The sequence below is a fragment of the Kribbella sp. VKM Ac-2568 genome (assembly GCF_004345365.1).
Taxonomy (GTDB): domain Bacteria; phylum Actinomycetota; class Actinomycetes; order Propionibacteriales; family Kribbellaceae; genus Kribbella; species Kribbella orskensis.
On record NZ_SLVF01000005.1, the window covers coordinates 571,593 to 682,719 of the forward strand.

At 68.5% G+C, this 111,127-nt stretch carries 116 protein-coding genes and 1 riboswitch (2 of these 117 only partly in view); of the genes, 55 read left to right on the forward strand and 61 right to left on the reverse strand.

Annotated features, from left to right (window positions below):
- The 4 genes from EV648_RS17230 to EV648_RS17245 form a co-directional block, all read right to left on the reverse strand.
- Positions 1–247, reverse strand: the 5' portion of a protein-coding gene (locus EV648_RS17230) for a sulfurtransferase (RefSeq protein WP_132291939.1). Its footprint begins 602 nt before the window's first position; 247 of the gene's 849 nt are visible here — the first part of the coding sequence; it begins with the start codon at positions 245–247; its stop codon lies off the left edge, out of view.
- 12 nt (positions 248–259) lie between these two features.
- Entirely contained in the window at positions 260–712 is a 453-nt protein-coding gene (locus EV648_RS17235) for a DUF4395 domain-containing protein (RefSeq protein ID WP_132189098.1), read from the reverse strand.
- A gap of 357 nt (positions 713–1,069) precedes the next feature.
- Entirely contained in the window at positions 1,070–2,008 is a 939-nt protein-coding gene (locus EV648_RS17240; protein WP_132291942.1) for an RDD family protein, read from the reverse strand.
- Between the two features lie 70 nt (positions 2,009–2,078).
- Entirely contained in the window at positions 2,079–2,627 is a 549-nt protein-coding gene (locus tag EV648_RS17245; RefSeq protein WP_199234667.1) for a thioredoxin family protein, read from the reverse strand.
- A 290-nt stretch (positions 2,628–2,917) separates the two neighbouring features.
- On the opposite strand from EV648_RS17245, the gene EV648_RS44755 reads away from it, so the two are divergent.
- Both EV648_RS44755 and arfB read left to right on the forward strand, forming a co-directional pair.
- On the forward strand, positions 2,918–3,052 hold the full coding sequence (locus EV648_RS44755; protein WP_255512847.1) for a hypothetical protein: 135 nt from the start codon (positions 2,918–2,920) through the stop codon (positions 3,050–3,052).
- 44 nt (positions 3,053–3,096) lie between these two features.
- Positions 3,097–3,522 (forward strand): alternative ribosome rescue aminoacyl-tRNA hydrolase ArfB, encoded by a 426-nt coding sequence (gene arfB, locus EV648_RS17250; protein ID WP_132189100.1) that lies wholly within the window; start codon positions 3,097–3,099, stop codon positions 3,520–3,522.
- A gap of 68 nt (positions 3,523–3,590) precedes the next feature.
- Here arfB and EV648_RS17255 read toward each other — a convergent pair whose 3' ends face one another.
- Positions 3,591–3,830 carry a MoaD/ThiS family protein gene (locus EV648_RS17255; protein WP_132291945.1) on the reverse strand — a complete coding sequence of 80 codons (240 nt, stop codon included), beginning with the start codon at positions 3,828–3,830 and terminating at the stop codon, positions 3,591–3,593.
- Between the two features lie 162 nt (positions 3,831–3,992).
- On the opposite strand from EV648_RS17255, the gene EV648_RS17260 reads away from it, so the two are divergent.
- Together EV648_RS17260 and EV648_RS17265 are read left to right on the forward strand one after the other, a co-directional pair.
- Positions 3,993–4,703, forward strand: coding sequence for a response regulator transcription factor (locus tag EV648_RS17260; RefSeq protein WP_132291948.1), 711 nt, complete (start codon positions 3,993–3,995; stop codon positions 4,701–4,703).
- A 231-nt stretch (positions 4,704–4,934) separates the two neighbouring features.
- Positions 4,935–5,243, forward strand: a complete 309-nt coding sequence (locus tag EV648_RS17265; protein ID WP_132291951.1) for a hypothetical protein — start codon at positions 4,935–4,937, stop codon at positions 5,241–5,243.
- 160 nt (positions 5,244–5,403) lie between these two features.
- Here EV648_RS17265 and EV648_RS17270 read toward each other — a convergent pair whose 3' ends face one another.
- The gene (locus EV648_RS17270; RefSeq protein ID WP_132291954.1) at positions 5,404–7,179 is read right to left on the reverse strand and encodes a bifunctional UDP-sugar hydrolase/5'-nucleotidase; all 1,776 of its coding nucleotides are present in this window, start codon (positions 7,177–7,179) and stop codon (positions 5,404–5,406) included.
- 118 nt (positions 7,180–7,297) lie between these two features.
- Here EV648_RS17270 and mshD point away from each other — a divergent pair, with 118 nt between their 5' ends.
- The 3 genes from mshD (at position 7,298) to EV648_RS17285 (ending at position 9,905) form a co-directional block, all read left to right on the forward strand.
- The gene (gene mshD / locus EV648_RS17275) at positions 7,298–8,200 is read left to right on the forward strand and encodes a mycothiol synthase (RefSeq protein ID WP_132291957.1); all 903 of its coding nucleotides are present in this window, start codon (positions 7,298–7,300) and stop codon (positions 8,198–8,200) included.
- 230 nt (positions 8,201–8,430) lie between these two features.
- Positions 8,431–9,015 (forward strand): DUF6318 family protein, encoded by a 585-nt coding sequence (locus EV648_RS17280; RefSeq protein WP_255512850.1) that lies wholly within the window; start codon positions 8,431–8,433, stop codon positions 9,013–9,015.
- A gap of 47 nt (positions 9,016–9,062) precedes the next feature.
- Positions 9,063–9,905 (forward strand): PKD domain-containing protein, encoded by an 843-nt coding sequence (locus tag EV648_RS17285; protein WP_132291963.1) that lies wholly within the window; start codon positions 9,063–9,065, stop codon positions 9,903–9,905.
- Here EV648_RS17285 and EV648_RS17290 read toward each other — a convergent pair whose 3' ends face one another.
- On the reverse strand, positions 9,906–10,979 hold the full coding sequence (locus EV648_RS17290; protein ID WP_241995276.1) for an alpha/beta hydrolase: 1,074 nt from the start codon (positions 10,977–10,979) through the stop codon (positions 9,906–9,908).
- A 67-nt stretch (positions 10,980–11,046) separates the two neighbouring features.
- On the opposite strand from EV648_RS17290, the gene EV648_RS17295 reads away from it, so the two are divergent.
- The 7 genes from EV648_RS17295 to pstB all read left to right on the forward strand — a co-directional run bounded on the left by EV648_RS17295 (position 11,047) and on the right by pstB (position 19,070).
- Entirely contained in the window at positions 11,047–13,206 is a 2,160-nt protein-coding gene (locus EV648_RS17295) for an RNA degradosome polyphosphate kinase (protein ID WP_132291966.1), read from the forward strand.
- A gap of 10 nt (positions 13,207–13,216) precedes the next feature.
- Positions 13,217–14,098 carry an NUDIX domain-containing protein gene (locus EV648_RS17300; RefSeq protein ID WP_132291969.1) on the forward strand — a complete coding sequence of 294 codons (882 nt, stop codon included), beginning with the start codon at positions 13,217–13,219 and terminating at the stop codon, positions 14,096–14,098.
- 199 nt (positions 14,099–14,297) lie between these two features.
- On the forward strand, positions 14,298–14,762 hold the full coding sequence (locus EV648_RS17305) for a bifunctional nuclease family protein (RefSeq protein ID WP_199234668.1): 465 nt from the start codon (positions 14,298–14,300) through the stop codon (positions 14,760–14,762).
- Positions 14,763–15,056: 294 nt separating this feature from the next.
- Positions 15,057–16,169 (forward strand): phosphate ABC transporter substrate-binding protein PstS, encoded by a 1,113-nt coding sequence (pstS, locus tag EV648_RS17310; RefSeq protein WP_132291972.1) that lies wholly within the window; start codon positions 15,057–15,059, stop codon positions 16,167–16,169.
- Between the two features lie 122 nt (positions 16,170–16,291).
- A complete protein-coding gene (gene pstC, locus EV648_RS17315; RefSeq protein ID WP_132291975.1) occupies positions 16,292–17,356 on the forward strand; it encodes a phosphate ABC transporter permease subunit PstC in 1,065 nt (354 codons plus the stop codon).
- A complete protein-coding gene (pstA, locus tag EV648_RS17320) occupies positions 17,353–18,273 on the forward strand; it encodes a phosphate ABC transporter permease PstA (protein WP_132291978.1) in 921 nt (306 codons plus the stop codon). The genes pstC and pstA overlap by 4 nt, the downstream gene beginning before the upstream one ends.
- Before the next feature lie 20 nt (positions 18,274–18,293).
- Positions 18,294–19,070 (forward strand): phosphate ABC transporter ATP-binding protein PstB, encoded by a 777-nt coding sequence (gene pstB / locus EV648_RS17325; RefSeq protein WP_132291981.1) that lies wholly within the window; start codon positions 18,294–18,296, stop codon positions 19,068–19,070.
- Between the two features lie 114 nt (positions 19,071–19,184).
- Here the strand turns inward: pstB and EV648_RS42620 are convergent, their stop codons facing one another.
- Positions 19,185–19,538, reverse strand: coding sequence for a hypothetical protein (locus EV648_RS42620; RefSeq protein WP_158294007.1), 354 nt, complete (start codon positions 19,536–19,538; stop codon positions 19,185–19,187).
- A gap of 174 nt (positions 19,539–19,712) precedes the next feature.
- On the opposite strand from EV648_RS42620, the gene EV648_RS42625 reads away from it, so the two are divergent.
- Positions 19,713–19,913, forward strand: coding sequence for a hypothetical protein (locus EV648_RS42625; protein WP_158294008.1), 201 nt, complete (start codon positions 19,713–19,715; stop codon positions 19,911–19,913).
- A gap of 25 nt (positions 19,914–19,938) precedes the next feature.
- Here the strand turns inward: EV648_RS42625 and EV648_RS17335 are convergent, their stop codons facing one another.
- A complete protein-coding gene (locus EV648_RS17335; protein ID WP_241995277.1) occupies positions 19,939–20,385 on the reverse strand; it encodes a DUF2752 domain-containing protein in 447 nt (148 codons plus the stop codon).
- A 112-nt stretch (positions 20,386–20,497) separates the two neighbouring features.
- Here EV648_RS17335 and EV648_RS17340 point away from each other — a divergent pair, with 112 nt between their 5' ends.
- Positions 20,498–21,259: an RDD family protein gene (locus EV648_RS17340; RefSeq protein ID WP_132291984.1), complete on the forward strand. Its 762-nt coding sequence runs from the start codon at positions 20,498–20,500 to the stop codon at positions 21,257–21,259.
- A gap of 126 nt (positions 21,260–21,385) precedes the next feature.
- Positions 21,386–22,093 (forward strand): RDD family protein, encoded by a 708-nt coding sequence (locus tag EV648_RS17345; protein ID WP_132291987.1) that lies wholly within the window; start codon positions 21,386–21,388, stop codon positions 22,091–22,093.
- A gap of 41 nt (positions 22,094–22,134) precedes the next feature.
- Here EV648_RS17345 and EV648_RS17350 read toward each other — a convergent pair whose 3' ends face one another.
- The 5 genes from EV648_RS17350 to thiC all read right to left on the reverse strand — a co-directional run bounded on the left by EV648_RS17350 (position 22,135) and on the right by thiC (position 26,166).
- The gene (locus EV648_RS17350; RefSeq protein WP_132291989.1) at positions 22,135–22,689 is read right to left on the reverse strand and encodes a hypothetical protein; all 555 of its coding nucleotides are present in this window, start codon (positions 22,687–22,689) and stop codon (positions 22,135–22,137) included.
- Positions 22,686–23,240, reverse strand: coding sequence for a transposase (locus EV648_RS17355; RefSeq protein WP_241995278.1), 555 nt, complete (start codon positions 23,238–23,240; stop codon positions 22,686–22,688). The genes EV648_RS17350 and EV648_RS17355 overlap by 4 nt, the downstream gene beginning before the upstream one ends.
- 291 nt (positions 23,241–23,531) lie before the next feature.
- Entirely contained in the window at positions 23,532–24,026 is a 495-nt protein-coding gene (locus EV648_RS17360) for a hypothetical protein (RefSeq protein WP_132291995.1), read from the reverse strand.
- Between the two features lie 29 nt (positions 24,027–24,055).
- The gene (locus EV648_RS17365; RefSeq protein WP_132291998.1) at positions 24,056–24,364 is read right to left on the reverse strand and encodes a hypothetical protein; all 309 of its coding nucleotides are present in this window, start codon (positions 24,362–24,364) and stop codon (positions 24,056–24,058) included.
- A gap of 173 nt (positions 24,365–24,537) precedes the next feature.
- Entirely contained in the window at positions 24,538–26,166 is a 1,629-nt protein-coding gene (gene thiC / locus EV648_RS17370; protein WP_132292001.1) for a phosphomethylpyrimidine synthase ThiC, read from the reverse strand.
- A riboswitch (TPP riboswitch) is annotated at positions 26,156–26,276 on the reverse strand. (Overlaps the previous gene by 11 nt.)
- Before the next feature lie 136 nt (positions 26,277–26,412).
- Here thiC and EV648_RS17375 point away from each other — a divergent pair.
- Positions 26,413–27,162 carry a 1-acyl-sn-glycerol-3-phosphate acyltransferase gene (locus EV648_RS17375; protein WP_132292003.1) on the forward strand — a complete coding sequence of 250 codons (750 nt, stop codon included), beginning with the start codon at positions 26,413–26,415 and terminating at the stop codon, positions 27,160–27,162.
- A gap of 194 nt (positions 27,163–27,356) precedes the next feature.
- Positions 27,357–27,881, forward strand: coding sequence for a hypothetical protein (locus EV648_RS17380; RefSeq protein ID WP_132292005.1), 525 nt, complete (start codon positions 27,357–27,359; stop codon positions 27,879–27,881).
- Positions 27,882–27,976: 95 nt separating this feature from the next.
- Here EV648_RS17380 and EV648_RS17385 read toward each other — a convergent pair whose 3' ends face one another.
- The 7 genes from EV648_RS17385 to EV648_RS17420 all read right to left on the reverse strand — a co-directional run bounded on the left by EV648_RS17385 (position 27,977) and on the right by EV648_RS17420 (position 33,153).
- The gene (locus tag EV648_RS17385) at positions 27,977–28,975 is read right to left on the reverse strand and encodes an inorganic phosphate transporter (RefSeq protein ID WP_132292008.1); all 999 of its coding nucleotides are present in this window, start codon (positions 28,973–28,975) and stop codon (positions 27,977–27,979) included.
- Between the two features lie 2 nt (positions 28,976–28,977).
- Positions 28,978–29,610, reverse strand: coding sequence for a DUF47 domain-containing protein (locus tag EV648_RS17390; RefSeq protein WP_132292011.1), 633 nt, complete (start codon positions 29,608–29,610; stop codon positions 28,978–28,980).
- Positions 29,611–29,748: 138 nt separating this feature from the next.
- Positions 29,749–30,063: a DUF202 domain-containing protein gene (locus tag EV648_RS17395; RefSeq protein ID WP_132189124.1), complete on the reverse strand. Its 315-nt coding sequence runs from the start codon at positions 30,061–30,063 to the stop codon at positions 29,749–29,751.
- A complete protein-coding gene (locus EV648_RS17400) occupies positions 30,060–30,404 on the reverse strand; it encodes a YidH family protein (protein WP_132292014.1) in 345 nt (114 codons plus the stop codon). The genes EV648_RS17395 and EV648_RS17400 overlap by 4 nt, the downstream gene beginning before the upstream one ends.
- On the reverse strand, positions 30,401–31,660 hold the full coding sequence (locus tag EV648_RS17405; RefSeq protein ID WP_305000058.1) for a glycoside hydrolase family 3 N-terminal domain-containing protein: 1,260 nt from the start codon (positions 31,658–31,660) through the stop codon (positions 30,401–30,403). Before EV648_RS17405 ends, EV648_RS17400 begins: the two co-directional genes overlap by 4 nt.
- A gap of 11 nt (positions 31,661–31,671) precedes the next feature.
- Entirely contained in the window at positions 31,672–32,157 is a 486-nt protein-coding gene (locus EV648_RS17415) for a MarR family winged helix-turn-helix transcriptional regulator (protein ID WP_132189126.1), read from the reverse strand.
- A gap of 48 nt (positions 32,158–32,205) precedes the next feature.
- Positions 32,206–33,153 carry a DMT family transporter gene (locus tag EV648_RS17420; protein WP_132292017.1) on the reverse strand — a complete coding sequence of 316 codons (948 nt, stop codon included), beginning with the start codon at positions 33,151–33,153 and terminating at the stop codon, positions 32,206–32,208.
- 37 nt (positions 33,154–33,190) lie between these two features.
- Between EV648_RS17420 and EV648_RS17425 the strand changes: the two genes are divergently transcribed.
- Entirely contained in the window at positions 33,191–33,829 is a 639-nt protein-coding gene (locus EV648_RS17425; protein WP_132292020.1) for a TetR/AcrR family transcriptional regulator, read from the forward strand.
- Positions 33,830–33,853: 24 nt separating this feature from the next.
- Here EV648_RS17425 and EV648_RS17430 read toward each other — a convergent pair whose 3' ends face one another.
- Both EV648_RS17430 and EV648_RS17435 read right to left on the reverse strand, forming a co-directional pair.
- A complete protein-coding gene (locus EV648_RS17430; RefSeq protein WP_132292023.1) occupies positions 33,854–34,510 on the reverse strand; it encodes a potassium channel family protein in 657 nt (218 codons plus the stop codon).
- Between the two features lie 18 nt (positions 34,511–34,528).
- A complete protein-coding gene (locus tag EV648_RS17435; protein WP_132292026.1) occupies positions 34,529–35,044 on the reverse strand; it encodes an acyl-CoA thioesterase in 516 nt (171 codons plus the stop codon).
- 143 nt (positions 35,045–35,187) lie between these two features.
- Between EV648_RS17435 and EV648_RS17440 the strand changes: the two genes are divergently transcribed.
- On the forward strand, positions 35,188–36,210 hold the full coding sequence (locus EV648_RS17440; protein WP_241995280.1) for a hypothetical protein: 1,023 nt from the start codon (positions 35,188–35,190) through the stop codon (positions 36,208–36,210).
- Between the two features lie 43 nt (positions 36,211–36,253).
- Positions 36,254–37,633, forward strand: a complete 1,380-nt coding sequence (locus EV648_RS17445) for a pyridoxal-dependent decarboxylase (protein WP_132292032.1) — start codon at positions 36,254–36,256, stop codon at positions 37,631–37,633.
- Positions 37,634–37,738: 105 nt separating this feature from the next.
- On the opposite strand, the gene EV648_RS17450 is transcribed toward EV648_RS17445, so the two are convergent.
- The 3 genes from EV648_RS17450 to EV648_RS17465 form a co-directional block, all read right to left on the reverse strand.
- Positions 37,739–38,404, reverse strand: a complete 666-nt coding sequence (locus EV648_RS17450) for a fasciclin domain-containing protein (RefSeq protein WP_132292035.1) — start codon at positions 38,402–38,404, stop codon at positions 37,739–37,741.
- A 278-nt stretch (positions 38,405–38,682) separates the two neighbouring features.
- Positions 38,683–40,590: a molybdopterin-dependent oxidoreductase gene (locus EV648_RS44120; RefSeq protein WP_241995282.1), complete on the reverse strand. Its 1,908-nt coding sequence runs from the start codon at positions 40,588–40,590 to the stop codon at positions 38,683–38,685.
- 148 nt (positions 40,591–40,738) lie between these two features.
- Positions 40,739–41,365 (reverse strand): flavin reductase family protein, encoded by a 627-nt coding sequence (locus EV648_RS17465; RefSeq protein ID WP_132292038.1) that lies wholly within the window; start codon positions 41,363–41,365, stop codon positions 40,739–40,741.
- A 74-nt stretch (positions 41,366–41,439) separates the two neighbouring features.
- On the opposite strand from EV648_RS17465, the gene EV648_RS17470 reads away from it, so the two are divergent.
- The 3 genes from EV648_RS17470 (at position 41,440) to EV648_RS17480 (ending at position 44,347) form a co-directional block, all read left to right on the forward strand.
- Positions 41,440–42,405, forward strand: coding sequence for an aminoglycoside phosphotransferase family protein (locus EV648_RS17470; RefSeq protein WP_132292041.1), 966 nt, complete (start codon positions 41,440–41,442; stop codon positions 42,403–42,405).
- Positions 42,406–42,514: 109 nt separating this feature from the next.
- Positions 42,515–43,549: an L-glyceraldehyde 3-phosphate reductase gene (mgrA, locus tag EV648_RS17475; RefSeq protein ID WP_132292044.1), complete on the forward strand. Its 1,035-nt coding sequence runs from the start codon at positions 42,515–42,517 to the stop codon at positions 43,547–43,549.
- A gap of 150 nt (positions 43,550–43,699) precedes the next feature.
- Complete coding sequence (locus tag EV648_RS17480; protein ID WP_132292047.1) at positions 43,700–44,347, forward strand: hypothetical protein; 648 nt, start codon at positions 43,700–43,702, stop codon at positions 44,345–44,347.
- 182 nt (positions 44,348–44,529) lie between these two features.
- Here EV648_RS17480 and EV648_RS17485 read toward each other — a convergent pair whose 3' ends face one another.
- Positions 44,530–46,662 (reverse strand): TRAP transporter fused permease subunit, encoded by a 2,133-nt coding sequence (locus EV648_RS17485; RefSeq protein ID WP_132292050.1) that lies wholly within the window; start codon positions 46,660–46,662, stop codon positions 44,530–44,532.
- A 117-nt stretch (positions 46,663–46,779) separates the two neighbouring features.
- Between EV648_RS17485 and EV648_RS17490 the strand changes: the two genes are divergently transcribed.
- Together EV648_RS17490 and EV648_RS17495 are read left to right on the forward strand one after the other, a co-directional pair.
- On the forward strand, positions 46,780–47,445 hold the full coding sequence (locus EV648_RS17490) for a response regulator transcription factor (RefSeq protein ID WP_132292052.1): 666 nt from the start codon (positions 46,780–46,782) through the stop codon (positions 47,443–47,445).
- Positions 47,446–47,481: 36 nt separating this feature from the next.
- Positions 47,482–48,819 (forward strand): HAMP domain-containing sensor histidine kinase, encoded by a 1,338-nt coding sequence (locus tag EV648_RS17495; RefSeq protein WP_132292055.1) that lies wholly within the window; start codon positions 47,482–47,484, stop codon positions 48,817–48,819.
- Positions 48,820–48,827: 8 nt separating this feature from the next.
- Here EV648_RS17495 and EV648_RS17500 read toward each other — a convergent pair whose 3' ends face one another.
- Positions 48,828–49,811, reverse strand: coding sequence for a TAXI family TRAP transporter solute-binding subunit (locus EV648_RS17500; RefSeq protein ID WP_241995284.1), 984 nt, complete (start codon positions 49,809–49,811; stop codon positions 48,828–48,830).
- A 299-nt stretch (positions 49,812–50,110) separates the two neighbouring features.
- Between EV648_RS17500 and EV648_RS17505 the strand changes: the two genes are divergently transcribed.
- Both EV648_RS17505 and EV648_RS17510 read left to right on the forward strand, forming a co-directional pair.
- Complete coding sequence (locus EV648_RS17505) at positions 50,111–53,128, forward strand: glycoside hydrolase family 38 C-terminal domain-containing protein (RefSeq protein WP_132292061.1); 3,018 nt, start codon at positions 50,111–50,113, stop codon at positions 53,126–53,128.
- A gap of 205 nt (positions 53,129–53,333) precedes the next feature.
- A complete protein-coding gene (locus tag EV648_RS17510) occupies positions 53,334–54,665 on the forward strand; it encodes a cytochrome P450 (RefSeq protein WP_132292064.1) in 1,332 nt (443 codons plus the stop codon).
- 1 nt (position 54,666) lies between these two features.
- Here EV648_RS17510 and EV648_RS17515 read toward each other — a convergent pair whose 3' ends face one another.
- Entirely contained in the window at positions 54,667–55,170 is a 504-nt protein-coding gene (locus tag EV648_RS17515; protein WP_132292067.1) for a DUF5709 domain-containing protein, read from the reverse strand.
- Positions 55,171–55,308: 138 nt separating this feature from the next.
- Here EV648_RS17515 and EV648_RS17520 point away from each other — a divergent pair, with 138 nt between their 5' ends.
- The gene (locus EV648_RS17520) at positions 55,309–56,463 is read left to right on the forward strand and encodes an aromatic acid exporter family protein (RefSeq protein WP_132292070.1); all 1,155 of its coding nucleotides are present in this window, start codon (positions 55,309–55,311) and stop codon (positions 56,461–56,463) included.
- A gap of 62 nt (positions 56,464–56,525) precedes the next feature.
- Entirely contained in the window at positions 56,526–56,669 is a 144-nt protein-coding gene (locus tag EV648_RS42630) for a hypothetical protein (RefSeq protein WP_158294009.1), read from the forward strand.
- A 228-nt stretch (positions 56,670–56,897) separates the two neighbouring features.
- On the opposite strand, the gene EV648_RS17525 is transcribed toward EV648_RS42630, so the two are convergent.
- Both EV648_RS17525 and EV648_RS17530 read right to left on the reverse strand, forming a co-directional pair.
- On the reverse strand, positions 56,898–57,341 hold the full coding sequence (locus tag EV648_RS17525; protein WP_132292073.1) for an OsmC family protein: 444 nt from the start codon (positions 57,339–57,341) through the stop codon (positions 56,898–56,900).
- Positions 57,342–57,348: 7 nt separating this feature from the next.
- Positions 57,349–58,521 carry a phosphatidylinositol-specific phospholipase C1-like protein gene (locus EV648_RS17530; RefSeq protein WP_132292076.1) on the reverse strand — a complete coding sequence of 391 codons (1,173 nt, stop codon included), beginning with the start codon at positions 58,519–58,521 and terminating at the stop codon, positions 57,349–57,351.
- Positions 58,522–58,666: 145 nt separating this feature from the next.
- On the opposite strand from EV648_RS17530, the gene EV648_RS17535 reads away from it, so the two are divergent.
- Complete coding sequence (locus EV648_RS17535; RefSeq protein WP_132292079.1) at positions 58,667–59,338, forward strand: TetR/AcrR family transcriptional regulator; 672 nt, start codon at positions 58,667–58,669, stop codon at positions 59,336–59,338.
- An 85-nt stretch (positions 59,339–59,423) separates the two neighbouring features.
- Here EV648_RS17535 and EV648_RS17540 read toward each other — a convergent pair whose 3' ends face one another.
- Together EV648_RS17540 and EV648_RS17545 are read right to left on the reverse strand one after the other, a co-directional pair.
- Complete coding sequence (locus EV648_RS17540; protein WP_241995286.1) at positions 59,424–59,816, reverse strand: DUF3592 domain-containing protein; 393 nt, start codon at positions 59,814–59,816, stop codon at positions 59,424–59,426.
- Positions 59,817–59,949: 133 nt separating this feature from the next.
- Entirely contained in the window at positions 59,950–61,863 is a 1,914-nt protein-coding gene (locus tag EV648_RS17545) for a DUF5107 domain-containing protein (protein ID WP_241995288.1), read from the reverse strand.
- 104 nt (positions 61,864–61,967) lie between these two features.
- Here EV648_RS17545 and EV648_RS17550 point away from each other — a divergent pair, with 104 nt between their 5' ends.
- Positions 61,968–63,623, forward strand: a complete 1,656-nt coding sequence (locus EV648_RS17550) for an FAD-binding dehydrogenase (protein ID WP_132292082.1) — start codon at positions 61,968–61,970, stop codon at positions 63,621–63,623.
- Between the two features lie 99 nt (positions 63,624–63,722).
- Positions 63,723–64,898 (forward strand): tannase/feruloyl esterase family alpha/beta hydrolase, encoded by a 1,176-nt coding sequence (locus EV648_RS17555; protein ID WP_132292085.1) that lies wholly within the window; start codon positions 63,723–63,725, stop codon positions 64,896–64,898.
- A gap of 9 nt (positions 64,899–64,907) precedes the next feature.
- Here EV648_RS17555 and EV648_RS17560 read toward each other — a convergent pair whose 3' ends face one another.
- From EV648_RS17560 to EV648_RS17570, 3 genes are all read right to left on the reverse strand, one after another.
- Positions 64,908–65,849 carry a serine protein kinase RIO gene (locus EV648_RS17560; RefSeq protein WP_132292088.1) on the reverse strand — a complete coding sequence of 314 codons (942 nt, stop codon included), beginning with the start codon at positions 65,847–65,849 and terminating at the stop codon, positions 64,908–64,910.
- 202 nt (positions 65,850–66,051) lie between these two features.
- Complete coding sequence (locus EV648_RS17565; RefSeq protein WP_132292091.1) at positions 66,052–68,391, reverse strand: glycoside hydrolase N-terminal domain-containing protein; 2,340 nt, start codon at positions 68,389–68,391, stop codon at positions 66,052–66,054.
- 52 nt (positions 68,392–68,443) lie between these two features.
- Complete coding sequence (locus EV648_RS17570) at positions 68,444–69,181, reverse strand: NIPSNAP family containing protein (protein ID WP_241995289.1); 738 nt, start codon at positions 69,179–69,181, stop codon at positions 68,444–68,446.
- A gap of 135 nt (positions 69,182–69,316) precedes the next feature.
- Here EV648_RS17570 and EV648_RS17575 point away from each other — a divergent pair, with 135 nt between their 5' ends.
- Positions 69,317–69,808 (forward strand): hypothetical protein, encoded by a 492-nt coding sequence (locus tag EV648_RS17575; RefSeq protein WP_132189152.1) that lies wholly within the window; start codon positions 69,317–69,319, stop codon positions 69,806–69,808.
- Between the two features lie 134 nt (positions 69,809–69,942).
- Here the strand turns inward: EV648_RS17575 and EV648_RS43275 are convergent, their stop codons facing one another.
- On the reverse strand, positions 69,943–70,086 hold the full coding sequence (locus EV648_RS43275) for a GPGG-motif small membrane protein (RefSeq protein ID WP_199234669.1): 144 nt from the start codon (positions 70,084–70,086) through the stop codon (positions 69,943–69,945).
- A 284-nt stretch (positions 70,087–70,370) separates the two neighbouring features.
- Here EV648_RS43275 and EV648_RS17580 point away from each other — a divergent pair, with 284 nt between their 5' ends.
- On the forward strand, positions 70,371–71,336 hold the full coding sequence (locus EV648_RS17580; RefSeq protein WP_132292094.1) for a TIGR03557 family F420-dependent LLM class oxidoreductase: 966 nt from the start codon (positions 70,371–70,373) through the stop codon (positions 71,334–71,336).
- Positions 71,337–71,369: 33 nt separating this feature from the next.
- Here EV648_RS17580 and EV648_RS17585 read toward each other — a convergent pair whose 3' ends face one another.
- Positions 71,370–72,005 (reverse strand): UdgX family uracil-DNA binding protein, encoded by a 636-nt coding sequence (locus EV648_RS17585; protein WP_132292097.1) that lies wholly within the window; start codon positions 72,003–72,005, stop codon positions 71,370–71,372.
- 119 nt (positions 72,006–72,124) lie between these two features.
- Here EV648_RS17585 and EV648_RS17590 point away from each other — a divergent pair, with 119 nt between their 5' ends.
- Positions 72,125–72,940 (forward strand): sigma-70 family RNA polymerase sigma factor, encoded by an 816-nt coding sequence (locus EV648_RS17590; RefSeq protein WP_132292100.1) that lies wholly within the window; start codon positions 72,125–72,127, stop codon positions 72,938–72,940.
- On the opposite strand, the gene EV648_RS17595 is transcribed toward EV648_RS17590, so the two are convergent.
- The 3 genes from EV648_RS17595 to EV648_RS17605 all read right to left on the reverse strand — a co-directional run bounded on the left by EV648_RS17595 (position 72,937) and on the right by EV648_RS17605 (position 76,779).
- Positions 72,937–75,315 carry a phosphoketolase gene (locus EV648_RS17595; protein ID WP_132292103.1) on the reverse strand — a complete coding sequence of 793 codons (2,379 nt, stop codon included), beginning with the start codon at positions 75,313–75,315 and terminating at the stop codon, positions 72,937–72,939. The two genes, EV648_RS17590 and EV648_RS17595, sit on opposite strands and share 4 nt — an antisense overlap.
- A 52-nt stretch (positions 75,316–75,367) precedes the next feature.
- The gene (locus tag EV648_RS17600; protein ID WP_132292107.1) at positions 75,368–75,691 is read right to left on the reverse strand and encodes a plasmid stabilization protein; all 324 of its coding nucleotides are present in this window, start codon (positions 75,689–75,691) and stop codon (positions 75,368–75,370) included.
- Positions 75,692–75,762: 71 nt separating this feature from the next.
- On the reverse strand, positions 75,763–76,779 hold the full coding sequence (locus EV648_RS17605; RefSeq protein WP_132292110.1) for a DNA topoisomerase IB: 1,017 nt from the start codon (positions 76,777–76,779) through the stop codon (positions 75,763–75,765).
- Between the two features lie 141 nt (positions 76,780–76,920).
- Between EV648_RS17605 and EV648_RS17610 the strand changes: the two genes are divergently transcribed.
- The 4 genes from EV648_RS17610 to EV648_RS17625 all read left to right on the forward strand — a co-directional run bounded on the left by EV648_RS17610 (position 76,921) and on the right by EV648_RS17625 (position 79,927).
- Positions 76,921–77,094, forward strand: coding sequence for a CsbD family protein (locus EV648_RS17610; RefSeq protein WP_132292113.1), 174 nt, complete (start codon positions 76,921–76,923; stop codon positions 77,092–77,094).
- Between the two features lie 125 nt (positions 77,095–77,219).
- Positions 77,220–78,011 (forward strand): alpha/beta fold hydrolase, encoded by a 792-nt coding sequence (locus EV648_RS17615; protein WP_241995290.1) that lies wholly within the window; start codon positions 77,220–77,222, stop codon positions 78,009–78,011.
- A 10-nt stretch (positions 78,012–78,021) separates the two neighbouring features.
- Entirely contained in the window at positions 78,022–78,912 is an 891-nt protein-coding gene (locus tag EV648_RS17620) for a hypothetical protein (RefSeq protein ID WP_132292116.1), read from the forward strand.
- A 100-nt stretch (positions 78,913–79,012) separates the two neighbouring features.
- Positions 79,013–79,927: a Ku protein gene (locus EV648_RS17625; protein WP_132292119.1), complete on the forward strand. Its 915-nt coding sequence runs from the start codon at positions 79,013–79,015 to the stop codon at positions 79,925–79,927.
- Here the strand turns inward: EV648_RS17625 and EV648_RS17630 are convergent.
- Positions 79,924–80,799: a LysR family transcriptional regulator gene (locus EV648_RS17630; RefSeq protein WP_132292122.1), complete on the reverse strand. Its 876-nt coding sequence runs from the start codon at positions 80,797–80,799 to the stop codon at positions 79,924–79,926. The genes EV648_RS17625 and EV648_RS17630 overlap by 4 nt on opposite strands.
- Before the next feature lie 114 nt (positions 80,800–80,913).
- Positions 80,914–81,603 (reverse strand): hypothetical protein, encoded by a 690-nt coding sequence (locus EV648_RS17635; protein WP_241995291.1) that lies wholly within the window; start codon positions 81,601–81,603, stop codon positions 80,914–80,916.
- A gap of 186 nt (positions 81,604–81,789) precedes the next feature.
- Between EV648_RS17635 and EV648_RS17640 the strand changes: the two genes are divergently transcribed.
- Complete coding sequence (locus EV648_RS17640; protein ID WP_132292125.1) at positions 81,790–82,278, forward strand: GNAT family N-acetyltransferase; 489 nt, start codon at positions 81,790–81,792, stop codon at positions 82,276–82,278.
- On the opposite strand, the gene EV648_RS17645 is transcribed toward EV648_RS17640, so the two are convergent.
- Positions 82,212–83,639, reverse strand: a complete 1,428-nt coding sequence (locus EV648_RS17645; RefSeq protein WP_241995292.1) for an MFS transporter — start codon at positions 83,637–83,639, stop codon at positions 82,212–82,214. The genes EV648_RS17640 and EV648_RS17645 overlap by 67 nt on opposite strands.
- Positions 83,640–83,685: 46 nt before the next feature.
- Between EV648_RS17645 and EV648_RS17650 the strand changes: the two genes are divergently transcribed.
- A complete protein-coding gene (locus EV648_RS17650; RefSeq protein WP_132292128.1) occupies positions 83,686–84,162 on the forward strand; it encodes a MarR family winged helix-turn-helix transcriptional regulator in 477 nt (158 codons plus the stop codon).
- Between the two features lie 3 nt (positions 84,163–84,165).
- Positions 84,166–86,280: a thiamine pyrophosphate-dependent enzyme gene (locus EV648_RS17655; protein WP_132292131.1), complete on the forward strand. Its 2,115-nt coding sequence runs from the start codon at positions 84,166–84,168 to the stop codon at positions 86,278–86,280.
- Positions 86,281–86,674: 394 nt separating this feature from the next.
- On the opposite strand, the gene EV648_RS44125 is transcribed toward EV648_RS17655, so the two are convergent.
- From EV648_RS44125 to EV648_RS17670, 3 genes are all read right to left on the reverse strand, one after another.
- Positions 86,675–88,411, reverse strand: coding sequence for an HNH endonuclease signature motif containing protein (locus tag EV648_RS44125; RefSeq protein ID WP_158294010.1), 1,737 nt, complete (start codon positions 88,409–88,411; stop codon positions 86,675–86,677).
- Between the two features lie 272 nt (positions 88,412–88,683).
- The gene (locus EV648_RS17665) at positions 88,684–89,166 is read right to left on the reverse strand and encodes a DUF1992 domain-containing protein (RefSeq protein ID WP_132292134.1); all 483 of its coding nucleotides are present in this window, start codon (positions 89,164–89,166) and stop codon (positions 88,684–88,686) included.
- 107 nt (positions 89,167–89,273) lie between these two features.
- Positions 89,274–89,825 (reverse strand): hypothetical protein, encoded by a 552-nt coding sequence (locus EV648_RS17670; RefSeq protein WP_132292440.1) that lies wholly within the window; start codon positions 89,823–89,825, stop codon positions 89,274–89,276.
- 416 nt (positions 89,826–90,241) lie between these two features.
- Here EV648_RS17670 and EV648_RS17675 point away from each other — a divergent pair, with 416 nt between their 5' ends.
- Both EV648_RS17675 and EV648_RS17680 read left to right on the forward strand, forming a co-directional pair.
- On the forward strand, positions 90,242–91,786 hold the full coding sequence (locus EV648_RS17675) for an aldehyde dehydrogenase family protein (RefSeq protein WP_241995293.1): 1,545 nt from the start codon (positions 90,242–90,244) through the stop codon (positions 91,784–91,786).
- A complete protein-coding gene (locus EV648_RS17680; RefSeq protein ID WP_132292137.1) occupies positions 91,783–92,934 on the forward strand; it encodes an FAD-binding oxidoreductase in 1,152 nt (383 codons plus the stop codon). Before EV648_RS17675 ends, EV648_RS17680 begins: the two co-directional genes overlap by 4 nt.
- On the opposite strand, the gene EV648_RS17685 is transcribed toward EV648_RS17680, so the two are convergent.
- The 6 genes from EV648_RS17685 to EV648_RS17710 all read right to left on the reverse strand — a co-directional run bounded on the left by EV648_RS17685 (position 92,935) and on the right by EV648_RS17710 (position 96,978).
- Positions 92,935–93,525, reverse strand: a complete 591-nt coding sequence (locus EV648_RS17685) for a dihydrofolate reductase family protein (RefSeq protein ID WP_132292140.1) — start codon at positions 93,523–93,525, stop codon at positions 92,935–92,937. It lies immediately after the preceding gene.
- A gap of 2 nt (positions 93,526–93,527) precedes the next feature.
- Positions 93,528–94,001, reverse strand: coding sequence for an SRPBCC family protein (locus EV648_RS17690; RefSeq protein ID WP_132292143.1), 474 nt, complete (start codon positions 93,999–94,001; stop codon positions 93,528–93,530).
- Positions 93,998–94,339, reverse strand: coding sequence for a helix-turn-helix transcriptional regulator (locus EV648_RS17695; protein WP_132292146.1), 342 nt, complete (start codon positions 94,337–94,339; stop codon positions 93,998–94,000). The genes EV648_RS17690 and EV648_RS17695 overlap by 4 nt, the downstream gene beginning before the upstream one ends.
- A gap of 156 nt (positions 94,340–94,495) precedes the next feature.
- Positions 94,496–95,146 carry a hypothetical protein gene (locus EV648_RS17700; RefSeq protein ID WP_158294011.1) on the reverse strand — a complete coding sequence of 217 codons (651 nt, stop codon included), beginning with the start codon at positions 95,144–95,146 and terminating at the stop codon, positions 94,496–94,498.
- 149 nt (positions 95,147–95,295) lie between these two features.
- A complete protein-coding gene (locus EV648_RS17705) occupies positions 95,296–95,922 on the reverse strand; it encodes an FMN-binding negative transcriptional regulator (RefSeq protein ID WP_132292152.1) in 627 nt (208 codons plus the stop codon).
- 48 nt (positions 95,923–95,970) lie between these two features.
- On the reverse strand, positions 95,971–96,978 hold the full coding sequence (locus EV648_RS17710) for a LacI family DNA-binding transcriptional regulator (protein WP_132292155.1): 1,008 nt from the start codon (positions 96,976–96,978) through the stop codon (positions 95,971–95,973).
- A 204-nt stretch (positions 96,979–97,182) separates the two neighbouring features.
- Here EV648_RS17710 and EV648_RS17715 point away from each other — a divergent pair, with 204 nt between their 5' ends.
- From EV648_RS17715 to EV648_RS17730, 3 genes are all read left to right on the forward strand, one after another.
- Positions 97,183–98,058 carry a 5-dehydro-4-deoxyglucarate dehydratase gene (locus tag EV648_RS17715; protein ID WP_132292158.1) on the forward strand — a complete coding sequence of 292 codons (876 nt, stop codon included), beginning with the start codon at positions 97,183–97,185 and terminating at the stop codon, positions 98,056–98,058.
- A complete protein-coding gene (locus EV648_RS17720) occupies positions 98,055–99,320 on the forward strand; it encodes a glucarate dehydratase family protein (RefSeq protein WP_132292161.1) in 1,266 nt (421 codons plus the stop codon). Before EV648_RS17715 ends, EV648_RS17720 begins: the two co-directional genes overlap by 4 nt.
- Before the next feature lie 425 nt (positions 99,321–99,745).
- Positions 99,746–100,735 carry a hydroxyacid dehydrogenase gene (locus EV648_RS17730; protein ID WP_132292164.1) on the forward strand — a complete coding sequence of 330 codons (990 nt, stop codon included), beginning with the start codon at positions 99,746–99,748 and terminating at the stop codon, positions 100,733–100,735.
- A 210-nt stretch (positions 100,736–100,945) separates the two neighbouring features.
- On the opposite strand, the gene EV648_RS17740 is transcribed toward EV648_RS17730, so the two are convergent.
- On the reverse strand, positions 100,946–102,361 hold the full coding sequence (locus EV648_RS17740; RefSeq protein ID WP_132292167.1) for an aromatic amino acid lyase: 1,416 nt from the start codon (positions 102,359–102,361) through the stop codon (positions 100,946–100,948).
- Position 102,362: 1 nt separating this feature from the next.
- Positions 102,363–103,382 (reverse strand): ornithine cyclodeaminase family protein, encoded by a 1,020-nt coding sequence (locus tag EV648_RS17745; RefSeq protein ID WP_132292170.1) that lies wholly within the window; start codon positions 103,380–103,382, stop codon positions 102,363–102,365.
- A gap of 105 nt (positions 103,383–103,487) precedes the next feature.
- Between EV648_RS17745 and EV648_RS17750 the strand changes: the two genes are divergently transcribed.
- From EV648_RS17750 to EV648_RS17760, 4 genes are all read left to right on the forward strand, one after another.
- Positions 103,488–103,799: a hypothetical protein gene (locus EV648_RS17750; RefSeq protein ID WP_132292173.1), complete on the forward strand. Its 312-nt coding sequence runs from the start codon at positions 103,488–103,490 to the stop codon at positions 103,797–103,799.
- A 97-nt stretch (positions 103,800–103,896) separates the two neighbouring features.
- Positions 103,897–104,067, forward strand: coding sequence for a hypothetical protein (locus tag EV648_RS44130; protein WP_241995294.1), 171 nt, complete (start codon positions 103,897–103,899; stop codon positions 104,065–104,067).
- A complete protein-coding gene (locus EV648_RS17755) occupies positions 104,037–104,411 on the forward strand; it encodes a hypothetical protein (protein ID WP_241995295.1) in 375 nt (124 codons plus the stop codon). Before EV648_RS44130 ends, EV648_RS17755 begins: the two co-directional genes overlap by 31 nt.
- A gap of 102 nt (positions 104,412–104,513) precedes the next feature.
- Positions 104,514–104,903, forward strand: coding sequence for a pilus assembly protein CpaE (locus tag EV648_RS17760; protein ID WP_132292176.1), 390 nt, complete (start codon positions 104,514–104,516; stop codon positions 104,901–104,903).
- Between the two features lie 29 nt (positions 104,904–104,932).
- Here EV648_RS17760 and EV648_RS17765 read toward each other — a convergent pair whose 3' ends face one another.
- From EV648_RS17765 to EV648_RS17775, 3 genes are all read right to left on the reverse strand, one after another.
- Entirely contained in the window at positions 104,933–105,958 is a 1,026-nt protein-coding gene (locus EV648_RS17765; RefSeq protein WP_241995297.1) for a LacI family DNA-binding transcriptional regulator, read from the reverse strand.
- 439 nt (positions 105,959–106,397) lie between these two features.
- Complete coding sequence (locus EV648_RS17770; RefSeq protein ID WP_241995299.1) at positions 106,398–106,775, reverse strand: hypothetical protein; 378 nt, start codon at positions 106,773–106,775, stop codon at positions 106,398–106,400.
- A 27-nt stretch (positions 106,776–106,802) separates the two neighbouring features.
- Positions 106,803–107,501 carry a M15 family metallopeptidase gene (locus EV648_RS17775; RefSeq protein ID WP_132292182.1) on the reverse strand — a complete coding sequence of 233 codons (699 nt, stop codon included), beginning with the start codon at positions 107,499–107,501 and terminating at the stop codon, positions 106,803–106,805.
- A 180-nt stretch (positions 107,502–107,681) separates the two neighbouring features.
- Between EV648_RS17775 and EV648_RS17780 the strand changes: the two genes are divergently transcribed.
- Positions 107,682–109,061, forward strand: a complete 1,380-nt coding sequence (locus tag EV648_RS17780) for a sensor histidine kinase (RefSeq protein WP_241995301.1) — start codon at positions 107,682–107,684, stop codon at positions 109,059–109,061.
- Positions 109,058–109,795, forward strand: coding sequence for a response regulator transcription factor (locus EV648_RS17785; protein WP_199234683.1), 738 nt, complete (start codon positions 109,058–109,060; stop codon positions 109,793–109,795). The genes EV648_RS17780 and EV648_RS17785 overlap by 4 nt, the downstream gene beginning before the upstream one ends.
- A gap of 60 nt (positions 109,796–109,855) precedes the next feature.
- On the opposite strand, the gene EV648_RS17790 is transcribed toward EV648_RS17785, so the two are convergent.
- From EV648_RS17790 to EV648_RS17800, 3 genes are all read right to left on the reverse strand, one after another.
- Positions 109,856–110,065, reverse strand: coding sequence for a hypothetical protein (locus EV648_RS17790; protein ID WP_132292188.1), 210 nt, complete (start codon positions 110,063–110,065; stop codon positions 109,856–109,858).
- 74 nt (positions 110,066–110,139) lie between these two features.
- Positions 110,140–110,502 (reverse strand): MmcQ/YjbR family DNA-binding protein, encoded by a 363-nt coding sequence (locus EV648_RS17795; RefSeq protein ID WP_132292191.1) that lies wholly within the window; start codon positions 110,500–110,502, stop codon positions 110,140–110,142.
- A gap of 476 nt (positions 110,503–110,978) precedes the next feature.
- Positions 110,979–111,127 carry the 3' portion of an ester cyclase gene (locus EV648_RS17800; RefSeq protein WP_241995314.1) on the reverse strand. Its footprint extends 184 nt past the window's final position, so 149 of the gene's 333 nt are visible here — the last part of the coding sequence; its start codon lies beyond the right edge, outside the window — the gene reads right to left on this strand; its stop codon occupies positions 110,979–110,981.

Genomic DNA, 111,127 nt, shown 5'->3' on the forward strand with positions numbered 1-111,127 from the left:
AGAGCACGACGGTGTCGTCGCTCGACACCCCGCGCTCGGACAGCAGCGCCTCGAACTGTGCCTTGTTGACGAAGTCGCGGCGGACCTGGTCCTGGAGGTCGTCCTTCCAGTCCAGCTTGATCGCACCGGCGATGTGGCCGGCGTCGTACGCCGAGACGTCCTCGTCGACCTCGATCAGGACGACGTTGGCGTCATTCTTGTGCTCCTCGACCCAGTCGGCCGAGACGAGAGCGGATTCCCTGCTCATGGATGCTGCTCCTCAGGTGGTAGTAGCGGTGTTTGGCGTACGAATGCGGTGGATCAGCAGATAGGCCTCGCAACCGAGGCAGAGCCCGACCGCGGCATTCACGAACGCGGCGACCAGGGCGAATCCGGTGGCGACCACGCCGAGCACCTCGACGCCGGCCAGGTAGCCGATCAGGCCGAGCACGGCGAAGACCAGCCCGACGAGCTGGGCGAACCGTGGCGGCGCGGCGTCCTCGAGTTCCTGCGGCGGACCGAGCCGGGGCCGGATCACCCGCTTGAAGAACTGCCCGTACGGCGACGCCTGGACGCCGAACGCGACCGAGATCGCGAAGACGACGGCCTGGATCGCCAGCGGCCACGGGCTGTTCAGCACGAGGGTCAGTGCGAGGACCACCGTCGTGACGGCCGCGGCGAAGCGCAGACCGCGGGGGTCGACCTGGGGTTGCACTGCCGCCTGACTGGACATGACCACTCCCGGAAGGAGGTGGATCGAGCGGCCCGCCCGAAGGCTGCGGGAGGCGACGTACTGGGAACCGTGCTCAGCTTCCGGTTCCGGAGCGCTCGGGACGCCGCCTGGTCAGTGGGTACGACACAGGGACGAGCGCATGCGGCAGTTGTCCACCGCGCGGCGCTTGGTCAGCAAGGTCGTGTACTCCACGTCCAAGAGACTACGGAAGCGGTCCGGCCCGGCCAGCTTTTGTCCCAACTATTGAGACAACTGATCATATCCCGGACACCGGAGGCCGAGCCGGTACTACGGGCCGCCGCGGTCAGCTGCCGGCGGGCTGGCGGCGGGGCTGTTGCGGTCAGGTGTGCCGGCGGGCTAGCGGCGGGCCTGTTGCGGGCCTACGACGACGTTGGTGCCGGCAACCTTGTCGTGCAAGGCCTGCTTCTTGTCGTCCCACAGCGGCCAGAGGTCGTTGATCAGGGCGAGGAAGCTGAACAGGGTGCCGACCAGCGGGATGATGCCCAGCAGGCTGAGCCCGTTGTAGAGGCTGAATCGCTTCACCACGGCCTCACCCGGCGGCGGACCGGGGACGTCGCGCAGCCGGATGCTGATCCCGACCGCCTTCTTGCCCGGCGTCGCACCGCTGCGGGTGACGAAGAAGTACTCGTAGAAGAAGCTGATCACCAGGCTGATCACCATCGCCGGAAGCAGCCATTGGTAGGCCTCCCACGGCAGACCCGTGCCGAACCGGGTCTCGCCGGCCGCGGCCTGGTCGAAGATGTCCTCCTGGTAGTCCACCGCGACCTGGAAGTACTGATAGAAGAAGTAGCCGGTCAGCGGCAGCGTGCCGAAGAACAGGATCAGGCCGTCCAGGAACCGAGCCAGGACGCGCTTCCACCAGCCGGCCAGCGGCTGTCCGTCCGGGGTCGACTTCACGGTCGGCGCGTAGCCGAAGCCCTGCTGGCCGTACGGCTGCTGCGGACCGTAGCCCTGCCGCCCCATCCCCGGCTGCCCGAGCCCCTGGCCGTAACCCTGCTGCCCGTATCCCTGCTGGTCCTGTTGGCCGTAACCCTGCTGGCCGGGCTGGGCATAGCCCTGCTGCCCGTAGGTCTGCTGGCCTTGCTGTTGCCCCTGCTGTCCTTGCTGACCGTACTGACCTTGCTGCGCTTGCTGGCCGAAGGCGGCGCGGCCCGGCGGCGGGTACGGCGGCGGGCCCTCGCGCGGGCGGCGGTAGTCCGTCCAGAAGCCGCCGTCCCAGTATCTCTGCTGGGCGGAGTCCTGCGGATCGTCGTACCAACCAGCCGGGAAGCTCATGGCCAAAGCATCACTTAGAGACAGTCCACTTCGCTATTCGGGTCTGCGCGGTGTTGTTTGAGCCGGCCGCTCAGCGCGGCTGACGGTCGACCGCGGCACCGAGGGCGGCGATCACGTCGGGCTTGCGAGGCTGGCCGCTGGCCCGGGTGACGATCGCGCCGGTCGCGTCGAGCACCAGCACGGTCGGCGTACGGAGGATGTCGAGGCGGCGGACCAGGTCCAGGTGAGATTCGGCGTCGAGCTCGACGTGGCGGACGCCCTCGACCATCGACTCGACCTCGGCCAGCGTCCTGCGGGTGGCGCGGCACGGTGCGCAGAAGGCAGACGAGAACTGCAGCAGCGTCGCCCGCTCACCGAGCTCCTCGCCGATGTCCCCGGCGCTCAACCGCTCCACGTCGTCGTCATGAGCCTCGCTGTGGTGGGCTGCCCCGATCTGCCCTGCCCCGACCTGCGTTGCCTGGCCGGATGTCGCCTGGGCGGCCGTCTCCTGCACTTCGGCCCTCCCGGCCACCTTCACCGGGCGAGTCCCCCGGAATCGTCCGTCGAACCGGGACTTGAACACGCTGAGCGCGACGCCGATGACGACGGCGCCGATCAGCACGATGATCCCGGGGCTCATGACAATCCAGAGTACGTCGGTGTGGAATGCGCTCAAACGGTCGTTCAATCCTTGGACCGGGCAGTACCGCGTTGTACGTCCGAGCACCTCGTTCCCTCGCCCCAGGGAGTCACCGTGCGTCGTCTGCTGGTCCCTGCTCGCCGCCGTCCTCGTCGTTCTCCCCGCCGCCCCGCCGACGTACGCGGTACAGGCTGATCCGAATCCAGCACCCGCGGCGCAGGCGACGTACACGGTCTGGGCCTGGAACGTCGCGGGCTGGTCGATGCACCGGGCCTCCACTGACGAACGGGATGGTCAGCAGCGCTGTCTCGTCGATCCAGGCCCGCGAACTCGACGACAGCGACTCCCTGGCCATCTGCCAGGCCTGCAACGGCCCCTGCTCCGACCGCCGCATCATCACCGGCACCGCCACGGTCACCTTCTAGCCCGCGCGCGGCGTCCGGGTCGTCGGTCGGATTGAATGGAGACCATGGAGAGCGGCTTGGTGGTGCGGTCGGGGGTGGTCATCCCGGAGGTGGAGCTGGGGTGGCGGTTCTCGCGGTCCAGTGGGCCGGGCGGGCAGTCGGTGAACACGACCGACAGCCGGGTGGAGCTCAGCTTCGACGTGGCGGGAACCACAGCCTTCAACGAAGTACTGCGGGAGCGGGCGCTCGAGCGGCTCTCCTCGCGGCTGGTGGACGGCGTGCTGACGGTGACGGCCTCCGAGCAGCGATCGCAGTGGCGGAACCGGGAGGCGGCACGGACCCGGCTGGCGTCCATCCTCCGCGATGCGATCGCGGCGCCGCCCCGGAAACGGCGCCCGACCAGACCAAGCAAGAACGCGGTACGGCGGCGACTGGACGAGAAGAAGCGTCGAGGCGAGACCAAACGCCTCCGCGGCCGCCCCACCGACTGACCCACCAGTTGCCCAAGGCCACGGAATTGCCGCACCCGCGAGCCGCTGGGTGGTTCGGGTACTGCTGGTCAGCCGCCCGCGAAGGGTGGGAGAGCGTCGACCAGGGCGCCTTCGCGGAGGGGCGCGTCCTCCTCGACGCGCTCGCCGTCGAGGAGGAAAGTGCAGATGCCCAGCACCCGGGCTAGCTCGGGGCGGCCGGCCGAAACGGTGCCGACGAGGTCCTTGATCGACACGGCCTCAGCGATCGAGGTGGACTCGCCGGCCGCGGCGCGCGCGGCGGCAAAGTACCTGATGGTCACTTCCGGCATGTGGGTGCAGCCTCACTAATCGGTTAAGTCTTCCGCTATTATGTCAGCTTGCTGTTGCTTACCAGTGTGTCTCGGGCCCCCGGCAATGACGCCGACGGGGCCTGACGTGCATAAGGACCGGGTCACCCATCAGGGATCCGACGACCAGCACAAGGAGACAGCATGAGCACGTTGCTTCTGCTGACCAACGCGCTGCAGGCTTCCACAGAGGTCCTGCCGTCGCTCGCCCTGCTGCCGCACCAGATCCGCATCCTGCCCGCCGAAGTCGCCGCGCTCGTCGACGCCCCCGACGCCGACGCCGTACTGCTGGACGCCCGGCGCGACCTGGTCACCGTCCGCGGGGCGTCGCGGCTGATCCGGACTACCGGCATCGACGTACCGCTGATCCTGGTCGTCACCGAGGGCGGTCTGACCGCGGTGAACGCCGACTGGGGCGCGGACGACGTCCTGCTCGACACCGCCGGCCCGGCCGAGATCGAGGCCCGGCTGCGGCTGGTGATCGGCCGCCTCGCCGCCGCCCGCAACGAGGACCCCGACACCTCCCTGATCCGCAGCGGTGACGTGGTGATCGACGAGGCCTCGTACACGGCCAAGCTGAACGGCCGCGCCCTCGACCTCACCTACAAGGAGTTCGAGCTGTTCAAGTTCCTCGCGCAGCACCCGGGCCGGGTGTTCACCCGCGAGCAACTGCTCCAGGAGGTCTGGGGCTACGACTACTTCGGCGGCACCCGCACAGTCGACGTCCACGTCCGCCGCCTCCGCGCCAAGCTGGGCCCAGAGCACGAATCCCTGATCGGCACAGTCCGCAACGTCGGCTACCGCTTCGTCATCCCACCCACCAGCCAACGCGAAACCGCCGACGCCACCGTCTGAGGTTCGCCGCGCACCTGAGCTGAGGAAGGCCGCCGCCGTCTGAGGCTGTGCCGCACATGCGGAGGTGGATCAGGTGCATCCGGAAGGCGGTCCACCTGCTCTCCTCGTGAGGCTTGTGGTGCCTGTGTTTCGCGAGGGATTTCGCGGGTTCCGGCGATCTTGTTCGACTTGGACCAGACTGTATTCCTGCTGCTACCGTGCGTATTCGGTCTTTTTCACGGAAGGTGACCGATGGCGCACGTTGCTCCAACTTCGCACCGTCGTGGTGCCCGCGCTTCGCATCGCAGCGACCGCATCGACGGACCCATCCAGACCACGACCTGGCTCGGCCTGACCTTCGCGCTGATCTTCGGCCTGGTCCTGACCGGCCGCTCCCACGTCGGCGTCCGCGCCGCCGGGATCACGCTGCTGATCATGCTGCTCCCACTCACCGTTGCGGTCTTCGGCACCGCAGTACGCCGCGGTCTCGGCTCAGCCCGGGCAGCCGTGGCAACAGGAGCCGCCCTCACCTTCGTCGTCCTCCGCTTCCTCCTCCACTAGCGCCTGCCCTGCGACTCCTCCGGCAGCAGCGGTCATCCGGTTTGGCTTGCGTCAGGGCATGCGAACGCCCGGGCCGCTCCCCCGAAGGGAGAGCGACCCGGGCGCGGAATATCGCAGTACCGGCCGGAGCCGTGTACGCCGTACGGAGTACGGGTGGGACCTAGGAGCCGATGTCGATCCGGTCCGTCGGGACCGGGGTGTACGGGTCGTGCGCGGTCAGGTAGTTGGCGAAGGCGTCGATGTCGAGACCGCCGAAGAACTTGTCGGTCGCCGTGGTGAAGGCCGGGAAGCCGTCACCGCCGTCGGACAGGAAGTTGTTCGTGACGATCCGGTACGTCGTACCGTCGACCAGCGGCTGACCCGCGATCTGGATCGAGCCGGCCACGACCTTGGCGCCCGGCGCGGCGGCCGGGTTCCAGGTGTAGGTGAGACCCGCGATCTGGAGCACCTTGTTCGCGGCCTGGTTCGCGCCGGAGAACTGCTGCTCGAGCAGAGCCTTGATCTGGGTACCGGTCATGTCCATCGAGACCAGGAAGTTGTTGAACGGCTGGACGGTGAACGCTTGGCCGAACGTCACTGCCCCGCTGGTGGAGGCGAGGTCAGCCCGGATACCGCCCGGGTTCATGAACGCCACGACCGGCGTCTTGCCGTTCGTAACGGTCGACGGGTCGGCCAGCTGCGCGTCAGCGATCAGGTTGCCCAGCGGGGACTCCAGCGAGTCGTCCGGCGTCCTCGACACCAACGGCGTGGTGATGTGGCCGATCACCTTGGACTCGATCGGCGCGACAAGGGTCTGGTACTTGGTGATCAGCTTGGTCAGCGCCGGGTCCTTCGGCACGTCCTGGGTGACGATCTTGTTGTTGGCCAGCGTGTTCAGCCGGTCGACGTCGTGGGTGGCGTTGTCGATGCTCAGCCGCACCTCGGTGAAGATCTTGCCGAACGAGGAGGCGCTGGTGACGAGCCGCGGCTTGCCGGCCGGGTCGTTGATCGAGCAGTTGTAGGCCTGGTGGGTGTGACCGGAGATGATCGCGTCGATCGCCGGGTCGAGGTTCTTGGCGATGTCGGTGATCGGGCCGGAGATGCCCGGGCAGCTGTTGAACGCCCGTGGGTCGGACGGCAGACCACCCTCGTGCAGCAGCACCACGATCGACTGGATGCCCTGCTCCTTGAGCTTCGGCACCAACGCGTTGGCGGTCTCCACCTCGTCCTTGAAGGTGAGGCCCTCGACGCCGGCCTTGGTGACGATGTTCGGCGTCGCCTCCAGGGTCATGCCGATGAAGGCGATCTTCTGGCCGTTCTTGAACTTCTTCACCGTGTACGGGTCGAGCAGCGTGCGCTGGGTGTTCTCGAAGAACACGTTCGCCGACAGGTAGTCGAACTTGGCGCCCTCGAACTCGGCCTTCGGGTCCGGGCACGAGTTCTGGTTGTTCAGCCCGTCGCCGTCGTCCAGGCAGCCGCCGGTCTGCATCCGGAGCAGCTCGTGCCAGCCCTCGTCGAACTCGTGGTTGCCGACCGAGGTCGCGTCGAGGCCCATCTCGTTCATCGCCTCGATGGTCGGCTCGTCGTGGAACGCGGCCGACAGCAGCGGTGACGCACCGATCAGGTCACCCGCGGCGACCGTGACGGACTCCTGCCCTTGCGCCTTGGCCGCGGCCCGCGCGAGCTCCAGGTGGGTCGCCAGGTACTCCGCGCCGCCGGCCGGCGTGCCGTTGACGTTGCCGCCGGAACTGGTCGCCGGGTTGGGCGCCAGGTTGCCGTGGAAGTCGTTCAGCGCGAGCAGCTGGATCTGCGTGTGCGTCGGCTTGGGTTTCGCCGGCGCTGCCTGGGTCACGGTTCCCCCCGTGGCCAAGCCGAGTACCACGGCGGCGCCGGCGGCCAGCAGGCCAACGGCCCGCGGTCCCCTGAGCCACGTCTTGTCTCGTCCTGTGAAGGCCATGTCTACTCCGTTGTAGTTTCGGTCGCCGCTGGTGCGCGGTCCCGGCAAATTACCCTGACCCGGCGCGCCCTACCAAGGCCTCGACAGTGAACTGACAGAGACCTTTTACGGTATTGAGGTGACTCTCGAAGCCGTGCCCTCACCGTTGCCCCAGGCCACCGCCTCAGCCGTGACCGAACTCGCTCGCTCCGCTGCTGAGAGCGACGGCGTCAACCCACTCTCCGAGCACACCCTCCTGCACCTGGAGGGCGAGCACTCGGGCGACGCGCACGTGCTCGCGTACGCCGGAGATCCGGGCGAGTCCCCGCTGGCCGGGTACGCCGCGCTCGGCCCCGACGGATCCGCCGAGCTCGTCGTCAGTCCGGAGTACAGGCGGCAGGGCTACGGCACATCGCTGCTGCGAATGCTGCTGGACCACGGCGGTTCGGGCCTCCGAGTCTGGGCCCACGGCCGACTCCCCGGAGCAGACGAACTAGCCGCCCGCATGGACCTCTCCGTCGCCCGGGAGCTCTACTTCCTCCGCCGTACTGCGGCCCCGGTCCCCGCCGCCGTCTGGCCAGAAGGGATCACCCTGCGCACCTTCGTACCGGGTCAGGACGACGAGGCCTGGCTAGCGGTGAACGCAGCCGCCTTCGCCCACCACCCCGAACAGGGCAGCTGGACCCAAGCAGACCTGGCGGATCGCTTCGAACAGCCATGGTTCGACCCTGCAGGGTTCTTCCTGGCGGTCGACTCGACCGGCGCCCTGGCCGGCTTCCACTGGACCAAGGTCCACACAGACGAAGGCCCCACCCCCTTCGGCGAGGTCTACGTAGTTGGCGTGGCTCCCACCCACCAAGGCACTGGCCTGGGCAAAGCCCTAACCCTCGAAGGCCTCCGCCATCTCCAGGAGGACCGAGGCCTCTCCTCCATCACCCTCTACGTAGACGGCACCAACACCTCCGCCCGCAACCTCTACACGAATCTCGGCTTCACCACAGCCGCCCTGGACGTCCAATACGCCCCCACCGCGGCCCTGTGAACGGTGTCACAGAGAACTCACCCCGTCACCCCACGTCATAAGCGGCCCACTCCACGTCCCACCACTAGCCAGGAGCCGTCCGAGCCTCTTACCCCCCAACCGGGCGGCTCCTGGCCCAACGACTTGTCCACAACCTGCAACAACTGACATCTCCGCCGCTCCCCCAGCCGGTTACGATCAGAATCGACTACGGAGAGGTGACATTCGTGACTTACCGCCACAGGCCGTTCATGACCCTGGCCTGCGCAGGAGCAGCTCTGCTACTCCTCCCAGCGTGCTCGTCCGGCAGCCCCGAAGCCGGCCGCCCCAACACCACGCCCGGTGGTACAGCCACCTCGACTCACACTCAAGCCACCTCCACCCCCACTCCGACGGCTGCCTCCACCTCAGCCCCTGAACGTCCCCAAGCTGCCGAAGGCTTGAGCTTGGCCGCCGCGGAAGCGTTCTACAGGCACTATGTCGATCTCATGAACTACGCAGCGCAAAGCGGCAAGACGACTGAGTTGCTTGCTGCCAGCGAGGCCGGGTGTGAAGGCTGCAAGGAGTATGCGGATTTCGTTGCCAAGGTGAACGTTGCGAACGGCGGTATCAGCGGCGACTACCAGGAAAAGGTGAAAGAAGTCTCGGATCTGAGTCGTGGAGACGGCGGCCGCGTGGGTGGCACCGCGATGGTGTCGGTTGGCAGTTACACCACGAAGAGTTCACCCACTGCCAAACCGAGCGTCAGCAAGGCTGCGGAATATACCGAGGAGATCGCCCTCTCACCGAGTGACAGCAACTGGGTCATGTACGAGATCCAACTCGGATCGCGATGAGCCCTTCGCGCTCTGCGCTACCACTAACAGTTCTCTTGTGCGCGGCGTTGACACTCGTTCCGAACGCTGCAGAAGCCACCGATGCAGACGGCTTGGCGACCCGGATAACGCCCTCTGTGCCGCCTCCCAAAGTGAGGGTCGATCCGACAAAGGAAGGCGTCAAGGCGAAGGCTACGACCAAGAAGAAGACCAGACTCACGAGCAGTCGCAAACACAAGCCGTCGAAGAAGGTCGCGGTTCCGCCTCCGCCTCCTGCAATCCGCCCGGCCGCCGCCCGTCTCCGCCACGTCAAGGAACTGAGACTCAATATCGGCATGTGTGGAAGGCTCCAGCCGGATGGAACTGTGCCTGGGCCGACGCGGTGTCAGCCGGAGTGGGCCACGCCGGCGGTTGAACCAACGGCGGGGCCGACAGCTCCGGTGGTTCAGCAGCCGCGGCCGCAGGACGTCTCGTGGGAGCAGGTACTGGGCGAGTCCAAGGACGTCGTATTTCCGGGGCTGCACGTCAAAGTGCAGCCGGCCGGGCGGACGTTGGTGAATCTGGACACGATTGTTTATACGGAGGACAGCAAGGTTTCCACCACCACGGTCACCTTGCTGGGGTTTCCGGTGGTGGTTGAGGCTACGCCGATGAGCTATACGTGGAGCTTTGGTGATGGGGCGACGTTGACGACCACTTCGCCGGGGAAGCCGTATCCGGCGAAGGAGATCACGCATAAGTACATGAAGCGTGGTGGGGTCAGGGTGTCTGTGACTACCAACTACGCGGCTCGGTTCAACGTTGCTGGAACTGGGTGGCAGTACATCGACGGGACTGTGCCCATCACCGGGCCCGCGACGCCGCTGCTTATTCGCGAAGCCGTGCCAATTCTAGTCGATCCGCCACGCTGACTAGGCCTTGGGGTTCAGGGCGTTGCGGATGTGGGTGGTTATTCGGGTTCGGGCGGCTTGGGTTTCGCCGGGGAGGGCGAGGATGTTGGCGAAGCCGTGGATGAGGCCTGGTTCGCAGATGTGGGTGACTTCGACGCCGGCGGCGGCCAGGCGGGCGGCGTACTCGTTGCCTTCGTCTCGGAGGGGGTCGAAGCCTGCGGTCACCACGTAGGCGGGGGCCAGGCCGGTCAGGTCTTCGGTGAAAATCGGGGAGACCATCGGGTCGGAGCGGATGGCTGGGTCCGGGGTGTAGTGGTCGCGGTACCAGATGATGTCTTCCTCGGTGAGGAAGAAGCCTTCGGCGAAGAGGTCTCGGCTGGGGCGGCGACCGACGAGGTCGACGGCCGGGTAGATCAGGACCTGGAGAGCCGGCGCGGGAAGGCCGCGGAGTACGCATTGCTGGGCGACGATCGCGGAGAGGTTGCCGCCGCAACTGTCACCGCCGACGCCCACCAGCGCAGGATCGGCTCCGAGGTCCTCGGCGTGCTCGACCGCCCACGAGAAGGCAGCGATCGCGTCCTCAGCCGCGACGGGCGCCTCGGCCTCCGGAGCGAGGCGATAGTCGACCGACAGGACCCGGATCCCCGCCTCTTCCGCAAGGTCCCGGCAGTAGGCGTCGTGGCTGTCCAGGTCGCCGACCACCCAGCCGCCGCCGTGGAAGAACACCAACAGCCCGCCCCCGGACGTCGGAGCCGAGCGCGGCACATAGAGACGAGCCCCGAGTTGGCCATCCGAGCCGCGGACCGTGAGTTCGGTCACGCGTAGTAGTTCCGGCGGATGGCCGGCGACCAGCTTGGACATGGTCACCAGGTTCGTCCGGGCCGTCTCGACCGACTGCTTCTTTGCTCCCGGCAAGAAGCCCTCGAGCCGGAGCAGGAGTTGCAGATCCGGATCCAGGACGTTGCCGTCGATCTGGATCGGGGCTCCGGCCAGGCGGCGCCGGACGCCGGCGGGCAGGGCCGTCACCGGCTTCAGGGCACTGCCCCGCACCGTCTCCAGGGCGGCTCGCAGCAGCGTGTCCACTCGTCGCTTCACAAGGAGTGACGCTAGCAACTGCAATCGGCTCGCCGTTCGGTCTACCTCCCGTTCACCTGGGGGTGGGATGCTGGTCAACGTGGCTGGAGACTTGTTGGCGTCGCACAACCGGGAGTACGACGTCGAGCCCCCGTACGACATCGCGGAGGCCGGCGATCTCCCCGAGGACCGGTTCTCGGACCGCGAGCTGAGCTGGCTGGCGTTCAACCAGCGGGTGCTCGAGCTCGCCGAGAACGAGCGGGTCCCGCTGCTGGAGCGCGCCACGTTCCTGGCCATCTTCGCCAGCAACCTGGACGAGTTCTTCATGGTCCGGATCGCCGGTCTGAAGCGGCGGATCGCGGCCGGCGTGGCGGTCCGGGCGGCCAGTGGGCTGCTGCCCCGGGAGGTGCTCGACCGCAGCCTGAGCCGCAGCCGCGAGCTGATGGACCGGCAGGCCGAGACCTGGCGCAAGGAAGTGCTGCCGGCGCTCGTCGAGGAGGGCATCGACATCCTCCGCTGGGACGAGCTGGACACCGCCGAGCGCGAGGAGATGACGCAGTTCTTCAAGGACCGCGTCTTCCCGGTGCTGACCCCGCTGGCGGTCGACCCGTCACACCCGTTCCCGTACATCTCCGGCCTGTCGCTCAACCTGGCCGTGGTGGTCCGCAACCCCGACACCGGTGGCGAGCACTTCGCCCGGGTGAAGGTGCCGCCGCTGCTGCAGCGGTTCGTCCAGGTCGCCGAGGGCCGGTTCGTGCCGCTCGAGGACGTCATCGCGGCGCACCTGGGCCAGCTCTTCCCCGGCATGGAGGTGACCCAGCACCACGCCTTCCGGGTCACCCGCAACGAGGACCTCGAGGTCGAGGAGGACGACGCGGAGAACCTGCTCGCGGCGCTCGAGAAGGAGCTGCTGCGGCGCAAGTTCGGCCCGCCGGTCCGGCTCGAGGTGGAGGAGTCGATCGACCCGAAGGTCAGGGCGCTGCTGCTGTCCGAGCTGGGTGTCACCGAGGCAGAGGTGTTCGAACTGCCGGGTCCGCTGGACCTGCGCGGGCTGTTCGCGATCGCGGCGCTGGACCGGGCGGAACTGAAGTACCCCGGGTTCGTCCCGTCGACCCACCCGCACCTGGCCGAGGTGGAGACCGCCAACCCCGCCGACCTGTTCCACGCGCTCAAGCAGCGCGACGTACTGGTGCACCATCCGTACGACTCGTTCTCGACGAGCGTCCAGCGGTTCATCGAGCAGGCCGCGGCCGATCCGCACGTGCTCGCGATCAAGCAGACGCTCTACCGGACCAGCGGTGACTCCCCGATCGTGGACGCGCTGATCGACGCGGCCGAGTCGGGCAAGCAGGTGCTGGTCCTGGTCGAGATCCAGGCCCGCTTCGACGAGCAGGCGAACATCAAGTGGGCCCGCGCGCTCGAGCACGCCGGCTGCCACGTCGTGTACGGCGTGATCGGGCTGAAGACGCACTGCAAGCTCTCGATGGTGGTCCGCGAGGAGCCTGACGGCCTCAGACGCTATGCCCACATCGGCACCGGCAACTACCACCCGAAGACCGCCCGGCTGTACGAGGACCTAGGCCTGCTCACCAGCGACAAGGTGGTCACCGAGGACATCGCGCACCTGTTCAACCACCTGTCCGGCTTCGCCCGCCGAAGCGGGTACCGCCGCCTGCTGGTCGCCCCCCAGTCCGTACGCCGGGGCCTGGTCGAGCGGATCGACCGCGAGGTGGAGAACCACCTGGCGGGTCGTCCCGCGCGGGTCCGGATCAAGGTGAACAGCCTGGTCGACGAGGCCCTCTCGGACGCGTTGTACCGCGCGTCGCAGGCCGGCGTACCGGTGGAGCTGTGGATCCGCGGCATCTGCACCATCCGGCCGGGCATCCCCGGGTTGTCCGAGAACATCCGGGTCCGCAGCATCCTCGGCCGGTTCCTCGAGCACAGCCGGGTGTTCTGGTTCGAGAACGGTGGCGAGCCGGAGGTGTGGATCGGGTCCGCCGACCTGATGCACCGCAACCTGGACCGCCGGGTCGAGGTGCTCGTCCAACTGAAGGAGCAGGACCACGTCACCGAACTGGGCGACCTGTTCGACCTCGGTTTCGACGAGGGCACCGGCTCGTGGTGGTTGCGTCCCGACGACACCTGGCAGGCCCGGTTGACCAGCCCGGCCGGTGAACCGCTGCGCGATCTGCAGGAACGTCTGATCGCCACGCGTGGCCGCCGCCGGACAACGGATCCGATTACCTAGGGTTGATTCCATGAGCAACCCGGCGACGGTGATCGCCGCGGGTGGTGTCGTGTGGCGCGAGAGCCACGGCAGCCGGCAGGTTCTGCTGGTCCACCGCCCGCGGTACGACGACTGGTCCCTGCCGAAGGGCAAGCTGGCTCCGCGAGAGCACGTGCTGGTCGCCGCCCGGCGGGAGATCGAGGAGGAGACCAGCCAGCAGGTGGTCCTCGGCCCGCCGCTCGGCGTCCAGCGGTACGACGTCCGCAAGAACGGCGGAACCGTGCCCAAGCTAGTGCTCTACTGGGCCGCCTCGCTCGCCGGTCCGGAGCAGGAGTTCGAGCCGAACGACGAGGTCGACAAGCTCGAGTGGCTACCCGTCGGCAAGGCCAAGGAGCGGCTCAGCTACCCCCGCGACGTCGACATCCTCAACTGCCTGGACGCGGTACTCCCGGTCGAGTCGACCGTGGTCATACTCCGGCACGCGGAGGCGGTCAAGCGCAAGGAATGGTCCGGCAAGGACACCGTCCGCCCGCTCAGCGACGAGGGACTCGCCTCGGCCGAGCGGCTCTCCGGAGTACTGGCCGCTCTCGGCGTCAACCGCATCCGCAGCAGCGATGCCGAGCGGTGCGCGGGCACGGTCACGCCGTACGCCGCGTCGATCGGGCGGCGGATCCATCTGCACCCGGAGATCTCCGAGCAAGGGTATGAGAAGGATCCGTCGGCGTTGGAGAAGGTGGCGGCAAAGGCCTGGAAGCCTGGCAAGGTCACCTTGATCTGCTCGCACCGGCCGGTCCTCCCGGCACTTGCGGAGGCACTCGGCCTGCCGGTCGGGAAGTACGCCACCAGCGCGTTCATGGTCGCCCACCGCCTCGCCGACGGCCGGGTGATCCGGGAGCGCTTCGGCGCACCCTGAATAGTCGCCGCCGACCGTTGACCCGTCGTCACCGCAGTCCAACAGCCTGCGACCACGCCCGGTTGAGCGTGAATCAATCCCACGTTCCGATAACAGCCGCATGCGCTGCCGGATGACCTGGATGCCTGCGGGTATGTTCCTATCGAAGCGTCCCACCGGGCGCTGGTCACGGAGAGGTTCGGGGCGCACCATGACGACGATGCGAGAACTGACTCTGATCGGGATCCGGATGGAGTCGCCCAACCGGGCGCCCGTGATGATGCTGCGCGAGACCGAGGGCTACCGCTACCTGCCGATCTCGATCGGCTCGGTCGAGGCGACCGCGATCGCCTACGAGGAGCAGGGCCTGCGTCCGTCCAGACCGCTCACCCACGACCTGATGCGCGACCTGATCGAGGCGTTCGGCGTCACCGTCGAGGCGGTCGAGATCGTCGAACTGCGCGACGCCGTCTTCTACGCCGAACTCGTGCTCGGCAACGGCGCCCGCGTCTCTGCCCGCCCGAGCGACTCTGTCGCCCTCGCGGTCCGGCTCGGTACGCCGATCCGCTGCACCGAGAAGGTCCTCCAGGAAGCAGGCGTGGCGACCCCCGAGGAGGAGCAGGCCGAGCTCGAACGCTTCCGCCAGTTCCTCGACGGCGTAGCCCCCGAAGACTTCTCCAGCTGACCGCACGGCATGGCGTACTGCGGTGTGCCGCGCGTGGCAACGTGGATCGGGTGTTCAGGTTGACCGTGCGCCGCGGCGATATCGGAACGTGATCCAACGTCCGTTTTACTCTACGCAGAGTCACAGGTCCTAACTCAGTTCACCTGCTGGCCTCCTGGCGGCACGCCAAGCGTCGCGATTGCTACCGGAACCGTTCACCGGTCGTTCATCCGCGACGGACCACCCGGTCACCTCGTCTCCCTACCGTCTGTGGAAGTTCAAGAAGTCTGATCCCCGCAGAAGGGCAACACTCTCGTGTCCGTCAATCGCCTGCTCCGCGTCGGCACCGTCGCCGTGGCATCCCTCGGCGTCCTCGCTCTGAGCGCCTGTGGCAGTGACCCGGAGCCGTCGGGCTCTTCGAGCCCCGGTGGCTCCTCATCTTCCGCCGCCGGCGGCGACTGCCCGAAGGGCACCCTGAACGCCGAGGGTTCCTCGGCGCAGAAGAACGCCATCGAGGAAGTCATCAGCAAGTACAACGAGAAGTGCGCCGATGTCACGGTGAACTACAACCCGACCGGTTCCGGTGCGGGTATCAAGCAGTTCAACGCGAACCAGGTCGACTTCGCCGGCTCGGACTCCGCGCTGAAGCCCGACGAGGCCACCGCCGCCGAGAAGCGGTGCGCGGGCAACCCGGCCGTGAACCTGCCGATGGTGATCGGCCCGGTCGCGATCGCCTACAACGTCGACGGCCTCGACAAGCTGATCCTGGACGGCCCGACCGCCGCCAAGATCTTCCAGGGCACCATCAAGACCTGGAACGCGCCGGAGATCGCCAAGCTGAACCCGGGCGTGACGCTGCCGTCGGCCCCGATCGCGGTCTTCTTCCGCTCCGACGAGTCGGGCACCACGGAGAACTTCGCCAAGTACCTCGCCGCCGCCGGTGGCGGTGCGTGGACCGGCGAGCCGGCCAAGAAGTGGACCGGCACGGGCGCCGGCAAGGAGAAGTCCGCCGGTGTCGCCGAAGGCGTGAAGAGCACCAAGAACTCGATCACCTACGTCGAGTGGAGCTACGCGGTCGACAACAAGCTCGGCGTCGCCCAGATCGACACGGGCGCCGGCGCGGTCGAGCTGTCCGCCGAGTCCGCCGGTAAGGCGCTGGCCGCGGCCAAGCCGGCCGGCACGGGCAGCGACCTGGCCCTGAAGCTGGACTACGCGACCAAGGAGGCGGGCGCCTACCCGATCATCCTGGTCACCTACGAGATCGCCTGCACCAAGGGTCTGCCCGCCGAGAAGACCGCTCTGGTGAAGAGCTTCCTGAGCTACTTCGCCAGCGCCGACGGCCAGTCCTCGCTGACCGACCTGAAGTACGCGCCGCTTCCTGAAGAGACCCGGACCAAGGTCGACGCCGCCATCCAGGCGATCAGCTGACCTCGACCGGCACAACGTAGTACGGCGAACTGTGAGCCCCGGTCGTTCCTTCCAACGGACGGCCGGGGCTTCGGTTCGCCGGCACCACACCCCGCATCGACCAGGCGCTTGGAGCAGCATCGATGAGTAGTACAGACGGCACGGGACCGCCCGACCGGCCGACCGACCGCGCCCCCGGGCCGAAGCTGGACCTCGGCCCGGTCGGGCATCTCGGCGACCGGCTGTTCGCCGGCCTGGCCCGCGGATCCGGCGGCCTGGTCGTCGCGATCGTCGCCTTCGTCGGCGTCTTCCTGCTCGCGCTGGCGATTCCCGCGCTGGCCGACAACAACAGCAGCTTCCTGTTCTCCCGGATCTGGGAGCCGGGTGGCGACAACCCGCGGTTCGGCATCGCCGCCCTCTTCTACACGACGCTGATCAGCTCGATCATCGCGATGGTGATCGCGGTCCCGATCGCGGTCGGCGTCGCCCTGTTCACCACGTACTACTCGCCCAAGCGGCTCGCCGCGCCGGTCTCGCACGCGATCGACCTGCTGGCGGCGGTCCCCTCGATCATCTACGGCCTGTGGGGCATCCTCTTCTTCGCCCCGATCCTGCGCCCGGTGATCAACGGCCTGGCCTCCGCGCTCGGCTGGATCCCGCTCTTCGAGAAGCCGGCCACCGACAACCTCGGCGTCGTGTTCACCGCCTCGGTCGTGCTGGCGATCATGATCCTGCCGGTCGTCACCGCGATCAGCCGGGAGATCTTCGCCCAGACGCCGGTCGCGCATCGGGAGGGCGCGCTGGCGCTCGGCGCGACCCGCTGGGAGATGATCCGGATGGCGGTGCTGCCGTACGGCCGCTCCGGTGTGGTCAGCGCCTCGATGCTCGGCCTCGGCCGTGCGCTCGGTGAGACCGTCGCCGTGCTGATCATCCTGTCGGTACCGAACGGCAACGACCCGTGGAACTCGTCCATCTTCGCCGGCGGTGAGACGTTCGCCTCCAAGATCGCGAACAACGCCGCCGAGTTCGACTCCCCGGAGAAGACCGGCGCGTACATCGCCGCCGGCCTGGTCCTGTTCGTGGTGACCTTCCTGGTCAACTCCGCCGCCCGCATCATCGTCGCGCGCAGCGGCCCGGGCGGTAAGCGCCCGCGCAAGAACCGCCGTACCGGCGACAAGGCCGCGCAGACCGAAGGAGCCACCCCGTGACCACCCTCGCCGCGAACCGTCCGGCGTACGACGGTAAGACGCTCGACCTGACCGGCAAGTCCGGCGCCCGCGCGTTCCGGAACACGCTGGCCACCGTGCTGATCGTGCTGTGCTTCCTGATCGCCCTGATCCCGCTGCTGTGGATCCTGTGGACCGTGGTCAGCAAGGGCTACAGCCTGCTGCTGGACGCGAACTGGTGGAGCCAGTCGCAACGCGGGATCACCGTACGGCGGGTCGGCGGCGGCGCGTACCACGCGATCATGGGCACGCTGATCATGTCCCTGATCTGCGCGGCGATCGCGGTGCCGATCGCCATCATGGGCGCCGTCTACCTGGTCGAGTACGGCAAGGGCACCAAGGCCGCCAAGGTGGTCAGCTTCATGATCGACATTCTCACCGGTGTCCCCTCGATCGTCGCGGCGCTGTTCATCTACGCCGTCTGGATCACCGTGCTCGGGTTCAACCGGGTCGGGTTCGCGGTGTCGCTGTCCCTGGTGCTGCTGATGCTGCCGGTCGTGCTGCGTTCCACCGAGGAGATGCTGAAGCTGGTCCCGGACGAGCTGCGCGAAGCGTCGTACGCGCTCGGGGTGCCGAAGTGGAAGACGATTCTCAAGGTGGTCGTGCCGACCGCGTTCGGCGGCATCATCACCGGCGTCATGCTCGGCCTGGCCCGGGTGATGGGCGAGACCGCGCCGCTGCTGATCCTGGTCGGCTACTCCAAGAACATCAACCTGAACCCGTTCGACGGGTTCATGGGCGCGCTGCCGACGATGATCAACCAGGACCGCACCGAGCTCGCCCTGGAGCCGGCCGCGGACCGGGTCTGGGCGGCGGCACTGACCCTCATCCTGCTCGTCCTGCTGCTCAACCTGCTGGCCCGCCTGATCGCGCGGTTCAGCACCATCAAGTCCAAATAGTCGAGAGGTTCTGAGTCGATATGGCTAAGCGCATCGAGGTCAGCGGCCTCAACGTCTACTACGGCGATTTCAAGGCCGTCGAGGATGTGTCGATGACGATCGAGCCCCGCTCGGTCACCGCGTTCATCGGCCCGTCCGGCTGCGGCAAGTCCACCTACCTGCGCACCCTGAACCGGATGCACGAGGTGATCCCCGGCGCCCGGGTGGAGGGCAAGGTCGTGCTCGACGACCAGGACCTGTACGCGCCGGGCATCGACCCGGTCGCGGTCCGCCGGGTGGTCGGCATGGTGTTCCAGCGTCCGAACCCGTTCCCGACCATGTCCATCTTCGACAACGTCGCGTCCGGCCTGAAGCTGAACGGGGTCAAGGACAAGAAGAAGCTGACCGAGGTCGTCGAGCGGTCCCTGCACGGCGCCAACCTGTGGACCGAGGTGAAGGACCGCCTCGACAAGCCCGGCGCCGGCCTGTCCGGTGGCCAGCAGCAACGGCTCTGCATCGCCCGGGCGATCGCGGTCGAGCCCGAGGTGATCCTGATGGACGAGCCGTGCTCGGCCCTGGACCCGATCTCCACGCTGGCGATCGAGGACCTGATCGAGAAGCTGAAGGACCGGTTCACCGTCGTCATCGTGACCCACAACATGCAGCAGGCGGCCCGCGTCTCCGACCAGACCGCCTTCTTCAACCTCGCGGCCACCGGCAGGCCCGGCCGGCTGATCGAGATGGGCCCGACCAAGCAGATCTTCTCGAACCCGAACGAGAAGGCCACCGAGGACTACATCACCGGCCGCTTCGGCTGATCGCGCACTCCGTCACCGCGCCGGGGTCTCCGTGTCCGTTACACGGGACCCCGGCGCGTGCCGCGTGACCGGAGGACCGTTGGAAAGATAGCCTTCGGTGATTCCTCGACGTTCTCAGAAGGGACCGTGGTGAGCACTCCGACGCCCCCCGGCGATGACCCGAACGACCCGAACCGGCCTGACGACACGCCGGCCGAGCCGGGCCAGTACGGCGAGCGGCAGCCCGGTCAGCCCGGCCAGTACGGCGAACAGCAGCCCGGCCAGTACGGCGAGCAGCCGGGGCAACCTGGTCAGTACGGCCAGCAGCCGGGCCAGCCTGGTCAGTACGGCGGCCAGCAGGATCCGTACTCCAACCCCGGTCAGTACGGACAGCCTGGCCAGTACCCGGGGCAGCCGGGCCAGTACGGACAGCCAGGGCAGTACGGCCAGCAGCCGGGCCAGTACGGACAGCCGGGGCAACCCGGGCAACCGGGCCAGTACGGACAGCAGCCTGGTCAGTACGGTCAGCAGCCCGGTCAGCCGGGGCAGTACGGCCAGCAGCCTTACGGGTCGGGCGCGTACCCGGGGCAGCCGGGTGCCTACCCGGGTCAGCCCGGTGGCTACGGCTACGGCAATGCGCAGGCCCCGCAGAGCAGCACCCCGATGGTGCTCGCCATCATCGGCATCGTCTGCTGGTTCTGCTGCTCCCCGGCCGCGATCGGCCTGGGATTGTTTGCCCAGAGCAAGTTCCGCGAGCAGGGCAGGCCGGACACGCTGGCGAAGGTCGCCTGGATCGGCGGCATCGTCTTCTTGATCCTGGGCATCATCGGGTATGCCACCGGCGTGGTCAGCGACCTCAACTGACAGCCGCTCCGCGCGGCGTCGTCCGTCAGTTCAGGTTGCGGGCGACGCCGTACACGAGCAAGAGCACGACCAGGGCCTTGATCGACCAGTCGACGACCCGTGGGCTCAGCCGGATCCTCGGCAGTTTGACCCAGCGGATCCGTTCGAGGCCATAGGCAAGCAATTGGTAGCCGACGGCAACGCCGATCAGCGGGCCGAGCACCAGCACGACCGGGTTGAAGTGCCAGGCGGCGTCCAGATCGTCACGTAGCAAGGCCGCAGCCATCCGGGTCGATCCACAGAGTGGACAGTTCAGCCCGGTCGTGGCGTGCAACAGGCAAGGTATGCCGAGGTGCCGGTCGCCGGAGAGCTGGTAGATCGCCGCCAGGCCGAAGCCACCGACGCCGACAGCGGCGAGTCCCAGCACGCGCCGATCGAGCGGCTCCACCGGACCGGTCGGGCGGAGGACGATTCCTTCTGGCGTCAGGGTCACGCCTACCAAGGTAACCCCTGCCCCAGGCAAGTTCACGGGATCCCAGGGCCGGCTGAACCGTCCGAGCACTAGCCTGCAAGCCACTCCTCACCTGCATCTAGAAGGGATCGTCGTGAGCACTCCGACGCCACCGCCGGGTTACGGCCCGCAAGACTCGAACCAGCCGGGTCAATACGGGCCGCCAGCGCAGTACGGGCAGCAGCCGGACCAGTATGGCCAGCAGCCCCAGCAGCCTGGCTACGGCCAGTACGGTCAGCCAGCCCAGTACGGCGCCCAGCAGCCCGGGCAGTACGGCCAGCCGGGGCAGTACGGCGGCCAGCAGCCGGGGCAGCACGGGCAGCCGGGGCAGTACGGCGGCCAGCAGCCGGGGCAGCACGGGCAGCAGCCCCAGCAGCCGGGCTACGGGCAGCAGGCGTACGGCCAGCAGCCGTATGCGGCGTACGGGCAGCAGCCCTACGGTGGCTACGGTCAGGCGGCCGGCAACCTCGCCACCTGGCCGGTCCGGGTGGGCGCGTTCCTGATCGACATCATCATCATCGGTCTGCCCAGCTCGATCGGTAACGCGCTGGGCGACGACGGCACCGGCAGCATCCTGTCGCTCTTGCTCAGCCTGGCCTCCATCGGGCTGTGGGTCTACAACCGGGTCATCCTCCAGGGCAACACCGGCCAGAGCTGGGGCAAGAAGGCGCTGGGCCTGAAGTTGGTCTCGGCAGACACCGGTCAGCAGGTCGGCCCGGGCAAGGCCGCGCTGCGCGACATCACCCACATCCTGGACGGTCTGCCCTGCTACCTGGGCTACCTGTGGCCGCTGTGGGACGAGAAGAAGCAGACCTTCGCGGACAAGCTCAACAACACCTACTCCGTCAAGCTCTGACCACACCCCCGGCGACATCCCGCGACACCCCGGACGCCGTGGCCGTTCCAGGCCGCGGCGTCCGTTCGCCGCCCCCGGTCCGCGATACTCGTGCCCACGGATCTGGAGCGCCCAGAAAGGATTCCAGTGACCACCCCTCCCCAAGGCCCGCACGACCGGCCCCAGGACCAGCCCGGTCCGCACATCCCCGGCCAGATCCCGCAGTACCCGACCCAGCCCGCTCAGTACAGCCAGCCGGGCCAGTACGGTCAGCCCGGGCAGTTCCCGCCCGGACAGCCGGGGCAGCCTGGCCAGCTTCCGCCCGGACAGCCGGGGAGCTTCGGCGTGCAGCCGAACAACCCGACCCAGCAGGGCTACGCGCCCTACAGTCCATCCGGTGGCTTCGGCTACGGCTATGCACCGCCCGGTCAGCTGGCCAGCTGGCCGATCCGGGTGGGTGCGTCGCTCCTCGACTCCGTACTCCCGATGGTCCCGATCGGCGTCGGCCTGATCGCAGGCGTGGCGCTCTCCAGTGGGACGACGTCCGGCGGACGCAGTAGCGCAGGCGGCGCCGTGATCGGCCTCAGCTACCTGCTCGCCGTACTGATCGCGTTCTGGAACCGGGTGATCAAGCAGGGCAGGACCGGGCAGTCGTTCGGCAAAAAGGTCACCGGGCTGAAGATCGTCTCCGAGTCCACCGGCGAGACGATCGGCATCGGCCGTACGTTCGGCCGCGAGTTCTGCTCCATCCTCTTCAGCTACCTCTGCTTCCTGAACGCGCTCTGGCCGCTCTGGGACCAGAAGCAGCAGACCTGGCACGACAAGGTCGTCTCCGACCTCGTCGTCAAGCTCTAGCCAAGAGGAACCCGAGCCCGTCCAGCGGGCTCGGGCGCGGGTCAGTGGGACAGCAGCAGGCCGGCGCAGGTGACGGACCAGAGCACGCTGGTGAAGGTGCCGATGATGAAGCGTTCCGCCACCGCCTGCGGCGTCACCGACGCCGGCTGATCCGGACTGCGCAGTTCCGGGTACCGGGCGAGTCCCTTGATCGCCAGCACGACCGCTACCCCCTCAGGCCACCCGGCCACGATCGACGCGAAGATCGCCATCCGCTCGAGCGAACCGATCAAGGCACCGCCCCGCAGTACCTCACCGGCCTGCTGGGTCGACTGCGACCGGGTGTTCCCGCGGTCCACCAACGCGAGCACAGACGTCGTCAGCGGCCCGCCACCCGCCACAGCGAAGGCACCTGCCACCAGCAGCAGGATGTTCCACCAGGCCTCGCGCCAGCCCGCGACCCCGTCACCTGCCAGCAGCAGGATGCCGACGGCGAACAGGCAGGCCAGCATCAACCCGCTGACCACGATCTGAGGAGTGGACCCGGACCTCGGCAGCCACGCCAGGACGGCGAGGATCAACCCGGCCGCTGTCAACGACAGGACGATCGCCGTCATGCAGCCGCCGACTCGAGGAGCTCGACCGCGAGCACGCGGCCACGCTGTTCCTCCACGACTCCGGCCGCCTGGGCCCGCTGGGTCACCGCGGACTGGCTGATGCCGAGCTTCACGCCGATCTCGCGCCGGCTGAGTCCTTCGGCCAGGAGATCCGCCACTGCCCAGCCGCGCTCGCTCCGGCGTCGCAGTACGGAGGCCATCAGCCAGAGCACGGTCTCGACCTGGTCGGCTCCGCGCGCGTTCTGCCCGATCACGTTGATGTGGTGTGGGCTCGACTTGGCCCGGTTGACCGCCTCCCGCGCGGACACGAACGCCTCGCCACTGCCTGCCCTGGTACTGCGGGGCAGTGGCTCGGCGACGTCGCCGATGCCGAGCCCGATGTACCAGGTGTCCATCCGGAGCAGCTGGACGATCACGTCGATCGTGGCGCGCGCGTCGGACAGCACGCCCTGCACCTCGTCGCCCGCAGTGCGCTCGAATCTGCGCAGCAGCCCGGTGCGTCGCGGCCGCCGGTTGAGCGAATTCAGTAGCTCGGGTACGAGATCGGTCATGCTCCGGCTGCCCCGCTGATCTACTGTGAGAACGAAGACCATCGCCCTGCACCTCCTTCCCAGAGCATGATTAAGGCTACAGTCTTATTCACGTAGAGTGAAGGAAAAAACCTGAACCGGTTCGCTCGATCACGGAGGGTGATCGTCTCGCCGTGACGCCGTTCCCTCAATTCTCCGCTGATTCCGCCCCATCCCGCGCCCCGACTCACCGGTCATCCTCACACGGAGTCAGGACATTTCCAGCCCCTTTCGGCCTCTACAACGGCGGACCGGCGGTCCAGGAATCCCCGCTCAGAGGTAGTCGAAGAAGCGGATCCACCAGTCGGGAGCCCTGTCGGGCGGGTAGTGCGAGGCCAGGTCGCTGATGCCGTCGTACGGGCGGGTCAGCAGTTCCTCGGGGATCACCAGAAAGCCGAGTGCCGCCAGAATCCCTTGTACAGCTTGCAGATCCCCGCCGTCGGCAGCGTGGTCGGCCAGCGCTTCGGCCAGATCGAGGTAGGCGCCGGGGTTCTCGGCGGAGACCACCGCCATCGAGCCGAAGTTGCTCACCGAGACGACGAGTTGCGCGCGTCCGCGGACCGCCTCGACCGGGATCTCGATCCGGCCGTGCAGGCTGGCGTCCTCGACCTGACGATCGACCCGGCAACTGGTGTCGAACTCGGCATCCAGCCGTTCCACCAGGACATCGAAGGCGGCCCGGACCACGGCATGGTCGTACCCGGTCGGGCGCACGAGGCCGCCGGCCTCGTCGTACCGGTGCAGCGCCGCGCGAAGGTCGTCTTCCATGCGCCCATCATCAGGCACGGTGGGGCGAGCTAGTTGGTTGGCAGAGGCGGTTGCGGGTTCTCGCACAGGAACGGGTCGCGCCGTCCGCCGGAGTGGTAGTGGTACTGCTTGCCGCCAGCCGTCAGCACGATGCGGCTTCCGTCCGTGAGGACCTGGGCGTAATGCATGCCGGGCTCGGGACAACCGAGCGCGGAATCTCGCCACGTCACCTCCTCGGAGCTGACCACCGTGATCTCCTCGGCGGAGAGGCCCAAGCGGTCGGCCAGATCGGACTTCGCCTGCTCTACGGGTCCTCCAGAAGGCGTACTCGGGCTGGGTGGTTGCGTCGATGGGCTCACAGAGGACTCCCGTCCAGAAGGCGGACCCGCTTCGGCGCCACAGCCGACGAGCAGCAACGCGACACCGACGAATCCCAGGGCAACAAAACGCACAGCGAATCACCTACCTCTCATCGTAGAGACGGCGAACGGGCCGAGGCGGTTGTCCACCCCGGCCTGTCCGCCGGATTTCGTCAGGCCGGGGTGACCGGCAGATAGACCTGCGAGTTGTTGGCCTTGAAGGTGTCGGACATCTCCGCGAAGCCCGCCTCGATCGCCTCGGCCGAGTCCAGGCCGTTCTCCTCCGCGTACTTGCGAATGTCGGCGGTGATCCGCATCGAGCAGAACTTCGGCCCGCACATCGAGCAGAAGTGCGCCGCCTTGGCGGGTTCGGCCGGGAGTGTCTCGTCGTGGAAGGTCCGGGCCGTGTCCGGATCCAGCGACAGGTTGAACTGGTCCTCCCAGCGGAACTCGAACCGCGCTCGCGACAACGCGTCGTCCCAGTCCTGCGCACCCGGGTGACCCTTGGCCAGATCGGCCGCGTGGGCGGCGATCTTGTAGGTGATCACCCCGGTCTTCACGTCGTCGCGATCGGGCAGTCCAAGGTGTTCTTTGGGCGTCACGTAGCAGAGCATCGCCGTACCGAGCCAGCCGATCTGGGCGGCGCCGATCGCGCTGGTGATGTGGTCGTAGGCCGGCGCCACGTCAGTTGCCAACGGCCCCAACGTGTAGAACGGCGCCTCGCCGCAGAGCTCCTCCTCGAGCCGCACGTTCTCGGCGATCTTGTGCATCGGGACGTGCCCGGGCCCCTCGATCATCACCTGGACGTCGTGCTCCCAGGCGATCTTGGTCAGCTCCCCCAACGTGCGGAGCTCGGCGAACTGGGCTGCGTCGTTGGCGTCGGCGATACAACCCGGACGAAGCCCGTCCCCCAGGGAGAACGTCACGTCGTACTGGCGGAGAATCTCGCAGAGCTCGGCGAAATGCGTGTACAGGAAGGATTCCTGGTGGTGCGCGAGACACCAGGCGGCCATGATCGAGCCACCGCGGGAGACGATGCCGGTGATCCGCTGGGCGGTCAGGGGCACGTACCGCAGCAGCACACCCGCGTGCACGGTCATGTAGTCGACGCCCTGCTCGCACTGCTCGATCACCGTGTCGCGGTAGACCTCCCAGGACAGCTCGGCCGGATCGCCCTTCACCTTCTCGAGCGCCTGGTAGAGCGGCACGGTACCGATCGGCACCGGCGAGTTCCGCAGGATCCACTCGCGGGTCTCGTGGATGTTCTTGCCGGTGGACAGGTCCATCACGGTGTCCGCGCCCCAGCGGGTGGCCCAGACGAGCTTCTCCACCTCCTCCTCGACCGAGCTGCTGACGGCCGAGTTGCCGATGTTCGCGTTCACCTTCACCAGGAACTTCTTCCCGATGATCATCGGCTCGGACTCCGGGTGCCGGTGGTTCACCGGGATCACCGCCCGGCCGCGCGCCACCTCGGCGCGGACGAACTCCGGATCCACGCCCTCCCGGACGGCGACGTACCGCATCTCCTCGGTGATGGTGCCGGCCCGCGCGTGGGCCAGCTGGGTCAACGGCTCCCGCCCGGCGACCCACTTCCGCCGTACCGCGGGAAGCCCCGCCTGTACGTCGATCTCGGCGGTCGCGTCCGTGTACGGCCCGGAGGTGTCGTAGAGGTCGAGGTGCTCCCCGTTGGTGAGGTTCACCCGCCTCGATGGAACCCGCAGGTCACCCGAGTAGATCTTCTCCGAGCCGGAGATCGGCCCAGTGGTGACGACCGGCCGGACAGAGTTGTCGATAGTTGTCACGATGCTGCTCCCTACGCCGGAATTACCCGGACAGGTTCGGCGGTCGGCGGCGCCGGTTCACCCAGCCGCCCTCTCAGCCCGCTACAGCGCGAGCTCCCGCGGTATCAACTTGTCGCAGCAAACCCTAACAACCATTGCGTACTGCGTACTGGATCCGCGCGTCGGCGGCAGTTGGTGAGCGGCGGAGCGGCGAGGGTCACCTTCCGGGACGGTGTGGCGGGTTGCCGGACCCGGTAGCGTCAGCTCATGCGCGACCTCCTGTATCCGCCGGTCATCGGCTTCGCCAAGACCGCCTTCAAGGTGCTCGACCTCAAGTTCCGGATGACGGGCACGGAGCACATCCCGCGGTCCGGGGGCGCGGTGCTCGCGCTGAACCACATCAGCTATGTCGACTTCGTGATCGGTGGGTTCGGCGCGCAGCCGAGCAAGCGGCTGGTGCGGTTCATGGCCAAGGAGGTGCTGTTCCGCAACCGGTACTCCGGCCCGCTGATGCGCGGCATGCACCACATCCCGGTGGACCGCGGCGCGGGCGCCGGCTCGTACCGCGAGGCGCTGCGCTACCTCAAAGAGGGCGAGATCGTCGGGGTGTTCCCGGAGGCCACCATCAGCCGGTCGTTCGAGCTGAAGGAGTTCAAGTCCGGCACTGTCCGGATGGCCGCCGCGACCGGCGTGCCGGTGATCCCGATGGTGCTGTGGGGCACCCAGCGGATGATGACCAAGGACCACCCGCGCGACTTCTCCCGGCACCAGAACGTGTCCATCAGCGTCGGCGAACCGATCAAGGTGAGCCGGGGTGACGACGCGACCGAGGCGACCGCCCAGCTGCGGACCAGCATGGCCGGCCTGCTCGACGAGGCCATCCGCGCGTATCCCGAGCAGCCACCCGGCGCCTGGTGGCTGCCCGCGTCGTACGGTGGTGGCGCTCCGACGCCCGAGGAGGCCGAGCGGCTCGACCAGGAAGAGCTGCGGAACCGGGCAGCACGCCGCAAGGAATAGCCCGGGCGCCGGGTGGGAACCGGTCAGGTGCACGGAGCTGCCATCCGGACGAGGCCTTGACCGAGGACGGCACCAGGAGTACCAAGATTCATTGGTGTCGGATTGCAGGATCTGGGGGATCCCCTCTCGACGCAGGCCGGCGGCAGTCGCCGTCGCGGCCGGCAGTCATCAGGCGGGGCGGGGGAACGAACAACTTGTACGGATCTGACGAGGAGCTGCACCTCTTCGAGCCGGGGACGCTGACGATCCCGGGTGAGGTCGCAGAAGAGATCCCGGACGTCGGGGTGTACTTCGTGAACTGGTCGACCGAACACCTGCGCCCCGACCAGGCGCGCCAGATCGAGTCCGCGGTGAACGGGCGACGCTGCCAGAACGGCTGGTTCCCGCTGGAGAGCCTGGGCAGCTTCGGCAACCGCGGATCCTGGCACGGCCCGCTCACCTACCTGGCCAAGATGACCGCGAGAGACCCGGCGATCGTGAAGGCCTGGGCCACGATCGACCTGCGGGGCGACCACAAGCTCCGGATCGAGGCGACCGCCAACCACCTGCTCTTCAAGCAGGGCCATGCGGCCGCCGCCACCTGGGTGAAGGCGGTCCGTCCCCAGGCCACCCTGAGCCTGTCCTTGCTCGGCGACTCCCTCTACCGCAACTGGCAGGACTCCGTCAGCACACTCCGCCCCAAAGACGTCGCCAAAGCCGTCCGCCGCTGGAACCGCTGACCACCGGTACTGCGTGCCGCCCGCCGGGACAGCGCGGCGTCAGGAACGTTTTCCGAGCTGAGCCCGCTCGGTGAACTCGGAATGAACCTGCGTTGTCATTCCAGGATCAGGTGAGCGATGCCGTAGACGCCGGCGGCCACCAGGCCCGCGGCCGGGATCGTCAGGACCCAGGCCATGACGATGCCCTTCGCGACGCCCCAGCGGACCGCTGACAGGCGCTTCGTGGCCCCTGTGCCCATCACCGCGGAGGTGATCGTGTGGGTGGTGGAGACGGGTGCGTGCAGTCCGATCGCCATTACGTAGAGCACCGTGGAGGCGATCGCCTCCGAGGCGAAACCGCGGGCCGGGTCCAGGTGGATGATCCGGCGGCCCAGGGTCCGCATGATCCGCCAGCCGCCGGAGTAGGTACCCAGCGAGATCGCGGTCGCCGCGGCGATCTTGACCCAGGTCGGGATGCCGTCGTCCGGGTCCACGTGACCAGTGGTGAGCAGGGCCAGGAAGATCACGCCCATCGTTTTCTGCGCGTCCTGCAGGCCGTGTCCGAGTGCCATCGCGGCCGCGGAAAGCGACTGCGACAACCGGAACCCCCGGGTCGTCCTGCCCGGGTTTCTGCTCCGGAAGATCCACAGGATCGCCGTCATCAGCGCGAACGCGCCGAGGAAGCCGATCGCGGGCGACAGCACCATCGGGATGACGACCTTGTCGAGGATGCCGGACCACAGCACCACGCTGGCGGACGCGATCCCGGCGCCGACCAGACCGCCGATCAGGGCGTGCGAGGACGACGACGGCAGGCCGAAGTACCAGGTGATCAGGTTCCAGGTGATGGCGCCGACCAGCGCGGCGATCACGACCACCAGGCCGTGCCGGCCCTCCGGGATGTTGATGATGCCCTTGCCGACCGTTTCGGCGACCTCGGTGCCCAGGAAAGCGCCGAGGAAGTTCATCACCGCCGCCATCGCCAACGCGACCCGGGGCGTCAGCGCCCGGGTCGAGACCGAGGTCGCGATGGCGTTCGCGGCGTCGTGGAAGCCGTTGGTGTAGTCGAACGCGAGCGCGATGGCGACGACCGCGATGACGAGCGCGAGCTCCACGCTCAGCTCTCCTTGACGGCGATCTGTTCGACCGTGTTGGCGACCCGCTCGAAGGCGTCGACGGCATCCTCCAGCAGGTCGACCACGGTCTTCACCTTCATCACCGTCAGCGCGTCGAACTCTCCGCTGAACATCTTGGCGATGATCCTGCGGTGCACGGCGTCACCGGTGTTCTCCAGCCGGTTGATCTCGATCCAGTACTCGGCCAGGTCCTTCATCGTGCGCAGCCGCGGCATCGTCTCGGCCGTCAGCGTCGCCATCCGCTGCAGTACCTCGATCTGCTCGGCCACCTCGGCCGGCAGGCTGGTGAGGTTGAAGAGGTGGACGTTGTCGACCGCCTCCTCCATGAAGTCCATCACGTCGTCGAGATCGGACGCCAGCCGGTAGATGTCCTCCCGGTCGAACGGCGTCACGAAGGTCGAGTTCACCCGGCGGATGATCGAGTGGGTGGTCTCGTCGGCCGCGTGCTCGGCTTCCTTCATCAGCTTGGCGATCTGATGGCTGGCCGAGAGGCCGGAGCCAGCCGTGCTGCCCAGCAACTCGGCCAGGATCCTGGCTCCGTCGACCAAGTGGTTGGCTGACTCGGTGAAAAGGTCGTAGAACGTCGGGTCGTTCGGACGCAGACGTAACGGCACTTCAAGCTCCGGGTGAACGAGGGACAAACCTTGAACATGCTAGGGGCAACAGACGCCTGACGAAGCATCCGCCCGGTCAACGTATCGCGAGATGATGAACACGTTGACTCAATGCAACCTGTTCGTGTCCGGAAGATCTCAGCGAGTGACCACCGCATAGAGGTCGAAAAGGCCCACCACGAGCACCAGCCCGGCCGCCACCCGCAGTACCCGGTCCGACCCCAGCTCACCCGGCGGACCCGCCTGCGGACGGGTCGATCGACGGTAGACGGCACTCACCGCGGCCCAGCAGGCCAGCGCGAGCACCGTCACCACGATGCCGAGCCCGAGCCGGACGTCCGACGTGCCGTGGCCGGAGGCGAGCAGCAGGATCCCGTTCGCGACCAGGCCGAGTGACGTACGTCGCCAGGCCAGCAGCGTGCGTTCGGGTTGCAGCCCTGGGTCGGGGATCATCGCCACAGGCTGAAGAGCAGGCCGAGCAGCCCCACCACGGCGATGGTTGCTCCGAGCATCAGAGGCAGTCTGGTGACCGGTAACCGAGCGCCTTCGCGCATCGCAGCCTGGTTCAACTGCCAGCGCCGGAAGGCGCCTGCCGTGGTGACGATCCCGGCGCAGACCAGGATGGCGCCCATGATCTTGGCGACGATCCGGTCCGGCCCGAGGTCCAGGAACTGTACCGCGGACAGACCGCCCGCGTAACAGGCGAGCGATGTCCGCAGATAGGCCAGGTATGTCCGCTCATTGGCGAGCGTGAACCGGTAGTCGGGCTCCTGGCCGGTCGGTGGCGTGGTCATCCGCAGCTCAGCAGGCCGCGGTTCTGCTTGAGGGCTAGGACCCGCCGGACACTGCTCTGCAGGCCGGCCGCGAACTCCTTGTCCTGCTGGGCCTTCGCGACCAGCGCGCTCACCATCGTCGAGGTGAGCGACGCCTTCGCGGTGATCACGATGTCGCCACCGGCCGCCACGAACCGCGTGGCCCGTTGACCCGCCGGCACGGAGGCGACCTCCGCGGCCGCCCCGACGTCGTCGGTGATCACGACCCCGCCATACCCGAGGTCGCCGCGCAACATGCCCCGGATGATCGTGGGAGAGAACACCGCCCGGTTCTTCGGGTCGATCTTGGTGTAGGTGACGGTGGACACCATCACCAGGTCGGAGCCGGCCTGGATCCCCGCGGCGAACGGCGCCAGGTCGTCGTCGCCACGGACCGTGACGGTGTCCACCACTCCGGACGAGAAGTCGGTGTTGCCCTTCACCCGGCCGAGGCCCGGGAAGTGCTTGACCGAGGTCATCACGCCGGCAGCGTCCATCCCCTTGATGAAGGCGGCGACGTGCTTGCTGACCGTGCCCGGAGTACTGCCGTAGCCGCGGTCCAGCGCACCGATCGGCGCATTCGCGTTCCCCAGCGAAGCCGGTACGACGTCTGCCACCGGCGCGAGGTCCACGTTGACGTTCGCCTGCTTGAGCTGGCTCCCCCAGGTCTTGGCCCGGGCGGTGAGCTTCTCGTCGGACCAGGTGGCCTGCACGGTCGCGGCCGGGATGCGGTCGAACCCGGAGCCCTTGAGGCGCTGGATCTGGCCTCCCTCCTGGTCCGCCGCGATGAACGGGCGGATCCCCTTCACCGTGGCGGTCGTGCTGGCCGTGGCCATCGCGCTACGGGTGTGGGAGGCGCTGCCGCCGCTCCCCATCAGCAGGAGTCCGCCGGGCTTCTGGGCGCGCGCGATGGATCGCTCGGCCGCGGTCATACCTTCGGCGTCGATACCCGTCATGATCAGCTGGGCCGCCTGCTCCCGCAGTGTCAGAGCCTCGGCCTTCTGGTCCACGCAGGTCGGCGTCTGGCTGGGCGTCTCACTCGGGGTCTGGCTGGGCGCCTGAGTGGGAGTGGTGTCGCTCGGCGACGTTGTGGGCGCTGTTGGTGTGGTCGGCACCGTCGACGAGGGGATGGTGCTCGGCCCCGCCGTCGGCGTGCCCGTGTCGCTACAGCCGGCCAGGAGCAGCACAGCGAGTACTGCGGCCGTGGCTGTCGCTGCCCGGCTCGAGTTGGTGTTCATTGCTGCCATTCTCAGCGGACGTCCCAAATGGCGCTGTCATAGGTCCCGCCGGAGTGCCGGGCCAGCGTGCTGCAGATGTCGTGCAACTGCGCGACCTGCTCCTCGCTGAGGGCATCGAAGACCACCTGCCGGACTGTCTCGACGTGCCCGGGAGCCGTGTCCTTGAGCTTCTGCCGGCCTTCCTCGGTGAGGATGGCGACCTGGCCGCGGCGGTCGGAGGCGATCCCCTCGCGGCGCACCCAGCCGACCTGCTCGAGCCGGTTCACCGCGTGGGACAGGCGACTGCGGGAGCCCAGTGTGGACAGCGCCAGCTCGCTCATCCGCAGCCGGCCGTCCTCGGCGTCGGCCAGCCGGACCAGGATCTCGAAGTACGTGTGTGGCATGCCCGCGTCGCGTTGCAACTGCTGCTCGATCTTGCCGTTGACCACGCGCTGGGCCGCGATGAACGCTCGCCAGGCCTGCTGCTCTTTCTCATCCAGCCACCGGGGTTCCGCCATTGTCGCAGCGTAGCCAGAAGAGGAGTCTCCCGCTCTTCTGCCGAGCCGTCAGGTCGTTGCACGCTGCTGCCGCAGCCGGTCCTTCCAACGGATCAGCAGCACCGCGAGTGCGCAGACGAGCATCCCGCCTACCGACAGTGGGCCAATGGTCTCGCCGAAGAGCAGGAACGCGAACACCATCGTCGTGGGCGGCACCAGATACAGCAGGCTGCTGATCCGGGTCGCGCCGGACAGTCGCAGGTTGACCAGGTACAACCCCCAGCCACCTCCCGTCGCCAGCACCACGAGCCACAGCACCGCACCGTAGAACCCCGGCTCGGTTGGGACCGTCAACTGACCGGTCCCGGCCGTGACCGCCAGGAAGAACACTCCGGAGACCAGGCTCTGCAGGCACAGCGCATCCAGGAGGTTGGTGGCCGGCTTGCGATGGCGCTCCAGGCAAGTGCCTGCCACCAACCCCAGGAGACCGCCCAGCGGAAGCAGGAAGAGCAGAGCCGAGCCATGGCCCGCGCCTATGTCGTCGGCGACCACCAGGCCGACTCCGGCGACGCCGAGCAGCAGACCGAGCCACTGCCGTCGGCTCACGTGTTCTCCCAGCAGGGGACCCGCCACGGTCGCGATCAGGAGCGGCTGCAGCGAACCGATCAGCGCGGTGACACCCGCGCCGACGCCACGGTCGATCCCGGTGAAGATCAGGCCGAGGTACACGCACTGGGTGAGGAAGGCCATCGCCACCTGGGTGATGAGATCCCTGCGGTTGACCCGCGGCCGGCGCTTCAGCAGTACTGCGGCCGCAAGGCTCCCCGCAACCAGGTAGCGCCACGCCAGCAGGTCGAAGGCTGACGTGTACTCCGTCCCCCACCGGGCGCCGATGAACCCGCAACTCCAGAACACGACGAACCCGCCCGCCGCCAGCAGGGGAACCGCAGACACGCCCGCGGTACGGCGTACCGGGGTGTCTGGCACTGCTTCGGCAACGGGCTGCTGAGTGGTCATGGAGGACAGTAACCACACCGGTCGGTATACTGTCAGTATGGTTGTTCACCAGGCGAGACCGTGGGAGTGGCTCAACCGGACGGGCGCCGAGGGCGCGGAGAAGACGCTGACCCCTGCCGGCGAGCGGATCCTGACCGCCGCGTCGACGCTGTTCTACGAGCAGGGCATCCGGGCGGTAGGCGTCGACACGATCGCTAACGCGGCGGACGTGACGAAGAAGACCCTGTACGACCGGTTCGGCTCGAAGGACAACCTGATCGCGGCGTACCTCGAGCGGCGGAACCGCGTCTGGCACGTGTTCCTGGACGAGCAACTGGCCAAGCTACGGCCCGGTACGCCGGAAGAGGTGATCCTGGCTCTGTTCACGGCGTTGACGGAGTGGATGGCGGAGTCGCGGCGGGGCTGCGGGTTCATCAACGCGAGCGTCGAACTGGCGGCGCCGGACCATCCTGCGATGCCGGTGATCGTGGCGCAGAAGCGGTGGATGCGGACCGAGTTCGTGGCGCAGGCGGAGCTGGCCGGGTTCGATCGGGTCGAGGAACTCGCGGACCGGTTGCTGCTGCTCCACGAGGGGGCGCTGGTGAGCTATCGGGTGGCCGCGATGGAGCACGCGCCGGAGGTGGCCTACCGGGCGGCCGCCGACCTGCTCGCCTCCTGGCCGCGGATCGGCGCCTGACCGGGTCCGGTTCGGCTGTGGGTTTCAGGTTCGTCTGGCGACGGTGAGGCCGACCAGGCGCGAAACGACCATCGCGACGTAGCCGAGGCCGGCCAACTGCTCGATCATCACGACCGAGCGGCCCCAAGACGTGATCGGAATGATGTCGCTCAGGCCTGTGCTCGACAGTGTGATGAAGCTGAGGAACAGCAACTCCATCCAGTTCCGGTCCTGGGCCGGGTTGACGGCTGCCGTGAAGCTGCCCGGAACGAGCGCCTGCACGATGACGAACACATAGGCGAATCCCCAGGCCACCAAGGTGAAGGTGGCACCCGCGGCGTACAGCTCATCCGTGCTGACGTCATGGTCGGACAGCATGTACCGCAGCAGGCTGTAGGCCGCGTAGAAGTAGAAGGCCGCGTGGAGCGCAGCTGAGATCGGCACGATGACGTCCGTCGGGCGGAAGGCGTCGACCAGCGACAGCACGACCGCGGGGATGCCCAGACAGACGCTCACCCAGGTCAGCCCCGGCGTTGCCCGCACCGAGAAGACCGCCAGCACCAGCACGACGATGCCCAGGATCTCGAAGGCGACGCGTCCGCCGCGCGACCCTTCCATCGCGGGATAGATCAGCACGCCGAGCAGCTGGACGACGAGCAGGATCGCGGACGGGTGCCGCCTGGCGCTGCCGAACAGACTCATCTCGGGCTCATCTCGGGCTCATTTCGGGTCTTCGCGGGACGCCTTGATCGCCTCGCGCCGGGCGAGCCGGTGGCTGCGGCGGATCTCAGCCTCGCGCATCCGCCTGCGATCCTCGTCCGTTTCGGGAACGATCCGCGGGACCGGACGAGGCTTCCCGTCGGAGTCGACCGCGACGAACACCAGGTACGCCGTGGCCACGTGGATCTGCGGGCCGACGGCATCCCAGCGGTCCGCGGTGATCCGGACGCCGATCTCCATCGAACTGCGGCCGGTCCAGTTCACCTGGGCGGTGAAGTGCACCACGTCGCCGACCCGGACCGGGACCACGAAGACCATCTCGTCCATCGACGCCGTCACCGCGGCACCGGCCGAGTGCCGCGCCGCCACCACCCCGGCGACCGAGTCGACCAGCGTCATCACCACTCCGCCGTGCACGGTGCCGAGCAGATTCGTCTCGTTCTGCGCCGTGATGTGCGACAACGACAACCGCGTGGCCGACGGCGGCCGCTCCGACGGTGCCTCAGTGGCGGACATGGATGCTGCTCCTCGGATGGACGAAACCGCCGGTCTGCCGACGCCTCCGCGCAGAATAACCGCCGCGTTGTCCACAGCCGCGGAACTGCTTGTCGAGGGGCCGCCCGCGCGCTCGTACTTTCTCTGTCGAGGAGGTGGACAGCATGATCACTGACAACGACTCCACCCACGACGACTCCACTGAACGGGCCCTAGGCAACGACCCCGAGGCGCCCCACCGAGCCCTGTCTCCCCTGACCAACGCCGAAGCCGCACACCTGGTGCGCCTCAGCCTGGAAGCAGCCGCCGAACGCTCCCTCCCCGCCGGCTACGACGGCACCGCCAACCTCCGCCTCCACCCGACCAGCGCAGCCTTTCCCACCCCGGGCGGCGCCGGGCTCGCCGCCGACCTCGGCGTCGGTTCGGATCCGGACGCGGCGGTCAGCATGGTGGCCGGGCTGTCGAACCTGGCACGGATCGTCGCCGGCGAACGACGAGACCGCTGGCCCCAGGTGGTCGGCGAACACTTCGACCAACTGGCCAGCACCCTCCGGCACGGCCCGCCTCCGCTCCCTGCGGACCCGCGGCGCGAGCTCTACCAACGACTGACCCCGAGCAACCTCGTTCAACCCAGTTGGACCAGCCAAGCACCAGAATTCGTGCCTGGCCTCCTCTCCGTCCCCGCCACCTACACCGACGGCACGATCACCATGTACTTCGACCCGTCGGACCTCGGGATGACGTGGACGGAGGCGGAGCAGGCGGGACTCCACAACCTGCGCGGTCTCACCGACACCGTGGAGTACGCAGAGCACGACGGCACCACCATTGCCATGCTCAGCGGCAGCGTCTTCACCGCTTCACGAGCACTCGTGCTCGATACCGTCCTCCGCGAATCCCTCCACGTCGAGAACCCGCAGTACGGCGTACTGGCCGCGATGCCGGTCCGCGGTCTACTCCTGGTCCATGTGATCAACAGCCTGCGAGTCATCCCGGCGCTGGGCATGATGCTGAACCTCGCAGGCCGAGCACACGCCACGGAGCCAGGTCCGCTGAGCCCCTGGGTGTATCTCGTCACCCCCGAAGGCCGCTGGCATCCAGCCATCCGCCAGCCCGAGGAAGGCCGCCCACCCGGCCTCTCACCAGCCCTGCTCGTCCTCGCCCATCACCTGGGCCGCCTCGAGTAACCAGGATGGACAGCGAACGAGGGGCCAGTGGGACAGTCTGGGTATGGGAGAGCAACCGGCAGATCTGCGGCAACTGTTCAGGAGTGCGGCCGACCACGCGGCCGAGTACAGGGCGACCTTGGCTGAGCGACCGGTTCGCGCGGCGAAGTCTGCGGCGGAGGTGCGGGCTGACTTCCAACGGCCACTGGCGCAGGCAGGGCGTGCTGCCGACGAGGTGATCGAAGAGCTCGTCGCACTGGCTGACGGCGGACTCGTGGCGAGCGCCGGACCGCGGTACTTCGGGTTCGTGACGGGTGGTGCACTGCCCGCCGCGAGCGCGGCCGACATGCTGGCGGTCGGGTGGGACCAGAACGCCGGGAACAGCGTGATGTCCCCGATGACCATGGCCGCCGAGCAGGCAGCGGGCGGTTGGCTGAAGGACCTTCTCGGGATACCTCCGGCAGCGTCGGCCGGCTTCGTCACGGGAGCCCAGGCGGCCAACACCGTGGGGCTGGCGGCGGCTCGGAACCACGTGCTGGCGAAGGCCGGCTGGGACGTGGAGACGAACGGCCTCAACGGCGCTCCCCGGGTGCGTCTGCTGGCCGGCGACGAGCGGCACGCCACGATCGACCGGTCACTGCGCCTGCTCGGGCTCGGCTCCGGTTCGCTCGAGCTCGTGCGGACGAGGTTGAACGGGGTGATCGACCTGGACGACCTGCGGACCAGGCTCGCCGATCACGAAGGACCGCTGATCGTCTGCCTGCAGGCCGGAAACGTGAACACCGGCGCGTCCGATGCCCTGGGTGAGGCCTGCGACCTGATCCACGAGTACGGCGGGTGGGCACACGTCGACGGTGCCTTCGGGCTGTGGGCCGCAGTGAGTCCGGAACTGCGCGATCAGGTGGCGGGACTGGAGCTGGCGGACTCGTGGGGTTGCGATGGGCACAAGTGGTTGAACGTGCCGTACGACAGCGGGTTCGTGTTCTGCGCGCACCCGGATGCGCATGCGGCTGCGTTGGCCTCCAGCGCTTCCTACCTGGTGACGTCGGGAGCGCGGGAACCGGGCGACTACGCGATGGAGTCGTCGAGGCGTGCGCGTGGACTCGCGGTCTGGGCCGGGTTGCAGGAGCTGGGTCGCGATGGGCTGACCGAGGTGGTCGATCGGTGTTGCGCGCTGGCCAGGAGGTTCGCCGAACAGCTCGAGAAGGGAGGCTGCGAGATCGGGAACGAGGTGGTGCTCAATCAGGTGCTCGTGTCGTTCGGCTCCGACGAGGAGACCGACCGGGTGATCGCTGCGGTCCAGGACGGCGGGGTCTGCTGGATGGGCGGCACCACCTGGCGAGGCCGCCGCTACATGCGCATCTCGGTCTCGAACCACCTCACCACCGAAGCCGACGTGGACCTCTCCACCCGAGCCATCCTCGCCGCCACCCACGCTTCTTAGACGACGAGCGGGAACGCGACCGGGCGGCGCCCCGGCAGATGAAGGCGCCGCCCAGTCAGCAGCGGTGGGTCAGGCTGCAGCGGTGGGTCAGGCTGCAGCGGTGGGTCAGGCTGCCGGGGGCATCAGGACGGAGTCGATCAGGTAGACCGTCGCGTTGGCCGTCTTCACCCCACCACAGATCACCTTGGCGTTGTTGACCATCAGGTTGTCCCCCGAACCAGTCACCGTGACCGCCTGCTTCTCCACCGTGGTCTGACTCCCCACCACCGCCTCCGGCGTCAGCTGACCCGGCACCACGTGATAGGTCAGGATCTTGGTCAGCAACGCATCATCGGTCTTCAACGTGTTCACCGTCGCCGCCGGGATCTTCGCGAACGCCGAGTCCACCGGCGCGAACACCGTGAACTCACCACCGTTCAACGTCGACACCAGATCGACCTTCGGGTTCAGCTTGCCCGACACCGCCGCCACCAGCGTCGTCAGCAACGGATTCCCCGACGCCGCGGTCGCCACCGGCGCCGCCGCCATCCCATCCACCGAACCAGCACCACTCGGGTTCGCCTTCGCATAATCGGCACACCCCGGACCAACCAGACCCGCCGCGTTGTCCATCGACGGAGACATACTCGGCGTCTCAGCCGGCGCCGACGACGACGCACCGGTCGACGGACTACCGCTGGACGTGTCATCGCTTCCACCACACGCGGCAGTGGCGAAGAGCAGGGACAGTGCCGAGGCAGCCAATGCGACCCGCTTGATGGTGTGGGACATGACGATCTCCTTCGCTTGAATTCGTACTGCGTTCAGTGCGTGTCTTCGGTGCTTCGGCTTCGGCGCTTCGGCTTCGGCGCGTTGTGTTCGGCACGTCGGCTTCGGCGCGCTGGCTTCGGTGCGCCTTCAGTGCGTGGGCGGGGAACGCATTTCGCGGCGGGCGCTCCTGGTCAGCTGCCGGATGGCCCGGGCCATCCGGAGCGCGTCCCTCCGTGCTCCTGGGCCTCGGAACCCCTCCCTGCGGGGGTTCCGGGTGCCTGGCTGGCCGGTGGGGTGCGTTACTCGACCATCACCACCGTGTTGTGCAGGCCGCTGGAGCCGTTGGGGCGCGGGGCGGCGCGGTCGGTCGTCTGCACCTGTCCGTCGCCGTCGGTCGCCCGGACGGTGAGTCTGTGATTGCCGGGCGTCGCGTTCCAGCGGAACGTCCACTGCCGCCAGGTGTCGATGGTGTCCTCGGCCGCCAGCGTGGCCGGCTGCCAATCGCCGTCGTCGACCTGTACTTCGACCTTGGCAATGCCGCGGTGCTGCGCCCAGGCGACTCCGGCCGCGACGGCTGGGCCCGCCTTGATCCGGGCGAATCCCTTCGGCACGTCGATCCGTGAGGAGGTCTTGATCGGCGCCTCGACGGACCAGCCACGGTCGGTCCAGTAGGCGCTGAAGTCGGAGAACTTGGTGACCTCGAAGTCCACGATCCATTTGGTCGCGGAGACGTACCCGTACAGGCCGGGCACCACCATCCGGACCGGGAACCCGTGCTCGAAGGGCAGCGGCTCGCCGTTCATCCCGACGGCGAAGATCGCGTCGCGGCCGTCGGTGAGGGCCTTCAGCGGAGTACCGATGGTGAGGCCGTCGACGCTGGTGGACTTCACCGCGTCGGCGCCGTCCCGCACGCCGGCTTCTCTGAGGATCTCGGCGATCGGTACGCCGATCCAGCGCGCGTTGCCGACGTACGGACCGCCGACCTCGTTCGACACGCAGGTCAGGGTGATGTCGCGTTCGATCAGCCGCCGGCCGAGCAGGTCCGCGAAGTTGAGCCGCAGTTCGCGGTCGACCAGACCGTGGATGCGCAGCTCCCAGTTCCGCGGGTCGACCTTCGGCACCGTCAGCAAGGTGTCGACCCGGTAGAACGACGGGTTCGAGGTGACGAACCGGCTCACTCCCGGAATCTCCGACATCACTCCGGCGGGCACCGCCTGCGCCCTGCTCGCCGGCGTAGGAATCCTGATCCCCCGCCGAGTCGCCTCACTCACCCCTTCAGGCAGGACCCGCGAAACCGCGAGTCCACCGACCCCGGCCACCCCCAGGGCCATCGTGGTAGCCAGGAACCGCCGCCGATCAAACCCCACCGGCGCCTCCGCCTCCCGCTCCCCAACCTCATTGCCCTCAGCAACGACCGCGCCACCATCAGCACTCGCCGCCGTCGCGACCGCGGAAGCGTGCGGCTTGCCGGAGAAAGCGGAACCCTCAGGTCGGCCCGCACCTTCGCCGGTGTTCGCGGAGCCAGCACCTCCGGCGGGGTTCGTGGAGGTGGAACCTCCGACTGTGGTCGCGGAGTTTGAACCTCCGGCTGTGGTCTCGAAGGTGGAACCTCCGGCGGTGGTCGCGGAGGTGGAACTTCCGGCGGTGGTCGCGGAGGTTGAACCTCCAGCGGTGGTTGCGGAGCCAGCACCTCGGGCCGGGTTTGTGGAGGTGGAACCTTCGGCGGCGGGGAGCTTCCGGCCTCGGCCGCCGCCGAAGGGACTGAGGCCCAGTGCGCGGAGCACCAGGATCATTCCGGCTGTTGCCACTAGCAACGTAATGATGCCGGGCAGTACTTGGACGAAGTGATTGTCCGCAAGGGTCCGCCCGGTCGCCGCGGCGAGGATCGCCAGCAGCCCGAGGACCACGGTCATCACCACGGCGACCCGGGAGATAGAAGCCCCGATCGCCCCCGCCAGCAAGGCGAAAACAGCAACTGCGAGCAGCACCGTGCCGACCAGGATCGGCTTGTCGGCTGTCCCGAGGTTCTTCACCGCCCAGTCCTTCGCAGGACCGGGAGCGAGATCGATCAGTTGGGTTCCGACACCGACCACCGGCGAAGTACCACCGGCCAGTGCGGCGGTGAGCTCACCCAGGCCGAGTCCTGCACCTGCTGCGAGCACACCTCCCAGCGCGGCCAGCGCCCGGCGTCTCCTCGTCACGGTCATGCCCCTGCTTCGGACCCGTGCGACGACCGGATAGGTCAAACCCTCAAGAAAACTTCAAGAATCGCGCACCGCCTGCGAGAAACCTCTTACCCGTCAGGCAACCGTCGCCGATCGACCGCCGACCGCGGACGACGTGGGCTGCCGCGGATCAGCCAGCGGTCGGAGGGGTGAAGTGTCCGGGCCACTCGGCATGCCGGATCCGGGTGATCTCACGGACTTCGCCGAGGGTGGACCACTCGTCCTTGCCCAGGCGAGCCAGCGGGCGAAGGCGGGTGATCTCCGGATGGGAGCCGTCCAGGACGGACTCGTCGATGCTGATGTGACGCACCCGGCCGATGACGACGGTGGAGTCGCCCAGTTCGAGAGTGGTGTGCAGCTGACACTCGATCGCGACCGGCGACTCGGCGACGCGCGGTACGGCGACTGTGGTGCTGGGTTCGATGTGCAGCCCGACGGCCGCGAACTCGTCAACCTCCGGAGGGAAGTTCGTCGCAGTCGCGTTGATCTGCTCGAACAGGGGTTCCGCCGCGAAGTTGACCACGAACTCCCCAGTCGCCTCGACGTTGTTCAGGCTGTCCTTGCGGCCGACCGAAGTGAACTGCACCATCGGCGGCCTCACGCACGCCACCGTGAAGAAGGAGTGCGGCGCGAGGTTGAGGACTCCGTCGGCCGACCTCGATGACACCCAGGCGATCGGGCGCGGCACCACCACCGCGTTCAGTACCGCGTAGAAGTCCCTGCTGCTGACGGTCTCCGGATCCAGGTCCCTTCGCACGCCAGCCAGTATCCCCGCCGAGATCCCCGGCAATTCGGTGGACCCCGGCAACGACCGGCGAAAGAATCCCACCGATGACAGGACTCCCAGCCGGTGACCTCCCCGCCATCACCTCCGAGCCGACGGCCGAGGTGATCGCCGCCATCGCCGACCGGTACGGCGTACGCGCCGAGGCGGTCCGTGAGGTGCCGGACGGCGTCGCCAACCACGCCTTCGCGCTGGGCGACGACCCGTTCCTCCGGATCCCGCGACGCGAGGAGTTCGAACGCGATCTGCAGAAAGAGGTCGCGGTTATCCCAGTAGCCCGGGCGGCCGGAGTACGGACCCCCGCGATGGTCGACTTCGACGCCACCCGCACTCTCGTCGACGCGCCGTACATGGTCATCGAGCAAGTCCACGGCACCGACCTGATCGAGGCGGATCCGCCCAACGATCAGTTCTGGCAAGACCTGGGCTCACAGGTCGCCCTGCTCCACCGCATCCCCCACACCCCGCTGGACGGCGTACCGACTGACGACGGCGGCGGGGACCCGCGTCCGACCGTGGATCACCTGGCAACGCTCGGTTACCTGGACCCCGGTACTGCGGACTGGCTGCTCGGCTGGTTCGACCGCCTGGCCACCCGCTTCCCGCAAGGTCTGCAAGACCCGCAAGCCCAGCAAGAGCCGCAAGCCCAGCCGCGAGTACTCCTGCACGGCGACCTGGCGCCGCAGAACCTGCTGACCCGCCACCACAAGCTGGAAGCGCTGATCGACTGGGGTGACGCCGCCTGGGGACCACCCGGCATGGAATTCGCCAAGCTCCGCCTGGAGCAGGTCGCCGCCACCCTGCCGGCGTACACGGGCCAGTCCCCAAGCAAGAGCGACGGTCAACTGGAGGCCGCCGCACTGTGGTTCCACCTCAGCTGGGGCCTCAGCGGGATCCCCAAGCCGCCGAGACCCAACGAGCGCCACTGGACGGCACCACCCGCCAGCCGGCTCCTCGGAGTACTCCGGTTCTTCGCCGCGGGACCGCCGGAGCCGTGGCCGGGACTGCGTTGAATCCGGAGGGCTGAGTCAGAAGGCCGGTTGCTGGCACTGATCGACCGTGCTTCTGCTGTAAATACAAGGGTTCGCGCACTTGTCACGACATGGGGCAGACTGGCTTTTCGTGACTGACTACGTAGCTGCCCAGGACCGGTACGACGACCAGATGACCTATCGGCGCAGTGGCCGCAGCGGACTCCAGCTGCCGGCGATCTCGCTGGGGCTCTGGCACAACTTCGGCGGCGACAAACCGCTCGACACGCAGCGGGACATCCTGCGCCGCGCGTTCGACCTCGGCGTCACCCACTTCGACCTGGCGAACAACTACGGCCCGCCGTACGGCTCGGCCGAGACCAATTTCGGCGGCCACTTCGCCCGCGACTTCAAGCCGTACCGCGACGAGCTGCTGATCTCCACCAAGGCCGGGTACGACATGTGGCCGGGCCCGTACGGCCAGGGCGGCGGCTCGCGCAAGTACCTGCTCGCCTCGCTCGACCAGTCGCTGGACCGGATGGGCCTGGACTACGTCGACATCTTCTACTCGCACCGCTTCGACCCGGACACCCCGCTCGAGGAGACGATGGGCGCGCTCGACGCCGCCGTCCGCTCCGGCAAGGCGCTGTACGCCGGCATCTCGTCGTACTCCGCGCAGAAGACCCGCGAGGCGCACCGGATCCTCGAGGAGCTCGGCACGCCCCTGCTGATCCACCAGCCGTCGTACTCGATGCTGAACCGGTGGATCGAGGAGGACCTGCTCGACGCCGTCGGTGAGCTGGGGGTCGGCGTGATCGCCTTCTCCCCGCTGGCGCAGGGTCTGCTGACCGACCGGTACCTCAACGGCGTACCGGAGGGCTCCCGCGCCTCGCAGGGCAAGTCGCTCAGCACCGACATGCTGACCGAGGAGACCCTCAAGCACGTCCGTGCGCTGGCCGAGATCGCCCAGCAGCGCGGCCAGTCCGTCGCCCAGCTCGCCCTGGCCTGGACGCTGCGCGACCACCGGGTCACCAGCGCCCTGATCGGCGCCTCCAGCGTCGCCCAGCTGGAGAACAGCCTCGCCGCGGTGAAGAACCTGAAGTTCACCCAGGAGGAGCTGGACGCGATCGACGCCGACGCCGTCGAGGCCGGCATCAATCTGTGGAAGAAGAGCTCCGACAACTGAGCCACGGGGTCCGGCATCAGGACACCCAGTCACGCTGCGAGGCACGATCCACGCCTGAAGCTGTCGGTTCGGTTACGGACTGTGCCGGTGCGGTTGCATCGGCGCAGCCCGCGGCGCACGCTGGGAGGAACCCCCCAGGAGGTGGTTGCGATGACCGCTTCGACTCTCGAACTGGCCCTCACTTACGAACACGCGAAGATCCGGGAACTCGCCGCTCCCGCCCAGGAACCGGAAGCCTCGAGGCCGGACCGACGGCACGAGACCGACTGGTTCTACGCCATCGCCGCTCAGCATCTGGCCGCCGCCGAGGACGTCCTGCTACCGCACGTCCGCCGGCTCCCCGACGGGCGCGTCCTGGTCACCACGTACGTCGGCAACGCCCGTCAGCTCGAGCGCTCCCTCCGGTTCCTCAAGGCCCGCCAGTACGGCGACAGCCGGGTACTCCACCTGCATCCGGAGCACGTCTGGCGGGTGGTCGAACGGCTCCTGACCGAGCACGAACTGCTCGAAGCGGAGTACAGCCGGATGCTCGGCGAGGAGATGGACAGCGACCACGTCAGCTCCTTGACCGAGGAGCTCCTCAGCGCCGAGGAAGTGGCGCCGACCCGGGCCCATCCGTTCTCGCCGCACACCGGGACGGCCGGGCGGCTGGCCCACCGGATGTGGCGGATCGCGGACAATGCCTGGGACAGCGCGGAGGGACGCGTCGTCCCGACGAAGTACCACGTGCACCCCAAGCGGGACTCGGCGCTGTCGCACTACCTGCGCGGCACCCCGATCGACGAGGACCAGGGCTGAAACGACCGGGCCCCCGCCGCCGGATGCCTCCGACGGCGCGGGCCCGACCTGGAAACCCTCCCCCACTGCGCCTGGTTGTGGGGGTGGGCCTTGGTTCCCGCCTCCGCTGCGCCTGGTGTGCGGAGGTGGGACCTGCGCCCTCCCCCGCTGCGCCTGATGTGCGGGGGAGGACGGATCGTGGGTCACTTCAAAGCGTCGAGCGCCTTCTGTGAGCCGGGGTGCAGCGGCACCGGGTCGGTCTTGGCCGCGTTGTCCAGGGTGATGTCCTTCGCCGCCACGTTCACCTGGACCAGCGCGTCCTTGTTGTCGTAGATCACCTTGGTCAGCTTCTCGGCCAGCTCATCCGGCATGTTCTTCCGGACCAGCAGCACGTTCGGCACGATGATCGTGGCCACGTCGGCGGGCTGCTTGTAGGCCGCCGCCGCAATGTTGCCCTGGGCATAGATCGTGCCGTACTTCGTCTGCAGTGGCTGCAGCAGGTCGGTGATCGGTATCAGTTTGACGTCCCTGCCGAGGCTCGTCATCAGATCGGTGATGCCGCCGGTGGGGATGCCGCCGGACCAGACCAGCGCGTCGATCGAGCCGCTCTTCATCGCGTCGACCGACTCCGGCAGGCCGAGCCGCTGGGCGGTGACGTCGCGCGCCGGATCCACCTTGCCGCCGGTGATCGCGGACGTGGCGACGGCCGCCAGCGCGGTCGGCGGCGACACCTCGGACAGCACCGCGTAGTAGAAGATGAACATGTACGCCTCGGCCTGCGTGACGCCGAGCTGCACCAGTGCCGGCGCGATGATCACGGCGGCGATGATGAACGACGCCGTCACCGGCACTGCCAGACCGAGCACCAGTACCGCGAACGCGGCCAGCACCACCGTCAGGATCAGCACGACCGTCGGGTTGTCCGTCAGTCCCTTGGCCGCGTCCACGATGATCTCGGCCAGGTTCAGCCCGAGGCCGGTCTGGGTGGTCACCGCGACGATCACCCCGGCGGTCGCGCAGGTCGCCGCCACCGGCAGCACCGAACGGGTGCCCTGGGCAAGCGCCTTGAAAAACGGCCCGGCGGTGAGCCGGTGCTCGCGGTCCAGGAACGACAACCCGAACTGGATGATCACCGCGTACACCACGGCCTTGAACGGCGGCACGTCCACCGCCATGAAACCGATGATCACGAACAGCGACAGGAAGTGGTAGCTGAACCTCATCAGCAGCTTCAGCGCCGACTGGGTGGACGGCTCGGCGGCCGTGGTCCCGTGCCGGCGGGCGTCCATCTCGATCGCCAGCAGGATGCCCAGGTAGTACAGGATCGTCGGGATCACCGCGTAGCCGAGCACGGTCAGATAGCTGACCTGCAGGAACTCCGCGATGATGAAGGCCGCCGCGCCGAGGGTCGGCGGTGACAGGATCGCGCCGATACCGGCCGCCGCGAGCATGCCACCCGCCGGTTCGGGTGGATACCCGGCGCGGCGCAGGATCGGCCAGGACACGGTGCCCAGCGAGACGGCCGTCGCCGTTCCCGAGCCGGACACGCTGCCGAGCAGGAATCCCGCCAGCGTGACGGTGCGGCCCGGCGCCGTACGGCTGCGTTTGAAGGCGGCGAAGGACAGGTCGATGAAGAACTTGCCGGCGCCGGAGTAGTCCAGGACCGCGCCGTAGATGGTGAACAGCACGATGTAGCTGGCGGCGACGCTCAACGGGGTGCCGTAGAACCCGGCCGTGCCCATGGTGAACTGCGCGATGATCGCGTCGAAGTTGAATCCCTGGTGCGCCAGCGACCAGGTGTAGGGCAGATAGCCGCCGTAGTACGCGTACGCGATGAAGAGCAGGCTGACAACCGGCAGCACCCAGCCCGTCGTACGGCGACAGGCCTCGAGCAGGAGCACCAACAACAGAGCCCCGGCGAGTACGTCGAGACCCGTCGGGGCCTGGCGTCGTTCGAGGAAGCCGTCGAAGTCGAACAGCGGGTAGACGCAGACCGCCAGTGCCAGCGCGGCGAGGACCCAGTCCGTGATCCCGGGATCGTCGGTGGCCCGGGCCTTGAACGGGTTCATGAAGGCGGGCACCCGCCAGCCCCGATAGCACAACAAAGTGACCGGGAGGACGGCTGCGAGAAAGATCACTAAATAGAACTGGGTTCCGGCGGACAACGGGAAGAACACCTGCAGCAGCACACCGACGCTGATCACGGCACACCACGCGGAGATCGCCCGGTCCAGGGAAGGACTGAGCCGCCGAGCGGGCTTTTCCTGCTCGTACTCGGCTAGTTCGGACTCGGAGAGCGTGGCTGCGCCACCCCCCGTAGATATACCGACAGTCATCGACCGGTTCCCTCCTGTGTCCGAAGATTAGTGTTGACGACCACGCCATGGAGTCGCGTGATTACGTCTTTACCAAGATCTGACACACATGAAGCTCTCCTGCCCTACGATCACGGCATGAGCGGCGCCGTCAGGATTCTGTTGGTCGAGGACGATCTAGATATCGCGAACGCTCTGATACCTGCGCTGCGCCGATACGGGCTGATGGTGACGCACGTCCGGACCGCCGCGGACGCCCTCGCGGCGGACCCCGGCGACCTGGTCCTGCTGGACCTCGGACTGCCCGACGGCGACGGCATCAACGTGTGCCGGCAGATCCGCACGGTGTCAGACGTCCCGGTGATCGCAGTGACCGCGCGAGGTGAGGCGGCGGACCGGGTCCGCGGCCTGCGCAGCGGCGCGGACGACTATGTGGTGAAGCCCTTCGCCATCTCCGAGCTACTGGCCCGCATCGATGCTGTACTACGGCGTACCGGACTACTCCAACCCCGCCCCCGGGTGACAGTCGGCGACCTGACCGTGGACATCGAGGCACGCACCGTCCAGGTCGCGGACAAGCCCGTCAGCCTGACCCGCAAGGAGTTCGACGTGCTAGCTGTGCTGGCCGCTCACCACGGCCGGGTGGTCCCCCGCGAGCAGGTCGCCCTGTACGCCTGGCAGTCCGTCTTCGAGGCCTCGTCGCGGACCATGGACGTGCACGTCGCGAGCCTGCGGGCGAAGCTCGGCCGGCCCGAGCTCGTGCAGACCATCCGCGGCGTCGGCTACCGCCTGGGTTCGGACTGACCGTTGCGTCGTCGCCTACTGCAGTCCCTTGTCCCGATGGTCATCGTCCTGGCCATCTTCGCCGCGGTGCCGCTGGCGAACTTCATCGCCACCGGCACGTCCCGCACGCTCTTCCTGTCCCGCAGCAACGACGCGGACTGGTTCGCCACGATGGCGGAGGGACCACTGCAGTCGGGCGACATCGCCAACCTGCGCGAGCTGGCGGTCCGGTACCACCAGCTCTACAACACGCCCGTGTTCGTCGTCGACGTCGACCGCCGGGTGATTGCGACCTCGCGGTCCGGCGTCGTGGTCGCGGAGCCGGACATCAAGATCGCCCTGGACAGCACACTGGCCGGCCGGCTTCCAACCGAGCCGCCCGCGCTGTGGCCCTGGCGCTCCGGCGAGATGGTGGTGGCCCGTCCGGTCGTCAACAACGGCCGCGTCCTCGGTGCGGCGGTGCTGCGAGTGCCGACCGAGAACGCCCGCGACGACGTGCAGCGCGGTCTGCTGCTGCTGCTCGGCGGTCTGCTGATCAGCATCGGAGCCGTTGTCATCGGCAGCGTTCGCCCGGTCACGCGCTGGGTGCTGCGGCCGCTGAACGACCTCGACAACGCGACCCACCAGGTCACCCGCGGCGCGCTGGACACCCGGGTCTCCACGGACGGCCGCGCACCGGAGCTCCGAAGACTCGGGGACAGCTTCAACTCGATGGCGCTCAGCCTGCACCAGGCCCGCCAGCGCGAGCGGGAGTTCGTCGCCGACGCGTCACACCAGCTCCGTACTCCGCTCACCTCGGCCCGGATCCACATCGAGGGCCTGTCCCGGCTGTCCCCCACCGCCCGCTTCGCCCTCAGCGACATCGACCGGCTCGGCCGGATCGTGCAGCGGCTCTCCCGGCTGGCCGGCTCGGACCGCCCAGGTGATGTCGAGGGCAGCGAAGAGCCACTGGACCTGGCCCAGGCCGTCAAGGAGCGGCTGGTCGGCTGGAAGGCCGTCTACGCCGCCGACGACCTGGAACTGATCATCGGCGAGATGGTGCCCGGCGGCGTCGCCCCCGAGCTCGAGGTGGACGACATCCTCGACGTGCTGCTCGACAACGCCTCGAAGTACGGCGCTCCGCCGGTGGAGGTGTCCGTCCTGCGGGACGGCACCGAGGTGGTCCTCGCGGTCCGCGACCACGGTCTCGGACTCGGCTCGCGTGACCTCAAGAAGGTCGGCGACCGCTTCTGGCGCAGCGCCCACCACCGGGAGATGCCCGGTACGGGTCTGGGCCTGGCCATCGTCCGCTCCGAGGCCGCCCGCGTCGGCGGCCGGGTGGTGGCTCGCCCACCCATCGGCGGCGGCCTCGTGATCGAGGTCCGCGTCCCCCTGATCGACGACTACGAGCTCTAGCGTCCCACTCAGATGTGGTTGGTGCGGTACCAGCGTTCGGCGGCGTTGTGGAGCGGGATCGGCATGGTGGCGATCGCGGAGCGGGCGTCGAGGGAGCCTGCTTCGGGGTGCACGGCCATCAGGTCGGTCTGGCGGCGGAACATCGTGTTCAGCGTCCACCAGGCCCAGGAGTCGGACAGGCCACGGCGGGCCAGCAGGTAGTTCGGCACCGCGAGAGTCGGGACCGCGCTCGCCACCTGGTAGATCGACGGCGGGATCGACGACAGGACATAGCCGCCGAAACGCTTCAGGGCGATCATCTCCGCCACCGGGCCGATGTCGACCAGCCGGAACCCGATGTCCTTCTGCAGGCCCTTGATCGGGTCGGTGGGCAGACCACCGCTCCAGATCATCGCGTCGATGCCGTTGCTGGTGGCCGGGTCCTTCGCCAGCGCCTTGGCCCGCAGCGCCGCGACCGACTCCTGCAGGCCGAGCATCCTCGGCCTTATCTTGACCTTGGCGGTGCTGAGGATCCGGTTCGCCACCACCCTGGTGCCGGAGTTCGGCGGCCCGACGCTGACCACGCGGCCGGCCAGGTCCTTCAGCGAGAAGATGTCTGAGGCGATCGGGACGACGATGTGCACGTAGTTGTCGTAGGTCCGGGCCAGCGCGGTGAAGCGGAGCGCGCCGCTCGAGAACGTCTCCACGCCCTCGTAGGCGTCCAGGGCACAGTCGGACAGCGAGAAGGCTATGTCGGCCTTGTCGGCCGCCAGCATCTTGAGGTTCTCCACCGAGCCCTCGGTGAGCAGCGGCTGCATGGTCACCCCGGTCACCTCGGTGACGAGCTTTGCCAACCCGGCACCGTAGATCGCGTACACGCCGCCCGCGTTCCCCGTCGCGAACCTGCCCGGCTCAGCCGGAGCCGGCTCAGCCGACTTCCCGCGGGAGCATCCCGGCGTCACCAGAGCCGCGGCTGCCGCAGCTCCGAGTCCGAGCACACTACGGCGATTCATCAGGCGGGGACGATCCATAGGGGACAACTTAGAGGTCAACCGGTCCGAGTCGGTAGTCACTCCACTCCCACGCGTACTCACGGGGCCGGCGATTCTCTTGTACTGCGAGGCTGTGGTTCACCACCTGCCCAGAGCGGGACACCCCCAGGCCGTCCTGATTCCTGTCCGGATAGTGGCATGGAAGTGCTACTCGCGGGGCTGGGACAGACAGCGTCTGGACGGGTCTGGGGTGGATGTGACAGCGTTGTCATCGCGTCGGCCGTCAGGCCGCGGAGAAACCGTCATCGGAGGATGATTTCGTGCACGACGACCGATCACTCATCGAGGAGCGGCTGGGGCGCGCCCTGCGGGAGCGGATCCGCCCCGCGATCTACGGCGCCGCCGTACCGCTGGACATCAAGGTGTGGCACGCGCCTGGTGAACCGGTACCGCCCGCCGAAGCACTCGCCGCGACCTACGAGCCGGCCGAGATCGGGCTGCCCTGGGGCCCCGCCTGGGGTACCGCGTGGTTCCACTTCAGCGGCCAGGTGCCGGCCGAGTGGGCCGGGCAGGAGATCGAGGCCGTGATCGACCTCGGCTTCAGCGGCGGCCCGGGCTTCTCCGCCGAGGGGCTGATCCACACCACCTCCGGCGTCCCGCTGAAGGGCCTGCACCCGCGCCAGACCTACGCGCCGCTGTCCATCCTCGGCCCGGACGGTACGTCGGCCTCGACCGGTGACCGGATCGAGTTCTACGTGGAGGCCGCGGCCAACCCCGAGGTGCTCGGCTCGAACGCCTTCGCCCCGACCGACGTCGGCAGCAAGCCTGAGCCGGGCGGCAAGCCGATCTACCAGCTGGCCCGGGCCGACATGGCCGTCTTCAACGCCGAGGTGTGGGACCTGATCCTGGACCTGGAGGCCCTCGACGGCCTGCAGCGGGAGCTGTCCCCGCAGGAGCCGCGCCGCAAGGAGATCCTGCGCGCGCTGAGCCGCGCTCTCGACGTCCTTGACTACGAGAACATCGCCGGTACCGCCACCGACGCCCGTGCCGAGCTGACCGACGTACTAAGCCGTCCGGCGCACGCTAGCGCACACCAGCTGTCCGCCGTCGGTCACGCGCACATCGACTCCGCCTGGCTCTGGCCGCTGCGCGAGACCCGCCGCAAGGTGGCCCGCACGGTGTCCAACGTCGCCACCCTGGCGCAGGAGTACCCGGAGCTTGTCTTCGCGTTCTCCCAGGCCCAGCAGCACGCCTGGGTGAAGGACAACTACCCGGAGGTCTGGGAGCGGCTGAAGAAGGCCGTTGCCGACGGCACCATCGTTCCGGTGGGCGGCATGTGGGTCGAGTCCGACACCAACCTGCCCGGCGGCGAGGCGCTGGCGCGGCAGTTCGTGCACGGCAAGCGGTTCTTCCTGGACGAGTACGGGATCGACACCCAGGAGGTCTGGCTGCCGGACTCGTTCGGCTACACCGCGGCCCTGCCGCAGCTGGTGAAGCTGTCCGGCTCGAAGTGGTTCCTGACCCAGAAGATCTCCTGGAACAAGGAGAACAAGTTCCCGCACCACACCTTCTTCTGGGAGGGCCTGGACGGGACCCGGGTGTTCACCCACTTCCCGCCGATCGACACCTACAACTCCGACCTGTCCGGCCGTGAGCTCGCGCATGCGCAGCGCAACTTCGCCGAGAACGGCGCCGCGACCCGCTCGCTGGTCCCGTTCGGGTACGGCGACGGCGGTGGCGGTCCCACCCGCGAGTTCGTCGCGACCGCCCGCCGGGTGGCCAACCTGGAGTCCTCGCCGCGGGTGACGATCGAGTCCCCGACCGAGTTCTTCAGCGCGGCCGAGGAGGAGTACGCGAACGCCCCGGTCTGGTCGGGTGAGCTCTACCTCGAGATCCACCGCGCGACGTACACCTCGCAGGCCAAGACCAAGCAGGGCAACCGGCGCAGCGAGCACCTGCTCCGCGAGGCCGAGCTGTGGTCCGCGGCGGCCGTGGTGGCGGGCAAGCTCGACACGTACCCGTACGAGGACCTGGACCGGATCTGGAAGGCCGTGCTGCTGAACCAGTTCCACGACATCCTGCCGGGCAGCTCGATCTCCTGGGTGCACCGCGAGGCCGAGGCGACGTACGCGAAGCTGGCCGGGGAGCTCGAGGCGATCATCGCGACGGCCCAGCAGGCACTCGCCGGCGAGGGGTCGGCGCAGATCGTCTTCAACGCGGCGCCGCACACCCGCGGCGGCGTGGCCGGTCTCGGCGCCGGCGTGGCCGTCGGCGAGGGCCAGGCGGTGACGATCGACAACGGCGTCCTGGACAACGGCGTGATCCGGGTGACGGTCGACGACCGCGGCCTGATCACCTCCCTGTACGACGTGGCGGCCGACCGCGAGGTGATCGCCCCGGGCAGTACCGCGAACCTCCTGCAACTGCACGTGGACACCCCGAACCACTGGGACGCCTGGGACGTCGACTCGTTCTACAAGAACAACGTCCGCGACGTCACGGAGGTCGACAGCGTCGACTTCAGCACCGTCGAGGGCGTCGCCACGGTCGTGGTGAAGCGCTCCTTCAACCGGTCCAGCGTCACCCAGACGCTGCGGCTGCGGCCGGGCGCCAAGCGGCTCGACATCGAGACCTCGATGGACTGGCACGAGTCGGAGAAGTTCCTCAAGGCGGCGTTCCCGGTCGACGTGCACGCCGACCGGTCCGCGTCCGAGACCCAGTTCGGGCACATCTTCCGCCCGACCCACCAGAACACCTCGTGGGACGCGGCCAAGTTCGAGATCGCGGCGCACCGCTGGGTGCACGTCGGCGAGCCCGGCTACGGCGTTGCCGTGGTCAACGACTCGACCTACGGCCACGACATCAACCGGACCGCCCGCGAAGACGGCGGCACGACCACCACGATCCGTACGTCGCTGATCCGCGCGCCGCGCTTCCCCGACCCGCAGACCGACCAGGGCGTGCACGTGGTCAACCACGCGCTGGTGGTCGGCGCCGGTATCCCGGACGCGATCGAGGAGGGCTACCGGATCAACCTGCCCGAGCGGGTCGTCACCGGTGCCGCGGGCATCGACCCGATCGTTGCCCTGGACAACGGCAATGTGATCGTGGAGGCGGTCAAGCTGGCCGACGACGAGTCCGGCGACGTGGTCGTCCGGCTGTACGAGTCCAGCGGCGGCAGGTCCCGCGCGACCCTCACCCCGGGTTTCGCGGTCGGCACGGTCACCGAGGTCGACCTGCTGGAGCGCCACCTGGCCGACCGTGAGCTGAAGGACGGCGGCGTCTCGTTCGAGCTCCGCCCGTTCCAGATCCTCACCCTCCGCTTCACCCGCAACTGAGCACCACCTACGCCGGCACGACCGGCAGCTGAGCAACGCCTGACAGCTGGACCAACGCCTGACTGCTGGAGCAAAGAAAGGGCCGCCCTGTCCCGGGCGGCCCTTTCGCGTTCCCGGGAGCGAGCGCGCCACCTGATCGATCCGCGGTGTTCACAGTCCTGACGTAGCGTTGGTGGGGCCGACGTTGCCGACCTCGGGAGCTGGCATGACACCGACGCCTCTGCTCGGAGCGCGAACCCTCGACCGGGAGACGGCCCGTGCCCTGCCGCCCGGCCCGCGGCTGCCGACGCTGGCCCAGACGGTGCTGTTCGCCGGGCACCGCAAGACCTTCTTCCCGCGGATGCGCGAGCGGTACGGCGACGTCTTCACCATCCGGCTGGTCCCGTCGAGCCGGGTCGTCGTGGTGCTCAGCCGGCCGGAGCACATCCGCGAGGTGTTCACCACCCCGCCGGGCATCATGCACGCCGGCGAGGGCAACACCGTGCTGCAGCCGATCATGGGCGACCACTCGCTGCTCCTGATCGACGACGAGGACCACGCCCGGATGCGCCGGCAACTGATGCCCGCCTTCAACGGCCAGGCCCTGCGCGGGTACGCGGAGATGATCGCGCGCCTCGCCGAGCACGACGTGCAGTCCTGGCCGATCGGCGAACCCTTCCGCCTGCACGACCGGATGCGAACCCTCACGCTCGAGGTGATCCTGCAGGTCGTCTTCGGCGTGACCGACCAGAACCGGCTGGAGCAGCTCCGCCCGCTGGTCGAGCGGGTCGTCTCGGTCCGCCCGATCATCATGCTCGGCGGCTTCTACCCACGCCTGCTGCGGCTGCCACCGTGGCGCACCTACCTCCGCATCCAGCGCCGCCTCGACGACATCCTGTACGCCGAGATCGCGGCCCGGCGGAACTCCGAGAACCTTGCCGAGCGCAACGACGTACTCTCCAAGTTGCTGGCCGCGGGCACCTGGTCCGACGTGGAGCTGCGCGATCAGCTGGTCACCCTGTTACTGGCTGGACATGAGACCACGGCGACCGCACTGGCCTGGGCGTTCCACGAGCTGGCCCGCAAACCGGATGAGCTCGCCGCCGGGCAGCGGGCCGCCGACGCCGGTGACGACGACCGGCTGGAGGCGATCACCAAGGAGTCGATGCGGCTGCACCCGGTCGTGTACCAGGTCGGCCGCCGGGTCACAGAGACCGTCGAGATCGCCGGCTACCGGCTGCCACGCGGGACCACGATCATGCCGGCGATGGGACTCCTGCACTCCGACGAGCAGCACTACCCCCAGCCGCTGGAGTTCAAGCCCGACCGGTTCCTCGGCGACAACCCGCCCGCACCCGGCACCTGGATCCCGTTCGGCGGCGGAGCCAGGCGCTGTATCGGGGCCGGCTTCTCCCTGCTGGAGGCGACCGAGATCCTCCGCGCCACCCTCACCCGGTACGGCGTCCGCGCGGTGCGGGAGGCTCCGGAGACAGCGCAGCCGCGGAACGTGACCTTGGTCCCGTCCCGCGGCTGCGAGATCGTGGCGGAGCGCCGGTAGGTCAGTCCTCGAGGTCGCCGACGTCGCCCAGGTCGACGTCGCGGACGTCCTCGAGGTCGGTGTCGTCCTCGTCGTCCAGCTCGAACGGCTCGTCGTCGTCCACCACGTGCACGGCCGCCTCCTCGGCGCTCGCCGCCGCACCGTCGAAGCCGACGTCCTCGGCGACCAGCTCCTGCTCGTCGTCGGAGTGGGCGCCCTCGTCCGGCGCGACCAGGCGGCCGGAGCGCACCTCGCCGATCTCCGGGCCGCCGACGTTCTCACCCTCCTCGGCGTACGGGTCCACGTCCGGCTCCTCCTGGGCGATCCGCTGGTCCAGCGTCTCCCCTTCCAGCGCCTCCTCCGCGGTACTGCCGAAGCCTTCGCCCGCGGACCACTTCTCCGGCGGCGAGTAGCCCTCGTCCAGGAGGTCGTCCACGCCGCGGTTGTCGAGGGTGTCCTCCGGCTGCAGCTGGTCCTCGTCGTCGACGCTGTAGCTGCCGTAGTCCTCACGGTTGTTCTCGGTCATGCCCCCAACCTTCGCTGTCCGGGCGGTGGGAAGCAAGGCGGCACCCGGCGCCCCGGTCCCGGACCCGCGCCCGCCGTCGCCGGTCCATGCCCTGGTGTCGTCGGGTCCGAGCGCGGAGTGATCCCCGATGATGGGGTGATGGACCCGGTCAGGCTGACGATGGCGCAGCTCCGCGAGCTGCGGGACGACGTCGCACCGCGGGCCGCGCGCCGCTCCAAGGCGTCCGTTAACCGGCGGCTGGACCGCTGGCGCGACCGCGCGTTCTTCATCGCCCAGTGCGCCCTGGCCGCCGCCACCGCCTGGGCGCTGGCCCGGTACGTCGTGGGCCACGCGCAGCCGTTCTTCGCGCCGGTCGCGGCAATGGTCTGCCTGGGGTTCAGCTTCGGACAGCGGCTGCGCCGGGTCACCGAGGTGATGGTCGGCGTCGCCGTCGGGGTCGGGGTCGGCGACCTGTTCGTGAAGCTCTTCGGCACCGGCGTCGTGCAGATCGCCTTCGTGGTCGCCCTCGCGATGAGCGTCGCCGTGCTGCTAGGCGCGGGCAACCTGATGACCACCCAGGCCGGCGTACAGGCGGCGCTCGTGACCACTCTGCTGCCGGATCCGGGCGCGGGCTTCAGCCGCTGGCTGGACGCGGTCATCGGCGGGGTGGTGGCGCTGGCGGCGGCGACGATCGCGCCGGCCGCCGCGATTCGTCGCCCGAGGCAACAAGCCTCGGGAGTGCTGAACGAGCTGGCGGAGATCCTGATCGAAACCTCCGACGGCCTCCAGGCGGGCGACGAGGAGGCCGTCACCGACGCGCTCAGAAGGGCCCGGGACAGCGAATCCCTGCTGGACGACCTCCGCAGCGCGGCCGACGAAGGCGTGGCCGTGGTCCGGCTGTCGCCGTTCCGCCGCCGGCACCGCGGCCGGGTCCAGGAGGTCGCCGACCTGGTCGTACCGCTGGACCGGGCGATCCGGAACATCCGGGTCCTGGTCCGCCGCGTGGCGGTCTCCGTCTGGCGCGAGGAGCGGATGCCCGACGAGTACCCGATGCTGCTGGACCGGCTCGCGGACGGCACCCGGCTGATCGCGGAATCCCTCTTCGAGCCCGCCGCCGACGTCGCCGCGCACCGCGTCCTGGGCGAGCTCGGCCGCCGTACCGCGGTGATGCCGACGCCCCCGGGGCTGTCCGCGGTGGTCGTCCTGGGTCAGATCCGCTCGACCATCGTCGACCTGCTCGAACTGACCGGTTCGACGTACGACGAGGCGCGTGAGCTCGTCCCGCTCCGGCACGACGGGCTGGATGAGAAGTAGGTCACACCAGAAAGATTTGCCGGATCCCCGTCATGGCCGGCGCCGCGCTGCGTCTCACAGGCATGACGATCCACCGACTGATGAGCGTTATCGCCACCGAGCAGGTGCGCCCGCGCGGCGATGACCAGCCCAGCGACACGACGGCCGCCCAGGCCGCCTCAGTGGTCTCCCCCAACGACCGGAGCGGCGCCGCCGCCGAGCAGTAAGGCGCCTCACCGGACGGACGGACAGGCGGCGCACCCGGACGGTCTTCCCCACCGAGGTAGACCGCACGGAAGTCGCATGACGCACGAGGCGCCCTGATGCGAGGCGTCGCCTGTTCCGTCGCCCAGTGCCCCGCTCACGCGGAGCACAGAAACCACCCGCTGGCTGTCCTGACGCCGATTGCGCGAGGCTCAGGGCAGCCAGCAGGGTGGTTTCGTCATTTCCAGCCGCTACTTCTCCACCAGTACTTCGGTCGTCACCGAGTTCGCGATGAAGCACTCCTGGTGGGACAGGTGGTGCATCCGCTCCAGCGTCGCCTCGTCCGGGGTCTCGCCCGCGAAGGTGATCTCCGGGTGCAGCGTCACCCGGGTGATCGCGATCCGGCCGGCCTCGTTCTTCTCCATCACCCCGACCGCGCGATCGACGTACGAGTCGACCACCAGCCGCTTCTTCGCCGCGATGGCGAGGAAGGTCAGCATGTGACAGGACGACAGCGCCGCCACGAACGCCTCCTCGGGGTCGACCCTCGCCTCGTTGCCCAGGTAGACCGGGTTGGCCGACCCGGGCACGATGACCCCGTTGTCGAAGCGCCACTCGTGGTCGCGGCTGTAGGTCTGGTAGGTGAACTCGTGCTCACCACGGCTCCAGCTGATCGCGGCCACGTGCTCCGACATGTTCGAGTCACCTCTCCGAGACGTTCCCCCGGCACCAGGACGGCGCCGCCACCGGATTGCATCGTACGGGGGTGTCCCCAGGCAGCTTCGCGACGAAGTCACTGTCGTACCGCGCAGCCATCCCCGCCACCGGGAAGTCGGTGGTGACCCACTGGGCCCCGCTCTCGAGCGCGATCCCGATCCGGCTGGTCTCGTTCGCCAGCACCGTCGCCATCGGCTCGTCCGACCGGGTGCGGACCAGGTAGCCCTTGCGCACCAGCCGCTGGATCTCGGCCTGGTTCGCACCTCGCGGGTCGTTCACCATCGTCACCGCGGCGTCCGGCTGCCCCTCGGGACCGCGGGTGAAGACGGCCCGGCCCTCGAGGTTCGGCTTGCCCTCGCGGTACAGGTCGCGGATCTCGCCCTCACCGCCGTTGTCGAAGAAGAACATCACCTTGCCGCGAGCCTGGTCGAGCGTCGGCCAGCCCTTGGTCAGCACGGACTTCTCCAGCGTCAGGCCCTTGCGCCGGACGTCGTCGGGCGACAGCAACTGCCGCTCGGAGAGGACCGACCGGATCTCGGTGTCGATGCCGTTCAGATTGGCCAGGTCCCACGGCGGCGCCTTCACGCCACCGGCGGCGACCACCTTCGGGTCGGACTGCTTCAGCTCCAGCTGGATCGTGATCGGCGCGTGGTCCGGGTGCTGGTCCGACCAGGTCTTCACCTGCTTCAGGCACACCACGAAGCTGCGGCAGTTGGTGTTGTAGTCGAAGTCCGGCACGTGCATCACCTTGATGCCGGGCTTGGCCAGTTCCGGGTCGGTCAGTGGGCCCTGGCCGGTCAGCTTCCGGATCAGCGGGTAGGTGTAGAGGCCGCCGGCCGGGTCCGGGAACAGGTCGAGCTCGAGCGCGCGGATGTTCTGGTCCTGCAACTGCCGCGGGATCGAGGCGTGCGAGTAGAACAGGTTGGTCGCGCCGGGATCCTGCGCCTGCTGGACCTGCTTCTCCACCGCGCTCAACTCCCGGTGGTAGGAGTTGTGCGCCCCCATCTGCTGAATCTGGTTCAGCCGGAGGGCGGACTGGTGGTCCGATCCTCCCTGGTCGGTCTGCGGCTTGCCCGCCGTGACCGCGGTACCTGCGATCCCTGACGCGGCGACGGTCACGGACGCGAGTGCCGCGACCCATTTGCTGCTGATCTGCATGCTGCTGTTCCCCTCGCAGGATGGACGGTGATCCTCGCGCTGATTCTCGTCAGAATCAGGTCACGTGCAGCCTGCGTCGAACTGTCATCCAAGTGAACGGCTCGGTATTGGCAACGTTGTCCCTCTCGGCGTGCACAATGAGCCCATGGTCACCACTTCTTCTGCCGGCGAGGACCCGGGAGCAGACAGCGGCTCGGCGTACCCGTTGCGCCGGACCCCGACCCAGGACCGCGCGAACCGCCAGGTCGAGCGGATCCTCGACGCCGCCTGCGCCGAGGTGGTCGAGCGTGGGTACGACGCCGCCTCGACCAGCAGCATCGCCCGCCGCGCGGAGATCGCGGTCGGCAGCGTCTACCGGTACTTCCCGGACAAGCGGACCCTGATCCAGGCGATCGAGCGGCGCAACCAGCACCGCTACACCGAGGCTGTCCGAGAGCGTCTGGCCGCGGTGGCGGACTGGCGCGAGGCCGTCGATGTCACCCTGGACACTTTCCGCGAGATGCACCGGACCGACCCTGGCTTCCGGGCGGTGGTGCTGAGTGGTCTGGGTGATCCCGACCTGGAGGCGACGCCCGGCGAGTTCGACGACCAGCACGCCGGCGAGTTCGCCGAGTTGCTGGTACTGCGCTTCGGCGCCCGCGACAGCCATGAGTTCCGGCTGTCGGTGACGCTGACCATCGCCATGGGCGAGGCCCTGTCCCACCTGGCCGAGCGCCTGCCCGCGGACGACGCGGAGTACGTGCTGGCTCAGGGCCGGCCGGCCCTCCACCGCCTGCTCGAGCCCCACCTCCCTGAGGGCCGGCTCGAGCAGGGCTGACAAAATCAGAAGACCCCCGCCACTGAGGCGAGGGATCGAGAGGCGCCGGCTCTGCCCGTTTGGCAGCCCCGGCTGAAGGAATGACCTAGGGCAGCGGAACCGGTGACCTCGGGCCGAACTGTGGCCAGTGGCTCACCTTGCCCGCGATCCTGGCCCGACGAGGCGCCCGGATGTCGTAGCTGACGATCACCCTGTCGTCCTTGGCGTATCTGCTCGCCGACGCCAGCGGGATCATCCGCTGGACCTCGAACGGGCCCTCGCCGTGTCGCGTGTAGTACTCGACAGTGATCTCCAGGCATTCCGCCGTCGTACCACTGTCCAACTGACCGCGCACCGGTCCCCGCACCCGGGTCACCCGTCCCGCCGTCTTCTCCACTCCGTCGCCGCTGCGCCTCACACCCGCAACAACGTCCGCCACGATGCATGCCGTGACCAGCAGCACCAGGCCGAATCCACCGAATACAACGATAGTCAACATGGCACTCACCCCCGACGCGCCGCCCGCTAGCGACGCGGTCGTCGTTCCGAAACTGCCTTGTGCGGGCCTTCCCCGCACAAACGGTGAGACGCCACCTGGGGGTCGCAGGTTCCCAGGTTCTGACAAATGAGTTTCAGTTGTCGCCGAACATGCCGAACTCGTACTGCGGGGGCACCGGCCGCCCGCTGCCGAGGTCGCTCTGCGCCCGCTGCCAGTACTCCGCGAGCGGGTTCGCACCCTCCCGTACTCCGGCCAGTTCGACGCCGTCGTCCAGCAGGGCTTCCGCGCTGGCGGGGTCACCGGCCTGGAGGAGGTACCGGACCCGGGCGAGCCGGAGCCGCGGGTCGTCCCGGACCTCCGGCGCGACCCGATGGAAGATCTCCTCGGCGCGGGAGTTCTCGCCGGCTTCCAGGCAGGCGTTGATCGCCTCGGCCATCAAGGGCACCACGCTGCCCGGGGCCAACTCGGTCGCCTGCTCGTAGTCGGCGAGGTTGTTCGTGCAGACCGCGAGGTTGCGGCTCACCCAGGCGTTCGGCTGCCTCGTCCGGGAGGTCTCCCAGGCTGTGAGGGCGGCCGCCTCGTCGCCGGCGTACCAGCGGGCGACGCCGCGGTGGTACCAGACGAGCCAGTTGTCGTCGGCGGCTGATTCCAGCAGATCCTTCCAGCTCACCAGGGTTCCGTCCGGTGCCTGGTCCGTCCCGGTCTCGGGGAGGTGTCCGTCCAGCAGCGGCAGCCAGGCTTGCTCCCGTTCGGTCATAGTGTCCTCGGCGAATGGCGTGCCACTGGAGACCTTCCAGCCGGTCCTCCGCAGCTCCAGCGCACCCCAGCCCGACCCGGTTGCGAGCGACTGCGTCGGCTCCGCGTCCGCGACGGTCAACCACTCCTGCTCGCGATCCGGCAACGCCGCGAGCACGGGCTCCAGTACTGCGCTCGCTCCGGTGCGGGCGGTCTTCCAATCGTCCGCATGAGCTGTGGCGGGGTCCACGGACAGCCGGCCGTAGGCCTCGAGCCAGTGCCAGTTGGTTGCTGCTGGCAACTTAAGGTGTTCCATCTGGGTCCGGGCCAGGCCGGCCTGGATCTCGGCGTACCCGGCGCCTTCGAGGCCGGGGGACAGCCAGTCCTGCCAGCGACGGCCGCCCTTGGCCTCGCCCCAGACGAACAGCTTCCGGCCGCGCAGCCGCTGCGTCGACGCCTGCACCAGACCATTGCCCTCAGCATCGAGTGACGCGATCCAAGGGCGCTCGTCCGGCGGTAGCTCGAAGAAGAAGTCGACGGCTCGCTTGTGCCGCATCGAGTAGGTCAGGTCGAACCCGTCGTACTCCGGTACGCCGACCAGGTCGAGGCGGTCGCCGTAGCCGAAGCGCCAGGCCTGGTCCGCGGGCACCAGCACTCGGGTCTCCGGGGACTGCTCGACGGCGATATTGGACCACCAGTACGCCGGGACCTCCTCGCTCGACGGGTTCTGGATCCGCGCGCCGACGTACAGGTGTTCGGAGTCTTCGGGGAGCCAGAAGTCGAGTTGGGTGACGAGGTTGCGGGTGCGTTCCCATTCCCAGAGGCGGAGCATCGGGGTGCCGTCGGGGCCGTCGACCTGGGCGGCGTGCAGGGGTGAGCACGTGCCCGTCCAGTGGCCGGTGCTGCCCAGGTTCCACTCGACGCCGCCGGCGAACCAGGCGTTGCGCAGAGCGAGGTTCGCGGGCTGCAGGACGGGGTTGCGGTAAAGCAGTTCTTGGCCGGTGGCCTTGTGCACGAGGGAGTAGAGGCGGCCACCGAGGCTGGGGAGGACGGTCGCCCGGAGGTGGTCGTTCTCCAGCACGAGCGACGGGAGCGCGCGGTCGACCAGGTCCCGGTCGTAGCCGTCCTGGTCCAGACAGGGCAGGGTGCTGGCCAGCCGGCCGTAGCCGATGTTGTCCCGCATGTCCGGCGGCAGGTCGTCGGAGTTCTCGACCTCGTGCAGCTCCTGCTGGCTGCGGAGCGGCGGCAGCGGGTTCTCGTCTCCCAGGGAGGCGGCGGGCAGGACCAACTCTTGCGCGGAAAGGGTCGTCACAGGCTTGATTCTTGCAAGTTCGAGCAGGTCCGTCCATTGTCCGTCCATCGTGTTCCGGTGTCCGCTATACATGGACTCCACCGGACGGGTGAGGGGATGGACTGATGGACGCGGATGTGATCGTCGTCGGCGCGGGGCTGGCCGGACTGGCCGCCACGGCCGAGCTGGCCGACGCGGGCAAGAAGGTGCTGCTGCTCGACCAGGAGTCGGAGGCCTCACTCGGCGGACAGGCGTTCTGGTCGTTCGGCGGGCTGCTGTTCGTCGACTCGCCCGAGCAGCGCCGGATGGGCATCAAGGACTCGCGTGACCTCGCACTGCAGGACTGGCTCGGCTCGGCCGGGTTCGACCGGCTGGACGACGAGGACAAGTGGGCGCGGCAGTGGGCCGAGGCGTACGTCGACTTCGCGGCCGGGGAGAAGCGCCCGTGGCTGCATGCCCAGGGGGTGCGGTTCTTCCCGGTGGTGGGCTGGGCCGAGCGCGGCGGTTACAACGCCGACGGCCACGGCAACTCGGTGCCCCGCTTCCACATCACCTGGGGAACCGGCCCGGGCCTCGTCGCGCCGTTCGAACGCCGGGTCCGCGAAGGCGTCGCCAAGGGGCTGGTGGAGTGCCGGTTCCGGCACCGGGTGGACGAGCTGACGGTGACGGGCGGCGTCGTCGACGGCGTCTCCGGCAAGGTGCTCGAGCCGAGTGACGTCGCCCGCGGCGTGGCCAGCTCGCGGGTCGAGGTCGAGGACTTCGCGCTCACGGCGCAGGCGGTGATCGTCACCTCGGGCGGCATCGGCGGCAACCACGACCTGGTCCGGTCGAGCTGGCCGGCGCGGATGGGCAAGCCGCCGACGGAGATGATCTCCGGCGTGCCGGCGCACGTGGACGGCCGGATGCTGGGGATCACCGAGGCGGCCGGCGGCCGGTACGTGAACCGCGACCGGATGTGGCACTACACCGAGGGCATCCGGAACTGGGACCCGATCTGGCCGATGCACGGGATCCGGATCCTGCCCGGGCCGTCGTCGCTCTGGTTCGATGCCACCGGCAAGCGGCTGCCGGTGCCGCTGTTCCCCGGCTTCGACACCCTCGGCACGCTCGAGCACCTCATGACGACCGGCTACGACTACAGCTGGTTCGTGCTGACCCAGAAGATCATCGAGAAGGAGTTCGCCCTGTCCGGGCAGGAGCAGAACCCGGACCTCACCGGCAAGGACATCCGCGGCGTGCTGGGCCGGGCTCGGGGCGGTGCGACCGCGCCGGTGCAGGCGTTCATGGACAAGGGCGCCGACTTCGTCGTCCGGGAGAACCTGGCCGACCTGGTCCGCGGGATGAACGAGGTGGCGGGCAATGACCTGATCGACCTCGCGGACCTGGAGCGGCAGATCAAGGCCCGGGACCGCGAGATGGACAACACCTTCACCAAGGATCTTCAGATCACCGCGCTGCGCGGCGCCCGGAACTACCGTGGCGACAAGCTGATCCGGGTGGCGTCGCCGCACAAGATCCTCGATCCGAAGGCGGGACCGTTGATCGCCGTCAAACTGAACATCCTGACCCGCAAGTCCCTCGGCGGCCTGCAGACCGACCTCGACTCCCGCGTACTGCGGGACGACGGGACTCCGCTGCCCGGGGTATACGCGGCGGGCGAGGTGGCCGGCTTCGGCGGTGGTGGCATCCACGGCTATCGCTCCCTGGAGGGCACCTTCGTCGGCGGCTGCATCTTCACCGGCCGTACTGCGGGTCGCGCCGCAGCCAAGGCGGTGTCCTGACAGCCCATCCGCGCAGAGGTTCTTGTGTGGCGTGATCCCCTGTCTGTGAGTCGGCCGGCCTTCTAGCGTTGCGCGCAGCCAACTCTGGGAGGACCTCCTATGCGCCGCCTCGCCTTGTCCGTTGCCGTGTTGTTCCTGGCTGGTGGTCTCACCTTGCCCGCCGAGGCTCATGGGTGTCCGCGGCTGCGGGTACCAGGGGCGGAGTACCAGGTTGTTGCTTGTCTGGGTGATTTGACGACGGCGGGGACGGTTGCGTCGGGGCATACCAATCCGGCCGACTACGCCGGGCTGACGCATGCGGGATTGCCTCAGCAGTCGGGGGTGCCCGGGGTGCAGATCGACGGGTACTTCCCGGACACCTCGCGGACGAACACCAATCACGGGTGGAATCACGATTCGCAGTACGTGATCCGGCTGCCGGAGAAGTGGAACGGCGGGCTGGTGGTGGCGGGGTCGCCCGGGGTGCGAGCGCAGTACGCGAATGACCGGGCGATCTCGGACTGGGTGCTCGCGAAGGGGTACGCGTTCGCCGCGACCGACAAGGGGAACACCGGGGCGAACTTCTTCACCGATGGGGTGAAGCCGGGTGATGCGATCGTCGAGTGGAACCAGCGGACGACGCAGCTGACCCGGGCCGCGCGGGCAGTCGTCGCCCAGCGGTACGGCCGCGCGCCGCGTGAGGTGGTGGCCGCAGGCATCTCGAACGGCGGCTACCTGGTCCGCTGGCAACTGGAGAACCACCCGGAGCTCTACACCCGCGGCGTGGATCTGGAAGGCACGCTGTGGACCGCCAAGGGCCCGAACCTGCTGAACTTCCTGCCGCCGGCGATCAAGGGCTACGAGCAGCAGTCACCCGCACAGATCGTTGCCGCGGGCTTCGATCCTCGGTCGGACTTCCTCTGGGACTACCACTACACGGTCTACTGGAAGCTGACCCAGCGGATCTACGCGGCCGAGCTGGACCCGACGTACACCGGAACCGAGGCCGACTACGACTACGCGTCCCGCCCCGCCGCGCAGCAGGCCGTACGACGGATCGCGCTGACCGGGAAGATCGGCAGGCCGCTGACCACGTTCCACGGCACGCTCGACAGCCTGCTGCCGATCACCCAGGACTCCGACGTGTACGCCGACCTGGTCAGGCAGGCGGGGAGATCCCGGCTGTTCACGTACCAGCGGGTCGAGGCAGGCAACCACGTCGACGGTCTCGTCAACGCCCACCCCGACCAACTGGTGCCGCTGGTTCCCCTGCTGCAGAAGGCCATCGCGCGTTAGAACACCCCGTCAGAACACCATGGTGAGGAGATCGGCGAACAGCTCCTGCTCGTCGATCTCCAGGCCACGGCTGGTGAACCAGGTGCACATGTTGTGGCAGTCCCGGAGCAGGAAGTCCATCCCCTTCGGGTTGCCGACGATATCGACCACCTGCGGCAGGTCGATCATCACGATGCGGTCGCCCTGCGCCAGCACGTTGTACGGCGACAGGTCTCCGTGGGCCAACCCCGCCCTGGCCAACTCGCGCATCCCGTCCCGGAGCTGCTCGAAGTACGACGCGAGCAACTCCCCCTTGGGCCGGACCTGCGCCAACCGCGGCGCGGCACCGCCGTCGCCGTCGTCGATGAACTCCATCAGCAGCTCGGTGCCGTCCACCTGGACCGGGTACGGCACCGGGACTCCCGCTTTCCAGAGCCGGCAGAGTGCGTCCCACTCCGCGTAGGCCCATTGCCCGGCCGCGACGCTGCGCCCGTGCGAGGTCTTCTTCGCCATCGCGCGGCTGTCCCGGCTGTTGCGGGTGCGCCGCCCCTCGACGTACGAAGTACTGCGATGGAACGAGCGGTGTTCCTCGGTGCGGTACCGCTTGGCGGCCAGCAACGACCGCCGCGCGGGGTTGTCGCCGATCTGCTCCACTGCCCGTTCGAGCAGGAAGACGTCGGCTTCCTTGCCGGTTTTGAGGATGCCGAGCTCGGTGTCGATCGCGGCCTGTTCCGTCACTACCCAGTGGGGCCGTGGATCCGGGCCGCGAGAACCGCGCTCGACATCCAGCCAGGTGGACCAGCGTTGGTCCGGGCCCAGTTCCTCCTCCACTTCCTGGAAGTGGAAGACGTAGGCGTCGGCGACGTCCGGTTCGGAGCCGTCGCCGGCCAGCTCGGCCCAGCGCTCGTCGAGATCGGGGAACTGTTCTAGCTCAGTGAGTTGTTCGTCGGTACGGAAGACGTCGGAAGACATCAGGTGTGCTCCTGGAAGAAGAAGTGAAGCTGACGCGGACATGCCGCAGCGCAGTGATGGACATCCGTTCAGCCCTCCTTAGGCCAGGCAGCACTCGTAGCTGCACGATCGGGTTCAGGATGCAGGTCGGCAGAACCAGCCGCAACCGAATTAAATCCGTCTCCCGCCCGGGCGAGCTTTCAGATCCCTCCGGCACAGGCCTTCAGCCGGCCGGACGGAGTACGAAGGTCTGGCCGGGTTTGGTGGTCAGGTGAGCGGTGCCCGGGGCGAGGTCGACCGGCGCGGACTCGTCGACGGTGAGGGTCGCGGCGTCCCAGGGAATGGCCAGGGTGAGGTCTGAGCCGGCCTCGCTGAGGATGGTGATCTCCTCCATCAGGCCGTCGCGCAGGGTCGCGCTGACCAGGAAGGCGCCCGCCGCGCGCAAGGTGCTGAACGAGGCGTCGACCTCGTGCGGCCAGTTGGGGAAGAAGCGCAGTACGCCGTCGTAGCTCTGCAGCAGGCACTCGTTGATGACCCCGGGCAGGGCGAAGTTCTCCACCCAGATGCCGCCGCGGCTCATGAAGTCGAAGGAAGTGGTGTCGTCGTAGCGCCCGTGCACCGCGCGGACGCGGTCGGTCGCAGTACCGTTCGGCAGCAGGCAGTAGCGGACGTCACGCTTGAAGCGTTCCAGGTCGAGGATGCCCAGCCGGGCTGCCTGTAGGGCGGCGAAGACGAGTTCGTTGCCGCCCTCGATCGTCTGGTTGCGCCACGTCCGGCGCAACAACTCCAGGTCGGCCGGGTCGCTGCCAAGGCCGACCTGCTCGGCCGGGAAGGCCGGGACGGCGGCCACGGGCACGTTGTAGACGATGGCCGGATCCTCGCCCGGCGTCGACACCACCACCTGACCGTCGCGGGATTCCGCGAGCGGATAGTCGACCAGGCCAAGCAGGACCTCCTGCACCTGGGACAGCAGTTCCGCTTCTTCGTGCGAGCGCTCGAGCACCCGGGCCGCTTCGGTGAAGGCGTCGAGGAGGAAGCGGCCCAGTGCCAGATCCACCACACAGTCGGCGTTGTAGCGGAACCCGGGCCGCAGTCCGTACAGCTCGGGCGTCACAGTCGGGAAGACGTGGAGCTTCCCGTCGTCGAAGGCCCCGCGATCGGACGAGGAGAGCACGTAGTCGACGAAGAAGAGCGTTGCCTCCTTCAACGGCCCGAAGGCGCGATCCCGCAGATAGTCGAGGTCCTGGGTGTAGAGGTAGTGCCACCAAAGGCTCTGCACCGCCCACGGGGCTTCGCAGACTTCCCAGCCCCAGGATGGATCCGGGTACGGGTTTGTTGCCATCGGCACCGGATATGCGGAGTGCGGGAACGCCGCGCCGCGCAGGCCGTAGTACCGGCCGGCCCAGTCGCGGCTGATCGGCAGCAGGTGGTCGACCATCGACACGTACGGCTCGTGCAGCTCCGGGTGGTTGCTCGAGAAGACGCCCCAGAACGGCTGCTGCACGTTGTAGTTCAGGTGGTAGTCACCGTGCCAGTCACTTCCGATCCGCCGGAACGACCATGGCCCGAACAGCCCTGGGCAGGTCTTGCCCGGGGCCGACGCGCAAGCCAGGAAGTAGGAGTTGCGATACCAGAGCTCGGTCAGGAACTCGTCCGCCAGCTCGACCGCCGAAGCCTGCCAGTACGACGACCAGAACCTGGTGGTGCGCTCGCGATCCACCGAGTAGTCGTCCAGCGCGACCACTCCGCCGACCGCGGCTTCGTACTCAACGCCATGGTTCAGAGTCACCACGACCCGAAGGTCGGCCGAGTCCGCCAAGGTCCGCTCGAGCGGACCGTCGGGATGGAGCTTGCCGTCCACACCGCGCCGGGATCCCTCCTGCAGCACGGCGTTGGTCGTTGCTGTGAGCACGAAAGCGTTCGACTCAACCGCCGGGTCGAGTGCCGGCAGCACCTGCCTGAAGGCGAGTCCCCGCGCCGGCAGCACCTCCGGAGCAGGACCGGTCGCGCCCGTCCGCGGATCCGGGATCAGCCCGACTGGATCGGGAAGCAACTTGATCCGGTCGAACACCGCGGTACCGGTCTGGCTGATCCACAGGCGATCGTCCTCGCGCGCGACGAACACCTCGACCTCCACCGGCGCACCGTCGGCCAGCATCGAGATCGTGCAGGTCGCGGTCGCCAGGTCTAGCCGGTGGCCGAGGACCTCGACCCGGCGCGGGTCGAGGCCGAGGATCAGCGAGCCGCACGGGAACGGCCGGGGGAACGGCAGGTCGTAGCTCGCCCTGACGAGGTCGTTGTACTGCGCGAACCACGGGTCGTCCGTCAGATCGTCGAGCGTCGGGTCGATCGCGGCGACCTTGGCGAACACCTCGGCGAAAGTGCCGATCCCCGAGGCGTGCCCTTCCTCCACCCGGATGTCCCACACCTCGTTGTGGCCGAAGTGGATCACCATGGCATCGGGCCGGGTACTGACGACGGCGCCGAGCCCGCCGTTTCCCAGCAGCGCGCCCTCGAAGAAGTCCGGAGCGGCGCCATCGTGAGTTATCGATCCGTGCTTCATGAGGAGTCCCCGCAGCAACTGTTCGGCCGGATTACTTTCTGCGGGAAAAATACTAGTGGAACTGTGAGCGGGCGGTCGGGCGCAGTCTCAGGTTCTGCGGGGGCGCGACGGAACGACAGGTGAGCTCGGGGAGCACCCTGGTCTGCCAAGCCGGGGAGGCGTCGAGCCGGCGGCGATGCTCGGCGTACGCGGCGTCGTTCGGGAAGGTGGCGAACCAGGAGAGCACGGTCTCATCGCGGAGCGGGAGGGCCGGGAAGTTGTTCTCGGCGGGGAGGGTCTCGAAGACTGCGGCGAGGACGGCACCAGTAGCGGCCAGGACGGGCGCGACCTGGTCAGCGAAGTACTCCGGGAATCCGTCGTCGGGCGAGCCTCGGTGATAGACCGCACCCACGACCACGGAGGGCGGGATGTCGCTCGCGCCGATAGGCGGACGTGGTGCGTCGAAGGCGGGATAGCCGGACCCGAGGTCGATCGGCTGGAGTAGCAGAGCGTTGTCGGAGTCCGCCATGGTGGCGTTGGCCGCGGCGCTGTGCTCCCGCCAGATCGGGCCGTAGTAGAAGCCGTTCAGGGCGTCCGCACGGGCCGGCAGGTCGGTGAAGCCGCGCAGCCAGACGAAGCGGTCCGGGTCGTCGAGATCGCGGAACTGGGCGGAGACGTGCATGCCGTACTGCTCCTGCCCTTCGACGAACGACTCGTCGAAGATGTCGATCAGCGCGTCCCGCTGACCGGGGTGCAGGGTGTACTGCCGCAGATCCACCACCGCACAGCACTTGTGCCGTTCCTCGCCCATCCGGCTGCTCCTCTCGTCGACCACTCTGAACCGCTGAGCCCAGTCAACCGGTGAAGGCTGACAGCAGACGTCAGTGTTCGGGAGTTCGGCGGTTGGGTACCTGCCTCGGAACACCCTCGTCCCCAGGAGCCGCTGATGATCGACGAAGGACGACTCGGGCACTACCTCCAGGACCACTACGCGGGCTCGGCCGCGGGAATCGAGCTGTTCCGCCGGGCCGCGGACCAGCAGACCGACCCGGTCGCCCGGACCACCCTGACCGCGATGATCGCGACGGTGGAGGACGAACGAACCGCCCTCGAGCGGTTCCTGGCGGCGATCGGGGCCAAGCCGGATCCGGTGAAGAACGCGGGCGCCTGGCTGGCGGAGAAGATCGGCCGGTTCAAATCGAACGGTGAGCTGATCCGGCGGTCGCCACTGAGCGACGTGGTCGAGCTGGAGACACTACGGCTCGCCGTCGAGGGAAAGGCCGCGGGCTGGCGGGTACTGCGGCAGCTGGCCGAGGACGACGCCAAGTTCGACGCGGCCGAGCTGGACAAGTTGCTTTCAGCGGCCGCCGACCAGATCGTGCAGCTGGAGAGCCTCCGGATGAGCGCGGCCAATCGCGTCTTCCGCCAGACCCCCTGAGCGCGGAATCCCTGCGCGCAGACCCCCTGAGCGCTGGCCGGCTGAGTGACGAGCCGGCACCTGTGGGTCAGCGGCCGGAACCTGGTGGACCCCAGCCTCCGCGCGGGAGGCTGGGGTCCTGGGTCAGGTGGGTGTTACGTGAAGATGCTGACGCCGCCGGGGCCTACCAGCAGGCCTACGACGATCAGAGCGGCGCCCATCAGTAGCTGACCGCGAACGAGTGACACGATTCCCGAGATAACGAGGATCGCCGCGATGATCCAGAGCACTAGGGTCATGGCCGTTCCTTTCTCGACGGGCCGGACCTGACACAGCGTCCGGCGGCTGAACTCCCCGTGCGTTCGGACGCCGGGAATCACCCCGGCGTCGTCCTGAGCGGTCGCCCGCCTGGACATCTGGTGCCCGTCGCGAATCTCGCGCAAACGGGGTCCGGACGGACCAAAAGAGCACGATCGTCCGGGTGGTAGGGCAGCAAGCACGATCGTCCGCTGCGCATGACGGGCAGTGATAGGGGCACCGGGCCAGGGACCGAACGATGGGACCAGACAGCTCGGGAGACGACGTGAGAATCGGGTATTTCCTGTCCAGCGAGGAGTACACGCCGGCGCAGCTGATCGAGCAGGCCCGGCTGGCCGATGAGTCCGGGTTCGACGGATTGTGGATCTCCGACCACTTCCACCCCTGGAACGACGAGCAGGGCCAGAGCGCCTTCGTCTGGGGTGCGATCGGCGCGATCTCCCAGGTCTGCGAGCTGCCGGTGACGACGGCTGTGACGTGCCCGACGGTGCGGACCCACCCGGCCGTGATCGCGCAGGCCGCGGCCACCAGCGCCGTGCTGCTGAACGGACGGTTCACCCTCGGCGTCGGTACCGGTGAAGCCCTCAACGAGCACATCGTCGGAGGTCCCTGGCCGACCGTCGATGTCCGGCTGGAGATGCTCGAGGAGGCCGTCGAGATCATGCGGCGGTTGTGGACCGAGGACGGATTCGTCACCCACCACGGCAAGCACTACACGGTGGACACGGCGCGGATCTACACCCGGCCGGACACCCCGCTGCCGATCTACATGTCGGGCTTCGGACCCGAGGCCACGGACGTCGCCGCGCGGATCGCGGACGGCTTCATCACCACCTCACCCGACAAGGACCTGCTGAAGCGCTTCCGGGACAACGGCGGCGGCACGAAGCCGACGCAGGTCGGGTTCAAGGTCAGCTACGCGCCGACCGAGGAGGAAGGCATCGAGCAGGCCCACCGGATCTGGGCGAACTCCGGCCTGCCCGGCGAGCTCGCCCAGGTGCTCCCGTCGCCGCGTCACTTCGAGCAGGCCAGCGAACTGGTGACGAAGGAGCAGACCGCGAAGTCCGTCACCTGCGGCTCGAAGGCGGACGCCCACGTCGAGGCCTTCAAGCCGTACGTCGAGGCCGGGTTCGACGAGATCTACGTGGCGAACATGGGACCGCACTCGGTCGACATGATGAAGCTGTACCGCGACGAGGTGCTCCCCGAGCTCCATCGGTCCGGCCGGTAGAAGCCGCGGCAAAGGCCTCAGCTCAAAGGGGAATCAGGGCAGCAGCGAGACCGCGGTGCGCAGATCGCGCACGAACAGCTCGAAGTCCCGCCGGTACTCGCGCGACCGCACCACCGAGGACGGGTGCACCGTGGCCATCGCCGCGGTGCCGTCCGGCAGCTCGACCGCTTCGCCTCGGCGCTCGGTCACCTTGAAGCCGGTACCGAGCAGCGCGCGGGCCGCGACCGCGCCGAGAATCACCACCAGCGAAGGCTTCACGATCTCCAGCTCCCTGACCAACCAGGGGTTGCAGGCGACGATGTGGCCGACCGCCGGCGTCTTGTGGATGCGGCGCTTGCCCTGGCGCTCGAACCGGAAGTGCTTGACCGCGTTGGTCAGATAGACCTCGGACCGCTCGATCCCGGCCTCGGCCAGGGCCTTGTCCAGCAGGCGACCCGCGGGGCCGACGAACGCCTTGCCCTCGTGGTCCTCGACATCACCCGGCTGCTCGCCGACGAGCACCATCCGCGCCGACGCGGGACCTTCGCCCGGTACGGCCTGGTCGGCGTACTGGTAGAGGTCGCAGCCTTGGCAGGACGACAGGGCGGCCGTGAGTTTCTTCACTCCGCCGGTGGCCGGGACCCACTCTGAGGCGCCTGGGAACTTCTGCACGCTGGCCAGGTGCCCCATTTTCAAACACCTGTAACAGTTCGGGGGTTGCAACGCGCGCTCGAGTTTGGTCTGGTGGAACGCAAGTGGTTCAGCAATGACGCCACCCACCGCAGGACGACACGACGAGGTCTCTCACCGTGACGATCGCACCTGTCAGCGCCCCCGACTCGAAGCAGCGCATCGCCGATACCACCCAGGAACTACTGCTCGAAGCCCACAGAGTCCCCGACCCGCGGCACCAGCAACTGCTCGACGAAGTGGTGATCCTGAACGCGCCGGTCGCGCGTTCGATCGCCTCCCGCTACCGCCGCAAGGGGGTGGACGAGGACGACCTGGAGCAGGTCGCCTACCTCGGCCTGGTGAAGGCCGCCAACGGCTACAAGCTGGATGCCGACACCGCCTTCCTCGCGTACGCCGTACCGACCATCCGCGGCGAGCTGAAGCGGTACTTCCGTGACTGTGCGTGGACCGTCCGGCCGCCGCGCCGAGTGCAGGAGATGCAGGGCAGCATCGCCGCGGCCGAGCCCGAGCTGACCCAGAAGCTGGGTCATCTGCCGTCGGACGCGGAGACCGCCGCGGCGCTCGGCACCGAGACCGGCGAGATCACCGAGGCGTCTGCTGTGCGCGGGTGTTTCAGCACCCTCTCACTGGATGCACCCGGGCCGGCCGAGGGCGGCGCAAGCCTGATGGACACGGTCGCCGATGCAGAGGACGGCTACGAACTGGTCGAGAACGTGCACACACTGACTCCTGTCGTCGCGGAACTCGGCGATCGCGACCGCCGGATCCTGGAACTGCGGTTCTGCGCCGGCTTCACCCAGGAAGAGATCGGCAACGAGCTCGGCGTCAGCCAGATGCAGGTGTCCCGCCTGCTGCGCGGCATCCTCGACCGTCTCCGCACCGAACTCAGCCACCAGCCGGGCATCACCCGAGGACGGCGCGGGCCGGCCTAGCCGTGCTGACCCCAGCGCCAGTCGCGCACCTCCGGTAGGTCCTCGCCGTGGGTGGTGACGTAGGTGTGGTGGCGGGTGCGCTGGTCCACGAAGTACTGGCGGGCCGAGATCGCGCGGCTGCGCAGGGACGGCACGCGGTCGATCACGTCCATCGCCAGGTGGTAGCGATCCAGGTTGTTCCGCACGACCATGTCGAACGGGGTGGTCGTGGTGCCTTCTTCGATGTACCCGCGGACGTGCAGGTCGTCATGGTTGTTCCGCCGGTAGGTCAGCCGGTGGATCAGCCACGGGTAGCCGTGGTACGCGAAAATCGTCGGGACGCCCGGTGGGAAGATCGCGTCGTAGTCCGGATCGTTCAGACCGTGCGGGTGTTCGGTGGCGCCCTGCAACCGCATCAGGTCGACCACGTTGACGACGCGGATCTTCAACTGGGGAAGGTGTTCCCGCAACAGGTCGACGGCCGCCATGGTCTCCAGCGTCGGCACGTCACCGGCGCAGGCAAGCACCACATCCGGATCGCCGTCGTCGTTGCTGGCGAAGTCCCAGACTCCGATCCCGCGGGCACAGTGCAGCGCGGCGGCATCCCAGTCGAGCCAGTTGGGCTGCGGTTGCTTGCCTGCGACAACCACGTTGATGTAGTTCCGGGTCCGCAGGCAGTGGTCCATCGTGGACAGCAGCGTGTTGGTGTCCGGCGGCAGGTAGACCCGGACCACCTCGGCCTTCTTGTTCACCACGTGATCGATGAAGCCGGGATCCTGGTGTGAGAAGCCGTTGTGGTCCTGGCGCCAGACGTGCGAGGTGAGCAGGTAGTTCAGCGACGGGACGGGCGGGCGCCACTCCAGCCGGTTCACCGTCTTCAGCCACTTGGCGTGCTGGTTCACCATCGAGTCGACGATGTGCACGAACGCCTCGTACGACGAGAACAACCCGTGCCGCCCGGTCAGCAGGTACCCCTCGAGCCAGCCCTGGCAGGTGTGCTCGCTGAGGATCTCCATCACCCGGCCGTCGGCCGCGAGATGCTCGTCGGTGTCCAGCACCGCGCCGTTCCAGGCCTTGGCGGTGGTCTCGTAGACCGCGGACAAGCGGTTCGACTCGGTCTCGTCCGGGCCGACCAGGCGGAAGTTCCGGTGCTGCTCGTTCGCCCGGAACACGTCGCGCAGGAACGTGCCGAACACCTTGGTCGGCTCCCCGTCCTCGGCCCCGGGCACCTTCACCGGTACTGCGTAGCCGGCGACGGGTGGCAGCTCCAGATCCCGGGTGAGCACGCCGCCGTTCGCGTGCGGGCTCGTCCCCATCCGCAGCGACGGGCTCGGTGCGAGGTCGAGTACTTCCGCGACAGGGCGGCCGGTCTCGTCGAAGAGCTCCTCCGGCCGGTAGCTCTTCAGCCAGTCCTCCAACTGGTGGAGATGCTGGTCGTTCGTGCGGACGCCGGACAACGGCACCTGGTGGGACCGCCAAGTGTCCTCCACCGGCAGGTCGTCGACGGTGCGCGGACCGGTCCACCCCTTCGGCGTCCGCAGTACGAGCATCGGCCAGGCTTGGCGCGGTACGGCGGTCGTGGCGGTGCGGGCCTCGAGCTGGATCTCGTCGATCCGCTGGAAGCACTTGTCCAACGCGGCCGCCATCGACTGGTGCACCGCGGCCGGGTCCGAGCCCTGGACCAGGAAGGGCTCGTGACCGTAGCCGCGGAGCAGCGCGGCCAGCTCCTCGTCGCCGATCCGGGCGAGCACCGTGGGATTGGCGATCTTGTAGCCGTTCAGGTGCAGGATCGGCAGCACCGCGCCGTCGCGGCGCGGGTCGAGGAACTTGTTCGAGTGCCAGGAAGTTGCCAACGGCCCGGTTTCGGCCTCGCCGTCGCCGACCACGCAGGCGACCACCAGGTCCGGGTTGTCGAACGCGGCGCCGTACGCGTGGCTGAGCGAGTAGCCCAGTTCGCCGCCCTCGTTGATCGAGCCGGGCACCTCGGGCGCGACGTGGCTGGGGATCCCGCCGGGGAAGGAGAACTGCTTGAACAGCCTGGCCATCCCGGGCTCGTCCAGCGTGGTGTTCGGGTAGGTCGCGGTCCAGCTGCCCTCGAGCCAGCTGTTCGCGACGATCGCGGGACCGCCGTGACCTGGCCCGATCACGTACATCAGCTCACGTTCGCCGTGCCGGATCACCCGGTTCAGGTGGGTGTAGATCAGGTTCAGCCCGGGCGTCGTACCCCAGTGGCCGAGCAGCCGGGGTTTGATGTGCTCGGGCCGCAACGGCTCCTTCAGCAACGGGTTCGCGAGCAGGTAGATCTGCCCGACCGACAGGTAGTTGGCGGCTCGCCAGTACGCGTCGAGGCCCTGCAGCTCCTCGTCGCTCAGTGGGGTGGCGTCGACTTGCTGCACGGTGGCGCTCCTCGTCAGGGGGTGAGCAGTACCTTCACGACACGGTACTGCGTCAGCGGCCGACGGCCTTCTCCAGTTCGGCCTTGGTCATCTTGGAGCGGCCCTTGATGTTCTTCTGCTTGGCCTCGTTGTAGAGCTGGTCCTTGGTCCGGCCCTGCGGGCCGCTGTGCGAGCGGAGCCCGCCGCGACGGCTGGAGGAGATGTCGTGGGTGGAGCTGCGGCTCTTCTGCTTCGCCTCACCTGAGCGGGCGCGCTCCTTGTTCACGGTGCGGGCCGCGATCTCCTCCGCGGTGTCCTCGCTGCGGCCGCTCTTCTTCAGGCCGGCCTTGATGTGCTCGTACTGCCGCTCACGCTTCTTGCTCGATCCTGCGGGCATCCTCGGACTCCTTCCCTGCGTGCGCGACCTGTACCCCGTGTCGGCGGCGGGCAATCAACTCGGCGACTCGGCTATTCGTCACCGCGGGCGACCAGGCGGGCCACTGACGGGTCGATCGCTTCGCGGACCTCTTGGCGCTCGAGGTCGTCCGAGCCGGTTTTGCTGATCGCCCGGGCGACCGTTCGGCCCTTCTCGTACTGCGTGATCACCCGCGGGTCGACGTACGAGGCGCGGGCCACGGTCGGGGTGTTGCCGAGGTGTTCGGCGACCTCGGTGAGCATCTCCTTGACGGCTGTCTGGGCGGCCTTCTTCGTCTCCGGCGGGTCGGCCTCGGCCAGTTCCACCGCGGCGTGCACGGTCGCGGTCCAGGTCCGCAGGTCCTTCACGGTGTACTCGTCGCCGACGATCTCCTGGAACCTCGCGTTGATCAGGTCGGCGTCGATCTCAGACCAACCCTCCTTGTCGCGGTAGACCAGGAGTCGTGGGTTGTCGTGCCGGCTGCGCTTGAGTGCGGAGACGGCGGCCGCGAGTTTGTCGTCCTCGAGTTCGAGCGTTCGCTGGATACCGCCCTTGGCGATGAAGTCGAACACCAGCAGGCCCTTGCGGACCCGGACGTCCTTCCGCAGCAGCGTGGCGGCTCCCCGGCTGCCGTACTCGTCGGCGTACCGGGTGTTGCCGGTCCGGAACACCCCGTGGTCGAGCATCCGGAGGGCTACTGCGAGAACCCGCTCACGGCTGAGGCCTTTCGAGCAGAGGTCCCGGTCCACCGCCTCGCGGAACTCCGGCAGCCGGCGGGAGAGGCGGCGTACCCGGTCGTGCTTGTCCGCGTCCTGGGTGACCCGCCACTCGTCGTGGTACAGGTACTGGCGGCGGCCGGCCTCGTCGGTGCCGACGGCCTGGATGTGGCCGTTCGGGTACGGGCTGATCCAGACGTCCTGCCAGGCCGGCGGAATCACCAGCGCCCGGATCCGCTCCACCACCTCGGCGTCGGTGATGACGTTGCCGTCAGCATCGAGATAGCTGAAGCCCTTGCCCCGCCCGCGCCTGGTCAGACCGGGTTTGTCGGGGTCGCTCCGTCGTAACCGCATGCTTCCCGGTACCCCCACGGAAAACCGCCCTCACCGGCTCGCGGACGGACGCTGGAAAGCTGCCCGGCCGGACGTGCATGGGGTTGGTTGGCGCTGGGCACCGGAGCGGGGGTCAGATCCGGCAGCACGGAGGAGGAACCGATGGGTATCGGGGACAAGATGAAGAACGCCGCCGAGAGCACCAAGGGCAAGATGAAGGAGAAGACCGGCGACGCGACCGACAACGAGGACCTGCAGGCCGAGGGCCAGGCCGAGAAGTCGGTGGCCGACCTGAAACAGGCCGGCGAGAAGGCCAAGGACGCCTTCAAGGACTGAGGGACCTTAGGGAGCCTCCAGAGGGCTGAGGACCGGACACACCGTGTTCGAAGGATTCCAGCTGGAACGGATCCTGGTGGGCGACATCGCTCTCAGGGTCCGTTACGGCGGTTCCGGGCCCGGCGGTGGTACTGCTGCACGGACACCCGCGGACGCACACCACCTGGTACCAGGTCGCCCCGGCACTCGCCGACGCCGGATACACCGTGGTCTGCCCGGATCTGCGCGGGTACGGCCAGTCGAGCAAACCCGCCAGCGACGACGACCACACGCCGTACTCGAAGCGGGCGATGGCGGCGGATGTCGCCGGCCTCATGGTTGCCCTGGGCCACGACCAGTTCGCGGTGGTCGGGCATGACCGGGGCTCGCAGGTCGCCTACCGCACCGCAATGGATCACCAGGACGTCGTGACGAAGCTCGTCGTACTGGACGGCGTACCGGTGGTCGAGGCGCTGGAGCGGTGCGACGCCGACTTCGCCCTGATGTGGTGGCACTGGTGGTTCTTCGCCCAGACCGCGAAGCCGGCGGAACGGGTGATCTGCGCGGATCCCGAGACCTGGTACAACGCCTGGACGGTGAACTCACCCGATGTACTGGGGCCGGAGAACCATGCCGACTTCCTCGCCGCGATCCGTGATCCGGCGACCGTGCACGCCATGGTCGAGGACTACCGGGCCGGTCCGGGGATCGACCGGCGCAACGACGAGGCCGATCGCGAGGCCGGACGGCAGATCACCTGCCCGACGATGATGTGCTGGTCGACCCGGGACGACATGGAGCAGATCTACGGCGGCCCACTGGCCGTATGGCGCCCGTGGTGCAAGGAGCCCGTGGTGGGGCGCGGCATCGACTCGACCCACCACATCGCCGAAAATGCCCCGGCCGAACTCGTTCAGAGCCTCCGGGAGTTCCTGTAGCGTCGGGCGGGTGGACTTCGAGGAGGCAGCGAGCGCGCTCTACGCGGCGTCGGCGGCCGACTTCATTGCTACTCGCAACGAGCTCGCCAAGCAGTTGAAGGCGGATGGTGACCAGCTCGGGTCGACCCGGCTGAAGGCGCTGCGCAAACCCACCGTGGCCGGCTGGCTGGCCAACCTGGTTGCCCGGGAGCTGCCGGACGACATCGACGACCTGCTGGCGCTCGGCGACGAGTTCCGCGAGGCCACGGCGGATCTTGACGGTGAGCGGCTCCGCGAGCTGACGCCGAAGCGGCACAAGCTGATCGACAAGCTCTCGAAGTCGGCCATCGGTCTGGCTGAGCGAGAGGGCCAGAAGGTCAGCGCTGACGTCGCCCAGAAGCTTCGCGAGACCCTGGACGCGGCCCTGGTGGATCCGTCCGCCGGCGAGGCCGTTCGTGAGGGGCAGCTGAGCAGCGCCCTGCGGCATGTCGGTTTCGGGGTCGTGGACGAGAGCGGCGAGCCGTCCAACATCACCCCGATCACCGACGAGCGCCGGCAGCGGGCCCAGGCCCGCCGCGCCAAGGCCGGTGAGTCCGAGAAGGCAGCAGCCGACCAGGCGGCCGAGAAGGAGTCGGCGGCGGAGAAGGCCAAGCGCGAGAAGGCCGAACGCGAACAGGAAGAGCGCGAAGCCGCCGAGAAGGCGGAGGCGAAGCAGGAACTGGACGACGCCATCGCCGCCGCCGCGGCAGCCGACGCGACGGTGGAAGATCTCGACAGCCAGCTCTCCGACGCCCGCGACGCCCTCGCCGAGGCGCAGGAAGCGGTGCACCGGATCGGCGAGGAGCTCGACGAGGCCCGCAAGGCGGCCCGGGCCGCGCAGAAGGAGTCCCGAGAGGCGCGCAAGCGGTACAACAGGCTCTGAACGGGTGATTCCCGCGGCCTGAGGGTTGGCGGGCTGGGTACTGGCGGTCTGGATACTGGTGGTCTGGGCAGTGGCAGTGATCGGAGAGAGGACGGCGGTCATGGCGCGGGCGATCTGGAGCGGGTACATCAACTTCGGGCTGGTCTCGGTGCCGGTCGGGCTGTTCAGCGCGACCAAGGAGCACGAGGTCGACTTCCACCAGTTCCAGCGCGGCACCTCGGACCGGATCCGCAACAAGCGGGTGAACGAGCGGACCGGCCGCGAGGTCGACTACGACAAGATCGTCAAGGGCCACGACGTCGGCGGCGGCGAGTACGTCATCGTCGAGCAGGAGGAACTGGCCGACATCGCGCCCGGCCGGTCCCGCTCGCTGGAGATCTCCACCTTCGTCGACCTGGAGGAGATCGACCCGATCCACTTCCAGAAGACCTACTACCTCGGCCCCTCGGACGAGGAGAACGCCTCGTCGTACGGGTTGCTCCGCGACGCCCTGGCCAAGACGAACCGGGCCGGGATCGCGACGTTCGTGATGCGCGGCAAAGAGTACCTCGCCTCGATCCGGGCCGACGGCAAGGTGCTGAAGCTGCACACGATGTACTTCGCCGACGAGATCCGGGATCCCGGGGAAGTGGGCACGCTGCCGGCGAAGGTGAGCCAGGGCAAGCAGTTGTCGATGGCGGTCGACCTGGTCGAGGCGATGAGCGGCGCCTGGAAGCCCACGGAGTACAAGGACAGCTACACCGAGCGGGTGAAGAAGCTGGTCGAGGACAAGCGCAAGGGCAAGGAGATCGTCTTCAACGAGGAGGAGCCCGAGGCGACCTCCACGACCGACCTGGTGTCCGCGCTGCGAGCCAGCGTCGAAGCCGCCCGGTCCCGTCGCCAGGGTGGCGCCAAGAGCAGCCCGGCGAAGAAGACCGCAGCGGTCAAGAAGAGTCCCGCCAAGAAGACCGCAGCGGCGAAGAAGAGCACCGCGAAGAAGACGGCCAAGAAAGCTGCCAAGAAGAAGGCGGCTTAGGCGAACTGCCGCAGCAGCTCGGCCCGTACTGCGCTCGCCGCGCTCCGGTGCCCCGCGTCGGATCGCGTGACGACGTACAGGGTGTTGAGCGGCGGCAGATCCGGCTCGGCGAGCAACCGCAACTCGCCGGCCTCGATCGCCTGGCCGCACAGGTACAGCGGGAGCACGCTCGCCCCGGCGCCGGCCCGTACTGCGGCGAGCACCCCGCGCAGATCCGGTACGACGAGGTCGGCCGCGCGGGTCAGCCGTACTCCGAACACGCTGCGCCAGTACCGCCGGATGATCGGCGCGTCCTCCGCGTAGGCGACCAGCGGGATCTTGCGCAACGACTCGGGCATGGACACCGGTGTACCGGTGAACCAGCGGGGCGCGGCGACCAGGGCGAACGTCTCGTCGCACAGCGGGGTGATGCGCAGCCCGGCCCGGCGTGGCCGTACCGAACTGATCACCACGTCGAGGCTCCGGGCGGCGAGGCTGTCCAGCAGTTCGTCAGGCAGGCCGACGCGGGTCCGGAGCTGGAGGCCGTCGCCGAGCCGCTCGGCCAGAGCCGGCAGCACCTGGTCACACAGGAAGTCGACCGGTCCACCGAGCTGGACCGTCGCCGCGACCGGTTCCTCGAACTTGTCGACCACCAGACCCTGCAGCACGTCGATCGGCTCGGCGATCCGGCGCGCCAGCTCGTCACCGGCGGTGGTCGGCCGGACGCCCCGTGCCTGCCGCTCGAACAGCGGCCGCCCGAGCGCCGCCTCCAGCGCCTTGAGGTGCGCGGTCACCGTCGGCTGGGACAACCCGAGCGTCTCGGCGGCCGCGGTGATCGACCCCGTCCGGTAGATCGCCAGAAAGGTCCGCAGCAGGTCGAGAGAAACACTCAAGTCAGACGTCCTCCATCAGGTCGTTGCTGCATGGTCACCGCGCAGAATCCGGCGTCGGCCCGGGCTGCCGTTGTCGCGCTGACCATGCTCCTCAGGAGCCGCTGACCTCTGGGCTCATTCGTTGGAGTTGGGGAGGAGGTAGCTGCTGGGGTCGCCGGGAGCGCCTGCCTCGATCCAGCGCAGGAAGCCGTCCGGGTTGCGGCGCTCGAACTCGTCCAGGCAGATCCGGCGTACCTCGGCGACCGCCTGCCGGTCCCGCGGCCCGGCGCCCTGCGCGAGCGTCGCCGTGGTCTCACCCCAGACGCTGCAGAGTTCCTCGATGCTCAGGGGGCACTGGAGCGAGGCGATCAGCTTCTCGTCCTCGAAATCGTCGGCCCTGCTCAGCGCCGCGAGGCCGCGGTACTGCGTCTTCTGGCGACGGCGGTCCCTCCTGCGCGGCCGGCGGTCTCCGGGCAGTGCGAGGTCGATCAGCACGAAGACGCCGGCCGCGAACAGGGCGATCACCAGGCCGACCGCTCCCCAGCTGAGCAGCTTGACCATGCCCGGGACGCAGAGCACTCCACCGGCGGAAGCGGCTGCCACCAGCACGGGTGACCGGTACGGCACCTCGTCGGCGATATGCAGAACCACCGCGGCCAGGGGCCAGGCGAGGGTGAACACCACTGCGAGCAGGATCGTGGCCGCGAGCGGGCCGAGCAACAGCACCCCGGCCAGCAACCCGGCCGTACCGACCCCCGCGCCGGCCGCGATCGCCGTGCGCTGCGCTCTAGGGGATAGGTGCATCTCGCCGGACTCACTTGTCATCGTGAACGGGACATAGCGGTGGGCACCCCAGACGGTCCCCACCAAACGGCCGCCTCGCTCCCCACAGCGCCGACAGCCGATACAGGAACAACGAACCGGCGACCGGAACTGTTCCCGCCGATCGGTCCCGATTGCGGAGCCGGGCCGGTGGCTGGCGCGGGCGGGGTGATGTGTGAGGGTTGGGCGATGGCGACGATCGAGGTTCGGAAACGGGTCGAGGGGGACCTCGACGAGTGCGTTCGGCTCCTGCGAGGCGTGCAGGAAACCGCTGGTTATCCGGTGAACTGGCCCGAGGATCCCGCGCACTGGCTGACTCCGCCGGACGCTCTCGGCTGCTGGGTGATCGCCGTTGATGAGCGGCTCGCGGGACATGTCGCGTTGACCGCGAACGGGGCTTCGGACGCGCTGGTCGAGCGATTGTTCGTGGATCCGAAGCAGACCGGCGCGGGGCTCGGCCGGCGGTTGCTCGACCACTGCGCCGCCGTCGCCGGTGAGCACGGCCGGCGGCTCGGGCTGGAGGTTGCGGACAACTGCGGCGCGGCGATCGCCTTGTACCGAAGGGCGGGCTGGCAGGAGGCCGGTCGTACGCCGGTCGACTGGGGTCGTGATCAGGCGTCGGAGCTGATCCGCTTCGACGCTCCCACCGAGTCCGCCACAGCCGCCACCGGTTCCTGATCCACTCCCACCACCTGATCCTGCACCGGCTCCTGGTCCACTTCCTCGTGGTCCAGGGGGTTGGCGAGCTCGTCGGAGGGCATCCGGCCGAACCAGATCACCACGAAGCAGATGATCGCGGGACCGACACCGGCCACGATGAAGACCGCGGTGACCCCGAAGAGACTGCCGGCCGGGCCCGCGAGCGCCATCGACACCGGCATCAGCAGCAGGGACACGAAGAAGTCGAGACTCGCGATCCGCCCGCGCAGGTGGTCCGGCACCCGCCGTTGCAGCAGCGTCCCCCAGATCACCATCGCCGCCGAACCGGTCGCACCGACGACCGCGGCACCGGCCGCCATCACCCAGAGGTCCGTCGCGAACCCGAGCAGCACGAACGGCAGCGATCCGACACCCCACATCACCGTCATCACGGTCAGGTAGCGCCTCGGCAGACTGCGTGACGAGATCAGCAGCGCACCCACCGCACCACCGATGCCGAACGCCGCGAGCACCAGCCCGAAGTCCTTCGGCCCACCGCCCAGTTGATCGCGGACCGCGAACGGCAGCAGTACCTCGAGCGGACCCAGGATCAGCAGCACGAACACCGTGCCGAAGAGCAGTGAGGCGAGCAGCCACCGGGTCTCGCGGACATAGGTCCACCCCTCCCGCAGGTCCGCGAGCATCGCCCGGGCACCCGTCGCCGCCGCCTCATCCGACTCGCCCGGAGCTTCGGCAGGCTCCGGGCGGACCCGCATGGCGACCACGCACGCAGCGGAGAAGAAGTAGGTCAGCGCGGCCACCAGGATCGCGACCCCGGGAGACAGCGCGGCGATCGCCAGACCACCGAGCGCCGGGCCGGTCGCTTGCTGAGCCAACGGCCGCAGAGTCCCCTCCAGACCGTTGGCCGCCAGCAACTCCTCCTGCGGCAGCAGCCGCGGTACGAGCGCGGTGTAGGCCGGGATCAGAAAGGCTTCACCGGCGCCGATCAGTACTGCGCCCGCCGCCAGGTGCCAGATCTCGAGCCACCCGGTGAGCGCGAGCGCGGCGACCACCAGCAGCACGGCACCTCGTACGGTGTCGGCCGCGATGATCACCGACCGCTGCGAGAGCCGGTCGGCCGCGATCCCACCGAACAGGACGCAGACCACCAGGCCGATGCTGTACGCGGTGGTGACGACCGAGAGCTGGACCGGACCACCGCCGAGCTCGATCACCTGCCAGGCGAGCGCGACGAGCCACAGCCCGCTGCCGAGCAGGGCGACCGCCAGCCCGGTCCACAGCAGCCGGTAGTCCCGATGCCTCAGCGGCCGGACTGCCTTCCAGCGGACCTTGCTCACGATGCCCATCCCCTCGATCCAGAACGTCCCGCCACCATACACAGGTGAACAGTTCACATGTCAACAGTTGCGTCGTATACTCACCGGCATGGCGACGAAGCAGATGAGCGTGGACCAACTGGGTGCCTGGCGGGCGCTGTACCGGGCGGACACGTTGCTCTTCACCCACCTCGACAACACCCTGCGCAGCAACGCGGGTATGACGTACTTCGAGCACGAGGTGCTGCAGATCCTCGACCAGGCGGGCGGGCGGCTCCGGATGGCGCCACTCGCGGAGCGGCTGATGATCTCCCGCAGCGGCGGCACCCGGCTGGTCGGCAAGCTCGAGGACAAGGACGGCTGGGTGGTCCGCAAGACCTCGCCGGAGGACCGCCGGGCCACCTGGGCGGAGCTCACCGAGTCCGGCCGGGAGGCGCTCGCGAAGGCTCAACCCGTGGTCGACGCTGTGGTCGCCACCTTCTTCGCGGATCATGTTTCGAGTGAGGACCTACGACGCGCGGCCCGGATCCTGGACAAACTGGCCGACGCCAACCCCAACGACGACGGCTTCGACTGCGGACTCTGACCGGTGACCCAGGTCGACGAACTCTTCGCCGAACGGGTCCGGGCGCTGAAGCCGGCTCCCTGTGACCACCCTGCCGACCTGCTCAGGAGGCTGTACGACGCTCAGCTCGGCAGCAGGCACGCCGACCTGGCGGCGAGGTGGCTCCAGTCCCAGGGGCACGGGTTCTACACGATCGGGTCGTCCGGCCACGAGGGGAACGCCGGGGTCGCGGCCGCCCTCCGCCCGACCGACCCGGCGCTGCTGCACTACCGGTCCGGCGCCTTCTACCTGGCCCGGGCTGAGCAGCACCAGGACAAGGACGGGATCCGGGACATCCTGCTCGGCGTGGCCGCGGCGACCACCGAGCCGATCGCGGGCGGCCGGCACAAGGTGTTCGGGCGGCACGACCTGGCGGTCATCCCGCAGACCTCGACGATCGCCTCGCACCTGCCCCGGGCGATGGGCGTCGCCTTCTCGATCGCCCGGGCGGCCAAGCTCGGCGTACCGTCGCCCTGGCCCGCGGACGCGGTCGTGGTGACCAGCTTCGGCGATGCGTCGGCGAACCACTCGACCGCGACCGGGGCGATCAACGCCGCCCTGCACGCGTCGTACCAGGGCATCCCGATGCCGTTGCTGCTGGTCTGCGAGGACAACGGCATCGGGATCAGCGTGCGCACCCCGGACGGCTGGATCAAGCAGGCCTACGGGCAACGCCCCGGGCTCAGGTACTTCGATGCCGACGGCACCGATCTGGACGCGACGTTGACGATGGCCACCGAAGCGGCCACCTTCGTACGGCGGAACCGGCGGCCGGCGTTCCTCCGGCTGCGAACCGTGCGGCTGATGGGCCACGCCGGGTCCGACGTGGAGGCGGCTTACCGCAGCCCGGCCGAGCTTCTCGCTGACGAGGAACTGGATCCGCTGCTCGGCACGGCCCGGCTGCTGCTGGGAGCCGGGCATCGACCGGAGGACGTGATCGACCTCTACGAGTGCAAGCGGTCCGAGGTGATGGGGATCGCCCGCGAGGTGGCCGGACTCCCCCAGCTCGAGTCGGCCGAAGCCGTTGCCGCGCCGCTGCGGTTCCCCGATCGCGCGATCGTCGGGAAGTCGTTGCCCGGTCACCTCGTCGACACAGAGCACACCGAACCGCTCACCCTGAGCCAGGCGATCAACCGCGCACTGGGGGACGTGCTCGCGTCGTACCCGGAGGCGATCGCGTTCGGCGAGGACATCGGCCGCAAGGGTGGGGTCTACGGGGTCACCCGCGGGCTGCAGAAGGCGTTCGGCGCCGCGCGGGTGTTCGACACGCTGCTGGACGAGCAGTCGATCCTCGGGCTGGCGCTCGGTGCGGGCGTGTCCGGCCTGCTGCCGCTGCCGGAGATCCAGTACCTCGCCTACCTGCATAACGCGGAGGACCAGCTGCGCGGTGAGGCCGCGTCGCTGAAGTTCTTCTCCCAAGGGCAGTACCGCAACCCGATGCTGCTGCGGATCGCGGGCTACGGCTACCAGAAGGGGTTCGGCGGGCACTTCCACAACGACGACGCGATCGGCGTACTGCGGGACATCCCGGGGCTGGTGATCGCTTCACCGTCCCGGCCCGACGATGCCGCCGCGATGCTGCACAGTTGCGCCGCCGCCGCCCGGGCAGAGGGCACCGTCAGCGTGTTCCTCGAGCCGATCGCGTTGTATCACCGGCGCGATCTGCACACCGAGGGCGACGAGCAGTGGCTGGCGTCGTACCCGACCGCGCATGTGCCGATCGGGCGGGGCCGGACGTACGGCGACGGGGACCGGCTGACCATCGTCACGTTCGGCAACGGGTTACCGATGAGCCTGCGGGTGGCGGCGAGGCTGCCGCGGACCAGGGTTCTCGACCTTCGCTGGCTTGCGCCGCTGCCGGTGGAGGATTTGTTGCGCGAGGCAACAGCCACCGGGCGGGTGCTGGTGGTCGATGAGACCCGGCGCTCAGGCGGCGTCTCCGAAGGCGTCCTGGCGGCACTCGTCGACGCCGGCTACCCCGGCCGGATGGCCCGAGTAACCAGCGAGGACTCCTTCGTCCCCCTGGGCGACGCAGCCCGCCAGGTCCTCCTCAGCGAACAAACCATAGAAACGGCAGCTCGAGCCCTCATCGACACCTGAACAACACCCGGAGCACACCTACACAGGCCAGCCACCACCGATCATCGCGGCTGGTGGGAGCAGGGTCTCGAGCCTGGTGGACGTTCCGGAGTACGAGCGGTCTGCCCATGCCCGTTCCGACGTCGTCGCCGACCGGCGCGGAACGCAGTACCTCCGACGCGCTGGTGACGGCGTGGTCCTAGCCGGGGTGGGGGTCCGGCGGGGCCAATGGGTCATTGCTGCTGCGCCGCGACTCCCCGGTGCGGGTCACTCACTCGGCCCGATCGGCGGTGCGGGTCACTCACTCGGGAAGATCCGCAATGCTGGCCGTCGGGCGGGCGCACGACAGCCTCGCCCGGCGTGGCGTGATCTTCGGTTGCCCTGTCCGGACGAGGTGCGCTGCGTCGTGGGACCGTCAGCCCGGTCGGGCGCACGGCGGTCCTGTCCTTGGCTCGGTGGACCCCGTGACGGAAGGGCGCCAGTCCCGGTCGGTGGTGGCCGATGGCGGGTTGTTGGCGTGGTGCAGCGCCCGCTGACCTGGGGACGGGTCGTCGGGTGGAGGGGTGTGGTTGCCGGAGCCTGGTTCGGGCGGGTCGGTGTCACCCCAGGGGTCGAACTGCGCGACCGCGGTGTTCCCGGTGGTGGTGCAAGCCGGGTCGTGGGCGCGGTTCCGGGCAGGGCCGGGCGACCCCGGAGCTCCGCCGTAGCTGCTGGCGGGTGTGCGGTAGCGGGTTCGGGTGGGGCCGGGTTCGGCCCAGGCGGGTCGGGCGACGGTGGCGGTGCCGCCGTGGAGGGTGATGGTCCAGTGGCCGTAGTGGGTGTCGATGTGGTGGCGGCGGCAGAGCAGGACCAGGTTGGTCAGGGCGGTGGGGCCGTTGTCGATCCAGGAGATCAGGTGGTGGGCGTCGCAGAAGATCGGCGGTGCCTTGCACACGACGCAGCCCTTGTCGCGGGCGTTCAGGGCGCGGCGCATGGCGCGGTTGACGAAGCGCTGGGCCATGGCGACGTCGAGGGGTTCGGAGTTCGCGCCGAGCACGATCGGGATGATCTGCGCCTCGCACGCCAACCGGCGGATCGCGCCCGCGGACAGCCCTTCGCCGTGCACCAGGGTCCCGACCGCGTGGGCACCGGCGTCGGTGAGGTCTTTGAGGTCGATGGTGACAGTGATGTGCGCCTTCGGGCCGTACCCGGCCTCCGCCACACCACGGCCTGCAGCGCCACTGCCGGCTGCACTGCCTGCGGCACCACTCGCGGCTGCACCAGTCGGGGCGGCGCTACCGGCGGCAGGAGTCTCGCCGGGACTGGTCGGGAGCTCAGCGGTTCCGGGCGCGCTGCCCGGGTCGGATACTCCGGCGGTGTCAGGTGGGGTGGCGGCGGTGATGGCGTTGGAGGCGACGTTGAGGACGTCGGTAAGGGCGTCGGCACGGCGCTTGTCCGGTGAGCGCGGGTCCAACTCACCGGTGACGGTCTTACGCGGCTTCGCACCGGACAGGATCAGGGCCTGGAACAGTTCGGCGTTCTCGTTGGCCAGGAAGCCACTGAACTTGACACCCCGGTCCGCGGGCCGCAGCCGCAACTCCTCCCGGGCATAGGCCTTGTCCTCTTCGGGTGCCGGGCCGTCGGCGTCCAGCAGGTCCCGGACCCGGCGGGCCGCCTTGCGCAGTTCCGAGGGGTTGAAGTGGCGGCCCAGGGCGACGAGTTGTTGTTCGGCCACGGCCAGGTCCTCCACCGCCACGGTCTTGGGCACGTTCTCCAGTTCGGCCACGATCGCCGCGGCCTGCGCCGGAGACAACACCACTGCATCGGCCTCGGCATCCGCGCCGGCATCTTCGTCGCTGCCGTCGGCGTCCGCGCCATCCAGGTCCGGATTGACCGGGGGGAGGGCGTCGGTGACGGCGGGGTACTTCCGCAGCGCCTTGGCCAGGCCCAGGTCACGCTTGATCACGCCCGGGTCGAGACGGTGCCGAAACGCCAGCAGGCGGGCGGTGTCGCCGGCGCCGAGGGTCGCGGCGTGACCGGTCGCGTCGTAGGCGGCCAGAACCTGCAGACGGTAGGTCTGCAACCGGGAGATCTCAGCCTGCAGGACGTCGAGAGTGGACAGCTGTTCGCTGTCACTCATCGACCACACCGGCCGCTCACCCAGAAACTCCATACCTCAGACCCTAGACACCCCCTCCGACAGTTTCCGGTCCGGAAGGCCCTTATCTGTAAGGGATTCCGAAGATTGACCGAAACTCGACGCGCGCATCGGATCCGGTCAAGTTGTCCACAACCCCACCGAACCTGTGGAGTCGCCGCCGGGTGATCGAAGGCTGCGTCGAACGCACGAGGATGCAGATGCAGCTGGCCGGCGGTGGGATCTCCGGTGCACACCACCCCGACCACTTCTGCGAGCCCGCTCGCGTGGCCGGCCGAAGAGGACGGTCAGGCGCCGAACAGGCGTTGCCACAGGGAGCGCCTGGCGGAAGCAGGCTGCTCCGGCTCTGCCTGTCGCGCATTCGCCTGCGGCCGGTCGAGGAGCCATTGTTCGACGAGGGCCTCCTCGTCGACGGTGCCGACCGGGATGACAGCTCCGGTGGCGTCGCGGATCTGGATCAGGATGCGCTTGTTCAGGTCCTGCAGGTAGTCCCGGACCTCGCTCTCGCGGCGCATCTTGCGCAGCTTGTCCGGGATCTGTGCCTTCTCCTTGCGCAACTGCACCGACACCGGCAGCAGCGCGTCGGTCTCGATCTGCTCCCGGCGGATGAAGTCCTTCACCCACCAGTCCGGGTCGTGCGCCTCACCCAGCTTCGGGATCGGCTTGCCCGCGCCGGCCAGGTTGTCGAACTCGCCCCGGTTCTGGGCTTGCTTGATCTGCGCCTCGACCCAGTCCTCGGTCTTCATCCCGGGCGGTTTGCGCTCCGTCATCTGTACGCCCTCCCAGTCACTGCGACATGGTTGCTGTACACCGCCGATCAGGCGACCGCCGTTCCCGGCGGACCACCATTCTACCGTTTGTGAATGCAATCACAAGATCAGCCGGGAGGAATTCTGCGCTGCGGCCAGAGCTCCGGCATCGGGATCGGCATCCGCCACATCGGCACGCCGGCCCCCACCAGGCCGTTGCGGATCGCGACGTACCGGAGCAGCCGCAGCGGGCCGGCGATCAGGATGAAGGCGAGCGGGAGCTCCACCAGGAACGCGGTGAGCAGGGCCTGGACCAGGTCGGCGCCCCGCTGGCTGGTCAGAACGTCGAACCACGCGTCGCAGACGAGCAGGACACCTGAGGCGAAGGCGGCCGGGAAGAGCAACAGCCGTCGCCGCCAGCCGAACACCGCGGTCGCGACGAGCATCGCCAGCAGGATCACGTCGAACCCGACCCAGGTGGCGACCCAGTTCCGCGCCTCGTAGTGGCTGGGCAGGGTGACCGCCAGGTAGACGGTCCACGGGATCAGCGCGGCCACACAGGCCAGCATCAACGCCAGCCGCCACCTGCGGATCCGCTCCATCGTCCGCGGCGCCGGCAACAGCCCCGCCGGCACTAGGGCCAGCCGCAGGATCAGCTCCCGCCGCTCCGCTGGAGTCATCGCCGCGATCTCTTCATCGGACAGCCGTAAACCGCTCACACTGCATGCTCACACGCCCCACCAACCAACCCCCGCCACCGCCGCGCAGTACTGCGCTCGCCGTGGCGAGTTGCTCCACGGGACAGGCGGGAGGGGATGCCCAGCGGGCGGGTGGAGATGTGCGCGGGGGGATGTGCGCCGGGGGGGTGAGGATGTGCGCCAGGGGGTGGGGATGTGCGCCAGGGGGTGGGGATGTGCGCCGGGGGGACGTGCGCGGGGTGAGGGGGATGTGCGCGGGGCGTGGGGTGGGGATGCGCGTGAGGTGAGGGGTGGGGTGGGGTTCTGCAGGGTGGGGAGCGGCGCGCGGGTGGGTTGGCAGGGGTGGGGTGGATGGCGGAGGCTGGCTGGACCGTAGTTCTGAGTGAGAGGACCCACCTGTGTCGTCTGCCATCTTGTCCGTCGTCGCCGGAGAGCGGGTCCCGGATCCGGTCCGCACCACGCCGTCCACCAACCCGGCGAACACCGCCGACGTGGTCGGCACCATCGGGGTCGCCGGGCCGGACGTGTTCGTCCAGGCTGCCCGGGCCGCGCGGGAGGCGCAGGCCGATTGGGCAGCGCTCCCGGCTCCGCAGCGCGGCCAGGTGATCGCGAACGTCGGCCGGCTGATGACGGCGAACAAGGACCGGCTGGCCGCACTCGTCACCCGCGAGATCGGCAAGCCGCTGGCGGAGGCGCTCGGCGAGGTGCAGGAGATCATCGACACCTGCGACTTCTTCATCGGCGAGGGCCGCCGGCTCTACGGCCAGACGGTGCCGTCGGAGATGCCCGACAAGCAACTGTTCACCTTCCGCCGGCCGGTCGGCGCCGTCGCGGTGATCTCGGCCGGCAACTTCCCGGTCGCGGTGCCGTCCTGGTACATCGTGCCGGCCTTGCTCTGCGGCAACACTGTGGTCTGGAAGCCGGCGGAGTACTCGGCTGTGGTGTCCGACGCGTTCTACCAGATCTTCGCGCACTCCGGCGTACCGGCGGGCGTCTTCAACCTCGTGTACGCGGACGGGCCCGACACGTTCGCCGGACTCGAGCAGGCGCTGGCGGCCGGGCTGATCGACAAGGTGGGGTTCACCGGGTCGAGCGAGGTCGGCAGCCGAATCGGCGAGCTCTGCGGCCGCCACCTGCAGACCCCGTGCCTCGAGCTCGGCGGCAAGAACCCGATGGTGATCACCGAGGACGCCGACCTCGACCTGGCCGTCGAAGGCGCCCTCTTCTCCGGGTTCGGTACTGCGGGTCAGCGGTGCACGTCGCTGGGAACGGTGATCGTGCAGGAGTCGGTGCACGACGAGTTCGTCCGGCGGTTCAGCGCGGCGGTGGCCTCGGCGGCGATGGGCGACCCGACCCAGGACGTGCTGTTCGGTCCGCTGCTGGACGAGAAGTTCGCGGCCGGCTTCGAGAAGTCGCTCGGCTGGATCGCGGCGCACCACACCGTGATCGGCGCGACCGGCCGGGTCTCCGCGGACAACCCGCGGGACGGCTTCGTCGGCGACTCCTCGGTCGGCCTGTTCTACCATCCGGTGATCGTGGACGGCGTCCGGTCCGGCGACGAGCTGTTCCTGAACGAGACCTTCGGCCCGGTCGTCGGGATCACCAGCTACACCACCCTCGACGAGGCGATTGCCCTCGGCAACAAGTCGGGGTACGGGCTGTCCAGCTCGATCTACACGACCGACCCGAACAAGGCGTTCCGGTTCGCGCAGGGGATCTCGGCCGGCATGGTCAGCGTGAACAACTCGACCTCCGGCGCCGAGGCACACCTGCCCTTCGGCGGAAACGGCAAGTCCGGCAATGGTTCGCGGCAGAGTGGCATCTGGGTGCTCGACCAGTTCACCCGCTGGCAGTCGCTCAACTGGGACTACTCGGGCAAGCTGCAGAAGGCGCAGATGGATACCGTCACCGTCGAGGCGGACTACAACTTCCTACTGCCGTGACTCTGCCCGAGCGCGCCGAGGTGGTGATCGTCGGCGGCGGGGTGATGGGCACGAGCATCGCCTTCCACCTCGCCGAGGCCGGCGTCACCGACATCCTGCTGCTGGAGCGGAACGAGCTCGGTTCGGGCTCGACCTCGAAGGCGGCGGGCGGTGTCCGGGCGAACTTCTCCGACGAGCTGAACATCGCGCTCGGCGCCCGCAGCCTGGAGGCGTTCGCCCGCTTCGGCGAACGCCCCGGGCAGGAGATCGACCTGCACCGGGTGGGCTACCTGTTCCTGCTGTCGTCCGACGAACAGGTGGCGCTGTTCGAGGAGAGCACCCGGCTGCAGAACGCGGCCGGGCAACCGACCCGGATGCTGGAGGTCTCCGGGGCGATCCGGCTCGCCCCGCTGTTGTCGCCCGACGGCCTGATCGCCGCCTGCTTCTCACCCAACGACGGGCACTGCACGCCGGAGTCCGTCGTACTGGGGTATGCCACGGCCGCACGGAGGCTCGGCGCGACGCTGGTCACCGGGTGCGAGGTCACCGGCATCGATGCCGTTGGCAACGAAATCCGCGGGGTCCGGACGCGGCGCGGCCGGGTCGCGACGTCGACGGTGATCTGCGCGGCCGGAGCCTGGTCGGCACCGCTCGCGGCGATGGCCGGGGTCGAGCTGCCGGTGACGCCGTTGCGCCGGCAGATCGTGGTGACCGAGGCGATCCCCGATCTGCCCGGCGACCTGCCGATGACGATCGACTTCAGCAGCACGTTCTACTTCCACCGCGAAGGTCCCGGCCTCCTGGTCGGCCTGTCCGACCCGGAGGAGGAACCCGGCTACCACCTGTCTCCCACGGAAGCCTGGCTTCCTCGCCTCACCGCCGCGATGGAACAGCGCGCTCCTTCGCTGTTGGACGTCGGCCTCGCGAGTAGCTGGGCCGGCCTCTACGAGAACACCCCCGACCACAACGCCCTGATCGGCGAGGCCGACGGCATCAGTCGCTTCCTCTACGCCACGGGCTTTTCCGGCCACGGCTTCCTCCAGGGCCCCGCGATCGGCGAGGTCCTCCGGGACCTCTACCTGGGCCGGGCGCCCTTCATCGACGTCTCCCCCTTGGATGCCAACCGCTTCCGTACGTCGAGCCTCCGAGCCGAGCAGAACATCGTCTGATCACTGACCTGCTTGATCGTCCGTTCGAGGATGCAGCCGCTCGCCGACGCGGTAGTCCAGCAGCACGAGACGGTCGTCGAGGACGGTGGCGCCGACCAGGTCCAGGGTGACGTCGGGTAGGTCGGTGAAGACCGGGCCCTCACCACTGGTGCCGTGGATCGTCGGGAAGACCATGATCCGGAGCCGGTCGACCAGGTCGAGCCGGAAGAGGCTGCGGATGAGGGACGGGCTGCCGATGGTGCGCATCGGGAGATCGTCGTCCATCGCCTTCAACGCGGGCACAGCGGTTTCGACCGGCTCGTCGATGATCGTGGTGTTCGCCCAGCTCAGCGGCGGGGTCAGAGTCTTCGAGAAGACGAGCTTCGGAAGCTCCGCCATCCGGTCGAAGCTCGGGTCGGCCTCGGTCGCGACGATCTCGGACATCTCCCGGTACGTCGTCGCTCCCATCAGCATGATGTGGTCCTGGGCGAGCTGCTGGTTGACCCAGTCGTACAGGCCGGGCGCACCGTAGCCCCAGTACGGCGCCGACTGCGGGCCGCCGCCGCCGTACCCGTCGACGGTGCTGAACATGTCGACACTCAACTCACGCATTGTCAGGCCTCCTTGGCCAGTCGGGTCACCAGGTCGTCGAGCTTCGCCATCGAGGCACGGATGCCGGTCTCCATGTCGGCGCGGACGTAACCGTCGCGCTCCTCGACCGTCTGGAACACCGTGTTCTGGCGCAGCGTCGTCGTCCCGTCGTGTTCTTCGAAGGTGATCGTGTTCAGGTAGACGTGCCCGGGCCGCTCGCCGAACTCATAGGTCTGCACGATCCGCTCGGGCGACGGCGTCCCGTGGTACAGGCCGTGGAAGACGTAGGCCTTGCCGTCCGCGTCGTAGTGGGTCCAGCGCCATCGGCCACCGTGCCGTACGTCGAGTTGGTTGACGGTCAGGGTCAACGAGTCCGGGCCGAGCCAGCGGGCCAGCAACTCCGGCTCGGTGTAGGCCCGGAAGAGCAGTTCCCGCGGAGCGGCGAACTCCCGCGTGATGATGACCTGCGGCAGGCCCGGTTCGGCGATCACCTTCATGATTCGTCCTTCAGTTCGTCGAGCAGTCCGTCGAGCAGTCCGTCGAGGCGGTGGTAGCTCGCCGACCAGTAGGCGCGGTAGTCCATCAGCCAGCCGACCGCCTCGCGCAACGGCTCCGCCTCCAGGTGACTCAGCCGCGCGGTGGCCCGCCGGCTCCGGGAGATCAGGCCGACCTGCTCGAGCACCTTCAGGTGCCGCGAGATGGCCGGCTGGGAGACGCTGAACGGCGCGGCCAGCTCGGCGACGGTCGCGTCCCCGTCCGTCAGCCGGCGCAGAATCGCCCGCCGGGTCGGATCGGCGAGGGCACTGAACACCTCACTGAGCTGATCGACAGCCATTCATAACCTCTTCGTTCTGAAACAGATAGGTTATAGATTGCTGGGACACCTCGCGGCTGTCAAGAGGCCGAGGTGGTTCAAGGTCCGGGAAGCCAGAAGCTCCGGACGCGAAAGGCGTCCGGAGCTTCTGTTTGCTGTGACTGCGGTCAGTGCTGATCAGGGACGGTTGCGGGGCGGGTCGGACGGCCAGTTGTCCGGATCGCACCACTTCGCGTCCAAGTCGTGCTTGGCGCAGTACTCCGCGAGGATCTCCTCGCGGGTCGGCGGACGCGACGGCGTCGGCTGGGGCGGGCGCACGGTCCGGGTCGACGTCTTGGTGGGCGTCGGCTGACGCTCCTCGGTCTCCTCGGCCTTCTGCGTCGTCTTCGTCCTGGTCGGCGTGGCCGTCGGCTTGACCGTCGTCTTCTGCACCGACGGCGGCGGCGAGGGCACCGCGGTGGTCTTCGGCGGCACCGTCGGGGTCGCCGTGACCGACGGCGTCGAACTGCTGTCGTCGAGCACCGGAGCCGCCTGGTTCTTCGGGTCGTCCCCGCCGAACACGCCGATCGCGGAGATCGCCCAGAGGTTCACCGCGAGGAACAGCACCAGGCCGCCGGCTCCGGCGAACACCATCCGCTGCGAGGGTCCGCCGTACCGGCCGACAGGCCCGCGGACCGCGTTGCCCTTGCCGTCGACCCAGAACTTCCAGTCGTCGGGCGCGGGCGGCCAGGAGGGATCAGGACGCCAGGTCTTCGGAGGCATCCAACTGCGGCGGGGCGGCGTGGGCCAGCTCGGCGGTACTAAGAACCGCTTCACGGAATCCTCCACGTCGCCGACGAAACCCGACCCAGGCTAGTGGATCGGCCGAGTGCATCAACAGGCCGGGCAGGTCAGCCTCACGGGCACGATCGACCGGCCCGCACGAAGCCCAACGACACAAGAGCCGGAAAAGCTACTCCCGCTTCGGCGTGTCGTCTTCAGCTCTTGTGATTCGCCGCCCGGACGGCATCAGCCGACACCACCTCACCTCGCGCCTCGAGCGAGGCGATCACGCCGTCGACATCGGCTTCCGACCGGTTCTGGCTCATTTTCGCCTTCGCCTCGATCCTGGTGATGACCAGCTCGAGCCCGACGATCGCGCGCAGCTGACCGGCGACGAAGGCCGCCGGCGCGTCATCCACCGACCACCGCTGCTCGAAGGCCGCTTCGTGCTTGGTCGTCAACCTGCGAACGACATCCTCGAGCCAGGTGGGATCGTCATGTACGACGAGTTGCCCGTAAACGTGGGCAGTGACGTAATTCCAGGTCGGTACGACGCGGCCGTGTTCGGCCTTCGCCGCATAAACCGACGGACTGATGTACACGTCCGGACCGGCCACGATGGCCAGCGATTCACCGAGCGCAGGAGCCTTCCACTGCTCGTTGTTCCGCGCAACATGCCCGAGCAATGCGCCATGCTCCCCGACGGTCGGGTCGTAAATAAAGGGAAGCAGCGTCGCCAGCAAGCCATCGGCCGTGTTCGTGACCAGGTTCCCCGCCCCGTGGTTCACGAGCAGATCCCGTACTACGTCGTCGTCGGCAGCGAAGTGCTTCGGTACGTACATACCCACCATTCTCGCCGCCGCCAGCGGCAGCCAGTAGCTATTTACCGATCAGGTGCGTGGTGGACCGCTGGTGTCGCGGACGTGCAGGGTCATCGGCAGGTAGAGCGGGTCCTCGTCGTAGCCGTTGACCAGGAGCCGCTCGAGGATCTCGCCGGCCCGGCGGCCGAGTTCGTCCCGCGGTACCGAGACCGTGGTGAGGTTCGAGTGCGCGACCCGGTCGAGCGAGATGTCGTCGAAGCCGATCACCGAGACCTCCGCGGGCACCTCGACGCCCTGTTCACGCAGCTTCGACAACGCCCCGAACGCGACGAGGTCGTTGTAGGTCAGGATCGCCGTCACGCCGGATTCCAGCACGCCGGCGACAACGTCGTACCCAGCCCGGCTGGTGGCTCCGCAGTCGACGACGGTCACCTCGAGCCCGAAGGCGCGGGCGGCCTCGAACGCGCGGATGCGCTCGGCGTTCGCCCAGGAGGCGGACGGCCCACTCAGGTACGCCGCGCGCCGGTGCCCGAGCTGGGCGAGATGCCCGCAGACCTGGGTCATCCCGCTGTGGAAGTCGACCGAGATCGACGGTACGGCGAACCCCGGGACGACCCGGTTGAACAGCACCATCGGGTGCTTGCGCGAGACCAGTTCGGCCAGTTCGGCGCGCGGCATCCTCGGCGAGCAGAGCAGCACGCCGTCACAGCAGCGCATCAGGTCCTCGACCAGGTCGTGCTCGACGGCGGGATCCTCGTCGGACTCCATCACCATCATCCGGCGGCCGTGCGCCCGGGAGACAGCCGAGACCGCCTTGAGCACCTCGGGGAAGTAGGGGTTCGCGAGGTCCGGCACGAGCACGCCGATCGTTCCCCATTCACCCCGGGCAAGTCCCTGGGCGGCGGCGTTCGGGCGATAGCCGAGATCGCGGACGGCGTCGTGCACTCGGTCGACGAGCGACGAGTCCACCTTCGCGGTGCCGTTCAGGACCCGCGACACCGTCGCCGCGGAGACGCCGGCCGCCGTACTGACGTCGTTGATCGTGACGCGAGGGGACCGACCTGGCCGGTTCTGCACGCACTCCTCCCAATCCTCAGAAAGCGCTTGCACAGCGTGGCGCAAACCTCGCCCCGGCCGCAACCTGCAACGACTAGCTCAATGACCGGAGAACGGCGCACTGGTTCTGAAATCGCTTTCAGAGGGTCCCTTGCCGGACCTCCGATCGGCGACTAAGGTCACTTGGCAAGCGCTTACCGACCCGTCGCCAGTGAGGTGCCGCCGATGCAGTTGGACCGTCTTTCCTCCTTCCCCGTGACCGCCTTCGACGCCGACGACGCGCTCGCGCTCGGCCCGTACCGCGAGCACCTGCGTCACCAGATCGACGCCGGCCCAGCGGCGATCTTCGCCTGCTGCGGGACCGGGGAGTTCTTCTCGCTCACCCTCGACGAGTACGCCGCCGCCGTGCGCGCCGCAGTACAGGAGGCCGCGGGCGCATTGCCCGTTTTCGCGGGCACCGGCTACGGCACCGCGATGGCACGGCAGTTCGCCGCGGCCGCGCGCGAAGCCGGAGCGGACGGGCTGCTGGTGTTGCCGCCGTACCTGATCAAGCCGTCACAGCAGGGGTTGCTCGACCATTTCCGCGGACTCGCCGCGACCGCGGGGCTGCCGTTGATCGCGTACCAGCGCGACAACGCGATCTTCACCCCGGACAGCGTCGCCGAACTCGCCCGGATCCCGGGAGTGGTCGGCTTCAAGGACGGTCTGGGCGACCTCGATCTCCTCCAGCGAATGATGGCCGTGGCCCCCGATCTCACCTATTTCAACGGGCTCCCGACGGCTGAGGTCACGGCTCGCTCGTACGCCGCGGTCGGAGTACGGGCGTATTCGTCGGCGGTGCACTGCTTCGCGCCGGAGATCGCGCACGCCTACGAGGCCGGGCTGGACGAGTTACTGCCTGAGTTCTATCTGCCGCTGGTCAAGTTGCGGGACAAGGGTGCGGGGTATGCCGTGTCGCTGGTGAAGGCGGCGGTCCGGAAGCGCTGGACCGATGTCGGCTCCGTCCGGTCGCCGCTCACCGACCCGCTGCCGGAACACCTGGAGGAACTGGACCAGATCCTCGAGAACGGCCTGACCCTCGTCCGGAAGGAAACCGCATGAAGATCACCGAGGTCGTCATCACCCCGATCGCGATGAAGGACCCGCCGCTGCGCAACATCCAGGGCATCCACCAGCCGTATGCGCTGCGCTCGATCCTGGAGGTCGGCACTGACGAGGGGCTGACCGGTCTGGGTGAGACCTACGGCGACCTGGCGATCCTGTCCGCGCTGCGGAAGGTGGCGCCGCGGCTGACCGGCCTGGATCCGTTCGACCTCAACGGACTCGAGCGGATCATCCGCGAGACCCTCGGTGCAACGGCAGGAAGGGCAACCCACGGCCTGGTCGGCGAGGCGAGTGACGAGAAGACCCTGGCCACTGTGCTGTCCGCCTTCGAGGTCGCCTGCTGGGATTTACAGGGTCGCGCTCTCGGACGCCCGGTGGTGGAACTGCTCGGCGGCAAGGTCCGCGACACCGTGCCGTACAGCGGGTACCTGTTCTTCAAGCCGGCCGTGCACGACCCCGACCCGGGGTACGAACCGGATCGCTGGGGTGAGGCGATGGATGCCGAGGGCATCGTTGCCCAGGCGCGCCGGATGGTCGACGGCTATGGCTTCAAGTCGCTCAAGCTCAAGGGCGGTGTGCTGCCACCGTCCGAGGAGGCCGACGCGATCCTCGCGCTCCGCGACGCCTTTCCCGAGCATCCGCTGCGCCTCGACCCCAATGCCGGCTGGACGGTGGAGAGCAGCATCGCCGTCGGCAAGAAGCTCGACGGTGTGCTGGAGTACCTCGAGGATCCGACCGGCGGGATCGACGGAATGGCCGCGGTGGCCCGCGAGGTGTCGATGCCGCTGGCAACCAACATGTGCGTGACCGCCTTCAGTCATCTCCCGCCCGCCGTGAAGGTCGATGCCGTTCAGGTGGTGCTCTCGGACCACCACTTCTGGGGTGGGTTGCGTCGTTCGCGCGAACTGGCCGCGATCTGCCGGACCTTCGGGATCGGCCTGTCGATGCACTCGAACTCACACCTCGGCATCAGCCTGGCGGCGATGACTCACCTAGCCGGAGCGACTCCCGAGCTCACCTACGACTGCGACACGCACTACCCGTACCTCGTCGAGGACGTAGTACAGGAAGGGGTGCTGGAGTTCGTCGACGGAGCTGTGCGGGTGCCCTCGGCGCCTGGGCTCGGTGTCGAGCTGGACCTGGACTCTCTGGCCAGGTTGGCCGAGCAGTACGAGAAGTGCGGGTTCGACACCCGGGACGACATCACGCCGATGCGGGCGGTGCAGGCGGGCTGGGACCCGGTGATCCCGCGATGGTGAGGCACGGCGCCTTCGCTTACACCTGGGACTTGGTCGGCGATCCAACCGCGGCCGCGCGCTTCGCCGAGCTCGGCGTCGACACGATCACCCTGCAGGCTGCGTACCACTCCGTGCGTCTTCGGCTATCGGTTGTGCCCGGCCCAACCGGACGTACGGGAGTATGCGTCGACGCTGGTGCGGGAGATCGTCGAACTCTACGACGTCCCTGCTCTGATGCTTGAGGCTTGCGGCTGGCTCGGGTTCGAGCACTTGAGCCAGCATGAGAAGACCTCCGGCGCCGATCTGTCGGCTTGTGCGCGGGATCTGTTGTCCATTTGCCTCTGCCAGGCTTGCTCCCGATCTCTGGCTGAATGGGCGCTGCGGTACTACTATGCCGGCCCAGCGCGTTTGGCGGCGATTCGGGCCGCCGTTCAGGAGGTGGTCTGATGCTGAACGGCCTCTACGTGATGGACCTCGCCCGATTCCCCGACGTGTACGGCGACGACGAGCGCGCCGCACTCGAGAAGAACCTGCGGATCCTGGCTCCTCCGCTGACGCCGTCCGAGCTCACGCCGGAACTGCTCGCGGAGGTCGAGGTACTCGTCACGGCCTGGGGTGGTCCGCAGCTGACTGCCGATCTGCTGGCTGCCGCTCCCCGGCTGGCGTTGGTGCTCTACGGAGCCGGGTCGGTGCGTTCGATCGTCACGCCGGAGTCCTGGGCTCGGGGCGTGCGGGTGACCACGGCCAACTCGGTGATCGCCGCGTCCGTTGCCGAGTTCACCCTCGCGCAGGTGCTCTACGCGTTGAAGCACGGCTGGCGCTATGTGCTCGGTGCCCGGGCGTTGGGCGAATCGCTGCCGCGGGCAACCAATGAACCCGGCGCGAACGGATCAGTCGTCGGGCTGATGTCGCTCGGTGCTACTGGTCAGGCGACCGCCCGGTTGCTCGCCCGGCATGACCTGGTCCTGCAGGCCTACGACCCGTACGTCGATCCTGCTCTAGCGGCTTCGCTGGGAGTCCGGCTGGTGTCGCTCGAGGAGTTGTTCGCGACGTCCGATGTGGTGACGCTGCACGCACCTGTGCTCGCCGAGACCCGCCAGATCGTCAGTACTTCCCTGCTGGCGACCATGAAGACCGACGCGACGCTGATCAACACGGCTCGTGGCGCGCTGATCGACGAAGAGGCGCTGGTCGCCGTGCTGGGTGATCGCCCGGACCTGTTCGCAGTACTGGATGTCACCGATCCTGAGCCGCCGTTGCCGGGGTCGCCGCTCTTCTCGTTGCCGAACGTGGTGGTGACGCCGCATCTGGCCGGCACCCTGAACACCGAGCGCCGCCGGCAAGGCCGCCTGATGGCGACGGAGCTCGCCCGGTACGTCGCAGCAGAACCGTTGGAGCACGAGGTTTTCGAGGCCGGGCAGGCGCGATCCGCATGAGCCCGACCTTGGTGATGGCTCCTCCTCAGCGCGACAGTACTGCGGATTGGCCTGCGCGGCTGATGTCCTCCATACCGGGGCTGACGGTGGTTCGTCCCGCGGCGGAGGAAGCGGCTGAGGCTCATCGCTGTCCATCCCCGTTCTGGTTGTCGTCGGCAACTGCCTTCGACCTCGGGATACCCGGAGTCACGAACGGCAAACGCCACGTGATCAGAGCACGGTGTCGAGCAGCCGGCCCACATCCACACCGAACGGCCGGTCGGCATCGATCGCCGGTACGACGTCCGCTACGGAGCCGAGGAAGTCCCGTAACCCTTGCGGCACAGGCTTTTTCGACAGCGCGAATGCCTGGTACACGGCAAGCAACTCACAGGCGGCGACCTCACGCGTCAGCCGCACCGCCTCACCCAGCACGCCGACAGCCTCCCACGAGAAGCTCTGCACATCCTCTTGCCCGTTGGAGGTCTCGAGCGCACCGATTGCCGAAGGCAACGCCAGTCGGCGCAAGTAGTGGACGGTGGCGACGGCTCGTTTGTGCACAGTCACCAGGCCCGCCTGCGGACCAGGATCGTGCGCCAACTGTGCAGGTAGTCCGGTGACGGCAGGATCGAGCAGCCGATGAATCCGGGCCGTCGACACCTCTGCCGCATGAGTCAGCGCAGCGACCAGTTGATCGCAATGCGCGGCCAGGTCGATGCCGTGGAATCCCGCCGTTCCGATGAAGGTTCCCTCAAGAAATGCAGGCGAATCCGTCACGCCGGTCAGCGCACGCTCTACCGCCTCGTCGAGACGCGCGACGGATCGCCTGACATGCGAGATGACCTGTCCTGCGACTCGGAACGACACTGGCGCTTGCAGTGACCGTGGCCCATCTTCCGGTCCGGCGAGCCGCAGAATCCGCTCCAGCTCAGCCGTCAGCAGCTCGTCTCCCCTGCCACACAAGGGGTTGTACGGGTCGCGATTCGCGCCGATCACCGCGATGGAGCCAGCGGCGACCAAACTCAGGTGATCCGCGAGCCGTCGCGCGCGCCCCACCTGCAGCCACGCTCTGCCAGTAGCACCGGGGATCCCGGCAAGCAGCGAGATCCCTTCCTTCGGACCCAGCTCGAAGGGTGGCGACACGCCGTCGGCCGGCCAGATCGTCCCGTCTGCTTGGAGAACCGACCCAATACCGACCAGCGGGCCGAAGGCGTGGGCCAGCGGGATGATCTCGCCGGCCGAGCCCGCGCCTCCGACCGGGATCGCGGGCACCACGCCACTGTTGAGCAGCGCCACCAACTGCAAGCAGAGCTCGGGCGAGACACCCGCATCGCCGGTCAGGAAGGTCCTCAGGCGCGCGACCACGACGGCGCGAGCCTCGTCGGGTGCCAACCACGGCGGTCCGCCCGCAGCTCGTCCGAGCAGGAGATTGCGTTGGTGGACCCGCTGCTCCTCGTCGGTGAGCCGACGCTTGCTCATGGCCCCCATCCCGGTGTTCACGCCGTAGACGGGATCACCGGTGCGCAGAGCACCCAGTACGGCGTACCGGGTGGCGCCGAGGCGGTCGAGCAGGTTGCGGGAGAGTTCGAGCGGCTCGGTATCGATCAGTTGCCGGGGGCCAAGGTCTTCGGTGCGGTCGATCAGCATGTCAGTGGAATCTCAGCATCGTGCCGACGTCCGCGGCCTCGGCGCGCCGGAGGATCAGGTGCGCGATGGCGACGTCGAGCAGGGACAACCCGCGGTGCCAGAAGAGGATCCGCTCGGCATCCTTCTCCCGGCCCGGCTTCTGCCCGGCGACGATCTGGCCCAGCTCGGCGTACAGGGTCTCGGGTGAGAGTCGGCCGGAGTCAACGTGCCGGCGGAGCGCGCCGAACCGCCCGGACTGCGCCTCGCGCCAGTCGTCGACGACCACCTTGTCCATCACGTCCAGCAGGTCCAGTTCGACGGCGCTCACCGTGCCGTAGGGGACGACGAAGGCGCCGGGGCGGACGGCCGCAGTACGCAGGAGTGGTTCCGGTTCGGTCAGCCGGGTCGCTTCGACGATCACATCGGCGCCGTCGAAGGCCTCCTCCGCGGTGGCGACCACCCGGACCGGCGTGGACAACTCCGCGGAGAGTTCCGCCGCGAACTTCTCCCGGGACTCGGGCCGGCGCGACGTCACCCGGATCTCGTCGAGGTCGAGGAGATCGTCGAGCATGGTGACATTCCACCACGCCGTACCGCGAGCGCCGGCGTGCGCGAGGATCTTGCTGTCCGGGCGGGCGAGGTACCGGGCGCCGACCGTCGTCATCGCGCCGGTGCGCGCGGCGGTGATCATGGTCGCGTCCAGGACCGCCAGCGGGACGCCGGTGGTCGGGTCGAACAAGGTCGCCATCGCGAGTTCGCTCGGCAGCCCGACCTGGTAGTTCGGCACGAAGTCGCCGACCACCTTCACACCGCTGACACCGTTCTCGCCGAGCCGGTTCAGGTGGCCGCGCAGGACGTTGAAGTGCCCGATCCCTCCGTTGTCCGGCATCAGGTGCACCCGTGGCTCGAAGCTGGTCTCGCCCTCACCGTGGTCCCGCACCGCTTCCTCGACCGCGTCGACGAGCTCCGTCCGAGTCAGCCCGAGCGAGTCGATCTCCGGTCCTGACAAGAACCGCAGCCAGATCCCGTCCCTGTCAGCCATCGAGTTCTTCCTCTCGTCGGCCTGGTCGTCGTTCCCGGTCGTCGTCGGGGTCCTTTGTTCCGGTGCCTCCTTTGCATGGTGTCAGGGTGGCCCGCGAGGCTCCAGGTGATCGACGACTGGGCCGCGTTCATAAAGCCGTACCTGGACGCCGAGACGACCTCGGCCGACCGGCTGGCGGCGTACATCCGCTCCCGGCTCGCCTACCTGCGCGACAACCAGTCCCGGCTGGTCGCGGTGGCGGAGATCATCGTCAACCACCGCGCCCCGGACGGAAAGCCGGTCTTCGCCGAGCGCGACGCGGTTCCCGTCGCCGAGCTGGTCGCCACCTTGCGCGCGGGTCAGCAGGCCGGCGAGTTCCGCGCCTTCGACCCGAAGGTGCTCGCGATGACGATCACGCAGCCATCGACGGTGCGCTGACCTACTGGGCGGAGCACCCAGGGCACCGACCTCACGGCGTGCGGGGACGAACTGGTCACGCTGTTCCGCCTCGCCACCGAGAGGCGAGGAGTAAGCCATGAGCACCGACTCATCCACCAAGTCCGTGATCGGCCACTCCACCGCCGACAAGGTGGTGCTGTACGGCGGATTCCCGTTGGCCGGGCTCGCGCTCGGGTTCTTCCTGCCGCGGAACGCCGACTGGGCGGTCGACCAGCGGTGGGTGCCGTTCCAGGGCCGCTCGAACTGATCGCGAAGGCCGACAGTTGGTGGGTGGTCGCGCTGCTCACCGCGATCGGCGTGGTCGCCAGTGTCTTCCTGGCGGCAGCGGCGCTCGAGGACACGCTGAAGGTGACCATGACGAACACCGAGGTCGAGTTCCTGAAGAACCAGAAGACGACCCGGGTACCGCGGAACCACGTGGCGGTGGCTTTCCTGGACGGCAACGCGGTCCTGAAGGCACGCTCGAAGGTGTTCGCCCTCGGCGACGAGGGCAAGCACGACGTCCGCGAACTCCGCGAAGAGGTCGCCAAGCCCGGCTACACCGTCCGCGACGAGGACAAACGCCAGTACTGGCGCCCAACCACCCATTGATCCGTACCCTCAGTACGCCGTACGGCGGTGGTCGCTGTCTCGCTCTGTGGGCGGGCGCGCGGTGGAGGTGAAGCGTTTGCCCGCGGTGGGCAGGATGGAAGTGTGATCACGGTTGAGCAGGCGAAACGACTACGCAAAGCCGGAGCTCTCTGGGTACCGGGAGCCGGGGACCGGTTCGTGGTACCGGACCGCGACATGGACGAGGACGTGTTCGTGGTCAGCGACATGACCGTCGAGGTGCACGATTACCCCGGCGGCAAGGTGATCGGGTTCAACGGCACCACCGAGTGGGCGCTCGACAGCATCGAACAGCGCGAAGTCATCTGGCTCCCCCGCGAGGACCAGCTCCGCAACCTCCTGGGCACCCACTTCCAGGCCCTGGAAGTAGCGCCCGGCGGCTACACGATCCGCCTCACGGACGACAGCAGCTTCCCGGCCCGGGACGCCGAGCAGGCCTACGCCAACGCCCTCCTCCACCTCCTCAACGGCTGACCTCCAGCAGCTTGAGGCTGTCTCTGCGGTCAGGTGGCAGGCCGGGCGGTGGAGCTTCGGATCACCAACTGAGTGGCCAACTCTGTGTGGCGGGCGCCTGGTGGTTTGCCGTCGCGGACGCGGAGCAGTGTCCGGAAGGCGAAGGCGCCCATTTCTTGCAGGGGCTGGCGGACCGTGGTCAACGGCGGAGTCGACGATTCGGCGAGATAGGTGTCGTCGAAGCCGACGACACTCAGGTCCGCCGGTACGGCGAGCCCGCGTTGCCGGGCGGCCTCGATCACTCCGATGGCGATCGAGTCGTTCCCCGCGATGACAGCCGTGGGTGGCTCGCCCAGCCCGAGCAGGCGTTGTCCCTCGGCGAGACCGGTGGGGGTGACGAACGGACCGTGCGACACCAGGTCCGTGTCAACGCGCAGACGAGCATTGCTCATCGCGGCAAGGTAGCCGTGCAGCCGGGCTTGTCCGCAGGTCGACGTCACCGGTCCGCCGACGAAGGCGATTCTCCGATGGCCCAGACCGACCAGATACTCGGTCGCGTCGACGCCCCCAGCCGCGTTGGTCGACCCAACACTGGCCACCTCGATCGAGGGAAGGCTCAACGGATCGATCGCCACCAGCGGCATCCTGGCTCGGTCGAGGGCAGTGAGCTGAGCGTCCGTCAACTCGCAAGCCACCACGATGATGCCTTCGTGTCCGGCGGCGCGGAGTCGCCTCGTCCAGGCCTGCGGAGTCGATCCGGCCACATCCTGGAGAAGCGCCACGACGACGTCCATCTCCTCCAAGTTCGCCGCCTTGGTGACGCCACGCAGCACCTCGGAGGTGTACGGGGCGAGCAGATCGTCGCAGACCAGATTGACGGTGTGAACCCTCCTGCGCTCCTGGTTCTGCGGCGGGACATATCCGCAATCCGCCAGGGCCTGCTCGACCCGCGCACGGGTCGCGGCTGCCACATCCGGGCGCCCATGCAGCACCTTCGACACCGTCGGCGTCGACACACCGGCCGCGGCGGCAACCATCGCCAGAGTTGCCCGCCCACCCGCAACCGCCTTAGACACGATGACCTCCCGACCAGGATTCTCCTACAGACCCCCGACAGATTCCGTGAATTGGCGCTCGCCCACCGGCCCGGTGGCTCGACCGAGGACGCCACTCGGCCCAACCGCGCTGGAGGCATGGCAGCCGGAGAAGCAACAGCACCCTCAGAACACATCTGGGCAGAGCACCAAGGATCCGAGATTCAGCGCATCTCGACACCGAGCTGGCAAGGGGTAGTGAAGGGTGGTCTGGCACGCGGAATTGCTGGCCCGGTGAGCTGCGGGAGCGAGCCGCCACGGAGGTGGAGTGGGTGGGGTCTGGACGGCGGGCCGGCCGGGTTTGGGTGAGGCCCCTCAGCTCTTACCCGTGCCTGGCCGGCCGGTGGCGCGTCCTCCTGTTCTGTTGAAGGTGATTTGCGGGTACTACCTGGGTGGGCGTCCGCCCAGTGGGCGGGCGCGGTCAGTGGGTTAGGGCGGCGCGGAGTTCGGTGGCGCGGTGGGCGATGCGGTCGCGCGATGCAGCCGTGAAGCGGTCCAGGGGGAGGCCGAGGATCGCGGTGGCCTGGAGGTGGGTGATCTCCAGCAGGTCGCGCAGGCTGCGGATGGAGCTCTCGCGGCCCGGGGACGTCGCGATCACGTCGAGGACCTCGGCGCGGTGGTCGATGGCCGCGAGGATGCCGTCGTAGATCTCCAGCTGGGTGAAGGCCGAGCGGTCCGGCTCGGCGTGCGCCGGTTCGGCTGTCTTCGACGCACCGCGGACCACCTGGCGCCACAAGGCCGGTACGACGTCGCGGTGGCGGGTGGATCGCCGGATGGTCGGCTGGGCATATGTCGTCATCAGTTGCGCTCCTGATTCGGTGGTGGGTCAGTCGGCCGTGGCGACCGCGTGTGGTTCGCGGGCCGGGCATCGCTTGCCCGGCGTGGTGAGCGCCTCGAAGTGCCAGGGCTCGTTGTCGTAACGGCGGCAGACGCCGTAGCGCCAGCCGTTCTTGTTCAGCCAGACCATCGCCGCCTGCGGGCCGATGTCGACCGCCGTGCCCTGGACGTGTGCGGACTGCTCGGGCGGCAGCACCCAGCGGGTGGCCGCCTGGTACGAGCCGTACTTCACGATGGCTTCCCGCAGCAGTCGCCTCTGCTTGGCGGCACTGCGCCGCGCCGACGTGATGCTGATCCGCACTCCGTCGGCCTTCGCCGCGGTGATCGCCTTCCTCAGGCGGGTCCGCAGCTTCGGCGACAGCCCGTCGATGTCTTCCTCGCTGTAGCCGGACGAGGACCGGGTCGGCGTCTTGGTCGGGGTCGACGGAGTCTTCGTCGGCTTCCGAGTCGGCGTCTTGGAGGGCTTCACCGGGGGCGGCGTGCTCTTGCTGACCTCGACCACGGGCGGCGGCGAACCACCCGGCCCGCTCGCGACCACCGGCCGTTTGTCGGCGGACGTGTCGAAATCCAGCAGGTCGACGAGCTGGGCATGCCACATCACGAGCGACGCGACCACGGCCAGACCCGTCACGGACAGCAACCAGGCTCGCACCGGGACGGTGTGGCGGGGCGGCAGGTGGTTGCTCATGGGGTACAGCCTCTCGGGTCGGCGGGGTTCGCCACATCGGTCCCAGGGACCGTCTCGGACGGCCGGAAGTCGGACCTGGGTAGGGGGTCGGACGCCTCGCCTCCTCCGAAAGTTGGAGAGACGGCCCGTTCGGGCGCACGAGCCGCCCATTCTCACACGCGACTACGCTGAGCTAGTGCAGTGTCAAGCAGATTCGCCGACGGGGCGCTGAGGGTGTGGGCCCTCTGGCGCCGGATGCCGTCTGTGCAGCAGGATCTGCTGCTGGCGGCACTCATCGGCATCGTCTGGTTCTCCGGCCTGGCGCTGATCAACAACAGCGGCCTGCGCCCGGCGAACCCGAGCGTCTCCGTCGTCACCGGGATCTTCCTGGTCCTGACCGTGGCCCTGGTCCGGACGATTCCCCGGACGACGCTCGTCCTGGTCTCGCTGCTCTATCCCCTGCTGTACGCGTCGGCGGGGACCGGGCTCGCCGAGCAGCTCGGCCTGACGATCTTCCGAGCACCCGCGATCAGCGACGCCGCCCTGCAGTCCGAGCTGCATCTCGTGCCGCTGCTGGTGGTCGGATACCTGGCGGCCTCGAGCGGAGTCCGGCGGCTGGCTTGTCTCTTCTTCACGATGGGCAGCCTGGCCGCCCTGATGATCGGCCTGCCCACCGTCGTCGCGATCGTGCTGAGCTACAGCCCCCCGAACATCACCCGGTACGGCGAGCGCTACCGGAATCTGCCGACCGACCTCTCCAGTCTTTACAGCTACATCGACGTGTCCCTCTTCGTCTTCGCCGAGGCGTTGATCTGCGGCATGGTGCTGCTCGGCGCGAACTCGCTGCGGCACCGCAAGAGCCTGCTGGTGCTCGAGCAGCGCAACGCCGCCCTGGTGCGGCTGCGCGCGATCGAGGCCGAGCGGATCGCCAACGCGGAGCGGACCCGGATCGCCCGTGACCTGCACGATGTGGTCTCGCACCACATGAGCGCGGTGGTGATCAGGGCCCAGGCGGCGGACCGCGTCGCGGACCAGAATCCGGCGGCGTTGCGCGAGGCCGTCCGCTGGATCGCTGCCAGCGGCAAGGAAGCGCTGACGGCGATGCGGGAGACCGTGCGCGTGCTGAACAACGCGACTCCACCCGGCATCGGCGCGGAGACAGCCCCGGTACCAGGGCTGGCTGACGTCGCGCGGATGGGTGACCGGTTGAAGGCGGTCGGCGTGGACGTGACGATGACCCTGCCCACACGCACCCGGCAACTCACCTCCGCCACGGACCTGACCGCGGTCCGGATCATCCAGGAGGCGTTGACCAACGTGATGGTGCATGCGAAGGCGACCGCGGCGCATGTCACTTGGCAGAGTGGGGCGCAGGGTGAACTGCTGACGATCGACGACAACGGCAGCGGCGGACCACCGCCGGTGAATGTGCTGGAGACAGCGCGGCGCAACGAGAGCGGCCGCGGCAACGGACTGATCGGAATGCGCGAGCGCGCGCACGCGAGCGGCGGCACCTTGACCGTCGCCGCCGGACCACTGGGTGGATGGAGAGTGCAGGCATGGTTGCCGCCGCAGAGGTGACGGAACAGATCCGGGTCCTGGTGGCCGACGACCAGGGCGTGATCCGGATGGGGCTCGCGATGATCCTCGACCACGAGCCGGATCTGACCACGGTCGCGCAGGCCGGCGACGGCGAGGAGGCGCTCCGGCTGATCGAGCAGTACGACCCGGACGTGGTGCTGATGGACATCCGGATGCCGGTGATGGACGGGCTCGTCGCCACCGAGCGGATCTCCGCCGCGGCCAAGGAGTCCGGCAGCAACCGGCCCGCGGTACTGGTACTGACCACGTTCGATGACGAGGCCTATGTACTGAGTGCGGTCCGCGCCGGGGCGTCGGGATTTCTGTTGAAGGACACGGATCCGGATCTGCTGGTGTCGGCCGTGCGAGCTGTGCACCGTGGGGATTCGCTGGTCGATCCGGCGTCTACCCGGGTGCTGCTCGAGCGTTGCGTCGAGCTGGAACGACAGGTCGGCAACGGGCCTGCGGAGGCACCGCCGCCGGCCGCCGGGCGGTGGACCGGGCCGCTCGCCCAGTTGAGCGAGCGCGAGCGGGAGATCCTCGTCTGGATGGCGCGCGGGCTGTCGAACCGCGACCTCGCCGCGAAGCTCTTCGTCAGCGAGACGACGGTGAAGACCCACGTCAGCAGCGTGCTGTCGAAGCTCGGGCTGTCCAGCCGGGTCCAGGCCGTCGTGGTTGCCTACGAGGCCGGCGTCGTCCGCCCGGGCGAGGCCGAGGTCCGCTGGGAAGGCTGATCGAGGTACTGCGAAATCGGCCGCGCCTGGCATCAGACGCTCACCAATGAGTGGGCTGATTCAGCGGTTCACGAGGAGATAGACCGCCCCGGTCGCGGCAGCGACGACGAGAACGACGGTGACGAGCTGGGTGCGGACCGACGCCTGGCGGCGGTGGGGCAGGAAGTCTCCGGTCATGGTTCCAGCCTGCGGCCGGGACAGCTTTCGGACATCGGCCTCGAGGACGGTCTTGGCGTGACCCAGGTCGTCATTGGGAGGGCTGCTTCTCATACCCAGGGATGAGAAGAACGCCAATTGTTGCCCTAGGCCCCTGTTCCGGTACCGACTGTGATCGCTCCGCAGAGTCAGCCGGGCGCGTCCTGGTCGATTGACGCCAGGTAGGCGGCGGCGACCTTCTTGGGGACGCACATGCGCCAGGCGTCGAGGACGAGCTCGCGGAGTTCGTCGACGTCGATGGCGTCCAGGTGCACCTGGATCCACCGGAACCGCTCGTCCGACGGAATGGGCCGGAAGAACTTGTCCGGCTGGGCGGCGATCATCGCGTCCCGCTCCTCCCGCGGGAACCCGATTCCCATCGACAATTCATCCGGCGCGACCGCGAGATAGACGATCTGGCCGACCCGGAATTTGATCCGGTCCCGGACCAGCACCTCATAACTGCGTGGCAATCCTTCAGTCGCCGCCCGGATATCCGCGAGATCGACCACCGCAGTCAGCCTCCCATTTGCGCAAGCGGTTCCGGATGTCACAGCCGGATCGTAGCGACCTTACATCCCATCAACGACAGAAACTGTCAGTGTTTCCCGACTTTCCCGTGATCACAGTGGAAATCGCCACCGTCTGCTGAGCCGACCGCTCGGACGGCCATGCTGGGCCATTGCGGGATGAGAGCGCTCCCCGCCAGCGTCACGAATCGTCATCGAGCGATTCGAACGAGTTATCCGGGAGATGAGGGGAATGACGGGCAAAAGGCACCTACCGCCCTCGGCATTGCCGCACTGAGTATTTCTGAAGTGGTAACAACGAAGTCCGCCTGCTCAGGCCGCCGCAAGATCCAGGCCGCCAATGCACAACAGCTGAAGCAGCAGGGGGAGATCATCCAGGGAACGTTCTTCGACGATCGGGACTATGGCTGGCTGCTGCGCGCGACCACCCTCACCGCAGCCCCCGATCCGCCCGCGGGTCAGGAGTGGCGTGCCTGGCGAAGCGCTCTCGCCATCCGCAGGAGATACCCCGGAGTCGGGGGCACCCAGCCGAGCTGGGCCGCTTGGGTCAAGTCGTCGCGGTTGGCCCAGTGCTCGAACACCTTGCCGTCGCGGAGGCGGAGCCAGT

Excerpts from the sequence above, each read along its gene's own strand:
- EV648_RS17255 (WP_132291945.1), bottom strand. The coding sequence starts at position 3,830 with ATGCCGGAAGTGACCATCAGGTACTTTGCCGCCGCGCGCGCCGCGGCC.
- EV648_RS17245 (WP_199234667.1), bottom strand. The coding sequence starts at position 2,627 with ATGAGCCCCGGGATCATCGTGCTGATCGGCGCCGTCGTCATCGGCGTC.
- EV648_RS17540 (WP_241995286.1), bottom strand. The coding sequence starts at position 59,816 with ATGTTGACTATCGTTGTATTCGGTGGATTCGGCCTGGTGCTGCTGGTC.
- EV648_RS17705 (WP_132292152.1), bottom strand. The coding sequence starts at position 95,922 with ATGTACGTACCGAAGCACTTCGCTGCCGACGACGACGTAGTACGGGAT.
- EV648_RS17565 (WP_132292091.1), bottom strand. The coding sequence starts at position 68,391 with ATGAAGCACGGATCGATAACTCACGATGGCGCCGCTCCGGACTTCTTC.
- EV648_RS17550 (WP_132292082.1), top strand. The coding sequence starts at position 61,968 with ATGGACGCGGATGTGATCGTCGTCGGCGCGGGGCTGGCCGGACTGGCC.
- EV648_RS17295 (WP_132291966.1), top strand. The coding sequence starts at position 11,047 with ATGCTGGTCAACGTGGCTGGAGACTTGTTGGCGTCGCACAACCGGGAG.
- arfB (WP_132189100.1), top strand. The coding sequence starts at position 3,097 with ATGGAGAGCGGCTTGGTGGTGCGGTCGGGGGTGGTCATCCCGGAGGTG.
- EV648_RS17305 (WP_199234668.1), top strand. The coding sequence starts at position 14,298 with ATGCGAGAACTGACTCTGATCGGGATCCGGATGGAGTCGCCCAACCGG.
- EV648_RS17405 (WP_305000058.1), bottom strand. The coding sequence starts at position 31,660 with ATGAACACCAACTCGAGCCGGGCAGCGACAGCCACGGCCGCAGTACTC.
- EV648_RS17470 (WP_132292041.1), top strand. The coding sequence starts at position 41,440 with ATGACAGGACTCCCAGCCGGTGACCTCCCCGCCATCACCTCCGAGCCG.
- EV648_RS17600 (WP_132292107.1), bottom strand. The coding sequence starts at position 75,691 with ATGCCCGCAGGATCGAGCAAGAAGCGTGAGCGGCAGTACGAGCACATC.
- EV648_RS17360 (WP_132291995.1), bottom strand. The coding sequence starts at position 24,026 with ATGGAAGACGACCTTCGCGCGGCGCTGCACCGGTACGACGAGGCCGGC.
- EV648_RS17400 (WP_132292014.1), bottom strand. The coding sequence starts at position 30,404 with ATGACCACGCCACCGACCGGCCAGGAGCCCGACTACCGGTTCACGCTC.
- EV648_RS17355 (WP_241995278.1), bottom strand. The coding sequence starts at position 23,240 with ATGACCGATCTCGTACCCGAGCTACTGAATTCGCTCAACCGGCGGCCG.
- EV648_RS17605 (WP_132292110.1), bottom strand. The coding sequence starts at position 76,779 with ATGCGGTTACGACGGAGCGACCCCGACAAACCCGGTCTGACCAGGCGC.
- EV648_RS17745 (WP_132292170.1), bottom strand. The coding sequence starts at position 103,382 with ATGGCTGACAGGGACGGGATCTGGCTGCGGTTCTTGTCAGGACCGGAG.
- EV648_RS17485 (WP_132292050.1), bottom strand. The coding sequence starts at position 46,662 with ATGACTGTCGGTATATCTACGGGGGGTGGCGCAGCCACGCTCTCCGAG.
- EV648_RS17715 (WP_132292158.1), top strand. The coding sequence starts at position 97,183 with ATGCAGTTGGACCGTCTTTCCTCCTTCCCCGTGACCGCCTTCGACGCC.
- EV648_RS17555 (WP_132292085.1), top strand. The coding sequence starts at position 63,723 with ATGCGCCGCCTCGCCTTGTCCGTTGCCGTGTTGTTCCTGGCTGGTGGT.
- EV648_RS17670 (WP_132292440.1), bottom strand. The coding sequence starts at position 89,825 with ATGACTCCAGCGGAGCGGCGGGAGCTGATCCTGCGGCTGGCCCTAGTG.
- EV648_RS17740 (WP_132292167.1), bottom strand. The coding sequence starts at position 102,361 with ATGCTGATCGACCGCACCGAAGACCTTGGCCCCCGGCAACTGATCGAT.
- EV648_RS42630 (WP_158294009.1), top strand. The coding sequence starts at position 56,526 with ATGACGATCCACCGACTGATGAGCGTTATCGCCACCGAGCAGGTGCGC.
- EV648_RS17770 (WP_241995299.1), bottom strand. The coding sequence starts at position 106,775 with ATGACGACATATGCCCAGCCGACCATCCGGCGATCCACCCGCCACCGC.
- EV648_RS44120 (WP_241995282.1), bottom strand. The coding sequence starts at position 40,590 with ATGACCGTGACGAGGAGACGCCGGGCGCTGGCCGCGCTGGGAGGTGTG.
- EV648_RS17610 (WP_132292113.1), top strand. The coding sequence starts at position 76,921 with ATGGGTATCGGGGACAAGATGAAGAACGCCGCCGAGAGCACCAAGGGC.
- EV648_RS17425 (WP_132292020.1), top strand. The coding sequence starts at position 33,191 with ATGGTTGTTCACCAGGCGAGACCGTGGGAGTGGCTCAACCGGACGGGC.
- EV648_RS43275 (WP_199234669.1), bottom strand. The coding sequence starts at position 70,086 with ATGACCCTAGTGCTCTGGATCATCGCGGCGATCCTCGTTATCTCGGGA.
- EV648_RS42625 (WP_158294008.1), top strand. The coding sequence starts at position 19,713 with ATGGTGCTCGCCATCATCGGCATCGTCTGCTGGTTCTGCTGCTCCCCG.
- EV648_RS17635 (WP_241995291.1), bottom strand. The coding sequence starts at position 81,603 with ATGACAAGTGAGTCCGGCGAGATGCACCTATCCCCTAGAGCGCAGCGC.
- EV648_RS44130 (WP_241995294.1), top strand. The coding sequence starts at position 103,897 with ATGAGCACCGACTCATCCACCAAGTCCGTGATCGGCCACTCCACCGCC.
- EV648_RS17775 (WP_132292182.1), bottom strand. The coding sequence starts at position 107,501 with ATGAGCAACCACCTGCCGCCCCGCCACACCGTCCCGGTGCGAGCCTGG.
- EV648_RS17730 (WP_132292164.1), top strand. The coding sequence starts at position 99,746 with ATGCTGAACGGCCTCTACGTGATGGACCTCGCCCGATTCCCCGACGTG.
- EV648_RS17665 (WP_132292134.1), bottom strand. The coding sequence starts at position 89,166 with ATGACGGAGCGCAAACCGCCCGGGATGAAGACCGAGGACTGGGTCGAG.
- EV648_RS17300 (WP_132291969.1), top strand. The coding sequence starts at position 13,217 with ATGAGCAACCCGGCGACGGTGATCGCCGCGGGTGGTGTCGTGTGGCGC.
- EV648_RS44755 (WP_255512847.1), top strand. The coding sequence starts at position 2,918 with ATGGTCAGCAGCGCTGTCTCGTCGATCCAGGCCCGCGAACTCGACGAC.
- EV648_RS17585 (WP_132292097.1), bottom strand. The coding sequence starts at position 72,005 with ATGGGGCACCTGGCCAGCGTGCAGAAGTTCCCAGGCGCCTCAGAGTGG.
- EV648_RS17535 (WP_132292079.1), top strand. The coding sequence starts at position 58,667 with ATGGTCACCACTTCTTCTGCCGGCGAGGACCCGGGAGCAGACAGCGGC.
- EV648_RS17695 (WP_132292146.1), bottom strand. The coding sequence starts at position 94,339 with ATGGCTGTCGATCAGCTCAGTGAGGTGTTCAGTGCCCTCGCCGATCCG.
- EV648_RS17490 (WP_132292052.1), top strand. The coding sequence starts at position 46,780 with ATGAGCGGCGCCGTCAGGATTCTGTTGGTCGAGGACGATCTAGATATC.
- EV648_RS17495 (WP_132292055.1), top strand. The coding sequence starts at position 47,482 with ATGGTCATCGTCCTGGCCATCTTCGCCGCGGTGCCGCTGGCGAACTTC.
- EV648_RS17395 (WP_132189124.1), bottom strand. The coding sequence starts at position 30,063 with ATGATCCCCGACCCAGGGCTGCAACCCGAACGCACGCTGCTGGCCTGG.
- EV648_RS17520 (WP_132292070.1), top strand. The coding sequence starts at position 55,309 with ATGGACCCGGTCAGGCTGACGATGGCGCAGCTCCGCGAGCTGCGGGAC.
- EV648_RS17420 (WP_132292017.1), bottom strand. The coding sequence starts at position 33,153 with ATGACCACTCAGCAGCCCGTTGCCGAAGCAGTGCCAGACACCCCGGTA.
- EV648_RS17260 (WP_132291948.1), top strand. The coding sequence starts at position 3,993 with ATGAGCACGTTGCTTCTGCTGACCAACGCGCTGCAGGCTTCCACAGAG.
- EV648_RS17575 (WP_132189152.1), top strand. The coding sequence starts at position 69,317 with ATGATCGACGAAGGACGACTCGGGCACTACCTCCAGGACCACTACGCG.
- EV648_RS17510 (WP_132292064.1), top strand. The coding sequence starts at position 53,334 with ATGACACCGACGCCTCTGCTCGGAGCGCGAACCCTCGACCGGGAGACG.
- EV648_RS17500 (WP_241995284.1), bottom strand. The coding sequence starts at position 49,811 with ATGAATCGCCGTAGTGTGCTCGGACTCGGAGCTGCGGCAGCCGCGGCT.
- EV648_RS17690 (WP_132292143.1), bottom strand. The coding sequence starts at position 94,001 with ATGAAGGTGATCGCCGAACCGGGCCTGCCGCAGGTCATCATCACGCGG.
- EV648_RS17625 (WP_132292119.1), top strand. The coding sequence starts at position 79,013 with ATGGCGCGGGCGATCTGGAGCGGGTACATCAACTTCGGGCTGGTCTCG.
- EV648_RS17685 (WP_132292140.1), bottom strand. The coding sequence starts at position 93,525 with ATGCGTGAGTTGAGTGTCGACATGTTCAGCACCGTCGACGGGTACGGC.
- EV648_RS17720 (WP_132292161.1), top strand. The coding sequence starts at position 98,055 with ATGAAGATCACCGAGGTCGTCATCACCCCGATCGCGATGAAGGACCCG.
- pstB (WP_132291981.1), top strand. The coding sequence starts at position 18,294 with ATGGCTAAGCGCATCGAGGTCAGCGGCCTCAACGTCTACTACGGCGAT.
- EV648_RS17650 (WP_132292128.1), top strand. The coding sequence starts at position 83,686 with ATGGCGACGAAGCAGATGAGCGTGGACCAACTGGGTGCCTGGCGGGCG.
- EV648_RS17560 (WP_132292088.1), bottom strand. The coding sequence starts at position 65,849 with ATGTCTTCCGACGTCTTCCGTACCGACGAACAACTCACTGAGCTAGAA.
- EV648_RS17450 (WP_132292035.1), bottom strand. The coding sequence starts at position 38,404 with ATGTCCCACACCATCAAGCGGGTCGCATTGGCTGCCTCGGCACTGTCC.
- EV648_RS17440 (WP_241995280.1), top strand. The coding sequence starts at position 35,188 with ATGATCACTGACAACGACTCCACCCACGACGACTCCACTGAACGGGCC.
- EV648_RS17570 (WP_241995289.1), bottom strand. The coding sequence starts at position 69,181 with ATGGGCGAGGAACGGCACAAGTGCTGTGCGGTGGTGGATCTGCGGCAG.
- EV648_RS17430 (WP_132292023.1), bottom strand. The coding sequence starts at position 34,510 with ATGAGTCTGTTCGGCAGCGCCAGGCGGCACCCGTCCGCGATCCTGCTC.
- EV648_RS17280 (WP_255512850.1), top strand. The coding sequence starts at position 8,431 with ATGACCCTGGCCTGCGCAGGAGCAGCTCTGCTACTCCTCCCAGCGTGC.
- EV648_RS17525 (WP_132292073.1), bottom strand. The coding sequence starts at position 57,341 with ATGTCGGAGCACGTGGCCGCGATCAGCTGGAGCCGTGGTGAGCACGAG.
- EV648_RS17265 (WP_132291951.1), top strand. The coding sequence starts at position 4,935 with ATGGCGCACGTTGCTCCAACTTCGCACCGTCGTGGTGCCCGCGCTTCG.
- EV648_RS44125 (WP_158294010.1), bottom strand. The coding sequence starts at position 88,411 with ATGGAGTTTCTGGGTGAGCGGCCGGTGTGGTCGATGAGTGACAGCGAA.
- EV648_RS17530 (WP_132292076.1), bottom strand. The coding sequence starts at position 58,521 with ATGCAGATCAGCAGCAAATGGGTCGCGGCACTCGCGTCCGTGACCGTC.
- EV648_RS17445 (WP_132292032.1), top strand. The coding sequence starts at position 36,254 with ATGGGAGAGCAACCGGCAGATCTGCGGCAACTGTTCAGGAGTGCGGCC.
- EV648_RS17790 (WP_132292188.1), bottom strand. The coding sequence starts at position 110,065 with ATGAGAAGCAGCCCTCCCAATGACGACCTGGGTCACGCCAAGACCGTC.
- EV648_RS17375 (WP_132292003.1), top strand. The coding sequence starts at position 26,413 with ATGCGCGACCTCCTGTATCCGCCGGTCATCGGCTTCGCCAAGACCGCC.
- EV648_RS17270 (WP_132291954.1), bottom strand. The coding sequence starts at position 7,179 with ATGGCCTTCACAGGACGAGACAAGACGTGGCTCAGGGGACCGCGGGCC.
- EV648_RS17435 (WP_132292026.1), bottom strand. The coding sequence starts at position 35,044 with ATGTCCGCCACTGAGGCACCGTCGGAGCGGCCGCCGTCGGCCACGCGG.
- EV648_RS17515 (WP_132292067.1), bottom strand. The coding sequence starts at position 55,170 with ATGACCGAGAACAACCGTGAGGACTACGGCAGCTACAGCGTCGACGAC.
- EV648_RS17235 (WP_132189098.1), bottom strand. The coding sequence starts at position 712 with ATGTCCAGTCAGGCGGCAGTGCAACCCCAGGTCGACCCCCGCGGTCTG.
- EV648_RS17415 (WP_132189126.1), bottom strand. The coding sequence starts at position 32,157 with ATGGCGGAACCCCGGTGGCTGGATGAGAAAGAGCAGCAGGCCTGGCGA.
- EV648_RS17640 (WP_132292125.1), top strand. The coding sequence starts at position 81,790 with ATGGCGACGATCGAGGTTCGGAAACGGGTCGAGGGGGACCTCGACGAG.
- pstC (WP_132291975.1), top strand. The coding sequence starts at position 16,292 with ATGAGTAGTACAGACGGCACGGGACCGCCCGACCGGCCGACCGACCGC.
- EV648_RS17350 (WP_132291989.1), bottom strand. The coding sequence starts at position 22,689 with ATGACGGCGATCGTCCTGTCGTTGACAGCGGCCGGGTTGATCCTCGCC.
- EV648_RS17240 (WP_132291942.1), bottom strand. The coding sequence starts at position 2,008 with ATGAGCTTCCCGGCTGGTTGGTACGACGATCCGCAGGACTCCGCCCAG.
- EV648_RS17480 (WP_132292047.1), top strand. The coding sequence starts at position 43,700 with ATGACCGCTTCGACTCTCGAACTGGCCCTCACTTACGAACACGCGAAG.